This is a genomic window from Staphylococcus lloydii (assembly GCF_015775975.1).
GTDB classification, from domain to species: Bacteria; Bacillota; Bacilli; order Staphylococcales; family Staphylococcaceae; genus Staphylococcus; species Staphylococcus lloydii.
In genome coordinates this window covers 2,133,842-2,249,184 of the sequence record NZ_CP064056.1, presented here as the reverse complement: position 1 = coordinate 2,249,184, position 115,343 = coordinate 2,133,842, and the positions used below count along the sequence as shown (strand labels likewise).

Below are 115,343 nucleotides of genomic sequence, written 5' to 3'. Positions count from 1 at the left end.
ATTATTTCTGCGACTGCTAATAAAATAGCTGTGTGCCCATCGTGGCCACAAGCATGCATCACACCATCATTTTTCGATTTAAAGTCATGTGTAGTAAGTTCTTCGACAGGAAGTGCATCAAAATCTGCACGTAGTGCGATGGTTGGACCGTCACCAGTACCGTTAAATTTTGCTACAATCCCGTTACGACCAACAGGTTCAGTAATATCGCATGACCATTGTTTTAATTGATTTACGATAAATTCATGTGTATGTAGTTCTTCAAATGATAATTCAGGATATTGATGTAAATATCTACGAATTTGAATCATTTTATCTTCTTTTTTATTCGCAAGTTGATACCAATCAAACAACGTAAGCCCTTCTTCCTAGTGCAATTTAACTACATTATAACACGATATATAGTAGGCGGTACACGTTCATTATTTAACTTTGAGACAAACGTGTTAGTGCTTTTATATTAAGTGAAAATAAGGTATTATTGTCATAGTAGATAGATAACTCAAAGGGGGATTTAAAGTGGTACAATCACTTACTGACTTTTTATCAGAAAATATTAACTATTTGAAAGATAATGGACTTTATAATGAAATTGATACAATTGAAGGTGCAAACGGCCCTGAAATTAAAATCAACGGCAAAAATTATATCAATTTATCTTCAAATAACTATTTAGGACTAGCAACAGACGAAGATTTAAAAGAAGCAGCAAAAAATGCAATAGATACACATGGTGTAGGTGCAGGTGCTGTACGTTCAATTAACGGTACATTAGACTTACATGATGAACTAGAAGAAACATTAGCTAAATTTAAAGGTACAGAAGCAGCAATCGCATATCAATCAGGATTTAATTGTAATATGGCAGCTATTTCTGCTGTAATGAATAAAAATGATGCAATTTTATCTGATGAATTAAACCACGCGTCTATTATTGATGGTTGTCGTTTATCACGTGCAAAAATCATTCGTGTAAACCACTCAGATATGGAAGATTTACGTGCGAAAGCCAAAGAAGCTGTAGAATCAGGCCAATATAACAAAGTAATGTATATTACTGATGGCGTATTTAGTATGGATGGAGACGTTGCAAAGTTACCTGAAATCGTAGAAATCGCTGAAGAATTTGGTCTATTAACATATGTAGATGACGCACATGGATCAGGCGTTATGGGTAACGGTGCAGGTACAGTTAAACATTTTGGTTTACAAGATAAAATTGATTTCCAAATTGGTACTTTATCTAAAGCCATCGGTGTTGTAGGTGGTTACGTTGCTGGTACACAATCACTAATCGATTGGTTAAAAGTACAATCAAGACCATTCTTATTTTCAACTTCATTGGCACCTGGAGACACTAAAGCCATCACTGAAGCTGTGAAAAAATTAATGTCTTCTACAGAATTACATGATAAATTATGGGAAAATGGTAATTATTTAAAAGAAAACTTACAAAAACTTGGTTTTGACATCGGTCAATCAGAATCACCAATCACACCTGTTATTATTGGTGACGAGAAAAAGACACAAGAATTTAGTAATCGTCTTAAAGAAGAAGGCGTATACGTTAAATCAATCGTCTTCCCAACAGTTCCAAGAGGCACTGGTAGAGTGAGAAATATGCCTACTGCAGCACATACAAAAGCAATGTTAGATGATGCAATTGCAGCATTTGAAAAAGTTGGTAAAGAATTAGATATTATTTAAGCATTCATTTTTAAGAAATTATAGTCGAGATATAAGTAACAGCAAGAAACTTAACATAGTTTCTAAGCACTACTTAATGTCTCGACTATTTTTATATATTGTGAGGTGTTGAAATGGATTTAATTATAATAAGAGGCAATTCTGGTAGTGGTAAAACCACAATTGCAAGGGCATTACATAATGAACTAGGCGAAGATGCGTTATTGCTTTCACAAGATGTTGTAAGGCGAGAAATGTTGCAAGTGCATGATCGCCCGGGCAATTTAGCTATATCACTTATCCAACAAATTGCACTATATGGCATAAAACATTGTAAATATGTCATTATAGAAGGTATATTCAACAAACAAAAATATAATAATATGCTACAATCATTAATTTCTTTACCCGAAGTCAATGCACATATTTACTATTTTGATTTACCTTTTGAAGAAACTGTATGTCGACACAACACTAAAGGAGACACTGATTTTGGAGAGGAAAAGATGAGATCTTGGTTTGTGGCACATGATTATTTAGGCAACCCTCAAGAAAAAATGTTAAATGAATTTATGAATCAAGAAAAAATTTTAGCAAAGATAATAAGAGAATTAAAAAAAGCTTAAGCCGTATTTATAATTTACAGCCTAAGCTTTTATCGCTTTAATGGTTATCATTTGTTTCTTTGTGCTCACGTTCAGCTTTTGTTTGCATAAATGGTATTGCACACCAAAGTATATGCAGTAAAATAGTTAAAATTACCAATACTATTGGAATGAACACTTCTATAATACTAATGTCGACAACAAATGACACGATGATAAATGCAGTTATTGATGGTAATGAACATATAACTACAAGTGATAATAAGACGAATTGTAACACTTGTGTGGCGAAAGTGTTGAATATATCAAGTATAAGAATACCGATATAGAATAATGTGATTAAGACAAGTAATACTACAATCCAGCCTTCAGAAACACCACTCTGTCTTTCAATATAGTGTTGATATGGTGTTAGAGTCGGTAAGATAAATATAATCATTGTTGCTAACCACGCTAAAATGCCAAAGAAAGTGAAGAGAATTTTAGATAGATTTTTATTCATCGTTATTGCCCCCTAAATTGTTGCTTAATAGTCGTTGCTAAATAAGCTACAATTGTTTATGTCTTGTCGTGAATTGCAACATCTTTATTATTTAATATACCCAAGTGATAAAAATTGTAATCACTTACATTTACTACTGACATGATGGTGATTTATGTGCTATATTCAACCTAATATATACTATAAATAATGTCTTTTAAGGGGATCATATATGGATGAATTGTCACGGTTGCATTTTACTACGCCGCGTCTTATCATTAGACCGTTAGCTAAAAATGACTATGAAGCTTGGTTAAAAGGTTTTAAAGATAGACTACCAGCACAATATAAGCATGATAAAGGTCAAATAGATATGTCTGATGCCACGGTTGGCTGGTTTCATGACTTGGTAGAACGCCAAACGAAATCTGTTGAACAAGATGACTTGTATATTTGGGGTGTTTTTGACCGTAATAATAATCACTTAGGAATGTTAGATATAAAAACGTTGAGTAGAGATAATTTTCAATGGGCTGAAATTGGTTATTTTATGCATAATCAGTATTGGAGAAATGGCTATTGTTATGAAGCTGTAGCAGAATTAGTCTTTCAAGCTTATGAAACGTTGAAATTTCATAGAATCGAAGCACACGTTAACATTGATAATGAACCGTCTATAAATTTATTAGAAAAAGTAGGTTTTAAGTTTGAATGTTTACGTGAAGGTTTTATTTATGAAGATGGGAAATGGACTGACAACTATGTCTACTATATAAATACACATAATAATGACTTGAACGAGGAGGCGTAATGAAATGGCAGAATTTAGAGAATTAACGATGGGCGATGAAGAGCTGTACTGTAACTATATGGAAGAATGGCTAGATAATGATGAACAGATAGTTCCAACTGTTACTAACATTGCTAAGTATAACGATTTTGAAGACTTAGTGCATAAATTAGAAGATAATAAGTCACACGATCAAAAGGTTGATAATACCACACTATTTTTAATTGGCGAAGAAATCATTGGCGCTGCAAATATACGTCACAATTTAAACGACGCACTGAAAAAACATGGTGGCCATATAGGTTATGGCGTGCGTAAAAAATATCGTCAACAAGGATATGGCACAAAAATCCTTAAAAAGTCATTAGATTACTTATCCAGAATCGGTGTTCAAGAAGCATTAATTACTTGTGATGATGATAATAAAGCATCGGCGACTGTAATTTTAAATAATGGTGGCGAAGAAATTGAATCATATCAACATGATGATGGGACAATCACACGTAGATTTATGATAGAAATCGCCTAGACTTAATCAGTAATATGAGCTTAACGCATTCTATTTATGCGTTAAGCTTTTTTTACGAAAAACTTTTCATCAACCTATAATAAGTATACGTTGAAAGCGTAATCAAAATTAAAAGACTTTGCTTATTTTTTAAAGTATAATGACATTTAAATAAATTATGAAATAGAAAGAGGGATTGCATGTCAAAGGTTATTCAAGACATCAATGAGGCATTCGATGATTTAAAAGATGGGATGACCGTGTTAGCGGGTGGATTTGGACTATGTGGTATACCTGAGTATGCTATTGAAGCTATTCGTCATAAAGGAACAAAAGGTTTAACGGTAGTAAGTAACAACTGTGGTGTAGACGATTTTGGGCTTGGTAGACTGTTAGAACATCAACAAATTGATAAAATGATAAGCTCATATGTAGGAGAAAATAAAATTTTTGAACGCCAATTAATTAATGGCGAGTTAGAAGTAGAATTAACACCGCAAGGCACATTAGCTGAAAAGTTACGGGCTGGCGGTGCAGGCATTCCGGCGTTTTATACTAAGACGGGAGTCGGCACACGCATTGCAGAAGGAAAAGAAACACGTGAGTTTGATGGCGAAAATTATTTAATGGAACGCGCAATTAAAGGTGACTATGGCATTGTTAAAGCGGCAAAGGCGGATACATTTGGTAATTTAGTATTTAATAAAACAGCACATAACTTTAATCCGTTATGCGCGATGGCTGCTAAAATAACTGTTGTTGAAGTCGAGGAAATCGTAGACATTGGTAAAATTGATCCTGATGATGTTCATTTATCGGGTGTTTATGTCGATTATATTTATTTAGGACAAAATTACGATAAACGAATTGAAAAACGAACAGTTAAGGAGGCTAATCATGGATAAAGCGACACAAAGGACAAAGATTATACAACGAGCAGCTCAAGAAATAAAAAGTAATATGGTTATTAATTTAGGCATTGGCATGCCGACTTTAGTAGCTAATGAAATTAATGACCACGTTGAAAATGTTTATTTTCAATCTGAAAATGGTTTGCTTGGAATTGGTCCATATCCAACTGAAGCGGAAGTAGACCCAGATTTAATCAATGCTGGTAAAGAAACAGTAACTGCTGCTAAAGGTGCTTCTTATTTCGACAACGCTGAATCGTTTGCCATGATTAGAGGTGGACATATTGATTTAGCAATTTTAGGAGGCATGGAAGTATCCCAAAAAGGAGATTTAGCTAATTACATGATTCCAGGAAAGTTAGTTAAAGGTATGGGAGGCGCTATGGATTTAGTCGTTGGTGCTCAAAAAGTTGTTGTGATTATGGATCATATGAATAAACACGGCGAATCAAAGATTAAGAAAGTGTGTGAGTTACCTTTAACAGGAAGTGAAGTAGTGCACACGCTGATTACTGATTTAGCTGTATTCCATTTTGAAAAAGGTGTTATGAAATTGGTCGAACTTCAAGAAGGTACAACGCTTGAAGATGTAGAAAAATATACCGATGCAGACTTTGAGAACCATTTAGCATAATTTATAAAAATACAGTCACTATGCTTTGATAAAGATGTAAAATTTTAAACGCTTTATATTGATACATAGGAGGTTTGTTTTATAGTGCGATTTATAAGTGAACAGCAGCAAGCTGACTTACTAGATATGGCAGAAGTTGTCGAAGCAGTTGAAGAAGCATTGCAAGCCTATTCTGAAGGACAAACTGAAAACCCTCTACGCCATGTATTACCATTTAATGAGGACAATAAATATTTAGTGATGCCGGCATTGTCGGACAAGTTAGGGATAGTAGGGCTAAAAACAGTAACATTTGCACCTAATAATCCGCAACAAGGGAAAAATACCATCGTAGGTTCAGTTATTTTGTCAGATTATGATACAGGTGAATCGTTGGCAGTCTTAGAAGGCGCATATCTAACTAAAATACGTACAGGTGCAATTTCTGGTGTAGCTACAAAATATCTTGCGCAACAAAATGCCAAAACGTTGTGTGTCATTGGTACGGGTGAACAAGCTGAAGGTTTAGTCGAAGCGGTTCTTGCAGTGAGAAATATTACGCATATACAACTATTCAATCGGACTTATGATAAAGCAGTCACTTTTGCTGATAAACTAGCAGCGCAATACGATATAACTGTAAAAGTATTTAAAGATGTTGAAGATGCGATGCATAATGCTGATATCATTGTAACTGCTACAAATGCTACATCACCAGTATTTCAAAATGCATTAACAAACGGTGTACATATCAATGCGGTAGGTTCTTTTAAGCCAGATATGCAAGAATTACCATCAGTCGCCTTACAACAAGCAGACAAAGTCGTTGTTGAATCAAGTGATACGGCGTTAGAAGAGACGGGGGACTTAATAAATCCTATTGAAGAAGGTGTCTTTAAAGCGAGTGATTTATACGGAGAATTAGGCAATATCGTAGCAGGTAGGCTTGAAGGTAGATTGAAAGATGAGGAAATAACTGTTTTTAAATCGGTAGGACTAGCTATTGTAGATATCGTCGTAGCTAATTATTTTTATCAAAAATTGCTTAAATCAGATAACTAATAAAAAAGTGTAATTACGAAGAATAAAATCGTAATTACACTTTTTATGTGGAACATTTTATTTAATAGGGTTCATGCCTTCTTGCCAATCAGCGTATAATAACTTTCCACCTTGTTGTCTAAATTTTTGGTTGCTCGCGCCACGCTCATGATCAGCGGCTGGTTCAATATTTAGTGTTGGATTAACATTTAATAATTGTGCATACCATTTAGCCCATGCTTCTCCGTCTACAGGGTTATCATCAGTGACATTATATATACCTGGTTCAAATGATAAGGCTTGAATTGCTGTCTCCACAGCATCGTCAATATGAATAAATGATTGGATACCATTAGACATTGATACAGAACCATCGATAAATTGGTTATATATCATACCATCCTTACCAAACCAAGTTTCGGGACCATAAAGTAAACCGTAACGTAAAATAATATGATGTGGAATACGTGCAGTTTCTTGTTCTAATGCTTCTACACCATCTACAGTTACTTTTCTTTCGCCAGTCGATTGATAATCAAGAGGCGTTTCTTCAGTCGCTAAACCTTGACCACCTTCATAAACAAAAGCAATGCTTTGTGACTGAATATGTTGCACGTCGTTATTTAGTGCTGCCGTTACTATATTTTTTGTGCCTTCTATTCTAACACGTGTATTAGCTGACATATCGGCTTGTTTTAAGTCAGTAATCTCGTTAATAATAATGTCCGGTTTATAACTAGCAATAGCAGACTCAACTGTATCTGCTTTTAATACGTCACCTATAAAACCAGTAACGCCTTGGTCTTCTAATTTAGCTTTACCTTGTTGGGAACGTGTTAAACCAGCAACCTCATATCCTTCTTCTAATAAGCGTTTTGTTAATTTAGTACCAATGAGACCTGTGGCACCTGCTACAAAAATTTTTGTCATGTTAAAAACACCTTCCATTTTAAATTGTATAACTAAGATTCGTATTTGAAATATATCCAATGCGTTAATCTTAAAACGTTTTAGTTAGAAAAATTAACTTAAATTACTATAGTATTATATGATAAATAACTATATGATGTATAATATTAAATGTTATATTCAAAATAAAAAGCGCACATAATTATTAAAGAAACAAGGAGTAAAGAATGGAACAACAATTATATACTATCCCGAAAATAGAATTACATTGCCATTTAGATGGATCAGTAAGTATAGATTTACTTAAACAACTAGCTCTGGAACAAAGTATTTCTTTAAATGAGCACAATCTTTATGTTGATCAAAATTGTGAAAACTTGGAACAATATTTACGTTGTTTTGATGAAATACAAAAAGTATTACAAACTGCCGATAGTTTACAACGCTCTGTCGTTGATGTCGCGGCACAAGCGGTTGAAGATAATGTTAAGTATATTGAAATTAGATTTGCGCCTTTATTCCATATGGAAAAAGGTTTAAGTATAGATGAGACGATTCAAGCCGTTGTTGAAGGCGCTAAACAAGCAATGTCCCAATATGATATAAAGATTAATATTTTAGTATGTGCTATGCGTCAACATAGTCATGCAGTTAACAAAGATTTATTTAACCATGTGCTTCAAGGTGATAGTACACATATTGCTGGTATAGATTTTGCTGGCCCTGAGGCAGCTTTTCCACCAGAAAAAATTCAAGAAGCAGCACAATATGGTGTTGAGAAAGGCTTAAATCTAACCCTTCATGCTGGTGAATGTGGTTGCATTCATAACGTTGTACAATCGATTAAATTAGGGGCAAAACGTATTGGCCATGGCGTTGCGATTAATAATGACGCACAAGTATTAGCAGAAGTAAAAACGCAACAGGTGTTATTAGAAATCTGTCCAAATAGTAATATACAAACTCAAGCTATTAAAGACGTTAGGGAGTTGAACATACCTTATTTAGTTTCACATGGTATTCCTTTTCTAATAAATACGGATAATAGAACAGTGACGCAAACAACATTGTTGGCAGAGTACGACTTATTACTTGAATCACAACAACTGACGATGAAAGATATAGAGAACATCAATAAACATGCTGTAAAACATACATTTTTATCACCAAATGAACAAGAAGAATTACTACAAAAGATGAAATAATAATAAAATACTATAAATAACAAATTACTTTGCTTATAATGAATATAAGTATAAATTAAGTAGGGCGTAAAACGAGGTGTATATATGGGCGTAATAATTATTATCTTGCAAGTACTACTTGGGATAATATTTATCATAACGGGGTCTAAAATTGTGTCGGGGGCTATGAATGAAGATTTTGTGCGCATGGGGTACCCGCAATTCTTTAATCAAGTTACTGGAGCAATTGAATTATTAGGCGCTTTAAATATGTTGTTTGGCATTTTTAATCCTTATTTAGCTATGGGGGCTAGTGTTTTATTAGGATGTACAATGTTAGCAGGTGCTTTATCATTAATATTTTTAGCTAAAGATCCAATAATAAAAGCGTTACCTGCAACGATTTTATTATTGCTTAATGTTCTAATATTTTGTTATTACATATAAAAAGCGATATCACTAAACCTAATAAAGACAAGGGTCTACACTAGAATATAGTAGGATAAGTAGGCAACAAAATAGCGATTAAACTGAGATAGTTTAATCGCTATAAGTATATTTATTCATTTAATTGTGGCTCTAAATTATAAATATTTTGTATTGTGCCATCTGAAATAACTTGATCTAATACATTCACAACTTTATTTGCAATTTCTGCAGTTGGTACACCAATAGCATGTACTGGATAATCCAATTTAGTGATATGTGGAATATTATCATAAGAATAAATTATCGGTTGATTACGGTCCAAGTCTATCGCATTTAATGTACCAATTGTAATATCATAACTACCACAAATCACGCCAGGAGCAAGGTCGTGTTGCGCATAAAAGTTTTTGACGGCTGATTCTGTTTCTAACGCAGATAAACCTTGGGAATCAATGAGGCGATAATAGATATGATGTTGTTGGCAATAATCGACAATGGCATTTTTTTTAGCTACTTGTCTTGAGTCAGTGGTATTAATATCACCAATATAATCAATTTGTTTAACGCCTTTAGCGAGTAAGGATTCGATAGCCATGATCATCGCTTTATTGTGGTTAACGTTAATAATAGGATAGTCGATTTCTCTATCAACACCATATGCTACAACGGGTATATTTTGATATACATCCGCAGGTAAATTCGTACTCGGGCCTTCGTCGAAAATAATGATGCCATCACATCCAAACTCAAGAAATTTCTTGGAAGCAACCGCGATATCATCGATGGATAATATCATGACATAACCTAATGATTTAAGTGCTTCATTAATTTCAGAAACTAGATGAGTAACGGCAACGCGATCAACGGATGGCCATATAAGACCAATAGTGTTGCTACGCTTAGAAACAAGTGCACGCGCGGAATGGTTAGGTATATAATTCATTTCGGCGGCTTTTTGTTGTATGTATGATTTAGTATTCGGTTTTACAAGTGGTGAATTTTTTAATGCTTTACTAACTGTCGAATAACTTACACCACAGGCTTTTGCGACGTCTTTGAGTGTAACTGCCATAAATATACTCCTTCAAAGGGATTGATTTAATTTGAATTTAATTATACCATATAGACAAGAAAGAAAATATTTTTTTATCGGAAAATAACAACGTTGTTATTTTATGAAAAAGGGGATGCTGAGATGAAGTCGATAGAGACAATGAACCAAATTAATCGCTCTAAACATGTAGCTGTTATGCGAACGGAAGACAAACAGGAGTTTATTGATATCGCCAATATAATTATCGAAGAAGGTTTAGAAATCATAGAGGTAACGCTAACTACACCTCAAGCAATGGATATTATTACAACGTTGTCTCAAAAAGATAACGCGCTTATAGGGGCAGGGACAGTGCTAGATAGTGTCTCAGCGAGGATGGCTATTTTAAATGGTGCTAAATTTATAGTTAGCCCTTCATTTGATAAGGAAACGGCACAAGTTGCTAACTTATATGATGTACCTTACGTTCCTGGAGTGATGACGGTAAAAGAAATGATAGAAGCAATGAAATACGGTTGCAAAGTGCTCAAATTATTTCCTGCGACGCAGTTTACACCTTCATCAATAAAAGATTTTAGAGGCCCTTTACCTACAACAGAATTTATTCCTACAGGTGGCGTTGGTAAGAAAAATCATCAAGAATGGTTAGATGCTGGTAGTTTTGCTGTAGGCATTGGTAGTGAAATTACAAAAGTATATGAACAGTATGGTGCAGAAGGTCTGAAGCAATATGTTAGTGAACTTAAAGGTGGTGAGTGAAGGTGACTATATATGGGTTAGGGGAAGTCTTACTGCGCTTTACACCTCCGAATCATGAACTACTGAAAAATGCACGCGCGTTGAATATACAAACGGGTGGCGCAGAATTAAATACACTTGTGACATTAGCTGGATTTAAACAAGATACCGCTATGTTAACGACATTGCCACAAGATAGTTTAAAAGATTTGGTAGAACAAACGATGCGCAGTTCAAATGTAAACACAAAATTTATCGACCATATTGAAGGTCGTATTGGCACTTACTATATGGAAGAAGGCTTCGGTTATAGAAGTGGTCAAGTTATTTATGATCGGGAGCATTCAACCTTTGCTCAAAATGGCTATGAACATATACAACAAATTGACTTTAATGATGGAGATTACTTGGTTTTGACAGGTATTACACTTGCAGTTAATTCACAGATAAGAGATAACATTGTAGATATTTTAACGAAACTTAAGGAACAAGGCGTTAAATTAGTATTTGATATAAACTATAGAGGAAATTTATGGTCTACCTCCGAGGCGATACCAGTTATTAAGTCAGTGTTATCATTTGTAGATATTTTACTCTTTGGAAAAAAAGATGCTACGCATTTATTAGCGACAAACAGTGAATCTGACGATATTGAAACATGTGCAAGAACAATACAAGCCCAATATAATATACCAATTATGGCGTCTAGCAATAGAGATATTACTGAAAGTACAATGCAAGGTATCATGTTAATTCAAGATAAATTTATAACTAGTCCGAAGTATCAATATACCGTACTAAATCGTATCGGTGCTGGAGATGCTTTTACAGCAGGTATTGTACACGGATTGATTCAACAGTGGGATTTAGCACAAGTTATTGATTTTGCAACAAAATGTTCCGTACTGCAACATACAACTAATGAAGATTCGTTAAGTATTGAAGAACAAGATATTTTAAATTTGTCCGCCAACGTGGGTGAATTAAAACGATAGCAAACAAAATTTTGGAAGCGCATACAAATAAAGTTATTTAGATGTTCAGATTATAGTAGTAAGGGAGAGGTACTATGACACTCATTAATGATAAGTTTTTGCTTAATAATAAAACAGCTGAGAAGCTTTACCAAAAGGTTGAAAATATACCCATTATTGATTTTCATTGTCATATAGATGCTAAAGAAATTTATGACAATAAAAACTATGACAATATTACACAGTTATGGTTAGCAGGAGACCACTATAAATGGAGACTTATGCGTGCAAATGGTATAAACGAATCATTTATTACTGGGAATGCGCCTGAATTTGATAAATTTAAAGCATTTATGCATATGCTACCTTATTCAATTATGAATCCTATGTATCATTGGTGTGCATTAGAATTAAAACGCTATTTTAATGAAACGATGAATTTTGATGATGTCGATATTGAAAAATTATATGATACGTTAAATAAAAAATTAAGTAAACCTTCGCACACACCACAAGCATTAATTAAAAAAAGTAATGTATCAGTAGTCTGCACAACCGATGATCCATGTGATGATTTGAAATATCATCGTTTATTAAACGAAGATAATAAAGTTAAAGTAAAGGTTTGCCCGACATTTAGACCAGATAGTTATGTATTTTTAAGTAAAGACACTGTCACAGCAAAAGTTGAGCAATTAAAAAAGAATGTAGATTGTAATATAAATGATTTAACAAGTTATATTTCAGCATTAAAAGAACGTATATATTATTTTGACAGAAATGGAGCATTAAGTTCGGATCAAAGTTTTGAAAAAACACCATGTGTCAATGTTGATGCCGAAGAAGCGGACAAATTATTTGAAAGAGTGTTAAACGGTGGTGTTATTGAAGAAACCAAACAATATGCGTTAGCCGGATTTATTATGACTGAAATATCAAAGGTTTATAAAGAATTAGGGTGGGTCGTGCAATTCCACTTAGGACCAACACGAAACAATAATACAAAAATGTACCAACAAGTTGGCGCAGATAGTGGCTTCGATAGTGTGGGTGATCAATTGAGTGCAAAACGCTTAAATGAATTTCTTAACCATTTAGAATTAAATAATGCATTGTCAGACACTATTATTTATCCAAATAATGGCCAAGATCATTTAATGGTACAAGCAACTGCTGGTAACTTTACGAATAGTGAACATCGCGTTCAATTAGGCGCAGCATGGTGGTTTAATGATACGAAAGAAGGCATGGAGCAACATTTAATAGATTATGCCAATATAGGTCTTTTACCGAACTTTGTAGGTATGTTAACAGATTCTAGAAGTATGACTTCTTATACTAGGCATGAATATTTCAGACGTATTTTATGTAATTTAATAGGCGACAGAATTGAAAAAGGTGAAATTGCCTTAAGTCATAAAACAATTGAACAAATACTAAAAGATATTTGTTTTAATAATGCATTAAAACTATTCAAGATTGAAGGCATTAAGGAGGTCTAAACGTTATGGAATTATCTTTTAGATGGTACGGCAAAGACGATCCAGTAACCTTACAGCAAATTAAACAAATTCCTGATATGAAGCACATAGTTTCAGCTATTTACGATGTGCCGGTAGGTGAAGTTTGGTCGAGTGAACGTATTGCTGACTTAAAATCGACTGTTGAAGCTGAAGGACTAAAGTTTGAAGTAGTCGAAAGTTTACCAGTACATGAAAATATTAAATTAGGTGTAAGTAATAGAGATGACCTTATCGAAAATTATAAAACGTCTCTTATTAATTTAGCGAACAATGGTATTAAAACTATAACTTATAATTTTATGCCGGTATTTGATTGGACACGTTCACAATTAGATTATGAACTTGAAGACGGTTCGAATACTTTGATTTATAAGCACGATCAAATTAAAGACATCGACCCATTAACAACGGATTTAAATTTGCCAGGTTGGGACGAAAGTTACTCTCGTGAAGAAATGAATCAATTGATTTTAGACTATCGTGAGACGTCAGAAGAACAATTATGGGAGAACCTAACGTATTTCTTAGAACGTGTGCTACCAGTGGCGATAGAGCATGATGTTAACCTTGCGATACATCCGGACGATCCACCTTGGCCAATTTTTGGTATTCCAAGAATTATTAAAAATAAAGAAAGTTATGAACGTTTATTATCTATCAATAATAGTAAAAATAACGGTATTTGTTTCTGTACAGGGTCGTTAGGTTCATTAGCTGAAAATGACTTGCCAGCAATGATTAAAACGTTTGGAAACCATATTCACTTTATGCATATGCGTAACGTTAAACGTATCGGAGAGTATTCGTTCTTAGAAACGGGTCATTTATCTAAAAATGGTTCGGTGGACATGAAAGCCGTTGTTGACGCATTAGTAGACATTGATTTCAAAGGTACAATTAGACCTGATCATGGCCGTATGATTTGGGGAGAAACTGGTAAAGCGGGATATGGATTATATGACCGTGCCTTAGGAGCAACTTATATTAATGGCTTAATCGAAGGGGTGCGTAAGTAAAATGAAACAATTTGAAAATTTAAATATAGTGATAACCGGTGCTACAGGTGTTATAGGTTCAACGTTTGTAAAAGCATTAGTAGAACAAGGTGCGAATGTTGGTATATTAGGACGTTCTGAGGACAAAATCGTTAACTTACAACAACGAATAGACATAGAACATAAACAAACTGTAGGGTTAATCGCAGATGTATTAGATAAGAAAACTTTAGAACAAGCTAAAAATACATTTAATCACCAATTTGGCCAAATTGATGTCTTGATTAATGGGGCTGGCGGTAATAATTCAAATGCCACAACTGATGACGAAATGTACGATGAAAATAGTGAAAAATCTTTCTTTGATTTAAGCGAAGAGGGTGTTGATCAAGTATTTAAGTTAAATTACACTGGGACATTTTTACCTTCACAAGTGTTTGGACAAGATGTCGTGGCATCTGAACAAGGTACAATTATTAATATTTCATCGATGAACGCATTTACGCCGCTTACTAAAATACCAGCATATAGTGGTGCAAAAGCCTCTGTAAGTAATTTTACACAATGGTTAAGTACTTACTTTGCAGGTCAAATTCGAGTGAATGCAATCGCACCAGGTTTTTTTGAAACTGCACAAAATAAAGGGTTGTTAAGAAATGATGACGGTTCTTATTCTGAAAGAGCGAATAAAATCTTATCCCAAACGCCCATGCAACGCTTTGGCGAACCAGAGGAGTTATTAGGTACTTTATATTGGTTAATGGATAAAAAACAAAGTGGTTTTGTAACAGGTGTTGTTGTACCAGTTGATGGTGGATTTAATTCATATTCAGGCGTTTAATAAAAATAACCTCGCTGTTAGTGATAACAGCGAGGTTATTTTTATGCTTATAAATTATTCTGAACTTACTAAATCTGGAATATTAATGAAGTCTTGTTTCTCTAAAGACACTGGACGACCTTCATCATGCATTTTAGCAACATGAAATTCTCCCCATTTGCATAAAGAAGATAAAATTTCACTCAATGTCTTTCCATAATCAGATAATTTGTATTCAACTTTCGGGGGTACTTGCTGATAAACAATACGCTCGATAATGCTATCCTCTTCTAACTCTCGTAATTGTTGCGTTAACATTTTTTGAGTGATATTAGGTATGGCACGTTTGAGTTCGGAAGTCCGCATCGTGCCATTATCCTTTAAATGACACAGAACTACAGGTTTCCATTTGCCACCTAATACGTCAATCGTTGCTTCCACACCAATATTATAATGGTTCTTTAACATGCGTTTCACCTCCATAGGTACTAAAAAGTGCCTATAGTACTTTAAGGTACCTATATGACTTTAAAGTGCGTACTTACTTCTTTTACTTATTGGAATTATAATAACACACATATTAATAAAAGAGGAAGGAAAGAAGTAAATGAAACAACAAAAATTAGCAATTATTGCCTTAGCCGTCTCAGCCTTTGCGATTGGTATGACAGAATTTATTAGCGTTGGATTATTACCACTTATTAAAAATGCATTTGATATTACCATTCCAATGGCTGGATTAACAGTATCTTTATATGCCATTGGCGTTACTGTAGGTGCACCAGTACTTACGCCACTTACAAATAAAATGAAAAGAAAGCACTTATTAATTTCAATTATGATGATATTTATTGTAGCTAATTTATTAGCAGCATTTTCAGCATCATTTGCGATGCTATTAACAATGCGTGTGTTATCGGCATTAATGCATGGCGTGTTTATGTCTATTGCAACAGCTATAGCGAGCGACCTAGTATCTCCAAATAAACGTTCTAGTGCAATTGCTATGATGTTTACAGGTTTAACTGTTGCAACAATTACAGGAGTGCCATTTGGAACTTGGATTGGCCAAAATTTCGGTTGGGAGATGTCCTTTATAACTATAGCAGTCATCGGTTTTATTAGTTTGATTGCCAATGTGATTTTCGTACCAAATAATTTAAATGAATATGAACAATCACCCATCGTTCAACAATTAAAAGTATTTAAAAATAAATCACTTATGCTTGTCTACCTAATTACCGCCTTAGGTTATGGTGGTACGTTTGTCGTTTATACCTACCTGACATCTATGTTGACGCATCAATTAGGTTATAGCGATAGTACAGTCGTTGTATTACTTATCGTATATGGCGTGATGGTAGCGATAGGAAACACTTTAGGTGGTAAATTTACGAATAAAATGCCAACAAAAGCTTTAAGCATCATCTTTTTAATTCAAGCTATTGTACTTTTATTTGTAGGTGTAACGACGAATCATCCAATTATTGGACTTATCGCTATTATGTTCATGGGTTTATTTGCATTTATGAATGTCCCAGGATTACAACTTATCGTTGTGTTATTTGCAGAACGTGAAAACAAAGCGACTGTAAATTTTGCATCAAGTCTAAATATTTCAGCGTTTAATATCGGCATTACATTAGGATCCGTTATTGGTGGTTATGTGTTAAATGAATTTTCAGTAGCAATGACTCCATACTTTGGTTTCGTAATGGTTATAGTCGCAAGTGCAATGATGTACACATTATATATTAGAGAAAAACAACATCGTTTAGCTCAATGCTAATAAAAGATGTAAGTAATTATGAATCAACTTGCATTCAGGTGATAAAGATAGATAAATTAAATCAACTTAAACGTGTCTGTCCAGACCTTGCACAGTTTAATGGATAAGCAAAAGAGGTCATTCCCTAAATATGGGAATGACCTCTTCTAAATTATATAGAGATTAATTGTTGTTATGATGCACATTGACGTGTGTTAAATGTTTAAAATGCTCATGATATGCAGCCCAATTAACATTTGTGTTTGACGTGTCGGTTATTAACATGTCTATATTTTCTGGCGCACAGACATTATATAAAGAAACTTTGTCTAGCTTAGCACTATCGGCTAAGACATAAACCTCTTGTACTTGCTCTACCATTTGCGCCTTTGTATAAGCCAAAGTTTCGCTAAAATGCGTTACACCTTTTACGGCGTCTATTGCGGGCGTGCTTAAAAATAATTTTAAAGGATTAAAAGATTTTAAAGCACTGTTAGCAAGTTGACCATCTAATACATAGTTGTCTTTATGCAATGCGCCACCAGTAACGATGACCTGATGGTTGGTCGATTTTAAGGTAGAAGCAATATAAATATCATTCGTAATGAGCGTTAAATTGCGTTTGTGTTGCAAAGCGAGCGCTAATTGTAACCCTGTAGAACCTGAATCAATAATAATAGTATCATTGTCTTGGACAAACTCGGCAGCCTTAGTGGCAATAGCAACTTTTTCTTTGTAATTACTCGTTTGTCTATCGGCAAAACTAAGTTCGTCCCATACTTCACCTTTATTTAATACGACACCACCATGTGTACGTTTAATTTGATCGAATTGTTCAAGTTTATTTAAATCACGACGAATCGTTGCTTCGTGAACATTAAATTGCTTTGATAATGTGTGTATCGTTGCTTGTTTATGTTCTAATAAGAAAGCAATTATTTTTTCTTCCCGTTCGGCAGGTAACATCATCTACACCCCATTTTAGACATAAGTATAACAAACTGACTTGGATCTTCAATTATTCATATTGTGCGCTTCTAGGTAGTTTGATGAAATAAGTAAGAATGGTACTAATAAAGTAAAGTATGCCTAAAATCCAAATTATTCCAATATCATGTACGATATCGATAAATAAATTTACAATCATTGGACCGACAAATACTGGTAAACCAGCGCCTAAATTTAGTACGGAAAGTGCCGCACCTTTATCTTTTTTAACGAGTGTAGGGATCAATGCTGATAATGGTACGTACGCTGCGATAAATGCACCCCAACAAAATCCTACGATAGTTAATAATATTAGATTACCATCTGTCCACATCGGAATATAGCCAATGAGTAGTACTGAAATACCGCTACCAATGCCTCCAAAGTACATCACCGTGTTACGCCAACCAATTTTATCTCCAACGATACCAAAGATTAAGTTGAAAATGATATTACCTACAAAGATTGTAGACCATACAGCTAACCATTTTGATGTAGGTATACCAAAACTGGATAAATAAATAGGTAAGAATACCGGGAAGGCAAATTGTGCCGTGGTATTAATTACACGTACAATACCTCCGAGTAATACTTTAGGTTCTTCTTTTATAATTGTAATACCTTTAAGTAGCTCTTTTAGTTTTTCTTTAGAACTACCTTGATTTGAAGGTAATGTATCTCTATTAATGATAAGTGTGAATACTGCACCTAAAACAACCCAGAATAATGAACTCCATAGCGTATTAATATGTCCTAAATATTTAATTGCCCAAATAGAATAAAGTGCGCCTAACACATTTAAACCACCAGTAAAGACAAACCAAAACCATCCTACTGCGGCACCTAACGTTTTTTGTTCTGAACGGTAAGAAATCCACACTAAGAATGAATAAGCAAATAACGGATAGCCTAAACCACGTAGCGCGTACGCAGGTAACATCAAATATAAATTATTTGATGGAATTGCAAAACCAACAAAGCAAATTGTTCCTATGATATAGAAGAACAAACCAAGTATCATCGTTTTTTTGCCGCCTAATGCCTCTGCAAATACGCCACTAAACCAACTTGCTAAGGCAACAGTAACGCCATAACAAGAAAAAAGTGCACTCGTTTCTTTAACGGAAAAGCCATTTTCGTGTAGCCAAGGACTTAACCAACCAATTTCTAAACCGTCACCCATCATGAAAATAATAATACCTATGTAACCCCAAACGATTTGGCGAGGCATACCTAAAACTGAATTTGAATTTTTCATATAACATACTCCTTTAATTTCGCATTGTGATGGTAGTGTTATGATTTTTAAGTCTAAAATGTTTAAATATAAATTGTTAATAAAATATAAAAATCAAATTTCGAGAAAATAAAACTATTTTTTTTTTGCACATTTATGTTTGTAAAAACAATAGTAAACGCTTTCATTTGTATATGTCAATCATAAAACTACAAAATATATGTTTTTATATGCTTGAAATTACTAATTAAATGTTTATATTTGTTCGTTTATTTCGTTTTCGTGCGTTGCTTTTTGTTACTAAGTTGCTTATTATTTAATAAAGCGTTTTCTATTGTACGTATTTGGAGGGTTATTATGAATTACAGTATAGGTATTGATTTTGGCACTGCATCTGGGAGAGTGTTTTTAGTCAATACAGCTAATGGTGAAATTGTTTCACAATATATTAAAGAATATGCTCATGGAACGATTGAGCAACAATTAAATGGTCAAAAGATACCACAAAGTTTTGCCTTACAAAATGCTAATGACTATATGGAAGTAATCGAAGAAGGTATTCCATACATAATAAAAACAGCCAACATCGATGTTAAGGCTATAGTTGGCATAGGCATTGACTTCACTTCATCGACAGTGATTTTTGTAGATGAATATATGGAACCCATACATAACTATGAATGTTTTAAAGATGAACCACATGCTTACGTGAAATTGTGGAAACATCATGGCGCTCAAGCAGAGGCCGATAAATTATTTCAAACTGCGTTGCAACAAAAGAATCGATGGTTAGGTTATTATGGCTTCAATATTAGTAGTGAGTGGATGATTCCAAAAATAATGGAAGTACAACACCAAGCACCAGAAGTGATGGCTAAAACTGCGAATATCATGGAAGCAGGGGACTGGATTGTTAATAAATTAACTGGGAAAAATGTACGTTCGAACTGTGGACTAGGTTTTAAGGCATTTTGGCAAGAAGAGACAGGATTTCATTATGACTTATTTGATCAAATAGATAATGAATTGTCTGATATCGTGAGAACAAAAGTCGATGCACCTATCGTAAATATTGGTGAAACAGTTGGTACATTAAGTACAGCAATGGCTGATAAACTAGGTTTGCCAGACACGGTAGCGGTAAGTCCATTTATTATCGATGCACATGCGAGTTTATTGGGTATTGGCTCAGAAAAAGATAGAGAAATGACGATGGTAATGGGAACGAGTACATGTCATTTAATGCTTAATAAAACACAGCACAAAGTACCTGGCATCTCAGGCTCGGTTAAAGGTGCAATTATCCCTGAACTTTATGCATATGAAGCAGGGCAATCTGCAGTGGGAGATCTATTTGACTATATCGCTAAACAAACACCGTATGAATATGTTGTTGAAGCTAAAGAACGAAATATTTCAATTTTTGAATTACTTAATGAAAAGGCACAGAAGTTGGCGCCGGGCGAAAGTGGTTTGGTAGCTCTTGATTGGCATAATGGCAATCGTAGTGTATTAAGTGATAGTACATTAACAGGTAGTTTATTTGGCATGACGTTACAAACCAAGCACGAAGATATTTATCGTGCGTATATGGAAGCTACCGCATTTGGTACGAAAATGATTATGCAACAATATCAAGGTTGGCACATGGAAGTGGATAATGTGTATGCATGTGGTGGTATACCAAAGAAAAATACATTGTTAATGGAAATATATGCCAATGTGTTGAATAAAACAATCACCGTTATCGATAGCGAGTATGCACCTGCGATAGGAGCAGCTATATTAGGCGCTATCAGTGGAAAAGCACATCATTCATTTGAACAAGCAATTCAAGCTATGAAAGAACCGGTACTATATCAAGTAGAGCCAGAGGAAGCAAAAGTTGCTACTTACAAAAAAATGTTTAAAGCATATAAAGCATTGCATGATTTACATGGTTATAAAAAAGCAAGCATAATGAAAAATATTAAAGCAATTGCTGATGAAAAATTTAATCAATAATAGAGATTGATTTTCTAATAGTGTGAACGCAGGCTATTTCATTGATTTTGATAATACAGAAAACCCCCACATTGCTTCGACAGTCTGTGGGGGTTTTTATTTTATGCTGCCTTTCTGATAGTAAATAAAATACTCGGAGAAATACAACTTTTTTTAAATAAGCATTACTCGCTAATTTTTAACGATTAATCGTCAAAATGCTCCCAATAGATTTGAAGAAAAATCTATTGGGAGCAATCATGTATATGAATATTTTGTGTTTTATACAAAGAAACTTCGCATTAAATATGATGTTTCTAAACTCAGTTACCATTGCATTAATATTTTTTATTGTTACTACTTTAAGCTTATGCGTGCTGTTAATAATATTAAGAAAGAAGTATAAACTATCTACAGCAATAATTATAAATGTGTTTTTAATATCTATAATGGTCATATTATTTGTAACGTTAGGGATTATCGTATTTCAATTTAATCCGGACCCTATTGAACCAGTTAAGCCAATAAAAACGATAAAATAACAAGTTGCTTTTGGTATTTTAGTTCTTAGCTCATATATTTCGAATAACTTTGAAAAAACAGCTATGCTATTTAAAGATACTCGTAAGTGCATCAATTAAGCTATACACACCTAAAAATGACACGATAAGTACAACAATAAAGCCTAAAATATTAAGCCATAAATTATTAGCGTATTTACCCATAAGTTGTTTTTTATTAATAATGATAAAGATAAGGATAGCTACTATCGGCAAGATAATACCGTTCAATGCTTGAGCAACGAGTAAGACTTGAATGGGTTCAAAGCCTAAACCTGATGTGATAATACCAATAAGTATGATAGCGGCGAATACGGTTTTGTATTTTTTGCTTTTCATACCTTTTTCCCAACCAAGCAAACTGCTTATTGTAGCAGCAGCGCCAGTAGGTGAAGCAATAGCGGAAGATAGCCCTGCTGCAAACAACCCAATACTAATAATGAATGGGGCAAACTCTCCGAATATAGGTTTCAGTGGGTCAGCAAGTTGAATGATACTTGATACCTCTTTACCTTTAATTAATGTAGCGGCAGAAATTAAAATTGCTGCCGAAATAATACCACCTACAGCAATCGATATAATAGTGTCCCAACGTGCGAATTTCAATTCGGTTAAGTCTTTAAAACGTTCATGCACGGCAGTAGAGTGAATAAAGAAATTATAAGGCACTACCGTTGTGCCTATTAAAGCAATAACAGTAATAATGGAACCATTCGGTATCGTCGGTGCAAAAACACCTTTTAAGATACCTGTGACGTCGGGTTTAATTACAATCATAGTCGTAATGAAAATAATTCCCATGATAACCATTAATACGATCATTATCTTTTCTAAAAAGCGATAGTTACCAAATAAACCAATTAATAAAATGATTATACCTATCACGGGTGCTACTGTATGTGAAGGTAAATGTAATAAATATGCAGCACCTAGAGAAGTACCTAGCAAGTCTCCGCTTATGTATGCGGCACACCCTAAAGTCACTGCAATCAATGTAAACCAAACTAAAATTAATTTACCTATTTTATGCGCAAATAATTCTTGTATCGCTTCGCCCAAGCCTTCTCTAGTAACTAAAGACAGGCGGATAATCATTTCTTGTAAGACGATTGTTGCAATAATAGAGAATACTACTGCCCACAACAAGCTATATCCAAAGCCTGCGCCCCCTTGGGTCATTGTAGTAACTGTACCAGGACCGATAAATGAAGCGGTAATAATCATTCCAGGTCCAATTGATTTAAATACTTTACTCAAGTTTTTATACACAACCATCACATCCCCATGTTATTAGGCTTTGCCTAAATATTTCACGTGGCCTGCAAGTACGTATAGTACAGCAGTAGAGACAAAATGAGCAGAATTTTGGTTAGCGTCTTGCATTGGATAAACCTCAACATAATCCATACCGCAAAGACCTAATTTACCAAATTCATGTATTAATGTTAGTAACTCGTAAGATGTAATACCATTGCCGTCCACTGGACCGCCAGGATTAAAAGCAAAATCAAGGACGTCACTACAAATTGTTAAATAGACGACATCTACATCTTTACTTGCTTGTGTATAAATATCTCGCGCTAATTGTGTTAAATTTGTAGATGATCTAATGTCGTTAATTGTTAGAGTGACCGCACCTGCTTCTTCAGCATATTTACCAGTTTCAGGTTTGTTACGCGGACCATGAATACCTGTATGAATGATGCTCTCATTTCTAATGCCCTCAGTTTCATACAAACGCATAAATGGAGTATTACGTGCATAAAGTTCACCATCATAGTCAGGCATATTATCGTAATGGGCATCTAAATGAATAATCCCTACACGTTTATTTGTCTTAGTTAGTGCTTTTAAAATAGGGTAGGTAACGCCGTGTTCACCACCAAAGCCCACTAAAAACTTATCTTGTTGCCATAAATTGTATGCAAAATTCTCAATATTCTCATAACTTTGCTTATTATCGTGTGCGACGAACGGAACGTCTCCAACATCACCCATAGTTAAATGCTCGCTTACATCGATATGATTTAGCTCAGGTAAATATTGACTATAGCGTGCAGAACATACACGTATTTGTTTTGGACCTAATTCAACGCCTGTATAGTCGCCCCAAGTACTTTCGCCTTCAAAAGGCACACCATATACAATAACATCGGTATCTAAGTCTTGCGCCTTTGATAAATTTTTACTATCTAAAAAACATGGTGTATTTCCATAAATATTATCTTTCATAAAATATAAAGCCCCCTTTATTAATTAATAATTATAGAGAGTATCAATTTTGTTTTCAAATATATATCGAAATAGATTGTTATATTTCCTAAAACATTCGAGTAAATTATTTATTAATATGTAGTAAAATGTTTAAATAAACAAAAATATTATTAAATATAAAAACAATTGAAATTTGAAGAGAAAAAGAATATCATACAATCAAGCATTAATCAGATATGTTCATGAAGTAAAAAAATTAGTTCATCAAAGGGGGATGAATTAATAATATTTGAGGCTAATGCTTAAATACATAAACAAATGGGGAAGATTTATGTCAAATCAATTAAACAGAGAGTTGAGTAATAGACATATTCAACTTATTGCCATTGGTGGTGCAATAGGTACAGGTCTATTTTTAGGCGCCGGCCAATCAATTAGTTTAACGGGGCCGTCTATTTTACTCACATATATTATTGTCGGTTTTGTACTATTTATGTTTATGAGAGCAATGGGTGAGATGCTTGTAGCGAATACTGAATACAAAACATTCGCAGATATTGCTCATGATCAATCGGGGCCATTAGCTGGATTTTTAACAGGGTGGACTTATTGGTTAACTTGGATTACTTCAGGTATGGCTGAAATTACAGCTGTAGCTAAATATGTAGAGTATTGGTTGCCAGACATACCAAACTGGATAACGTCACTCTCATGTATTTTGATATTGATGATTTTAAACTTAACGAGTACTAAAGTTTTTGGTGAATTAGAATTTTGGTTTTCAATTATAAAAGTTGTAACAATTATCGGCTTAATCGTAGTGGGTATTATTATGATGATTTTTGCATTCCATACTCATTATGGTTATACAGGCTTAGATAATATATATAAACATGATGGCATTTTCCCACATGGTGCATCCGGATTTTTAATGTCATTCCAAATGGTTGTATTTTCATTTACTGGTATTGAAATCGTAGGTATTACTGCTGGTGAAACTAAAAATCCAGAAAATACGATTCCTAAAGCGATTAATAACGTGCCAATCAGAATACTTGTTTTCTATGTTGGTGCTTTAGCAGTGATTATGTCTATTATTCCTTGGAACCATATTAGTCCAGACGATAGTCCATTTGTTAGTTTATTTGCGCTTATTGGTATACCATTTGCTGGAGGAATAATTAATTTCGTCGTGCTTACGGCTGCATCATCTTCTTGTAACAGTGGTATATTCGCAAATAGTAGAATACTTTTTGGGCTAGCAGATAAAAAACAAGTGCATAGATTATTGTTATTAAAAAATAAACAAGGTGTGCCTTTTGTAGCAATATTAGTGACTTGTATATTATTAGGCTTTACGGTTATTTTAAATTACTTTATTCCAAATGCGACACAAGTCTTTTTCTATGTAACGTCACTTTCTACAGTATTATTAATTATCAACTGGATGTTTATCATGCATGCTTATATTAAGTACACTAAGAACCAACCGGAAGATCATAAGAAAAACAGCTTTAAATTACCTGGTGGTAAACTTATGGCTTATATTGTCCAAATATTCTTTATCTTCGTGCTAATCATTTTAACTGTCACACCTGATACTAGAAGTGGTGTACTATTAACGCCAATTTGGTTTATCTTCTTGATTTTGGTGTATTATAAAATGAAGAATAAATCTGTCAAAGAGGCATTAGCGAATAAATTATCGAATGATTAAGTATAACTACTTATATCGTTAAGTGAGGGTGTATATATGGAAGTCAGTTATAATAAAAATAACGATGGCGTAAGTCAAACAATCATTACACTAATAAATGCTCATGTTTCAACTGTTTTTCATTATTTAAGTACAACGGAAGGTATACAACAGTGGTTTCCTCAGTTGGTTATTGAAGAACGTAAACAGCAGGGCAAAATGCAATTTGTAATGGATGAAGAAACGGCTAATGAAACGATGACAATCACAGATTTTGTTGAAGATAAAGTTATCGGTTACACATGGGATATTGGTAATGTAAAGTTTAACTTGCAACAACAAGATAATCAAACAAGTTTAACATTTACGGAATATTTACCGTTTGAATTTCCGCACATTGCGTTGGATTTTACTGGATGGCAGTTCCAAATTGAAAATGTAACGCAACTTATCGAAAGTGGTACGTCATTAGATCAACAACAAATGGATTTTGAAGCAAGACAACAACAAGTGATTTCTGCATTAGATCTTGAAAGATAATATGAAAAGACCTTCGATACAATTAATATCGAAGGTCTTTTACTTTGTGAAATTTTAATATTCACGATTATTTTTAGCATTTTTTCCATGTAAGAAATAATATGCTATTGCTGCGATAATGACTAGTACACCCATTAATACGTATAAATAACGATAGCCAACAAATGAAATAAGGATACCTAAGATAAATGGTCCGATTCCTGCACCAAAATCCGTAAACATATAGAAAGTCGAAGTTGCTAAACCAACTTTATCTTTTGGCGATTGTTGAATGGCAATTGCTTGGGCACTAGGAATAATTGTACCGTAACCGACGCCAATAAATATTGCTGAAACAAGCAATAATACGCTACCATGTGTTAATCCGAGTAGTACTAAACCAACGATAAAACTGAACAGTACAGGATACATGATTTTATTTTCACCATAAGCATCGTAAATTTTACCTGTAAAGGGTCTTGTTACAAATGTACTTACTGCGTATACGACAAAGAAGAAAGTTGATGCCGTCGCTAAATTAATATGCGAAGTATAGACAGTTAAGAACGATAATACGCTTGAGTATGCCACACCAACTAAAACGGTTACCATTGATATAGGCAATGCTTCTTTTTGAATATAAGCACTTATACCTTTATTAGGAGCTTCTTTAATATCTTCAGCTTTATTAAGTTGTGGTAATTTTTTAATTACAAGTGCAAATAAAAGTGCCACTACAATGACAACTAAGCAGACAAAGAAATTAGGTTGGAAGCCTAAATGTTGGTTGATTAAGATGCCTAAGAATGGCCCAATTGCTGAAGCGGTTGTTACACTTAATGCGTAATAACCGATACCTTCGCCTTTTCGTTCATCTGGTATTATGCGTGAAGACATAGTCCCTGTTGCAGTAGATGAAAAACCAAATGCTAAGCCGTGAAGTAAACGTACAAGCATTAAAATAGCTAGACTGTTAATTGTAAAATATAGTGCCACTGTAATTATAGAAAATATAATGCCACCAATTAATACTTTTTTAGGCTGCAAGCTATCGATGATTCGTCCAGAAACTAGACGACCAAATAGCATACCGATAATAAATATACCCGCAGCAAGACCACCCATACTTTCAGAGGCGTGGTATTTATCTATAGTAAATTCTGTAATTGTAACTATTAGTGTGTAATGAATCAGATACATTAAAAAGTTAACTATAGTTATGAAGATAAAATCCTTAGTCCAGAGTTTACCGTACATAGTGTAAGACCGTCCTTTATTTTTATATTGTTTTTTCAAACCAATAACTATTATAATAGTTAAAATATATTAATGTATAATTAGAATTTCTGATATTCATATAAGTAAAACTAATATAAAAGGGTGAAGCTATGAATTTTGAACAATTGAGTTATGTTAAAAAGATATATGAAACTGAATCTATTATTTTTGCGGCAGAAGCAATGCATATTAGCCAATCTGCGATGAGCCAATCTATTGCTAATTTAGAAAAAGAATTGGGTTACAAATTATTTAACAGATCCCGAAAAGGAACATTGCCTACACAAAACGGTAAACATCTAATACCTTATATTATTGAAATATTAGAAGCGCAACATAACTTATTAGATGAAGTAGACGCAATGAAAACTAATATTAATGGTTCTCTCACTATAGCGACGATTCCTACTTTATTTAACAAAGTTGTACCGAAAGCATTGTCGAAATTTAATAAAGACTATCCTCATATTAATGTGGAAATTTTTGAAAGTGATAAAGAGGAAATTACACGACTTGTACAAAACAACGAAGTGGATATCGGATTAATAGGCATAAGAGATAATGAATCTATAGATGACGGATTACAATTATATTCTTTGAATAGATCGAGTGGCTTTAAATTAATTTTACCGAAAAAATCAAAATTAGCACTTAAAGAAGAAGTGAATTTAGAGGAAATACAGCAATATCCATTTGTGTTATATGATCGTAGCTTTTATCAAAATAATTTAAAGGCTTTTGAAGAAGAGAATGGGCCATTAAAAATAGTGTTCAGAACGAATAATCCTAGTGTATTGATTCGAACAGTATCTGAAGGCTTAGGTATTAGCATTGTTTCTACTCTGACAATTGAAGATGATCCATTTATTATGAATGGTTCTATTGAATCTGTACCAGTAGGAGAACCGTTTGATCATTATATTTATTTCACAGCCGTAACTAGAAGTACAGATAATAATGCGGCGATTAGTAAATTTATCTCATATTTGCGCAGTTAAGTAATAACCAAATAATATAAAAACACCTACTACAAGATTAATAAGCTTATAGTTAGGTGTTTTTTACGTGTGATTAAGATTTAATTTTAGCTAAAAATTTATAAAAATGAGTCAGTTCTGTAATTTGACGATTACAACGTATGCTATCGAAACAAATGTAATCGCCTTTTTTCGTATAGCGACCATCGCTCGATGAATTGGTTTTACGCATAAATAATGCGACATTTGATTCTTTGTTACAAATTGAACAAAAGCCTTTTACCGTTTGATTTGAAATATCACCATAAAAGCCAGTTAATTTATCATGTTCGTCATAATAAATAATATATTTGCGACCTGAAGATATTTCATTCCAACCTACATAAGTACTTTCCATTAATACTTCATCACTGATTAATGGTGTTTTTAGTTTCTTAACCTTTTTAAATACTTTTTCCACTTGCTTATTACTAGGATGTTTAAAAGGTGTGACATAAGTACTAAAAGTATCTAATATTTTTTCGGCTTGCATGCTAGATAATTGGACATTCATTAAATCGTCAATAGCTTGTGTTATTGCATCGTCCACATTAGAGAAGAGCTGTAAGATATCGTCCTTTGTCGATTGTTGAATAGCAATAACAGTGCGTTTGTCATTTACAGAATTATAGACGTTTAATAAGCGTGCCACATTGTTTTTAATATAGTTAAATTGATATGGATAAATTTTAGTTTCCATGTTGTTCTTCCTTTCACAAAACGAATTTATTTTTAATCACTTAAATGCTTTGTGAATATAGGAATGATTGACAAAGCATTTAGTTATTTGCCTTGTATTAAACATGTAGCATTTATGTGCAACATATCATCATCTCCAATTGTAATAATATACATTTTATAGCAAGGAATAAATAAATTGTCAACTTGGCTCAATAAATTGTGGGATTAAGATTCACTTAAATTTTTGAAAATTGTACGTCAAAATAACAGCAAGCAACTCAGTGGAATTACGATGGTAAAAGTGTTAAATTATAACAATTGTTACTAAAGATGAAAGCTATCGACTGTGTGTATTGATATTAATTCATGCGGATTACTTTATATAAAGTGAAATGAATGGTTTAATTTTACACGCGTCATAGTAATGTTTTACAAGTGAATATTTAAACTTATTGAAGGAAGGGATTGCTTTGTCTGAAACAGAAAAGTTTGATTTAAAGAAAAACATACCTTTATTTGCCGTCTTGTTATCAGGGGCATTTATAACAATATTAAACCAAACTTTGTTAGGTACGGCGTTACCCCCTATAATGAAAGACTTGAAACTGGACAATAGTACCGTTCAATGGTTGCAATCAATCTTTATGCTAGTCAATGGTATTATGATTCCAGTTACTGCGTTTTTAATTGAACGTTTTACATCTCGTCAATTATTCTTATCTGCAATGGGTGTCTTTACTGTTGGTACTTTAATTTGTGCCTTTGGACCAGATTTCTTCACATTATTAATAGGTAGAATTCTTCAAGCCACTGGTGCTGGTATTATGATGCCACTGATGCAAACAATATTATTTTTACTTTTCCCTGAAGAAAAACGTGGGACTGCAATGGGACTATTTGGTTTAGTTATCGCATTTGCTCCAGCAATTGGGCCTACGTTATCAGGCGTTTTAGTTGAATACTTCACATGGAGAAGCGTTTTCTACATTATTCTCCCAATCGCGGCAATCAATATTATCACTGCATATTTCTTATTGAAAAACGTAACAGAATTAACGCATCCAAAACTTGATAAACTATCTGTCGTATTATCTACGATTGGTTTTGGCGGTATATTATACGGCTTTAGTACAGTAAGTCAGGCTGGATTTACGAGCTGGCACGTAATTGTTTCTATAATCGTTGGTGTTATTACATTAGTAATATTTATTAAGCGCCAATTAAAACTAAAAGAGCCTATGCTCGAATTTAGAGTTTTTTCATATAACATTTATACAATTGGTACAGTACTCGGTATGTTTGTATTTGCGGTTATGATTGCTACAAATATTATATTACCGTTATATATGCAAAACATGTTGAAATTAACGCCATTACAATCTGGATTAGTATTATTACCAGGAGCAGTTGTGATGGGCCTCTTCAACCCAATCACCGGATATTTATTCGACAAATTTGGTGGTAAATGGTTGGCTCGTGGCGGCTTATTGTTGCTAGCTTTATCAACATTACCATTTACGTTCTTGACTGCGCATACAAGTATTACTTATCTAACTTTAATGAATACGGTTAGAATGATTTCAATTGCGATGGTTATGATGCCTATGACTACATTAGCGATTAACCAATTACCAAATCACTTAATTCCACACGGTACGGCGATGAACAATACCTTTAGACAATTGTCAGGTGCTTTAGGTACGGCATTATTTATAACGGTTATGTCGTTAGCTGTCGATCCAACAAAAGGACAGGAAGGTATCGTACATGGTGTTAATATTTCATTTATTGTGGCTACATGTGTAACAATTGTTGGTTTCTTATTATCATTTAAATTAAAAGAAGTTAAAAAACAACGATAATGTGTTAAGTCCTAAAAACTGTTATAGAAGCATTGTATGGCTAGGTGAATATTTGTTAATTTATTAAAAAATAAAATTTATCATAAAAAGTGTTTATTCATGTTTTTAAGTGGTAGAACTATATATCCAAACTTTTAGGAGGGTTTTATAATGAGTAAATTTGACGAATTTAAAGACCAAGCAAAAGACAAAGTAGACGAAGTTAAAAACGATAAAGATAAGCAAGAAGAACTTAAAGATCAAGCGAAAGATAAAGCTGATGATCTAAAAGACAAATTTTAATATATAGTATTTATTAAAATTCAAAGTCTGGGATGAACTCTCAATGAAGATGCCAATTAATGTGTTTTTAACACGTTGATTGGCTTTTTTATTGTTAAGAAGTATATAAGTTATTTTGAGCTGTGCTTTCCAACGGGAAAGGCTTGAGCCTGTAGTCTCAAGACACTTTCTTATCCGTTAGGAGTCTTGCTCAAAATAACAGTGCTTTAAGAGTAGTGGAATGAGAAGTATTTACATTATTAAATCATTTATTAGGCTAAAAATAGATTCATCCTTATTTTAAATTAAGTAGTGGTGTAAGAACAATATGGATTGAGCTGCGCTTTCCAACGGGAAAGGCTCGAGCCTGTAGTCTCGAGACACTTTTTTTTCCGTTAGGAGTCTTGCTCAAAATAACAGTGCTTTAAGAGTAGTGGAATGAGAAGTATTTATATTATTAAATCATTTATTAGGCTAAAAATAGATTCATCCTTATTTTAAATTAAGTAGTGGTGTAAGAACAATATGGATTGAGCTGCGCTTTCCAACGGGAAAGGCTCGAGCCTGTAATCTCGAGACACTTTTTTTCCGTTAGGAGTCTTGCTCAAAATAACAGTGACTTAAAAGCAATGGGATGAAAAGTATTTATATTATTAAATTATTTATTAGGCTAAAAAATATACTCTTCCTTATTTTTAATTAAGTGGTGGTGTGAGAACAATATTATTTGAGCTGCGCTTTCCTTCTGTAAGGTGTCTCGCTCAAAATATATGATAAGAAAAAATGTAGTGAGATAATAGTGTCTTTTAATTATAAATATAAAGAAAGTTTTACGAAAAATGGCAATTTCCATCGAAGTTGAGGCGAATTGCCATTATTTTTAGAGATATTTTCTTTCAATTTAATATTGAAGTTTTATAACATAGAATCTTTATTATTCATTAAGTTATTATAACCTTCAAGATAAGTTTTTTCTGAAGTTGAAGCTTTATCGTAAGCGTTCATTGCTCTATGCCATAAAGGATATATAGGCTCTGGGTTTGTTAACTCGGTAATTGTTTTAATTTCATTATCTGTAAGTTGGAGGTTATAAGAAGCGATATTATCTTGTAATTGCGCTTGGGTTCTTGCTGCAAGTACGAGTGAGTCTACATTTGGTCTATCTCTTAACCATGCTAATGTGACTTGGGCAACTGAAACGTTGTGTTGTGTTGCAATGTCATTAAGCACATCTACTAAATTATAAAATAATTCATGGTCCTTAATATAAGGTTCAGGCCAACCATCGCCTTGACGTGTACCAGCCTCGCCTGATTTAGTTCTTGAAACTTTACCAGTTAAAAGGCCTTCGCCTAATGGTGACCATATACTATTACCAACTCCAAGTTCTTTTCCGGCAGGTAATAATTCATATTCGGCTTCACGTGCTTCAGGCGTATAATAAATTTGTTGTGCGATAGGTGGAGCCATATTATTAGTAACGGCTAGTGTGTGTGTTTTAGCTAAAGCCCAACCACTATAATTTGAAACGCCCCAATAGCGAATTTTACCTTGTTGAATTAAATCGTTCATGGCCTGAATAGTTTCCATTGTCGGCACCTGACCATCCCATAAATGTGTGTAATATAAATCAATATAGTCAGTGTTTAATCTTTGTAGCGATTCATTAACTGAACGTTCTATGTTAAGTCTACTTGCGCCACCGTCATTAGGATTATCAGTCAACTGAAATCCTGTTTTACTGCTAATAACCATATCATGACGTTTATCTCTAATTGCTTTACCTAATGCAATTTCAGAATCCCCTTTAGAGTATAAATTTGCTGTGTCAAATTGGTTAATACCTTGATCTAGGGCGTAATCAATCATCTTATTCGCTTGTTGTTGTGACATGCCGCCTGCATTTTCGAATCCATTTGTACCTGTAAAAGGGATTGTACCAAGTGCGTATTTAGATACCGTTAATCCAGAATTACCTAATAAATTATAATCCATTTAGTTCACTCCTTTTTCGAAATACATTCTATTAATTCCCGTTGTTGTAAATTTTAAATCTCATCCTTTTTACCGTAAGCACTATAGTATTGAAATGAATTGTACAACTTAATAAATAAATTGCTTCATGTTCACTCACAGTATACAATTTTGGATAAATATAGTATAATTTGAGATGAAATAGGCTATTTGTTTACATGAGAAGAACATTGCATTTTGGCAATAGACAAGGGAGAGAGAGAAATGAAAAAAATTATGATTACAGGTGCCTTAGGACAGATTGGAACTGAATTAGTAGTAAAATGTAGAGCGATTTACGGAAATGAAAACGTTTTAGCTACTGATATTAGAAAGCCGGAAGAAGGTTCACCAATATTAGATGGTCCTTTTGAAATTTTAGATGTAACGAACAAAGAGCGTATGTTTGAACTTGTAGATACATTTAAAGCTGATACGTTGATGCATATGGCAGCATTATTGTCTGCTACTGCAGAAAAAAACCCAATTTTTGCATGGGACTTAAATATGGGTGGATTAATGAATGCTTTAGAAGCAGCTCGTGAATATGATTTGAAATTCTTCACGCCAAGTTCAATTGGTGCGTTTGGACCAACGACACCAAAAGTGAATACACCACAAGTTACTATACAAAGACCTACGTCAATGTATGGTGTGAATAAAGTTGCCGGTGAATTATTATGCCAATACTACTTCGAAAAGTTTGGTATTGATACGAGAAGCGTTAGATTCCCAGGACTTATTTCACACGTTAAAGAACCAGGTGGCGGTACAACGGACTATGCTGTAGAAATTTATTTCAAAGCTGTTAGAGAAGGTAAATACACAAGCTATATTGCTAAAGATACATTTATGGATATGATGTTTATGGATGATGCTGTAGATGCAATTATTAAATTAATGGAAGCTGACGGCGTTAAACTTATTAATAGAAATGCTTATAACTTAAGTGCTATGAGTATTGAACCTGAAATGGTCAAAGAAGCTATTTTAGAACACTATCCAAACTTTGAATTGGACTATGACGTAGATCCAGACAGACAAGCTATTGCTGATAGTTGGCCTGATAACATTGATGTTAGTTGTGCTAGAGCAGAATGGGGCTTTGATCCTAAGTATGACTTACAAGCTATGACAAAAATAATGTTAGAAGCAATTCAAGCGCAAAATTGCGTGAGATAAATAATTATAAAACACTTAAAAGTAGAATAGCTTTTAAGTGTTTTTATTTTGGCTTAAATAGTTTATAGAAAACAGATGAGTTGTAAACCCTTGTAAATGAGCTAAAATTAAATTTGAGTAGGATAGATTAATTTAAGGGGGGCTATATTATGCCAATTATTAAAATAGATATGATTAAAGGACGTACAAAAGAACAAATTAAAGCAATTTTGGATGTATCGTACGAAGTAATGTTAGACGCTTTTGATGCACCAGAAGGCGACAGATATCAAATCGTTACGCAACATGAAGATTATGAAATGGCGATATTGGATACAGGGTTAGGTGTGGAAAGAACAGATGAGGTGTTAGTCTTTACTTTGATATCCCGTCCACGTACTAAAGATCAAAAAACTACGTTTTACCACAATTTAGTATCACGCTTGAACGATGAGCTAAATATACGTAAAGAAGATATCATGATAAGTCTTGTAGAAAATACTGATGAAAATTGGAGTTTCTTTAACGGTGAAGCACAATTTTTAAATGGTGATTTGTAACGTGTACAGCATAATTATTGGTTTTAATACGTAACGGTTTTACTTTATAAATTAATGAGGCGTTGTATAAAGGTCAAGGACGGTGACCTATTGTGGACGCTAATCGAACCGACCTACAATAATATTTTCTTAATTATGAGCTGATTTTAAATAGGTCAGTTTCATATGCTTCAAATTTTAAATTTTTCGAAAATTATTGAATGCGCCTCAAACGATTGGTATAATTGACTTTAATTAAAAATTTAGAACTAACTGGAGGAATAAATCATGTCAGAAAAAATTGAAATTGTACAACGTGAAAACTTAAAAGAAAAACCAGATCCAAGTGATTTAGGTTTTGGTAAATACTTTACTGACTATATGCTAAGCTTCGATTATGATTTAGATCAAGGATGGCATGACCTAAAAATTGTGCCTTATGGACCAATTGAAATTTCTCCAGCAGCACAGGCGCTACATTATGGACAAGCAGTATTTGAAGGATTAAAAGCATACAAACATAATGGTGAAGTCGTATTATTTAGACCAGACGAAAACTTTAAACGTATCAATAATTCTTTAAGTAGATTAGATATGCCTAAAGTTGATGAAGAGGTTTTATTAGAAGGATTAAAACAGTTAATCGATAAAGAACGTGACTGGGTACCAGAAGGTGAAGGGCAATCATTATATATTCGCCCTTATGTTTTTGCAACAGAAGGTATGTTGGGTGTAAGACCGTCTTATTCTTATAAATTACTTATTATTTTATCACCATCAGGATCATACTATGGTGGTGAATCATTAAATCCTACGAAAATTTATGTAGAAGATGAATATGTGCGTGCCGTACGTGGCGGTGTAGGACATGCTAAAGTTGCAGGTAACTACGCAGCAAGTCTAAAAGCACAAACAAATGCTTCTAAACTAGGCTACGACCAAGTATTATGGTTAGACGGTGTTGAACAAAAATACATTGAAGAAGTAGGTAGTATGAATATCTTCTTCGTAGAAAATGGCACAATCGTAACACCTGAATTAAACGGTAGTATCTTACCTGGTATCACTCGTAAATCGGTTATCGAATTAGCACAACAATTAGGTTATGATGTTGAAGAACGTCGTGTATCTATTGATGAGTTAATTGAATCTCATCGTAAAGGTGAATTAGATGAAGTGTTTGGAACAGGTACTGCAGCTGTAATTTCACCAGTAGGCCAATTAAAATATGGTGAAGAAGAAATTGTTATTAACAGTAATAAAACGGGTGCAATTACACAAAAACTTTATGATAATTATGTAGGCATACAAAGTGGTAAACTCGATGATCCACAAAATTGGAGAGTCGTAGTTCCTAAATATTAATATTTAATATCGTTTTAAGGCAAAGTCGAAACTACTCATTTTTTAAATATATACATAGTTATTTACTGATTGTGTTTATGGTTTAAAATGACGTTTTGATATTTGCCTTTTTTTAATGTTATTACTAAAGTTAAAGTAGTAAATTAAGCAAACGAGTAATGATAAATACATAGGAGATGTAAGTTGATGAAGTGGATTTTATTCGATAAAGATGGCACATTAATATATTTTGACCGTAGTTGGATGACTATTGGTTTACAATTAGCTGATGATTTTATTGACCGTTATAAGCACAAAATTACTGATATAGACGTAGCTTATAAACGTTTAGGTATCGTAGACGGTGAAATTCAGCAGGGTACGGTTATGGCTTCGGGCGCTCTAGATAATATGGTAGCAGCATTTAATGAAATTGCGGGAGAAGATGTGACACAATGGGTACAACAACGTAGTCAAACATTAGTCGACAATCGTGTGCCTGATAATAAATGGGTTGAAGGTGCATATCAAACTTTAGAACATTTACAACAGCAAGGGTACAAGATGGGCATAGTAACAAGTGATTCTAAAAAGGGTGTTGATCAATTTTTAGATGTAACACAAAGCGATCGATTTTTTGATGTAGTCATTTCTACAGAAGCAAATGCCGTAGAAAAACCCAATCCAGAAGTGTTAAAACCGTTATTTGATAATTATGATGTTGATCCTAAAGATGTCGCAATTGTTGGCGATACAGCAAATGATATTAAAACAGGTAAAAATGCAGGTTTAGGGTTGTCTATCGCAGTATTAACTGGTGTGGATATTGAAGAAAGTTTTGCCGAAGCAGATTATATTATACCGACAATGAACGAAGTAATAGATATTATAAATCAATAGGATTCATATTGTGGTTGTGTCATAATATATAAAACATATATTATGAGTTTTTAAAAGGGGTGGTTTCAATGATTGATGGTAAATATGCCATTTATAATAATGAAACATATAAAGTTGCAAGTATTCATGGTAATGAAGTACTTTTAGTTACGGAAGATGAGCGCGCCGAAGAGCAAGGTTTTATTGCCCAAACTAAAGCTCACACAGTACACACGCTATATTATAAACGTGTGGCTAGAGATGATTTAGAAGAACTTTACGAGCTTTTCCAAGAAGCGAGATATGAAGGCGCAATTTTTGATTATTATCAAGATAGTGATGGCAATCAATACATTGGAACTAACGATAAAGAAAAAGCTAATACATTCGGTTTTAATCGAGTAGACGATAGTTATTATAATAAAATAGTCAATGATGACGAGATTGATAAAATTATTAACCGTAACCATATTGAATAATAAAAAGGTTGAAACGGGGCTTTTTAAGCCATACATGTTTCAACCTTTTATTTATAATTATCGCTGATCTACTTTTCTGTAAGTATCGATAACTGATTTGATTTTGTTGATGACAACATCTAGCGAATCTGGGTCTGCATGTAAATCATATTCATTAATATTTACGCGAACAACCGGACACACGTTAAACTGGCTAATCCAAGTTTCATAACGTTGGAATAACTTCTGCCAATATTGCGGGTCAGTATCGATTTCCATTTGACGTCCACGTTGTTGTATACGCTGAATGACTTCGTCATAATCACATTCTAAATAAATAAGTACATCGGGTTTAGGGAAATAAGGTGTCATCACCATAGCATTAAATAATTCAGAGTAAGTGTTAAAATCTTCGTCTGTCATTGTCCCTTGTTCTTCATGCATTTTTGCGAAAATATCTACGTCTTCATAAATTGAACGGTCTTGGACAAAGCCGCCACCATATTCAAACATACGTTTCTGTTCTTTAAAACGCTCCGCCAAAAAGTAAATTTGTAAATGAAAACTCCAACGTTGAAAATCATGATAAAATTTATCTAAATATGGATTATGTTCTACATTTTCAAATGATGTACGGAAATTTAAACGATCTGCTAAAGCTTGAGTTAAGGTTGATTTTCCTACTCCTACAGTTCCTGCAATAGTAATCACTGCATCTTGTGGAATGCCATAATTATTCATCTTTCGTTCCTCCTATAAGTGGTCGTACAAGTTCTAATATATGTTGATAATCCTCGTCATTCGTTACAAAATCAATTGTTGATGTATCAATTTTTATGACATTCTGGCCATCAGCTTTTAATGTATCGTAAAAATGAGTATAATCTTCTTTTAGAGCAAATAAATAATCATCAGATATTTGATGTTCAAAGCTACGATTTCTTTTGGCAATTCTTTGTTGAAGTACTGTTAAATCAGCATCTAAGAAGATTATGATATTTGGCATCTGTAAGTCTTCGGTTAAAATGTCATAAATGCGTGAGAATTTTTCATATTCAGTTGGTGTCAGTGTATTGTGTGCGAATATTTTATTTTTATATATGTGATAATCGCTAACAATACCTTGGTGAATAAGTGCTAAATCTTGAAATTGTTTATATCGATTACATAAAAAGAACATTTCAGTTTGGAAACTCCATTTTGATATATCATCATAGAAGTCGGAAAGAAATGGATTTTCATCGATAATTTCATTTTCTTCGTAATAATTTAAATCTTGGCTTAATTTATGTGTTAAGGAAGATTTTCCAACGCCAATAGGGCCTTCGATTGCTATAAATGGTTTATTCATGGTTAACGCTCCAAATGTTAAAATAGACATTAAGTATTGTACCATATGTGAGGTGTGAGACACATGACAAGTGATGAAAAATATATGAAAGTTGCTATAAGTGAAGCTTTAAAGGCCCGACACATCGGTGAAGTACCAATTGGTGCTATCATTGTAAAAGACAATAATATTATTGCGCGAGCGCATAATTTAAGAGAAACGTTACAAGATCCAACAGCACATGCTGAATATTTAGCGATACAAAAAGCTGCTAAAATAGTCGGAAGTTGGCGTTTGGAAGACTGTACATTATATGTAACGTTAGAACCGTGTGTCATGTGTGCAGGGGCAATCGTAATGAGTCGTATATCAAGAGTTGTATATGGGGCAAGCGACCCTAAAGGTGGTTGTAGTGGCAGTTTAATGGATTTAACACAAGAACCACGCTTTAATCATAGAGCTATTGTAGACAAACATATATTAGCAGAAGAATGCGGTGAATTATTGCGCTCATTCTTTAAAAATATAAGAAAAAATAAAAAAATCAGCCGAACAGACGATAATACAAACACGTAAAGTTTTGTTAAACTATATAATGTGTTATAAAAAGTGTGCGTATTTATTGATTACAGGCAAGTGTGTAACTTAATACAGAAGGGGACGATAATTTATAATGATCAAATTAATTGCAACAGATATGGATGGCACATTATTAAATGCTGCACATGAAATTTCAGAGGAAAATATTCAAGCTATTGAATATGCGCAATCACAAGGGATTACCGTAGTCATTGCTACAGGCCGTGCATTTTATGAGGCTAATACACCGGTCGCACAAACTGATTTAAAAGTGCCATACATTTGTTTGAATGGGGCTGAAGTTAGAGATGAATCATTTAACATTAGCAGTACTTCAAACTTAAACAGAGAATTAATAGATAGGATTACAGATATACTTAATAGAGATAATATTTATTATCAAATATATACTAACATTGGCATTTATACCGAAAATCCACAACGTGACTTAGATATTTATATTGATATTGCTGAACGTGCCGGTCAAAAAGCGGACGTAGACAAGATTAAAGCAGGTATCCAAAAAAGAATCGATAACGGCACTTTAAAAGTTGTCGATAATTATGACAAAATTAAAGACACTCCTGGAGAAATCGTCATGAAAATTCTTGCCTTTGATAGCGATCTCGACAAAATTGATCGCGTGAGTGAAGAGTTAGCACAATCAGGTAGTTTGGCAGTGTCGTCATCTTCAAGAGGTAATATTGAAATTACACACGCGGATGCACAAAAGGGGATTGCATTACAAACCATTGCCGACAGATTACAAGTTGATATGTCTGAAGTTATGGCAATAGGTGATAATTTAAATGATATCTCTATGCTCGAGCATGCAGGTTATTCTGTTGCAATGGCAAATGCTACATCTGAAGTGAAAGCAACTGCTAAATTTGAAACTGAATCAAATGAAGATAGCGGCGTTGGTAAGGCAATTATGAAATTACTTAAAGAATATAATAACTAATATTAGAGGTGACTTAATTATGAAAGGATTAATTATAGTTGGTAGCGCAAAATTAGGCTCCCATACGACAGCTTTATCACAATATTTGAAAGGCCATTTTGAAGAACACGACTTCGAAACGGAAATATTTGATTTAGCAGAAAAACCAATTCATCAATTAGATGTTTCTGGAGCTTCAATGCCTACAGAAACTTATAAAAATAATTTAGCTGAATTACAATCGAAAGCTCGAGAAGCTGACTTTTTCGTTTTAGGTAGTCCAAACTATCATGGTTCTTATTCAGGTATCTTAAAAAATGCTTTAGATCATTTAACGATGGACGATTTCAAAATGAAACCAGTTGGTTTGATTGGCAATAGTGGTGGTATTGTGAGTGCAGAACCATTATCTCATTTACGTTTGATAGTGCGTACTTTACTAGGTATTGCGGTACCTACGCAAATTGCTACACATGATTCTGATTATAATAAACTTGAAGATGGTACATTATATTTAGCAAACGAAGAATTTCAGTTACGTTCTAAATTATTTGTAGATCAAATTATTTCTTTCGTAAAAAACAGTCCATATGAACATTTAAAATAAAGAAATTAAAATTGCTTGAGGCATAGTAACCTTTGGCTTATAAATAAACGTCAATTGCTATTGAAATATAGTAATTGACGTTTTTATATTTATATAACTTTAATAGTTGATTGATAGTGAAGTAGGTTAAATATAAAAAGAACTAATCTGTAAATTAGTTCTTTTTGGAAAAATGAAATTTGGAGTACAGAATATATTTATTACACTGTTGCTGCTATTAATTTGCTAACTATAGAATGGTATTGTTGCAATATTTTGTTGATACCTGCTAAATCTATGTCATATAAATAAATACGCCTTTCGTCATGTGAATCTCTTTCCTTTTTTAATAATTTAAGACTTATTAGATTACTTAATTGTGATGAAATAGGCGTGTTTTTATTATGTAACGATTTTTTTAATTCAGATGCTTCAATACACGTTTTATTAATTTCAGCTATTTTATCTAAAATTACGATTTCTACTAAAGTAATATTTAATTTTTGTTTTACTACTTTTTTAATTAAGGTTCTTTTTTCTTCATATTTGATAATATCCATATTTATCACCGACTTTATAGATTTTATTTAATTTTGCTTAATTAGACCATTATATTTTTACTCATGTTTCTGGTGAGCAAAGATAAATTTATTCAAAAAGTGAGAGATTGTCATAATCAGTATGAAATTGAGCATTTCACCGTGTATATGCTTAGTTGTTTAATCGAGTAACCATTTAGCATTATGTGTGATTTGCTATCGTAATACATATAGATAATGTAGTTTTCATAAACTTTAACAATTCTCGAGATAGAACATAATGATTGTATGTTTAAAACGTGTAAGTCCATTTTGATCTATAGCATGTAATGCATTTTTAAATAATTGATTACTTGGATAATTTAAAGACTTCAATTGTGAGGTAAGAGTTAAATATAGAGTGAAATAATGATGGTTTATTGATAATTTTAATAGCGTAGCGTGATGTGGAAAGACAATAGTTTGGTCACAGTCATAGAAGACATCGACTATTTAATAATGCAGCAATGCCGTTGGTTTTAAGAGGAGGAGATTACCGTTAATAAAAAATAAACAGTGACGCGGCCCCAGATTTGTAAGTCCGTGTACAACAATTTGGTTATTAAACACCGTCAATGTGAAATCTATACTTAAGAACCACACAAAATAAATAATTATGTATGAATGGTTGAAATTGCTGAATAAACTTATATCGTATAGTAATTATTTTAATATGTTTCTCATTTAATGGGGGTATTATTTTTTTACTCTTTATGTTTATTTATTTACATTATTTTTGGTAATTTTACTATAAGCTAAAAATATTAATGCTAAAATCAAAAATTTTAGTTTAAAACAAAAAAACTGGAATAATCACATGTAAACATAGTTATATACAATGAATTATTCCAGTAAAAAGTTAAAACTTATTATTTTCTATATTTAATTTTTGCAAAAGCATCATGTTGATGAATAGATTCTTCATTTCTACATTCAATATCGAACCCTTCTATCCATTCGAATCCTACTAAATCGGCTGCTATAAGACGAATAAGGTCTTCTACAAAGCGTGGATTTTCATATGCACGTTCTGTAACGCTTTTTTCATCAGGGCGTTTTAAAATAGGGTATAATATTGAACTTGCATTAGCTTCCATTGCATCTAAAATAATTTCTTTGTAATTATCATTTAATGGCGTGTCTTTATCTAAATAAGCTTTTACAGTTACATAACCTCGTTGATTATGGGCTGAATATTCACTTATTTCTTTAGAACAAGGACATAGTGTTGTTACTGCAGCATTAATTGTTAATTCTTTACGTGTAATAGAATCTCCATCAATTGCTAAGCCAAATGTGACATCTGCATTTCCTATTGCTTTAATGTTAGTGACTGGGCTTAAACGATTGAAAAACCATTTGCCAGAAACATCTACGCCGGCAGCACTTTGTTTCATACTCGTTTGTAACGTACGTAATACTTCGTTGAGTGAAGTGAAATTAAGTTGGATTCCATTATCGTAATGTTTTTCGACACTTTCAAGAATACGACTCATATTGATGCCTTTTTCATCTTGGGTCAAACTTGTAGAAAAACTAAAAGTACCGGCAGTTTGATAGTCGTCAATTTTGACAGGATAAACTAAGTTTTTAATGCCTACTTCCTCTATATCAAATAAAAAATTTTTGTTTGTGCTTTGTAAGTCGGTCATTTCTTCTTTAACGACAGGTTTTGTACCTTCGATAGGGTCGACAGAACCAAAATGTTTCCATCTTCCTTCTCTTGTAGATAAGTCTAATTCAGTCATGCTATTGCCTCCACTTAAGATTCAAAGTTATAAGTCCAATATGGTTCAACTTGTAAGAAACTATTTGCTTCTCCGTCTACATCAGGGGTAGCTAATTGTTGTAAAAATGGACCTGTTTGTGATGCGTGTGCTTCAAAAGCACGTAATTTAACATCCTTATAATCACTGATCTTATTTAAAATATCAGGCTCGCCGAGTTTTTCTGGTGCATCATTACTAAAAGCAACTAATTGCAGTCTCGGTCTCTCTTCTTTTGGCATCTTACCAACGGTTCTAACTACTGCTTCAGCCGTTGCTTCATGGTCAGGATGCACTGCAAAATTAGGATAGAATGAAATAATTACTGAGGGTTGTAATTCATCAATTAAAGATTTTACCATATTATCCATTTCGTCGTGTGGCTCAAATTCAACTGTTTTATCTCGTAATCCCATTTTACGTAAATCTTTAATACCGATTGCTTCAGCGGCAGCTTCAAGTTCTTGTTCACGTATATTAGGTAATGATTCTCTTGTGGCGAACGGTGGGTTGCCTAAGTTACGTCCCATTTGACCGAGCGTTAAACAAGCATAAGTAACGGGCACTCCATTATCTATATAACGGGCTAACGTTCCAGCAGATGAGAACGTTTCGTCGTCTGGGTGTGGAAAAATTACGAGTACGTGGTTTTCTTCTGACATGCTTTCGTCCTCCTCTATATGTTAAATGGTTGTGTACTAATTTCTAAAGTTGCAGCTAATTGACCTTCATAATTAAAACCTGCTATTAGAAATTCATTATTATCGTTAACTTCAAAATGGGTTAATCCTTGAACATAAACCCAACCACTATTTACTAATTTTAAACCTACGCGATATGGATCTTTTTCTCCACCTTTAAGCTGTGCATGTTCGAAAGTTATCTGGATATTTCTTAAAAATGTACCAGCATTAAACACACGTTGATCAAAATGATTTGCATATGCACCATTCGTAGTTTCAACGTGAATATATACTGGTTTATTCGCGTAAGAATCAAGCAAAGATTGTACTTTGTCATATTCTATTAATTCCAACAAATTCACTCCTTATCCTAAGAAAATGCTATAAATGTAATATGTTTAGCATTACTATGCTATATGCTGATAATAGCAATCAAATATTTATAAAAAGAACAAATTAAATGGAGATTTGTTCTTATGTGTGTCATATTATTGCCCACATATCATGGTTAAAATTGGTTATCTTTATATTCTACTAAAAACAAGTGCAGAAATGTACATGTATGCTCAATAAAATGTAAATTTAAATATCAATGATACATGATTTTAACGAGAATAACTAGTATATATGGGAAAAGATTAACTGTCATTTTCTATCTGCTAAATGAGCTATAAGTTTAACGCGAGTGATGTCGGGTAAACCATTAAAGGAATTGATTTGAGCAATATGTAAGTATAACGTGTTGAATTCACGTAAAATAACAGTATGATTGATAACTTTGAAAGGATGAATATGAATGGAACTACAATTAGCAATTGATTTATTAAATAAAGAAGAAGCTGCAGAATTAGCTAATAAAGTAAAAGATTATGTTGATATCGTAGAAATTGGTACTCCTATCGTTATTAATGAAGGTTTACCTTCAGTTCAACATTTAGATGATAATATTGATGGTGTGAAAGTGTTAGCAGACCTTAAAATTATGGATGCTGCAGGATATGAAGTAAGTCAAGCTGTTAAATATGGCGCTGATGTAGTTACAATATTAGGCGTGGCTGAAGATGCTTCAATCAAAGGTGCTGTAGAAGAAGCACATAAAAACAATAAAGAATTATTAGTTGATATGATTGCTGTTCAAGATTTAGAACAGCGTGCAAAAGAATTAGACGCATTAGGTGCTGACTATATCATGGTGCATACTGGTTATGACTTACAAGCAGAAGGCGTTTCACCATTAGATAGCTTACGTAAAGTAAAATCAGTAATTACGAATTCAAAACTTGCTGTAGCAGGTGGTATTAAACCAGGTACAATTGAAGAAGTAGCTAAAGAAGAGCCTGATTTAATCGTCGTTGGTGGCGGTATTGCTAATGCTGACGATCCAGTTGCAGCAGCTCAACAATGTCGTAATGCGATTGATGGTAGATAATTATGGCAGAAATCACTAATTATAGATTAATGTTGGATGAATTGGATCGTACATTATCCAATATTAAAGAAAATGAAGCTAAGACGTTTTTAGAACAAGTCATTTCAGCTAATGATGTCTTTGTTTCAGGTAAAGGAAGATCTGGATATGTAGCAAATAGCTTTGCTATGAGATTAAATCAACTTGGTAAACGCGCACATGTCGTAGGAGAGTCAACGACTCCTTCAATTACAGAAGAAGATTTGTTTATTATTGTTTCTGGCTCAGGTTCTACTGAACATTTGAAAATTTTAGCGGAAAAAGCCAAAAGTACAAATGCACAAGTTGTATTATTAACGACTAAACCAGAATCGCCAATCGGCAAGTTAGCTAACTCCGTTATTGAGTTACCTGCGGGTACGAAATATGATGCGGAAGGTTCGGCTCAACCGTTAGGCACTTTATTTGAACAAGCGACACAAATTTTCTTTGATAGTATCGTTTTAGATTTAATGGAAGCATTGAATGTAGACGAGAACACAATGCAACAAAACCATGCTAATTTAGAATAAAGAAATGATGCTAGTTAAATAAATATTACTAATATTAAAAGCAATTTCTATTGAAATAAATAGAAATTGCTTTTTTTATGCAGTGATAAATGTTTGTGAAGTATGTACCTTTGTAAAAGGCGACGATAATTTCAAGACAGTTCAAGTGTAGGTTTTAGATAAGAAATGGGAATAGTCACCAAATATTATCCAATAGCATATAAAATATGGTGACGAATGATAAAAATTAAGCTAAAAAGATTATAAATTTGGGCGTTATATGGCATTGGACACCACATCGTTATGATAGATGGTTATCGACAAGTCAATTGGATCATTAAGTTACTGTATATGTGAATTGTGTCTTTAATCGCTAACTTACGAGCACTATATTATAATTAACAGTAATAATTAAATTTGTAGGTGTAATTTATGACATTATTAACTAACATTGAACATCATGCACAAAAAAATGGAGACCATACAGCGATTAAAATCGATGCACAACAAATAACATATAAATCACTAAAAGATAAAATAGTGGAAAAGCATTACAAATTGCAGCATATTGAACGGCAAGCTACTGTTGCTTTAAATATGCAAAACCCTTTGAAGTTAATTATTTATTATTTAGCAGTTTTACAATCTAACGCGATACCTTGCGTGATAGATTATCGTTGGCCACAAGAGACTAAAAATAAAATATATAATCAGTATGATATTAATTATGAAATTAACAATGATGAAGAAATAGCACAATTGCATCATGATATTATGGATCAATATTTAGAGGATATTTTACATATTGGTTTTACATCAGGCACTACAGGTTTACCTAAAGCTTACTTTCGTAATGAGCAATCGTGGTTAGTTTCTTTTGAACAACATGACTTAATGATGGAAATAATTCCGGATTATATTGTTTCTCCAGGACCTATAGCACATTCATTGGCATTATTTGCGTGTGTTTATGCGCTATATATTGGTAAAACTTTTGTAGGTCAACAACAATTTGATGCTACAAAACTATTAAAAGATATGTGCATGATGAAAAGCAATGTTGCATTTTTTGGTGTCCCCACAATGATTCAACAACTAGCACATCAAAAGATTAAAGTACCACAACTCAGTCATTTGTTTAGCACCGGAGATAAATTCAACCATAATTTACGTGCCAGTATTGAGCAACAATTTGCCAATGCCATTGTCATAGAATTCTTTGGCTCTTCTGAGGCGAGCTATATTAGCTATAATTACAACAATGAAGCACCTAATGACTCGGTAGGTAAGCTATTTCCTAATGTGGCAACCTCGATAACTGATAAAGATGAACGGGGAATTGGTTTGTTATCAATAAAAAGTAATATGACTTTCAGTGGCTATGTACCTCAGAGAATTAATAATAACGAGTGGATTGCAATTGGTGATTATGCTTCTATCGATAATGATGATTATTTATATCTTCATGGAAGAGAACATGACCGCATTATAATTGGTGGGGAGAATGTTTATCCAATAGAAATAGAGCGAGCTATGGCATTGAATGAAGCTGTACACGAAGTATTAGTCATAAGCCAAAATCACCATAAATTTGGTGAATTAGCTATTTTATTATATACGGGTGACAGAGAAATAGATTATAAAGAGATGCGCGAATTTTTATCGACAAAGCTGACCCGTTATCAAATTCCGTCCAAAATAGTAAAAATACCTAAAATGGTTTATACAAGTAGTGGTAAGATTGCTAGAAAAGAAATGCAAAGTAAGTATGAGGAAGGGAGGTTTAATATATGAAGAAACCAATTATAGTTGCCGCTAAACGAACTGCTTTTGGAAAATATGGCGGAACTTTAAAGCATCTTGAGCCTGAACAATTATTATTACCTTTATTTGAAAATTTTAAATCACAATGCCCAGATATTATGACAAAAATTGATGATATTATATTAGGAAATGTCGTTGGCAACGGAGGAAACGTTGCACGTAAATCGTTATTAGAAGCTAGTTTGGATAGTAGTATTCCAGGCGTTACTATAGATCGACAATGTGGTTCAGGCCTAGAAGCCGTTATTCAAGCTTGTCGTATGATTCAAGCTGAAGCGGGAAAAGTGTTCATTGCTGGCGGCGTCGAAAGTTCAAGCAGAGCACCATGGAAAATTAAACGCCCTCAATCAGTTTATGATAATGAATTGCCAATGTTTTATGAACGTGCTTCATTTGCACCTGAAAATCAAGACCCTTCGATGATTGAGGCGGCAGAAAATGTAGCGCAGCACTATAATATTACCAAAGAGCAACAAGATAGATTTGCCTACGAAAGTCATCAAAAAACGATAAAAGCTTATGACCAACAACAAATTACCCAGGAAATATTACCAATAACAGTAAAAGGTAAGTCTTTTTCTATAGATGAAAGTGTTAAACCCCGATTAACATATGAAAAAATAAGTCGTTTTAAACCGTTGTTGGCTGATGGTAGCGTTAGCATTGGTAATTGTTGCATGAAGAATGATGGCGCAGTGTTGTTACTAGTTATGGAAGAAAAACTAGCACAATCATTAGGTTTTATTGAAGGTTTGCAATTTATAGATAGCTCGATTAAAGGTGTAAATCCTAATTTGTTAGGCATTGGTCCGGTTCCTGCTGTGACGCAATTATTACACAAACATAAAATGACTATGCAAGATATTGATGCCGTAGAACTAAATGAAGCATTTGCTTCTCAAGTTTTAGCCTGTAAACGACAACTTGATATTACAGAGCGACAACTTAATCAATGGGGAGGGGCAATAGCTTCCGGACACCCATATGGTGCTAGTGGTGCAGCATTAGTCACACGTTTATTTTATATGAAAAAAGCAGATAAGAGTATTGCCACAATGGGCATAGGAGGTGGCATGGGTAATGCAATACTCTTCCACAGATGGAACTGAAAATAAAGTAGTACGGTTTCAAAGTTCGTGTGTCGCGAGCTATAAAAAATTATTTGATATAACTCAATATGATAATGACGAAGTCCCGCCACTATATTGTGCAAAGTTATGGGGACAATTTGAACTGTTCCAACAGTTTCGGCACAGTACGATTACGCTAAGTAAGACAAATATTGAGCAAATAGCCAAATTGAAAGTTAACGAAGATTATATTGCTCAAATGACAATGCTAAGTTGTAAAATTATCAAGCAATATAAACGTTATCAATTTTTGCTGGAAATTTATAAAAATAATTCAAAATGTATTTCTATTAATCAGACGTTTATAAAGAAGGTGGAAAATGATACAAATAACTAAACAATTTGTAGAAACTTATTTATCACTTATCGATGATCAAAATCCAATACATGATCATATCGTTCCAGGGCAATTAGTCGTAGAAATTATAATTTCTCAACTGAATTTAGACTGGAAATATTATGAAGTGAAATACGTGAACCCTATTAGTATTAATGAGGAAATAACTTTCGAAAACTGTCATGACGGTAAAGTTAATGTTTTAAATGGTGACAGTGTGGTAAAGTTAATTGTTCTTAATAAGAACAATTAAGCATATTAGTTGTGTACGGTTGTTTTTCGAAAATTACTTAGTTTCAAAATTATTTTAAAAGGTAATCACTTTTTTTATAAATGTATGAAAATAAATTTTCGAAAAATAATAAGTTAATTAGCTGTTTGACAAAGTGAATTAATTCCGTATAATACAATAGCATGCTAAGGGAGTGACATGTTCAATGGATTTTGATAAAAGCAATATAAACATGGTTGAAACAAAAAAAGCGAAAAAAACGGTATTCGCGACAGGAATTGGTAATGCCATGGAATGGTTTGACTTTGGTCTTTATTCTTATTTGGCAGTCATCATAAGTCAAAACTTTTTCAGTTCAGTTCAAAATGATCAAGTGAAACTGATATTTACTTTTGCTACATTCGCAATTGCGTTCCTACTTAGACCAGTAGGTGGTATTATCTTCGGTATCATTGGAGATAAATACGGTAGAAAAGTAGTACTAACAACGACGATTATAATGATGGCATTTTCTACATTATTGATCGGGCTGTTACCTACATACGATCAAATTGGTATATGGGCGCCTATATTATTATTATTAGGACGTGTATTACAAGGATTTTCAACAGGTGGGGAATACGCTGGAGCAATGGTATACGTTGCAGAGTCTTCACCAGATAAAAAGCGTAATTCTTTAGGCTGTGGACTTGAAATAGGTACACTATCAGGTTATATCGCAGCTTCAGTATTAAGTGGTGTATTATTCTTCGCTTTAAGTTCTGAGCAAATGGCTAGTTGGGGATGGAGAATTCCGTTCATTCTAGGTTTATTCTTAGGTATCTTTGGTTTCTACTTACGTAGAAAATTAGAAGAATCACCAGTGTACGAAAATGATATCGAAGCTACACCTAAACGTGATAATGTAAATTTCTTAACGATTATCAGATATTATTATAAAGATATTATTGTTTGTTTCGTAGCAGTTGCATTCTTTAACTGTACAAATTATATGGTAACTTCATATTTACCTTCATATTTACAAGGCGTAGTGAAGTTAGATGATACTTTAGTATCATTGCTAATTACTGTTGTAATGGCTGTTATGATTCCGTTAGCGCTCATGTTTGGTAGAGTGGCAGACAAAATCGGTGAGAAAAAGGTATTCTTAATTGGTTTAATCGGTACAGCTGTTTTAAGTACCGTAGCATTCTCATTATTCCAAACTAAATCGCTAGTATTTATTATCATCGGTATTTTCATTTTAGGCTTCTTCTTATCAACGTATGAAGCGACTATGCCAGGTTCATTACCAACAATGTTCTATACGCATATACGTTACAGAACGCTAGCTGTAACATTTAACGTATCAGTATCATTATTTGGTGGTACAACACCATTAATAGCTTCTAGTTTAGTAGCTAAAACAGGCGATCCTTTATCTCCTGCTTATTACTTAACTGCGGTAAGTATTGTGGGTATTATCGTTGTAGGCTTACTGCATGTAAGTACTGCAGGTAAATCTTTAAAAGGGTCTTATCCTAACGTATCAAGTCAAAAAGAATTTGATTATTATGCGGAAAATCCTAAGAAAGCATTATGGTGGATTAAAGATAAACGTGTATAATATTAATACATTCAAAACACTTAGTAACTGTTCATGTTACTAAGTGTTTTTTGTGTTTGTGTCAGCAAATAATAAATATGATATGATGGCAATTAAATAAAAATAAAATAGTTAGGGGAATGAGATGCCCAATTTATCGCCACCTATATATGCTTTGCTTATCGCTACTTTTTTGCAAAAGTTTACAGAATTTTTAGTTATTCCATTTTTATCTATTTATTTAGTATCACAATATCATTATAGCGGTTTTACGGTAGGGACTATTTTAGCCGTTGTAGCCATTACTAAAATGGTTATGAGTTTTGTTGCATCACCGTTTTTAGACCAATATGATAAAAAAGTAATTATCTACGTAGGCTTATCAATTTGTGTGATTAGCTTTGCTAGTTTTCCATTTATACATAATTATATTGGTTTTATTGCATTTTCAATTTTTTCGAGTGTAGGAACATCATTAGCAGTACCGTTATATAAAGCTTTAATCTCAATACTATCACCAGAAGATAAGAAGAAATTAGTCTTTAATTTACGCTACTACTTAATTAATTTAGCGGCTGCTTTTGCGCCGTTATTATCGACGCAATGGCAAGCTATCGGCTATGCAAATCTATTCTACGCTGTAGCTTTAGCTTATAGCATTAATATTTTAGTGTTTATGTACACTTTCACTAAATTTAATGTCGATTTATCACATTTTAAACAAGCAACATCATTGTCATTTAAACAATCCATTAATATATTTAAAAATAATATAAGTTTTGTATATTTGATTGCAGGCGCTGTATTTTTCGTTTTTGGCTACAATCAAATGACTGTACTATTACCTCAATTTTTCACTCATGAACATGGTGCACATTCCGCTTCAAGCTTATACGCACAATTAGTATTGGTAAATGGAATTACAGTATTAACGTGTCAGTATTTTATTTATAAAATTGGCAATAAAGTACCTACGAAAAATGCGGTTATGATTGGTGGGACATTGTTACCTATTGGACTTTTCCTACTTGGTACGATGACACATATTGTGCTGCTTGTAGTGGCGATGTTTATATTTACCATTGGAGAAATGTTTGTATTTACAATGCTAGATATAAGGATTGATGAGATTTCACAAGAAGGATTAAAGGGTTCGTATTATTCGTTAGCAGGCTTGCAAAACTTTGGTGGTTTAGTGGCACCATTGTTAGGTGGTTACTTGCTTGATGTTACGCAACATGGTTTTATACTTTTTGGGATTTTAGCCATTATTACATTTATGAGTGTATGGATGTTTAGCTTAAGTAAGAAGAAAGAAATATATGCTGCATAAAAAAAGAGCGACGTTGTAGTTAGTAAACTTCGAGGGGTCTCTCCAAGTCATCAAAGGGGACAATCTTTGACTAACATAACGTCGCTCTATAGGTGAGTTAATTAGGGTTTTTGTAACGCAAAGTATCATTTGTAAGGGGACAACTTATAAATATACTTTAATACAAATCATTCTTAGGGGGAGTTAATTTCATGTTCAAATGTTTAAGGTTGTACTTATAGGTATTACTTATGTGTGCTCTATAGGTGTTGCTTCAGTTAATAACTAAGATTCATGTTATCAACGTCGCTTTCAAGTAGAGAGAGTAACCTGTACAATTCTGAGTTACTAAAATTTTCATCAAACTTCACAGTTATTGTTTTAAAAGTTTTAGTAATAATCTCACAAATAGGGTTACCATTTTCAAAAGCTTGTTTGTAGATTATCATGTTGCGTTCCTCCTTTGCTCTCTACATGTATTATAATAACTTAATTACTTTATAAATACATGAGTCTGGGGTATCAAATTGATATCAGACTTTCGACCGGTATTTTATCTCTTACGTATAGAGCTAGTTTGTAACAAGTGTTAAATGGTTTAAACAATAGGATATTGAGATAAATAACTAACTATTGAAACATTCCCTCCTTTGTTGCTCTATGTTAAATATAATAAACCATGTGTCATGAAAACACATGAGTCTGGGGTATCAACTTTTATTCGGTCCTAAGGATAGATAACTTCTATATCGTGAGACCTATAAAGATAGACAGTTTAATTTTTTGAGCCTAGTGTAATGATTAATGTAAGGTAAATATATAATATGAGGATAGTAGTAAAAGGGGCGATAATATGAAATTAGGTATCATTGGCATTGGCAAGGTAGGAAGTCAATTTTTAACAGACATTCAATATATGAATCAATTTTCTGAAATAACGGTTATTGATACTAATGAAAAGTTAGTTAAAGGCGAAGTGCTAGACCATCAACATATGCAAGGTTTAGCTTCAACAAATAGTATTGATGTACATGTTGGAGAGTATAAAGATTTGGCAGATGCTAATATCATCGTTGTAACGGCAAGTACGCCCATGGATGCGTCCATTGTAGATCGTACAAGTTTGGCACGTAATAATAAAACAATTGTGAAAGATATTATGTCACAAATTGAACAAGTTACACATGATGCAATCGTTATTTTTATTACTAATCCGGTAGATGCTATGACATATATCGCAACTACCACTTCTAATTATCCTAAGCATAAAATTTTAGGTACGGGCACATTGTTAGAAAGTGCGCGTTTTAGAAAATTAATTGCTAATCATTATAATATTGACCCTAAAAGTGTAGAGGCTTTCGTAATGGGTGAACATGGTAAGCACGCTGTACCTATTTGGAGCCGTGTGCGTATTGGTGGAATGACTATCGACGAATTCGAAAAACTTTATGATTGTGAACCTATAGATAAAGCAGCGATAAGTAGTATCATCGATAAGGTGGCTTTTGATGTTTTACATAATAAAGGCTGGACGAATACAGCCATTTCAAGGGCTACAGTTGAATTGGTGAATACTATTGTGTTAAATCAACGTGCAATTTTACCGGTAACTTCAATGTTAGAAGGTGAATATAATAAGCGCAATGTAGGATTAGGCATTCCTACATTAATTAGTAACCAAGGTGTAGAAAAACGGTTTGATATGGAGTTAGATAAGATAGAACTACAACATCTTGCAGATGCGGAAGCTTATATTAAAGAAGCAATCGCAGTGGAAGAAGCATAATAATAAAGTCCCTTCATTGATGTATTAATGAAGGGACTTTATTGTGGAATATTTTAAACTTCTGTTACGTCAACATCGATTTGTTCTACACGATTATAGGCACCATGATCAACTGGGCCAACAAAGTCATTCATTTTCCAACCGTTTTTAATAGCTGAAGCAACGAACGCTTTAGCAGCAATAACAGCTTCTTTAGGTGATTTGCCATTCGCTAAATAAGCAGTAGTAGCCGCTGCGAAAGTACAGCCTGCACCATGGTTGTAACTTTGTTGGAACATGTCTGTTGTTAATTGATAGTAATTTTGACCATCGAAATACAAATCATATGATTTTTCTTGATCCAACGCTTTACCGCCTTTAATAATTACATGATTAGCGCCTTGTTCATGAATGATTTTAGCAGCTTTTTTCATGTCGTCTATCGTAGTTAATTTACCCAAATTAGATAATTGACCCGCTTCAAATAAATTTGGTGTTACAACAGTTGCTTTTGGTAAAAGATATTTAATCATCGCATCTGTATTACCTGGGTTTAATACTTCATCTTCCCCTTTACAAACCATAACAGGGTCTACGACAAAGTAGTCAGCACCTGATTCTTCAAATGCTTCCCCAGCACGTTTGATAATTTCCTCAGTACCTAACATACCTGTTTTGACTGCATCTGGTCCGATAGAAATTGCAGTTTCCAATTGTTTTTCAAAAACATCAAATGGAATTGGTGTTACATCGTGTGACCATGTTGCTTTATCCATCGTTACGATTGAAGTTAAAGCTACAATGCCATATGTTTGTAGCTCTTGAAAAGTTTTTAAGTCAGCTTGCATACCAGCGCCAGCACTAGTGTCAGAACCGGCAATTGTTAATGTTTTTTTTAATGCCATAAATAAATTCACTCCCACAAAATTCTTTTAAATATATCATATCACTTTTGTTGGATATGCAAAATATAATGCGCTAAATAGCACTTGAGATAAACTAAGCATTTAATTGAACGGTCGAAAAGTGATTGTTTAATGAAAAGTATGTTAAATCATCGGCATTTAATATGTCATTATTTAAAGTGACTTGAAATACATCGCTACTATAATAAGGCTTGATATAGTAAGATTGCGTCTTGCTTTCCATAATAAGTTGATATTGTGTGTAATGTGTTTCTCCCGCATCTAACACGGCACCTCTAGGTATACTGACAGCGTCTAAAATTTTAAAACAATTTGTTAAATTTAATGTTTCATCGTTGGCATCAATCATATGGTTACGTAGATACGCGGCACGAACGAATCTTTCGGGTGACGTGTAACCTCCAGGCAGGCCTTTAGTCCCCGCTTCAACTCCTAATGGTCGAATAAGGACTTTTCCCATAATTTTTTGACTGCTTTTTTCAGGGGTTAGAAAGGCATAGTTACGTAAATTTTCGATTTGCCACTCTAAGTTAGGCATATTCGTTAACACATTAACGTGATTATCTTTTACTACCAGTAGACCATCATGCGGTTCGACAGTTACAGTATTACCATGCGCATCTGTTATAAGGAAATGCAACGGAGGAACAACATTTAATGTTGGGTTTTTTACATTAACTATATTGAGTCGCTTAACTTTATATTTTAAATCAGCAATATCTTTTACATAAGCTAAAACCCATACGATAAATTCTTCGGGAGCTAAATTAAAATAACCGTCTTTTTTATCAGCAGAATATGTAGCCTCACCGGTAAAATAATGATTAGATACAGCAAGGCCATGCTCGTTAATACCATCTCCAAAGCGGTAACGTCCTACTTTGACGCCGGTACCTAAAAATCCATAACTTAACTTTGAAGCAGGTTCTAAATCAAATTGATAATTATAGTTACGTGGAACACCAATCGGTATGCCATTAAATTCAAAAGCAAAATCCATCGTTCGTGCTAAATAATGATAGTTATTTTTAGTGAAAAATGAAAATCCTGTACACATGTTGTATCACTCCAAATTCGTCGAAAATTATTAATACAAGCATAAAACAAATAGCTAATGTATTGCAATTGTATTGTTAACTAAAATAGAAATAAAGTTTACAATATCTTACTGTTTAATAATTTTATTCTTATTGCTTTCCATTATAATAGATGCAATAAAATCGTCATATTTATAAGAAATATTCATAGTAACTTTAAGGTAGTGATATGTTATGATTATCGATGAGGTGAAGTCTATGGAATGGTCAGAGGTATTCCACGATATAACTAATCGTCATGATTTCAAAGAAATGCACGACTTTTTAGAACATGAATATTCAACTAAAATAGTATATCCAGATAAAGAAAATATTTATCAAGCTTTCGATTTAACGCCTTTTGAGAATGTTAAGGTAGTAATATTGGGGCAGGATCCATATCATGGACCAAAACAAGCACACGGACTGGCATTTTCAGTACAACCTGATGCCAAATTTCCACCTTCTTTAAGAAACATGTATCAAGAACTAGAAGATGATATTGGTTGTGTTAGAACTTCCCCCCATTTACAAGATTGGGCTCGAGAAGGGGTGTTATTGTTAAATACAGTGCTTACAGTACGCCAAGGAGAAGCACATTCTCATAAAGAGATAGGTTGGGAAACTTTTACTGATGAAGTGATACAAGCTGTATCTCAAAATTTATCTAATGTTGTGTTTATTTTATGGGGAAAACCTGCGCAACAAAAAATAAAATTAATAGATACGAGTAAGCATTGCATCATCAAAGCGCCACATCCAAGCCCACTTTCTGCTTATAGAGGCTTTTTTGGTTCGAAACCTTACTCTAAAGCTAATGATTATTTGAAAACAAAAGGAATTCAACCGATAAACTGGTGTGAAGGTGAGCGAAATGACAATGAATAAGGATAATATTATCGAATTAATCGAACATGAACTTGTACAAGCTGATGAAGCACAAAGTGATGCTGATTTTGAAAAACATATGTATGCTATTCATACATTAACGTCACTTTACACTAGTGGATCAAGTAATATTAGAAAAACGAGAGACAATACATATAATGTAGCGTCTTCATTTAAGAAAACAGTACATAATTCAAATAGTAGCAATGAACCTACAGATATAAGTGCTGAAGAGCTTCAAGCAATGGGGGCAAAAGTCCCTTCATCGATGCAACATCAATCATCTGTTCACAATACATCGCAAGGTTCTAAATTAACGACAGATGATAATATAGGTAATGGCGATTCAATTTTTGATTTTTAAAAATAGAGAAGGAGCTTAATAATAATGAAGCTATTTATAATTTTAGGTGCTTTAAATGCACTCATGTCAGTAGCAACAGGTGCTTTTGGAGCGCATGGTTTAGAAGGCAAGTTAACAGATAAATATATGTCAGTTTGGGAAAAAGCAACAACATACCAAATGTATCATGGTTTAGGGCTTATTGCTCTAGGTATTATTAGTGGGACGACGTCAATGAATGTTAATTGGTCAGGATGGTTACTTTTTGGAGGTATCGTATTCTTTAGTGGCTCGTTATATATTTTAGCGTTAACACAAATTAAAATATTAGGTGTAATCACGCCAATTGGTGGCTTGATGTTTTTAGCAGGATGGTTGTTATTAGTGATCGCAACAATCAAATTGTAAAATTACCTATGTTACAAAAGCTTATCTTATGGGTATAATACACTTCATGAGGTGAGTTTTTTTATGAGTAATAAAAATGTAAATGTGGATAGGGGAGATTTGAAACAAAATCTCTCTGAAAAATTTGTATGGGCTATTGCATATGGTTCATGTATTGGTTGGGGTGCGTTTATTTTACCTGGTGATTGGATAGGTCAATCAGGACCGATTGCAGCTGCGATTGGTATCACAATAGGCGCATTATTAATGATTTTAATTGCAGTGAGTTATGGTGCTTTAGTAGAACGTTTCCCAGTATCTGGCGGTGCATTCGCCTTTAGTTTCTTGGGATTTGGTAGATACGTAAGCTTTTTCTCATCTTGGTTTTTAACATTTGGATATATTTGTGTTGTAGCTTTGAATGCTACGGCATTTAGTTTATTAATAAAGTTCTTAATGCCTGATATTTTGGAAACAGGCAAGTTATATACGATAGCTGGTTGGGATGTTTATATTACAGAAATTATTATTGCGTCAGTATTGCTCTTAGTATTTATGTTTATAGCAATTAAGGGTGCTAGCGTGTCTGGTTCACTACAATATTATTTCTGTGTGGCAATGGTTATTACGATTTTATTATTATTCATTGGATCATTTTTTGGTCATAACTTTGCCCTTGATAACCTTCAACCATTGGCTAGTAAATCTAAAGGATGGTTTACTTCTATTATAATGATTGTGGCAGTGGCGCCATGGGCATATGTCGGATTTGATAATATCCCACAGACTGCAGAAGAATTTGATTTTTCACCTAATAAAACTTTTAAACTTATTGTGTATAGTTTATTAGCGTCTGCACTCACTTATGTCGTAATGCTATTATATACAGGTTGGTTAAGCACAGGTTCTAAAGGTTTAAATGGTAACCTGTGGTTAACAGGAGCTGAAACGCAAGAAGCTTTTGGTTATATAGGTTTAGCCGTGCTGGCTATTGCAATCATGATGGGGATATTTACCGGTTTAAATGGCTTTTTAATGAGTTCAAGTAGATTATTATTCTCAATGGGTCGTTCTGGTATTATGCCTTCAGCATTTAGCAAATTGCATAAGAAATATAAAACGCCATATGTTGCAATTATATTCTTAGTAGCAATCACTTTAATAGCACCGTGGTTAGGTCGTACGGCATTAACTTGGATTGTTGATATGTCTTCAACAGGCGTATCTATAGCATATTTAATTACATGTCTGTCAGCTGTTAAATTGTTTAGTTATAACAAAAGCAGCAATACTTATGGCCCAATATACAAAACATTTGCGATATTAGGTTCTATCGTAGCATTTATATTTTTACTATTATTATTGATTCCTGGATCACCAGCTGGTTTATCAATGCCTTCGTACATTGCTCTAGGTGGTTGGACGATACTTGGATTAATCTTCTTTATTGTACGTTATCCTAAGTTGAAACGTATGAATAATGACTATTTAAGTCAAATGATATTAAATAGAACAGATGCGGAAGTTGAACAAATTTTACATGAAGAAGATAAAAAATAACTAGAATAGGCTGTTGGTAATGTAATTATTACCGACAGCTTTTTTATGTCACCCGGATATAGCATTTATTTAAAAATAAATGTTATGATAGTTCTATAATTGATGCGATTCGTATTTATGAGGTGTAGCGATGAATAAAGAAGAAAAACTCATTACTGAAATGAGATCACTTTATCAAAAAATAGTGTGGTTAAATAAGCCACAAATGCAAAAAGAACTTAAAGGGTATACGGCTACTGAAGTTCACTGTGTGGAAGCAATTCAAGAAATAGACAATCCAAACGTACAAAAGTTGTCACGTGAATTATATATGACGCGAGGTGCGATTAGTAAATTAACGAAGAAATTAATAGCCAAAGAACTTATCGAAAGTTATCAACGTGATGATAATAAAAAAGAAATTTATTACAAGTTAACGACTAAAGGCTATGAAGTTTTTGCAATACATGAACGTTTACATGCACAATTTCAAGAACGAGATCGTAAAGTATTTGAAAATGTTAAAGATGAACAATACGATGCGATGTTGTCTTTTATTGAACAGTATTCTGCACATCTTGATGAAGAGATTGAACAGCAAGAACAAAATAAATAGCTTTATAGTTGATGAAAAACTTTAAACTACCGACTAATTTATATGAAAATTAGTCGGTAGTTTTTGTTATGGAAAAGTTTCATTATTTTGTTGACAAAGAAACAAAACAGGTTTAGTATTTTGTTTCTAAGGAAACATTATTGAAAGGATGTATTTATGGAACGAGAATCTCATAATAAAATTCCACAACATATATTAGTTGCTGCGTGGTCTATCGCTTTAGGTGCGATTGCGCCTATGTTAGATTCCACGATGGTCAACATTGCTATAAAACAATTATCAGCTACATTTCATACAACTTTAAGCTTATTACAATGGGCGATTACAGGATATATATTAGCTCTAGCATTAGCTGTACCAATCTCTGGTTGGTTGATGAACAAATTTAATGGCAAGCGTGTATTTATCAATGCTGTCATTACTTTTGGTATTATTTCTCTGTGTGTTGGATTTAGTAATTCTGTAATTTTATTTATCGTCTTTAGAGTGATTCAAGGCTTTAGCGCTGGTATTATTACGACGCTAATGTCTACGCTATTAGTAAAAGTTGCAGGTGAAGCCTATTTAGGACGTGTGATTGCTATTGTAACGACACCTATGATATTAGGACCGATATTAGGTCCCGTTTTAGGTGGTGTGTTATTACAATTAGCGTCATGGCAATGGTTATTTTTCATTAACGTTATAGTAACAATCGTTGCAGTACCCTTAATGATGAAAAATTTACCTCAATTTGAGCCATTTAAGAAGCATCAAAAATTAGATTTAGTAGGTTTGCTTCTTTTAGCCGTGTTCACTGTAACAATAATTTATGGCGTTACTAGTGCTTCACAGTTTAATAATTTCAATAATAAAAGTACGGTACTGTTTATGATAATAGGCGCAGTTATGTTTATTGCATATGTCATTTATGATCGTATGAGTAAAAGACCGACTGTATTACCGTTAGAACTTTTTAAAACGAGAAATTTCGCTGTATCAAGTGTTGGGCTGTTGTTAGCGAATATGGCAATTTTAGGTCCTATGATTATTTTGCCATTGTTTTTTCAAACGTTTAAACACTATACTGAAATTCAAGCTGCGATAGCACTTATTCCCCAAGGTGTGGGAATGTTAATTACAAGACCATTTATTGGTAAAGCGACAGATAAATATGGCGCTAAGCGCGTGTTATTAATTAGTATTATTTTATCTCTTATAGGTTCGGTGCCACTAATATTCATTACGAATCATACACCGATGATTTGGATACTATTAACACTGTTTGTACGTGGCTTATGTGTCGGAGGTATTATGTTACCTTTAACAAGTAATGCTTATAAAGGACTTGCAGAAGAACAATTGCCTGAAGCGGGTGTCGGCGTAAATATAATTGAACAATTAGGTACCACTTTCGGTACGGCAATTATTGCCACAATTGTAGCGAGCTATACGACTCATATTCATACGTCTAGCAATCATTCGATTGTAGGTTATCATTGGAGCTTTCTATTTGCAGCGATTTTACTACTTTGTATTATTATTCCTAGTAGTTTGCTTAAAACATCAACGAAGCATTAAAGTAATAGCAGTTTGATACAAAATAAAAACTATCGTCTTAGTTAATGTACTAGGACGATAGTTTTTAGCTATATTTTACGGCGAGTACGTTTCGTGCCAGAGATAATTAATTTCCAAAATTGATCGGCAAATAATAATCCTAAAGCTATAGCACCGGCGATTAAAGTGACTTCCAACATTGTATTGATCGCCTTACTAAATTGTACTAAGATTAAATTTTTTGTAGCATCAAATGCTAATCCTCCGGGTACTAAAGGAATGATACCAGGAATCATAAAAATAATAGCAGGTTCTTTTTTTAAACGAGCCATAATGTGACTTAGTAGTCCTAAAGCTAAACTACCAAAAAAACTACTATAAATTTTATGAAGTTCTAAACCTTCTGAAAAGAAAATATATACCATCCAGCCACTTGCACCTACGATACCAGCAGTATTATAGAGGCGTTTTGGAACGTCAAAAATAACGCCGAAGAACAATGAGGCAGCATAACTAAATATTAAATTTAATATCCAAAACATAGGCAGCTCTCCTAAACTATGATTAAAATTGTACCGACGCCAGCTCCGATACCAAAAGCGGTAACAAGTGCTTCGAGCGATTTAGTTGTAAACATTAACATATGTCCACCAAATAAATCTTGGATTGCGTTCGTTATTAATACACCCGGGACGATAGGCATGACGGCAGCGATAATTATGGTTTCTATAGAACCACCGGGGAATAAATGATTACCGAGAACAGCCAATAAACCGATGACGGTTGCGCCAAAAAATTCAGGTATAAAATGTGTATGTAATTTACGATCTAAAATTTCTACAACGATATAGCCAAATGCACCAGCAAATAAAGCTGTGAAAACGTCTATTAAGTGACCACCTTGTAAATATAAAAAGCTTACAGATATTATACTTGCAGCGATAAATTTATAAACTAAATCATGCTGTATGCTTTGTTCACTGTAAATTTTTTCTAATTCTTTATATGCATCTACTAAAGATATTTCATTTTTAGCAATTTTTCGGGATACACCATTTGTACGTGAAATACGAAATAAGTTAGTATCACGCGTTTTTATTCTGAAAATCCTCGGATTAGATTCGTTATGTAACATAAAATTGATTACTGTGTTGGTTACAAAGCTATTGCTTTCTGTGTAACCGAGTGCGTTTGCGATACGTGTCATCGTATCTTCTACACGTGTGCCTTCAGCACCTGATTCGAGTAAAATACGGCCAGCAAGCACAACCACATCTTTGACTAGTTTTTCGTTGGAATTTTCAGTTAATTTATTTAAAGTTGTCATGACATCACCAAATATTATTTAATTTCATTAATGAAGCTTTATTGTACCATGGAATACAATTTTTGTTTTACATTATCAAAATAAATACGTAAAGAGTTTAAATCGCTGAAATTTATTTTGTGACACAAAAAAGTTTGCAACAATCTATAATTTCTATGTATAATATTGTTGGCCGGTTGTTCGTAACGGTTAAAAAAATGATTTGATATTGAGTAGCGACAATATTGACTGAATTTATTGTAGTGAAAAAGTTCTCCCAAACACACTACAAAAGCGTCTGAACTTATGAGTTCAGACGCTTTTTTGTGTTATCAACTTTAAAGTGCAAAGAATGAAGGCAATTGTTCACTTTTAATAATTTGTCCTACATAGAAACTACCAAAGTCACCATAACGAGCGGTAGTCTCATCGAATCTCATTTCATAAACTATTTTTTTGAATTGTAATGGATCGTCAGCAAATAGTGTAACGCCCCATTCGTAATCGTCTAAGCCAACAGAACCTGTAATGAATTGTTTGATTTTACCTGCATATTTACGTCCGATTTTTCCGTGGTTATACATTAACTCTTGGCGTTTTTCAAGTGGTAACATATACCAGTTATAAGTTTCGTTACGACGTTTATCCATAGGATAGAAACAAATATATTCTGAAGTTGGCAATTCTGGGAATAATCTAGGTTTGATATGTGGGTTTTCATATGGGTCTTCATCTGATTTGCCTGCTAGATAATTTCCTAATTCAATAATTGAAACGTATGAATATGTTGGGATTAAATAATCTGTAATTTGTAATTTGTTAAACTCATTTTCTACAGCGTTTAAATCTTTTAATTCAGGTCTTAAGACCCATAGTAATATGTCGGCTTTTTGTCCTGTAATGTTGTAAAAAGCATGATCTCCGGCATTGTTAGTACGTGCAGATTCATGTTTTGTTAAAAATGATTGAAGTTCCTCGACCATAGTTTGACGATCTGTTTCTGGAACTAAGCGTAAAGTTGTCCAATCTATAGCATAAAATAAATGTAAGCTATACCAACCATCTAAAGTTTCTGGTGCTTGTGGCATTTATATCGCTCCTTTGTATGAATTAATCTTATCTCAATAAAAATTTTATCATAAAGGAAACGTTATAACATAAGTAAATGATTACAAATTCGTGACATGGAATTATAAGTAAAAATAGCGTATAATAGCATTGGAAAATAACTAAACATAAATATTCAAGGAGGCTATTATGTCTTTATTAGATGTATTACAACAAAAACTTTCAGGGAAAAATGTAAGAATCGTCTTACCTGAAGGTGAAGATGAAAGAGTATTATCGGCAGCTGTACAATTACAAGAAAGTGATTTAGTTGCGCCAGTTTTATTAGGAAACGAAGCGAATGTCAAAGCTTTAGCAAACGATAAAAACTTAGATATTTCAAATTTAGAAATCATTGATCCGGCTACAAGTGAATTACGTAGTGAATTAGTAGCTGCTTTTGTAGAACGTCGTAAAGGTAAAGCTACGGAAGAACAAGCACAAGAAATGTTAAACGATGTAAATTATTTTGGTACTATGCTTGTTTATACTGGCAAAGCAGAAGGATTAGTAAGTGGTGCTGCTCATTCTACAGGAGATACTGTACGCCCAGCCTTACAAATCATTAAAACGAAACCAGGTGTATCTAAAACATCAGGCATCTTCTTTATGATTAAAGATGACAAACAATATATCTTCGGAGATTGCGCAATCAATCCTACATTAGAAGCTCAAGACTTAGCAGAAATTGCAGTTGAAAGTGCAAAATCGGCACAATCATTTGGTATGTCTCCTCGCGTAGCAATGTTAAGTTTCTCAACTAAAGGCTCAGCTAAGTCTGACGATGTTGAAAAAGTTTCTACGGCAGTTGAATTAGCACAACAAAAAATCAAAGAAGATAACTTAACTGACGTTATTGTCGATGGTGAATTCCAATTTGACGCTGCTATTGTACCAGAAGTAGCTAAGAAGAAAGCACCAGATGCCCAAATACAAGGTGATGCTAACGTATTTGTATTCCCAAGCTTGGAAGCTGGTAATATAGGTTATAAAATTGCACAACGTTTAGGTGGTTATGATGCAGTAGGTCCAGTATTACAAGGACTTAACTCACCAGTTAATGACTTATCACGTGGTTGTTCAACAGAAGACGTTTATAACCTTTCTATTATTACTGCGGCTCAATCATTACAATAATGGATATAGCAAGTAAATATTTCAATGGCGTAGACTGGCGTTACATTGATCATTCTTCAGGTTTAGAACCTATGCAATCATTTGCATTCGATGACACTTTTTCTGAAAGTGTAGGGAGAGAAGAATCAAGTAACGTCGTACGCACTTGGATTCATCAACACGTTGTTATTTTGGGTATCCATGATTCGCGATTGCCTTTTTTAAAAGATGGCATACGTTATTTAACAGATGAGCAAGGTTATAATGCCATAGTAAGAAACTCTGGTGGACTCGGTGTCGTTTTAGACCAAGGTATTTTAAATATTTCGTTAATCTTCAAAGGCAAAACTGAAACGACAATTGATGAAGCATTTAGTGTGATGTACTTACTCGTTGCTAAAATGTTTGAAGATGAAGACGTTGAAATAGAAACGCACGAAATTGAACGTTCGTATTGTCCAGGAAAATTTGATTTAAGTATCAATGGGAAAAAGTTTGCTGGTATATCTCAAAGACGTGTAAGAGGCGGTATAGCCGTTCAAGTGTATTTGTGTATTGAAGGTTCAGGAGCTGAACGTGCACAAATGATGAAAACATTTTACGAGAGAGCAAAACAAGGACAAGATACAAAATTCACTTATCCTAATATTGAACCTCATTGTATGGCATCTTTAGCAACATTATTAGATCGAGAAATTACAGTACAAGATGTTATGTTCCAATTGCTTTATGCGTTAAAAGATTTAGGTGGTCGTTTAAATATGGAACCTATTACAGACATTGAATGGTCTCGCTATGAAGGTTATTTTGATAAAATAATTGCGCGAAACGAAAAGATTAATACTTTTATGGAAAACTAATATATTGTGTCTGATTAAAGAAAGTAATTAATTGTTAAAATAGGCTGGTGTGCTAATTTTTGTTAGCGTACCGCCTATTTATTATTGAATTATATTTTTAGACCAAGTAATATATATAAAGTATGTAGATTGTTCCTTTTTATTAAAAATAGTACTCATATTTTTGAATATATTATGAATGAGTTCTATAATAGAGTGGTATGATATTAAATTAGTAGCAGGTATTAATTTTTATAACTATAAAGATATGACTTTAGCCCGATAACATAAAAATATAATTATGAGATTATAGACTTTAATGTGTGAAATTTTTAGTGCCTGTCATTTAAATAATAACTAAGATAAATTTCATAATTCCTACCTGCAATTTTTTAGAGACCGTTAGTTATTAAGTTAAATTGATGAAGAATATAAATTATAGAAAAGTCTAAAGGTGATTGATAAATGACACAATATGGTTATGGTGAAGCAAATGGAAAAGTAATATTAATTGGAGAACATGCAGTCACGTTTGGGCAACCAGCTATTGCTATTCCATTCACTTCAGGGGTTGTTCGTGCAACAATTACATCAAGAGACGATGATGAAAAATCATATATTTCGAGTGATGTTTATACTGGTAATTTAGCAACTGCACCTGAACATTTAAAAGCAGTGACTACACGCTTTATAGAAAAATATAACATCAAAGAACCAATTAAAGTAACGATTGAAACTAATTTACCACCTTCACGTGGACTAGGATCAAGTGCCGCTTTTGCGGTAGCGTTTATTAGAGCAAGTTATGATTATTTGGACCAACCATTATCAGATGAGTTATTAATTTCTGAAGCAAATTGGTCAGAAAGAATAGCACATGGTAAACCGAGTGGCATTGACACACAAACGATTGTTTCAAACAAACCAGTATGGTTTAAACAAGGTAATGTCGAAAATTTAAAAACATTAACGTTGAACGGTTATATGGTCATTGTAGATACTGGAATACAGGGATCGACGAAAGAATCAGTTGAAGATGTACATAATTTATGTGATTCCGATGATAAATATCTGCAATATATCGAACATATTGGTAAAATGGTTTATGATGCTAGTGACGCGATTAAAGATTCTAATTTTAATAAGTTAGCGACTATTTTTAATTCTTGTCAGGAATGTTTAAGGTATTTAACTGTCAGTCATGAAAAAATCGAACTTATTTTATCTGAAAGTAAGAAACAAGGTGCTATAGCTGGTAAATTAACTGGTAGTGGTAGAGGAGGAAGTATGATTCTTCTCGCGGAAGACCTTGAGACTGCACAAAAAATACAACAAAGTGCCCATGATCTTGGTGCGCATCATACATGGATTGAATATTTAGGAGGGTAAACAACTTGGCTAAAAGTGGTAAAGCGCGCGCACATACAAATATTGCGTTAATTAAATATTGGGGTAAGGCTGATGAACAATTAATTTTACCGATGAATAACAGTTTATCAGTGTCATTAGAACGTTTTTATACGGAAACAAAAGTCACTTTTGATGAAACATATACCGAAGATAAGTTAGTATTAAACGGTGTCGAAGTAGATGATAAAGAAAGTGCCAAAATCCGTAAATATATGGATATGGTACGAGATAAAAGTAATACCTCAATGTTTGCTTATATAGAAAGTGATAACTATGTGCCAACCGCAGCAGGATTAGCTTCCTCTGCTAGTGCATATGCCGCTTTAGCAGCAGCTTGTAATGAAGCCTTGCAACTAAATTATAGTAAACGTGAGTTATCTAAACTTGCCCGTAGAGGTTCGGGATCTGCTTCACGTAGCATTTTTGGTGGCTTTGTAGAATGGGAAAAAGGACATGATGATGATTCATCTTATAGTTTTCCTATTGATGCCGACAATTGGGAAGACGATTTAGCTATGATTTTTGTAGTTATTAATAATAAATCGAAAAAAGTATCTAGCCGCGCAGGTATGTCTTTAACTAGAGAGACGTCACGTTTTTATCAATATTGGTTAGATTATGTTGATGAAGATATCGCAAATGTTAAGACGGCTATTGCGCATAAAGACTTTGTAGGTATGGGCGAAATTATTGAGGCCAATGGTTTACGTATGCATGCGACAAATTTAGGTGCACAACCGCCATTTTCTTATCTTGTTGCCGACAGTTATCAAGCAATGGAAATTGTACATCAATGTAGAGAGGCAGGCCATCCTTGTTATTTCACTATGGATGCAGGCCCAAATGTTAAAATTTTAGTCGAACAAAGACATAAGCAATATGTAATAGAGCAGTTAGAAAGTTATTTTGGACATGACAAAATTATAGCAAGTGACATTACGCGTTCTGGAGTAGAAATTATAGAATAAGGAAGAGATAAAATGATTCAAGTGAAAGCACCCGGTAAATTATATATCGCTGGCGAATATGCAGTGACTGAACCAGGTTACAAATCTGTATTGATAGCAGTAGATCGTTTCGTAACGGCTACGATTGAAGAAGCGGATATAACCCAAAGTTCTATACATTCAAAAACATTACACCACGAACCCATTACCTTCCAGCGACGTGAAGATAATATCGTTCTATCTGATGTGAACGCTGCGCAACAATTAAAATACGTAATTACTGCAATAGAAGTGTTTGAACAATATGTTCGCAGTAACAATATTAAGCTAAAACATTTCCATCTAACAATTGATAGTAATTTGGATGATGCTTCTGGCCATAAATATGGTCTCGGTTCAAGTGCAGCTGTATTAGTCTCAATAGTAAAAGCGTTAAATGAATTTTATGACATGCAATTATCAAATCTTTATATTTATAAACTGGCGGTTATTGCCAACATGAAATTACAAAGTTTAAGCTCTTGTGGAGATATTGCAGTAAGTGTTTATACTGGGTGGCTTGCTTACAGTACATTTGATCACGAGTGGGTTATGCAACAAATTGAAGATACTTCTGTTAATGAAGTATTAAAGAAAAACTGGCCAGGTTTACACATTGAACCACTTCAAGCGCCAGAAAATATGGAAGTACTCATAGGGTGGACTGGTTCTCCAGCTTCTTCTCACCATTTAGTGAGTGAAGTTAAAAGACTAAAATCTGACCCTACTTTTTACGGTAAATTTTTAGAACAATCACATGCTTGTGTAGAAAAGTTAATTCATGCCTTTAAGACTAATCATATTAAAGGTGTGCAGCAGATGATTCGTCACAATCGTTCGATTATTCAACAGATGGATCGTGAGGCGACGATTGATATCGAAACGCCACATTTGAAAACATTATGTGACATTGCAGAAGCACATGGTGGTGCCGCGAAGACGTCGGGTGCAGGCGGTGGCGACTGTGGTATTACAATTATACGCAGTGACGTTAACAAAAATGCTATCTATGACGAATGGCAACGTAATAATGTACAACCATTAGAATTTAATATACATCACGGGCAATAATAAAGGATGGAACCAAAGCAAATATGTCTCAACTCAGATAAAGTTATCTTTTGAGTTGAGACATAACGTAAGGTTTAATCCTTATTTTTTTGTGCAATTTTATAGTTGTGATACGTACGAACGATATAATCGAAAATGACGTAATAAGGTGTGAAACTATGATATTGGATATTATTAAAGAATTGTAGTGGCGTGCTACTAACGTAAATATTAAATTTAGCATTTTGAGCGATAAAATTATCATGTAACGTCGTGATAGAAACATAATTTAATTGACGTGCTTTTAAAATATGTATGGGTTGCATAATGTTTTGTGTTTCGCCAGACAATGAAATAATAAACATTAAATCATCTTGAGTCATTTGGTCGATCGCCATATTTAATTCATTTTCATCGTTAAGCAAAATAACCTTTTTGGAAATTGATAATAAGTGTCGTTGTGCATCACGAGCGACGTTTTGTTGTGCCATGCCAGTTCCGAAAATATAAATTAAAGGTGCCGCATCAATAAGTGTATTTAGTACATCGTAATCGAGCATATCTAAATGTTCGATAGTACGTTGCACATCTTCGATAATTGAATGTGTTTGTTCAACTTGCTTTGTGTTTTCTTGTGATTTTAATTTCGTATAAAATTTAAAATCACTGTAGCCCTCGAAGCCCAGTTTTTTCACTAACCTATGTATTGTTGAAATAGAAGTATGGGTAAGTTGGCTTAACTCTTGAATTTTCATAGTGGGTAATTGCGACATATTGTCATGCATGATGTTGATAATATGCAAATCATTGTCGTTCAAATCATCATAATACTTGTTAAGCAAATGGTCTAATATCATTTATTTGTCACACCTAGTAATAGAAATTTTTTCATGCTTTGGAAATATATTCTAATATTAATATATAAATTCTAATTACGTCAAAATTATTGGTGATAAGAACTAATTATATTACGATGTAATTATAAAATAGAATTTAAATACACATAAAAGTAAGTCTTTTTTATTTATCATTAAATGTAAACGCTTTCTAAAATGGTGTAGGAGGATGAAGCACGATGACATTAAACGTAGGAATTATAGGTTGTGGTGGTATCGCAAACGGAAAACATTTGCCGAGTCTGGACAAGATTGAAGCAGTAAAGTTAATTGGTTTTTGTGATGTCGAGATAGATAAGGCGCAACTAGCGGCCTCTGAATATGGTGTTAAAGATGCGAGTGTATATAAAGATTACACTGAATTATTAGAAAATGACGATATTGATGTAGTACATGTATGTACGCCAAATATATCACACAAAGAGATTACCGTCGCCGCGCTAAATGCTGGTAAGCATGTAATGTGTGAGAAACCTATGGCTAAGTCTACGTCAGAAGCACAAGAAATGATTGCTGCAGCCGAGCGTAATAATAAAAAATTAACGATTGGTTATCAAAATAGATTTCGTTCAGATAGTCAATACCTACATAAAGTTACACAACGTGGAGACTTAGGAGATATTTATTTTGGTAAAGCACAAGCAATTCGTAGAAGGGCTGTACCAACTTGGGGTGTATTCCTTGATGAAGAAAAACAAGGCGGTGGGCCACTTATAGATATTGGGACACATGCGCTAGATTTAACATTATGGATGATGAATAATTACAAGCCAGAGTCTGTAATGGGTTCAACTTTCCACAAGTTAGGAAAAAAAGAAAATGCAGCTAATGCTTGGGGTTCTTGGGAGCCTAAAGACTTTACTGTAGAAGATTCTGCATTTGGATATATTAAAATGACGAATGGTGCAACGATCATTTTAGAATCAAGCTGGGCGTTAAATACATTAGATGAAGACGAAGCAAAGTGTGCTTTGTCAGGTACTGAAGGTGGTGCTGATATGAAAGATGGTTTGCGTCTTAATGGTGAAGATTTTAGTAAGTTATATACGACGAAGGTTGAATTAGATAACAAAGGTGTTGCGTTTTATGATGGCGAGGAAGAAGATGAAGCGGAAATAGAAGCGCGATCTTGGATTGATAGCATAATAAATGATACCGAACCAGTCGTTAAACCACAGGAGGCAATGGTCGTTACTCAGATTTTGGAAGCGATTTATGAATCAGCACGTACAGGTAAGGCAGTTTATTTTAATTAATTCGAAAAGGGGCTATGTAGTGTGAATATTACTGTATGGAATGAATTTAGACATGAACAAGAAAATGAACAAGTTAGAGCGGTTTATCCTCAAGGTATACATGAAACGATTGCCCGCTTTTTATCTACAGAACATGATGTTACAACAGCGACGCTTGATGAACCAGAACATGGTTTGACTGAAGCAGTTTTAGCTCAAACAGATGTGTTAGTTTGGTGGGGACATAAGGCTCATGATGAAGTGAATGATGACATTGTTGCGTGCGTACATCAACGTGTCTTAGACGGCATGGGGCTGATAGTGCTACATTCTGGTCATTTTTCTAAAATTTTCAAGAGTTTGATGGGAACATCCTGTGACTTGAAATGGAGAGAAGCAGACGAAAAAGAGCGACTTTGGGTTGTAGATCCAACGCATCCAATTGCTTCTAATATTCCTTCTTATATCGAATTGGAAAAAGAAGAAATGTATGGTGAACATTTCGATATTCCAGCTCCAGATGAAACGGTATTTATTAGTTGGTTTGAAGGTGGAGAAGTGTTCAGAAGTGGTGCTACATTTAAGCGTGGCAATGGGAAAATATTTTATTTCAGACCCGGGCATGAATCTTACCCAACATATTATAATGAGCAAATTCAACAAGTCATTCGTAATGGTGTAAAGTGGGCGCAAAATACACAAACACCTAAACATCAATATGGTAACGCGCAACCATTAGAAGTGATTAAACCAAAACATGGAGATAAAGCTTAATGAAAAAATTGAAAATGGGGATTATTGGCGTAGGTGGTATTGCACAAGGTAGACATATCCCAACATTCAAAGAATTAGAAGAACAGGTAGAAATTATTGGCCTGCAAGATATTAATTATGAATTAGCACAAACTGTAGCGCGTAAATTTAATGTTCCTAAAGTTTATGAAAATTATGAACAAATGTTTGATGACGTTGATGCAGTTACAATTTGTACACCAAATAAATTCCATTGTGACATAAGTGTTAGTGCATTAAAGGCAGGCGTTCATGTATTTTGTGAAAAACCGATGGCTATGCAAGTAGATGAATGCCAACAAATGATACAGGCAGCTAAACAAGCCGATAAGTTGTTAGCTATTGGCTACCATTATCGATTTACTGATGCTGCGATTAGATCTAAGTTAGCAATAGATGACAGTGTTGTTGGTGAAGCGTTAGTCATTAGAGTGCAAGCATTACGTCGGAGAAAAGTACCTGGCTGGGGTGTTTTTACTAATAAGTCATTACAAGGTGGCGGTAGTTTGATTGATTATGGCTGTCACTATTTAGACTTAGCATTATGGTTGCTAGGAGAAGTTCATCCAGTCAATGTCTTAGGCAAAACATATAACAAACTAAGTAAAATACCTAATCAATTAAACGAGTGGGGCGACATAAATCACCAAACATTTGATGTAGATGATCATGTGACGAGTTTTATAACATTCGATGACGGTTCCTCTATGCAATTCGAATGTTCATGGTCGGCAAATATCAAAGAAGATAAAATGCATATTAGTATTTCAGGTGTCGATGGCGGCTTGAATGTTTATCCTTTCGAAACTTATGCCCCAAAATATGGCACTTTCGTTACTGAAACTGCAGATGCTGAACATAATGAACAAGTTGCTGCACGAAGACAAGCGTTAAATTTCATCAATAGTTGCTTAGGAAATGAACAATTAATTGTTCAACCGGAAGAAGCTTTAAGAGTGAATACTATTATTGAAGCGATTTATCAAAGTGATAGACGAGGCGAAGCTATAAATTTAAATAAATAATTTTGTAAGGAGGAATTATCATGAAAATTGGCGTTTTTACAGTATTGTTTCAAGATAAAAACTTTGAAGAAATGCTAGATCATGTTGCCGAAGCAGGTGTGAAAGCAGTCGAAATTGGAACAGGTGGTAACCCAGGAAATGATTTTTGTGATGTTGAAGCATTAATAGAAGATGAAAAGCTAAGACAACAATTCAGCGATAAAATTCATCAACGCGGATTGACAATAAGTGCTTTAAGTTGTCATGATAATCCAATTTCACCAAATAAGGCACAAGCAAAACAGGCACAAGAAACATTCAAGAAAACCGTGAAATTAGCCTCTTTACTAGATATCCCAGTGGTAAATACATTTTCTGGCGTTGCTGGTTCAGATGAAAAAGCTGAATACCCAAACTGGCCAGTGACGCCATGGCCAACGGAGTATTCTGAAATATTGAAATGGCAATGGGAAGAAAAGTTAATTCCTTATTGGAAAGAAGCGGCTCAATACGCAAAGGAACATGGTGTGAAAATTGGTATTGAATTGCATGCTGGTTTTTTAGTTCATACACCTTATACGCTATTAAAACTTAGAGAAGCTACTAATGATGCATTAGGTGCCAATTTAGATCCTAGTCATTTATGGTGGCAAGGTATTGACCCTATTGCAGCAATAAAAATTTTAGGTAAGGAAAATGCAATCCATCATTTTCATGCGAAAGATACGTATATTGACCAAGAGAATGTGAACATGTACGGTTTAACAGACATGCAACCTTATAGTGAAGTGAAAACACGTGCTTGGACTTTTAGAACTGTAGGCTATGGTCATGCACCAAACTTATGGGGCGATATCATTAGTGCTTTACGTATGTATGGTTATGATTATGTTGTTAGTATCGAGCATGAAGATCCTATTATGTCTATTGAAGAAGGATTCCAAAAAGCAGTGACGAATTTAAATAGCGTAAACATCGAAGAGCCAGCACCGGATTTATGGTGGACTTAATCATAATGACTATAATAATCCAATCGACCATCTTAAAATTAAGACGGTCGATTTATTTATATTTTATAAACGGATTCTCCATAATTAAAACTTGAAATTATGGTCAAATAGAGTACAATAAATAAAGTTAAAATCGATAAATTACAAATAAGTCATATTTTTGGTAGGAGGTATTGAAGGTGCAAAATAAGTTTTTAATTTGTGATGATTGCCAAGCGGTCAATTGTAAAACGTTAACTAAAAAATTAACGAAATTAGATGCAAATGCCAAAATTGAAGTAGGCTGCCAATCTTATTGTGGCCCAGGTCGTCGCAAAACTTTTGCTTTCGTCAATAACCGTCCCATCGCAGCATTAACAGAAGATGAATTAATAGAGAAAGTACAAAAACAATTGGAAAAGCCTAGAGACCCTGAAGAAGAGGAAAGGCTTAGAAAACGTAATGAAGAACGTAAAAGACGTAAAGAAGAACAAGACCGCAAGTTAAAAGAAAAACTTGCTCAACGTAAGAATCAAAATAATTAGCGTATCGTTGCAACATTAAATTTGTTGTAACGATTTTTTTGTGGGCATCTTATTATTTTTCTTGATTATATTTAGTTAGAATAGGTAATAATACTTCTAAAAGGAGATGTCTATCAATGGTCAACAAAATTACATTAGGTAAATCAGACGTAAAGGTATTCCCTATAGCACTTGGCACTAACGCTGTAGGTGGTCACAATTTATATAAAGATTTAGATGAAGAACAAGGTAAGGAAGTTGTACGTACAGCCATTAGAAATGGCATTAATTTATTAGATACTGCTTATATTTATGGTCCGGAACGTTCAGAAGAATTAGTCGGCGAAGCAGTTAAAGAGTTTCCAAGAGAAGAATTTGCGATTGCTACTAAAGGTGCGCACTATTTTGACGCTGATCAAAACGTACATTTTTCAAATAAACCTGAATTTTTAAAAGAACAAGTCTTGAATAGTCTTGAGCGCTTGCAATTAGACTATATTGATTTATATTACATTCATTTTCCAGATGATGATACACCTAAAGATGAAGCTGTTGCAGCGTTAAAAGAATTAAAAGACGAAGGCAAAATTAAAGCGATAGGTGTTTCAAACTTCACATTAGCGCAACTAAAAGAAGCAAATAAAAATAATGACGTAGATGTTGTGCAACTTGAATATAATTTACTAAATAGAGAAAATGAAGATATATTAAAATATACTGCAGAGAATAATATTACTTTCATTCCATATTTCCCACTCGTTTCTGGGTTACTGGCAGGTAAATATAACGAAAACTCACAATTTGATGATTTGAGAGCTAAAAATCCAGAGTTCCAAGGTGAAAAATTCAAAGAGAATTTAGCTAAAGTAGATAAACTACGTGGCATTGCGGATAATCATAATGTTGATGTGGCACATATTGTCTTAGCATATTATTTAACTAAGCCATCTCTTGATGTCGTTATACCAGGTGCTAAAAAGCCAAACCAAGTAGTAGATAATTTAACAGCCGTAGAGGTGAAATTAACAGATGACGAAATTGAACAAATTGAAGAATTATTCCCTGTAAATAAATAAAAACAAAGGAGTATATTATGATTACAGTTTTGTTTGGAGGTAGTAGACCAGAAGGCAATACTGCCCAACTAGCTCAATTTGCTTTAGAAGGACATGACTATGAATGGATTGATTTAACACAATATCGACTTAATCCAGTAAGAGATATGAGACATGAAGCAGGCTCAATTGAAAGTTATCAAGACGATTATCAAAAAATTATCGATAAAGTGTTAGCTAGTGACACAGTCATTTTCGCGTCACCGGTGTATTGGTATAGTGTATCTGCATCAATGAAAGCATTTATTGATCATTGGTCTGAAACGTTAGTAGACAAACGTTATGCAGATTTTAAAGAACAAATGGCTGCCAAAGATTTTAGATTAATATTAGTAGGTGGAGATTTCCCTAAAGTAAAAGCTAAACCATGTATTTCTCAAATGAAATACGCTTTAGAGTTTCTAGGTGGCCAGTTAAATGGCTATATCATAGGCACAGCTGAAAGACCCGGTGATATTACGAAAGATTCTTATGCATTAAATCGTGCTAGAGAATGGCAAGAAACTTTAGAATAAGGTAACGCTCATAACAATCATCATATAAATATGTTATACACACTCGGTTCAATACATAAAGTATGTCATAGTTGAACCGAGTTTTTATTTTAAAAATTATCAATGCTTATTTAAGTAGAATATCGTAGCAAGATGACATAAAATTAAACCGTGTTATTAATGATATGGAAACAGAAGGGATTTAATCGTCATTAATAGACTGTTACAACAATAGTTTAATTGAATATTATATTTTGCATATTAGAATTATGTTATAATAAATACATTATTAGCCTATATCTCATAGGGGGACAGCAACATGTATACAGTTAGAAAGGCAACGCCAAATGATGTTTTAGGCATCAGAGATGTCGCAACAAAAGCTTGGTATAACACATATTTAAACATATATGCAGCTACAACAGTAAATGAATTGTTAGCTGCTTCATATAACGAACAACATTTAATTAAAAGATTGCAAGAACAACTTTTCCTTGTGGTCGAAGCGGATAATGAAATTATTGGCTTTGCTAATTTTATTTATGGGAAAGAACTTTATTTATCAGCACATTACGTAACACCAGTTTCACAACACCATGGTTATGGTTCTGAGTTATTAGATCAAGGATTAGCCCAATTTAAAGGCCAGTATAACGAGGTTTATCTTGAAGTCGATAATCAAAATGAAGAAGCAGTAAATTTCTATAAAAATAAAGGGTTTGAAATTTTGCGCTCTTATAATCATGTTATGTATGGTGAAACGATGAATTTAGCGCTTATGTATAAAACGTTAAATTAACATTGTGAGTGAACAGGAGGACAAATTTGACTTATTCAACATATGCTTCACAACAATTACCAGAAGAAAAAGTGTTCAAAGACCCTATTCATAGATATATTCATGTCAAAAATCAAATCATTTGGGATTTGATTAAAACTAAAGAGTTTCAACGCTTGAGAAGAATTAAACAATTGGGAACCTTATATCTATCATTTCACACTGCAGAGCATAGCCGTTTTGGCCACTCGTTGGGTGTATATGAAATCGTACGTCGACTCATAGATGAATCATTTTCTGGTAGAGAGGCGTGGGATGATAAGGATGCGCCTTTAGCTTTGTGTGCAGCATTGTTGCACGATTTAGGTCATGGTCCGTTTTCTCATAGTTTTGAAAAGATATTTAATACAGATCATGAAGTTTTTACTCAAGCTATTATTACAGGCCCTACTGAAGTGAATGAAGTGCTTTCACGTGTTTCTCCAACGTTTCCACAAGAAGTGGCAGATGTAATAAATAAAACACATGACAATAAGTTAGTCATTTCAATGATATCATCACAAATTGATGCCGATAGAATGGACTATTTACAAAGAGATGCCTATTTTACAGGCGTATCTTACGGTCAATTTGATATGGAACGTATTTTGAGACTAATGCGTCCGTCTAAAGATGAAGTATTAATTAAAGAGAGCGGTATGCACGCTGTAGAAAACTTTATCATGAGTCGTTATCAAATGTATTGGCAAATATATTTCCATCCCGTAAGTAGAGGGGGAGAAGTGTTATTAAATAACTGTCTGAAACGCGCTAAACAACTTTACAATGAAGGGTATCAGTTTAAAATGTACCCGACCGACTTCATCCCATTCTTTGAGGAGACGGTAACTATCGCACAGTATATAGATTTGGATGAAGTGGTAGTGCAATATTATTTAAAAGCGTGGGTAAATGAAGACGATGCTATTTTAAGTGATTTAGCACGTAGGTTTATTAACAGAGACTTATTTAAATACATGCCATTTGACGGTTCAATTATTACAATTACGGAACTGACTGATTTATTTGTCCAAGCAGGTATAGATCCAAATTATTACTTCGTTAGTGAGTCATTTACTGATTTGCCTTATGATTATGATCGTCCAGGTTCTAATCGACAACCGATACACTTGCTTAGAAGAAATGGCACAATTAGAGAGATAAGTAATGAATCCTTGGTTATTTCTAGCATTACTGGGATTAATAGGGAAGACTATAAACTATATTATCCGAAAGAATTAATTAGCGATGTTACAGATGATAATGTACGCAACGCCATTATAAGTATTTTAAACGAATTAAACTAAAATATTGTTATGTATAATGATATATTTTAAGATTGTTATAAGTGATAAAGATAAATATTGGAGGTGCACACTTAGTGGCTGAAAATAACGGCTTTAAATTTAATATTATAAAAAATGATCCACTAGATGGGCATAAAGGAACAAACATTGGTTCCATTAGTTTAGATAATATCGCGCCAGTATTTATAGATGTAGAAAACAAAGAGGCATTTATTGATATTGGCGGTATGCACGCACGCGCTAGCGTAGAAAAAGGCGTAAAATGGATCAAAGAAAAAGATACAGTAAATGTTGAAGGTGCTAAAGAATATTGGTTATGTTGGGTTACGACTGAACGTGGCGAAAATGGACCTTATTATGCTGGTGTAACAGCTTGTTATTTAATGGTTAACAAAAAGATTAGACGTGGGTATAAGAGTATGCCCGAACACGTTAACATGATGGATAAATCAATGAAGCGACAAATTGTTGTTGATCAAATTGGTGACGAAAATAAAAAAGTCTTAAGAGAATTTTTAGCACAACATAATGCTGAAATGTGGCATAATTCTACCGAAGAATTACATCAAGCATTAGCAACAGAATAAAATATAAGAAGCTAAGTAAATATCTTAGATTAACTTTTAACTCTAAGATGATTTGGCTATAAATAAAATTCAACCGAACAATAAAAATTTAGTTGAACCCTTATGTGTAGCTAACTTAATTTATACTTAGCTTCTTTATTATTGCTACACAATATCACAACTGTATTGGCTATATAAATTATGCTATAATTGTGTGTATTATTTTAATGAGATTAGGGTGAAACGAGCATTGGACTACAATGTGGATATACAAACAAAACAAGTGGTTAAACAATTAGATGAAAAGAATAAGTTTTCATTTAAAACTCAAGGGACTTGGTCAAAACGTAATGCTGAATTTATACGCTATCAAGAAGTTATTGATGACGCTACAGTGAAAGTTACGATTAAAATTGAGCAATCGGGCGTAAAAATTATACGTAAAGGTGATATTAATATGAATCTTCATTTTGTAGAAGGTGAAGATACTTTTACGTTATATGAAGTAGGTGGCGGACGTATACCATTGACAGTACGCACACACTCTATTTTACATTTTGTAACTGACCATGGTGGCAAATTAAAAGTACATTATGATCTATGGCAAGAGGAAGAGAAGATGGGCACATACCAATTTGAAATTACTTATAAGGAGCAAAGTGAAAATGAACATAATTGATCAAGTGAAACAAACACTTATTGATGAAATTAAAAATAGCATCGAACAGGCTCAACTTATTGATGCGAGCGAGATGCCTGAAGTTAAAATCGAAACGCCAAAAGATAATAAAAATGGAGATTATGCTTCAAATATAGCGATGGTATTAACTAAATTAGCAAAACGTAATCCTCGTGAAATTGCACAAGCTATCGTTGATAATTTAGATACTACAAAAGCACATGTTAAAGAAGTAGCTATTGCGGGACCTGGATTTATTAACTTTTATTTAGATAATTCATATTTGACTGAAGTGATACCAGAAGCTATTAACAAAGGCGATGATTTTGGCCACGTGGCTCCTAATAGTAAAGAGCGTGTTCTTGTAGAGTATGTGTCAGCTAATCCAACTGGCGATTTACATATTGGCCATGCACGTAACGCTGCAGTAGGTGACACGTTATGTAATTTATTAGAAGCGGCAGGATATGATGTAACTAGAGAATATTACATTAATGATGCAGGTAATCAAATTACAAACTTAGCACGTTCAATTGAAGCACGTTATTTTGAAGCATTAGGTGATACGAATCATGAAATGCCTGCAGATGGCTATCATGGTAAAGATATTATTAACATTGGTAAAGATTTAGCAGAAAAACAACCTGAACTTAAAGATTTACCAGAAGATGAACGTGTTAAAACATTTAGACAACTAGGTGTTTCTTATGAAATGGAAAAATTAAGAAAAGACTTAGCAGATTTCAATATCAATTATGATAGTTGGTTTAGCGAAACTTCACTTTACGAACAAAATGAAATTACTGAAGTGTTAAATAAAATGGCTGACTTAGGTTACACATATGAAAAAGACGGTGCTACTTGGTTACGTACTACTGACTTTAAAGATGATAAAGACAGAGTGCTAATTAAACAAGATGGTACTTATACTTATTTCTTGCCGGATATTGCTTATCATTTCGATAAAATACAACGTGGTAATGATATTTTAATAGACTTATTTGGTGCAGATCATCACGGTTATATTAATCGTTTAAAAGCGTCAATGGAAACATTTGGTGTAGATAGTGACCGTTTAGAAATTCAAATCATGCAAATTGTACGTTTAATGCAAGATGGTCAAGAAGTTAAAATGAGTAAACGTACAGGAAATGCTATTACGTTACGTGAAATTATGGACGAAGTAGGTGTAGATGCAGCACGTTATTTCTTAACAATGCGTAGCTCTGATACTCATTTTGATTTTGATATGGAATTAGCTAAACAAGAATCGCAAGATAATCCAGTTTATTATGCGCAATATGCACATGCACGTATTTGTTCAATTTTAAAACAAGCAGCAGATAGAGGGATTAAACCAACTGTAGATGCAGATTTTTCATTGATTACAAACGACAAAGCAATAGAATTGTTGAAAAAAGTAGCTGACTTTGAACCTACAATTGAGAGTGCTGCAAACCATCGCGCGCCTCATCGTATTACAAATTATATTCAAGATTTAGCTTCGCATTTCCATAAATTCTACAATGATGAAAAAGTATTAACTGATGATGAAGCTAAAACAACTGCGCTTGTTGCTTTAATAGAGGCCGTGAAAATAACGTTACACAATGCGTTAAATTTAGTAGGTGTTCATGCACCTGAATCGATGTAATTAACAAAGCATCGTATTTTAGCAATATGATAATATAGGCTAAGACATCAAGGTATGTCTTAGTCTTTTTATTTTATACAAAGAGAGGGCAAATGATGTTAAATGTAACAGCTTTATACGACATTTTATATAAACATATGGGCGCTCAACATTGGTGGCCAGCTCGAACTAAAATAGAAATAGTTTTAGGGGCAATATTAGTACAAAATACAAATTGGAGAAACGCGGCGCATGCTATAGAAAAATTAGAACAACACACACAATTAGCGCCAGATAGCATACTGCAATTATCAGATGAGGCATTACAAGATATAATTAAATCAAGTGGTTTTTATAGATCTAAGGCTCAAACGATAAAATCTGTGCTGACTTGGATGGCACGATTTCAATTTGATTATAAAGAAATTAAAGCATATTATCATGATGAATTGAGAACAAATTTACTAAACATAAAAGGCATTGGTAATGAAACGGCGGATGTGTTACTCGTTTATATTTTTGAGGTGCCAGTCTTTATTCCAGATAGTTATACACGTAGGATTTTTTATAAATTAGGGTATGATCGCACGAATAACTATGAACAATTACGTAAACAAATCGTATTACCGTCAAGTTTTACTGCTCAAGATGCAAATGAGTTTCATGCTTTATTAGATAATTTTGGCAAGCAATATTTTAATAAAAACGAACAACAAAAGCTGCAATTTTTAGAGGCATATTTTATTAGATAAAAGTTATTGACTGTAACGTTACGTCATAGTGCATAGTTTGAAGTAAGAGGTGAACTTACATGAAAAAATTATTTACGACTAAAGAAGTGGCGGAAATCGTGCACATAAGTAAACGAACATTACATTATTATCATGATATCGAGCTCGTTATACCTAACCATATTGAAAACAATGGTTATCGCTTATATGATTCAGATAATATACGCAAGTTACAGTCGATTATATTTTTGAAAGAATTAGGATTGTCGTTGTCGCAAATTGAAATGTATTTTGAAGCAAACGAACAGCACAAAAATAATATGCTTAAAGCAAGCTATAATAATGTAAAGCAACAATGAGATAACTTAACGAATATATTAAAATGCTTAGATGAACACTTTAAAAATACACCACAACAAGCATTGCAGGAAGAAAATATAGGAGCGTTTAATGTGGAACAACAATATACGAAAGAAGCACAATTAAAATACGCAAATACCAAATATTATCAATCATTTGATCTACAAAGAGAAGGCATGAATAAAAAAGAGCGTGAGCAAAATAATCAGCAGACAAAAGCTCAATTTGATGCATTTTTTGATGATGTAAATTCGTTAGTATTAAAAAATAAAGCTACTGAAGACATAGCGAAACTTATTCCGAAATTAGAAGCAATTTTAACTCAGCAAGTACCTAATTGTGATAATCAATTTTTAATTTATATAGCACAAACATATGACAATGATGTACGGTTCCAACAAACTATTAATAAAAATAGAGTTGAAAACTTACACGAATATCTAGTAGCAGCGATAAAATACTATGTGCAGCAACAAGGGTAGTAATTTTATGTTTTTTTAGATAGTTTATTTAATTAAAAATAGCAATGAAATCATTTGAATTGTTTGATATTATTAAATTAATCTAAAAAATAGGAGAATACAAAGTGAGAAAAACAAGAAATTTATTATTTTTAATAGTTGCAGTTGTATTGTTGCTGAGTGCATGTAGTGGTGGAAATAATGATAAACAAAGTGATAAATCAAACAAATCATACGATAGAATTATTTCATTAATGCCAAGTAATACTGAAATTTTATACAAACTCGGTTTAGGTAAAAAAATTGTTGGTGTGTCAACGGTTGATGATTATCCAAAGGATGTCAAAAATAAAAAGAAATTTAACGCTATGAAATTAAATAAAGAAGCTTTACTAAAGGCGAAGCCAGATTTAATTTTAGCGCATGAAAGTCAAAAATCTACTGATGGCAAAGTGCTTAACTCATTGAAAAAAAGCGGTGTAAAAGTAGTTTATATTCAAGATGCACAATCTTTAAAAGAGACTTATGCATCATTTGAACAAGTTGGTAAAGTAGTACATAAAGAAAAACAAGCGCATAAATTAGTTAAAGAAACGCGTGACAATGTCGATAAAGTTATAAAATCAGTGCCTAAAGATAAACCTAAACAAAAAGTATTTATGGAAGTTTCTTCTGAACCTGAAATATATACTGCAGGTAAACATACGTTCTTTAATGATATGTTAACGAAGTTGCATGCTAAAAACGATTTTGCATCCGAAGAAGGATGGAAAAAAGTAAGTAAGGAAGACATTATTAAAAAGAATCCTGACGTGATGATTTCAACTATGGGCATGAGCGAAGCTGAATACAAAAAAATGGTCAAACAACGTGGTGGCTTTGAAAAGATAAATGCAGTGAAAAATAATGATATTAAAGCGGTAAATGGCGATCAAATTTCACGCCCAGGACCTCGCATTGATGATGGTTTAAAATCTTTACGAGATGCGCTATATAAATAAAATATTGAATGAAGATAAGCATCCGAACGTTAATTAGCCAAGGCTAGCGTTGCGGATGCTTTTATGTATAAAATATATGATGAAAATGTACACATAGTCTTATTTATTGCTATGGTGTTAATACACTTCACGTGATATTGTAATTAAGAAGAAATAATCGAGATAATAATGAAAGTGTGGAAAGATGATGCAACATAATAAAGCGATATATTTGTGGTTAAGCATATTAATAATTACTTTCATTTTAAGTATTGTATGGGGGTTATGGGGTCTAAATCATGCAATGGCGAAAACGATATTGTTAGAAGTTAGAATACCAAGAGTGGTTGAAGCATTGTTGGCTGGTATTGGACTGACGCTTGCTGGGCAAATGTTTCAAACTTTATTAAATAATCCTTTAGCAGATAGTTTTACGTTAGGTTTGGCTAGTGGTGCTACCTTTGGTTCTGGATTAGCCGTAATTTTAGGATTAGGTTTCTTGTTCATCCCTTTATTATCAATGATATTCAGTTTAATAACATTAATATTAGTAATTTTAATTACATCAATAATGTCGAAAGGTTATCCTACAAGATCGCTTATTTTAGCAGGTATTATGATAGGCGCATTGTTTAATGCACTGCTCTATGTATTAATTATTTTCAATGAGCGCAAAATGAATAATATTGTAAATTATATGTTTGGTGGATTTTCTGCAGCCGAATACAATGAAATATATTATATAGGACTTGTGTTGGTTCCGTGCATTATAATATTATATAGTTTATTACCTCGTATAAAATTACTGCAATTAGGTGAAATGCATGCACAATCTTTAGGTATTAAATCTAGAAATTTAACATATACTGTCTTATTTATTTCCTCGATACTTACGGCAACAATCGTTTCATTTGTTGGCGTTATAGGATTTATAGGTATGGTAATACCACAGTTGATTCGCAGATATTACGTAGGATATTCATTAGGTAAACAAATGACCTTAAATATTATTATAGGTGGAGCCGTAATGATAATTGCCGATTGGTGCGGTGGTATTATTTTACAGACATATCAAATTCCAGCAAGTATTGTGCTGGCATTAATTGGAATTCCAGTACTATTCTACTTGATGGTAACACAACCCAAAACGGTAGATTAATGAACAATGTATAAATTAATTATAAAGAAGGTAGACTATGGATTTATCAAATATAAAAGCTGTCGTATTTGATTTGGAAGGTACTTTATTAGATAGAAAGAAATCGAGAGACAAGTTTATTGAAGAGCAATACGAACGTTTCCATGACTATTTAGTTAGTATCCAACTGGCAGACTTCAAAAATAAATTTATTGAACTTGACGATGATGAAGATCACGACAAACCAGAATTATATAAAGCCATAATTAAAGATTTTCATATAGATAGATTGACTTGGAAAGATCTGTTTCATGATTTTGAAATGCATTTCTATCGTTATGTATTTCCATATTATGATACGTTATATACGCTTGAAAAATTAAATAAAAGAGAGTATCTTACTGGCGTCATCGCTAACGGTAAATCCAAAATTAAACAATATCGTTTACATGCTTTAGGTATAGAACATGTCATAAATTATATGTCTACGTCTCAAACTGTAGGCTACAGAAAACCGCACCCTAAAATTTTTGAAAATATCTTAGAAAAATTAGATACTAAACCAGAAGAAACGATGTACGTCGGTGACGATCCATTAAATGATGTTGCTCCAGCTCGAGCAATGGGCATGGTTAGTGTATGGTTTAAAGAAGCGGATGCAGAGATAGAGCCTTTGCCAGAGGAAGTAGATTATACGATATCAACGTTAGAAGAATTATTGACTATTTTACCAATAGAACAGAAGGGGAATTAAAATTATGAATTTATTTACTACAAATGACGGCACAATATTAAATTATAAAACAGTAGGAGAAGGATATGCGATTGTATTAATCCACACTGCTTTTGATAATTTTACAGTATTTCATGACATTGAGGATGATTTAGCAGCACATAATCAAGTTGTATTAATTGATTTACGTGGTCATGGTTATTCTGATAAACCGAATCATATTGAATTTACAGATTACGCTAATGATGTAAAAGAATTATTGGATTATCTTTATATAGATAAATGTGCTGTCATCGGACATGAAATGGGAGCATCAGTTGCTGCAGAATTTAGTGCTACAAATCCTGATTATGTTTCGTCATTAACAATGGTAAATCCTACGATGATTGAAGACTCTACACCTGAAGAACGTATATATAGAAGATATTCTGAAACGATTCGTACGTGGGATGAGGAAAAGCAACATAAATTCCTTGCCGATAAAATGTATTATGACAAAAAGAAAGTTAATAAATTTTTAAAACATGTTGAAAATACAAATGGCATAGCTACTAGTATGGAAATGGAATCTATTAAAGCTTCATTCAAATGTAATAATATCAGAGTGTATCTTGGAAATGTTACGGTGCCTACTCAAATTATTGCAGGACAACATGGAGAAAGAACGACGATAGTCGAGGCTAAAGAAGTAGCTGATTATATTAAAGATAGCGAATTTGAAGTATTTCAATCGTCTGGGCTATATCCATTTGTTGAACAAAAAGCTGAATTTTTAAATTCAGTAAATAGTTTCATTAAGCGCTTTAAATAATTATTAATTATATTATTAAGGGTGGATAAAGAAAAACAAAGTAATATATGAAATATTTCTGTAATATTACTGTTATTTTTGTAATCTTTATATTATAATGAACATGAGCACAATTAGATTGTAGTTAAAGGAGAGAGTGCTTATGAAAAAATTATTTTCAGCGGTATTAGTAGCAGGTATTACATTGTCAGGCGTGAGTGCAACAAGTGCAGATGCTGCCACAGGTAACTCAATTCAAAATGTGAAGCAGTTACAACAAGGCGATAATTCATTAGAAGGCGCAAAAATTGGTGCTTCAATTCAAACGGTTTTAAAAACTAATAAAAAACCACTATATTCTTATAGACCTGATCATAAAGAACATTACTATGAATTTAAGGAACCTAAAGGTACTTTAGTCGTTACTGCCGACGGTAAAAAAGACCAAGGCAAAATTACTAGAGTGTCAATGTCATATAATGAACCATCTGGACCTTCATTTAATGCAGTGAAAAATGAAGTGAATACAAATGCGACAGTACGTAAACATTTTAATAAGGTGACTGGTAACATAGGTTATATTCAAGATAATAACTTATCTTATCAATTTACGTCTTCATCACCAAAAGATAAAAACATAAAATTATATCGTATAGACTTACAATAATTATAGTTATTTAAATAATAATCTTTTAATAAAACAACCGGCAATGTATATACTTGTCGGTTGTTTTACTGTTACAATAGCTATTAAGTTAAACTTAAAAATAATTTGAGCAATAAAGATATAATCATATTTTGTAATAAAGTAAGGAAAAGGAGATTATAATGCGAGTTAACGATAAAGTGTTAGTGGAAAATATAAATGACTATTTTACCCATAAAGGACTTTCTCCTAATTTAATTGATGATATTAAAAGTAAGTTAAAAAAAGATTTTAAAAAATCTGAAGAGCAAGATCAAGATTACATTGAATATAGAGGGAAGTCACCAGCTGAAATCATATTAACGATTCAGCGTAATTTATTTACATTACAGTTAAACCCAATTGTCTTTTTTATTTTAAATTTCGTTCTAATTTCATACTTATATGATAAACAGTATGTACCTTTCCAAGCCATTTCTGGTTTAGCTATCGTGTATTGTCTCATTATTTTACCGATTTCTATAGTTATTTATTTAAGGATAGCGAGTAAAAACTATTTGTACAGTAATAAAGTTGAGATGTATATAGGATTAGCGATAGCCTTAGTGTCGCTTATACTAGTAGGCATTCATGCATTTAACGTGAATTTTAGTATTGTGTCAGTAACAATTTATGCACATCAATTTATGTTTTTTGTAGGTATTATCTTTAGTATTTCTGGTATTTATTTTAGACGTTTAGAATTTACCGGCATTGGCTTGTTATTTTGCCAGAAAACCATTGATGCTATGATTACTAATTCTGGGATTGCACAAATTGCATCTATTACTATCTGGGTATTGCTATTAATTGTTATCATTTATTACACAATAAAAATATCTTCGAGAAATTAGTAAAAGAGAGAACTGATATGACGTCAGTTCTCTCTTTTTTTGTCTAAAAATAAGGTGGCAAAGTATGGTCAAACCACTATGTATGAAGGCAAGTTAAATTTAAATTAATAAAATTAAGCGCGTTTTAAATAGTCATTAATTGCAATTAACTAGTATAAAGTATCTTAAATGCGGGTATATTGTTTTGTAAGGGGAGGTGACCCAAATGAATAAAATTTCGATAGATAACGACAACGAGATTGCATACACAAGAGAGGGTCAAGGTATTCCTGTTATTTTAATTCATGCTTTAGACGGTAACATGGCTGCTTTTATAAACCTAAAAGAAGAATTAAAAGCACATTATGAGGTAATCACCTATGATGTAAGAGGGCATGGTTATTCATCAAAACCTGTTTCCTATGATTTAACTGATCATATAAATGATTTAGCTGTACTACTCGACAGGTTAGATATTGCATATGCGCATATAATTGGGCATGAAATGGGGAGTGTTATTGCAAAAACATTTGCTGAACGCTACGAAGAGAAAGTATTGTCTTTAACGTTAATTTCTTATGATTTCACTAATGGTACGCATGGTATCAATAAATTAATGTTTGAACACCAAGATGAAATTGTCGGTTTTGATAAATCAGAAGCTTTAATTGTGTTGTTTCCGTACATTTATAAATCGAAAGAAAGCGCACGAAAATGGTTACAAGATCAGCGAATATATGCCAGACAAAAAGATGAATATAGTGCTATTGCTAATAGAGCATTATTGTCGTTTCCAACACATCATGATGATGGAAATATTAAAAGAGGAAATGTACCTATATTAATTATTAACGGGAAGTGCGATCCTTTAGTTAACCACGATAATGTGAAATCGATTTTGGCAACACATAAAGATATTAATTTAAATATATTTAATGAATCAGGACATGCGCCCCATATAGAAGAACCGATGCATTTTAAAAACGCGTTTAACATATTTATAAATGAAACAAAATTGAACCATATTTAATTTTAAACTTGGAAAGCAACAAGTTGTAATGAAAATAAAAACTGCGAGTTACCTCAGAGGGCAACTCGCAGTTTTATTAGTTAAAATCAAAATAATGAAGTATTAAACTTCTTTATTATCATTCGCTTGTTTAATTCTATCATTAACGCGTCCTAATAATTCATTGATTTTATTGCGTTGTTTTGTATTTACTAAAATCAACACAGTTCTTTCATCATGCTCATTACGTTTTTTATCGAAGTAGTCTTCTTGCGATAAATTTTTCACTGCTTTAACTACTTGTGGTTGTTTGTAGTTTAAATGATTAATGATGTCTTTTAAGTAATATTCTTCACTTTCGTGTTCACTAATATAAGTTAGTACTGCAAATTCCTCGAAACTTACAGAAAATTCCTTTTTAATAATGCCTTTTAATTTATCTGCGTATGTGACCATAGCTAATAATTCGAAACAATCGTTTATTTTTGAAATCGCCATCTTTTATTCCTCCCGTGTTATAAGCCCGTTCAAGTTGTATTATTAGTAACATTTTTATAATTATTTGTATAAAATATATTAAAACCAGTATTATTTAGTTAATTATATCTAAATTAAAATAAAAAGTAAACTAAAAACTGTTTAAGAATGAGCATGATGTTTTTCTATTGTAATTCAATAAGAAAATGAGCAAAATTAAAAAAATAATAATTGCTTTTAAATTAAAGTTTATCCCCATTTTTTTTAATCTGGTTCTTATATTGTGATGGAAAATAAAATTAATTCAAGTTATTTAATGATTTTGCATTTTCTACAATTATATCTCCTGGTGATAATCCTGATTTAACAGTGATACGATTATTATTACCCGATTTATTAAATTTAATGACTCTTTTGATAAATTTATTAGATTTTTTTATAAAAACATATTTATTATTCAATAATGCGGATTGAGGAATGACAATTGTTGTAGTGGGTAGTTCTAGTTCACAATGTTGTCCAAGCAGTGGTTTTGTGGAAGTTGTTAACCTCAGTTCATACTGTGCTTGTTTGTCTGCAGTATCATAATTAGTAGGTATAGTGGTGATATGAGTAATCTTTTCGTTACTGATTTGATTAGTAAGTGGGGAGCGGATTTTAAGTGTGCTACCTAATTTTAGAGTGGCCATGTATGTTTCTGGTACTTTTGCAGATATATGATATTTTGGTTGATAAAGTGTAGCAAAATGTGTTTGGGGAGTTGATGGGGTAGCGTTATTGATGGTTAGCACGCCATCGAATGGGGCATTGATTTTAGTTCTTAACGTTAGTTGGAGTGTTGCAATGTCATTTTGTAAAGTAACAATCTGATCTTTGTTTATATCATTTTCTGGGTCTTGAGTTAATGTTGCTAATAACTGTTGTTTTAACGCAATGGTTTTTTCAACAGTCGGATTATAATATTCAAAAAGTGGTTGATCCTTATGTACCTTTGTATCATTTTTTACTAACCAATTATTAATGTAACCATGCTTTGGTTCTAAATAAAAATGATATACCGATTGTGGTTCGTATCTTGCATTAATTTTTTTGGGTGGTTCGTATTGAACCTTGATCGTTTTAATAGTGGGTTGATTTGGAGTTTTAACGATATAGTGCTTATAAAAAAAGTAACAGGTTATAACGATAATAGCACTGACCATCGTAAATATTGATATTAAAATATGTTTGTTCATAGAAGTCACCTCAATAATGTTGATTGTTATGGTTGATTATACTATGAAAACATACTAATTTTGGTTATTAAAAAAAGACATTTACTGTAAGTGGAAAGTAAATGTCTAACGTCAACAATATTAGAAAAAGCGTAGTAACACGATACCAATCATAATGGCGATAACACCTACAACTTTACGTGGTGTTATTTTGTTTACGGTAGTTCCTAATAAGCCAAAGTGATCGATAATTACACCCATCAGCATTTGACCTAGCATAGCAACAATCGTAGTGACTGCTGCGCCTAAATGAGGCATTAAAATAATGTTGCTCGTCACGAATATAACACCGAGAATACCGCCGATGAAATACCACGGTTTAATTTTGCCTTGAAATTCATTGCGACTCGTCATTTTAAGTGATCTATTAAAGATAAGCGTCAAAATAAAGAGTAAGATTGTTCCTATTGTAAATGAAACGAGTGCTGCCATGACTGAGGAGTGAATTTGTTGACCTAAAGCACTATTAATTGCTGTTTGAATAGGTGGTGCAAACCCAAAGACAAAGCCTATAATAAGCCATAAGTAAAAATTGTTCACTGTTTTATTTTATTAGCAGCTTTGCGCGTATAATTCATAAGTAAAATGCCGATAAATAATATAATGATACCTATCACTTTGAAAATTGTAAAAGGTTCATGTGGCGCTCCGAACCAACCAAAAGTATCTATGGTTACGCCCATAATGATTTGCCCGGCTATCGTCATTACGACAGTTAAAGAAGCACCGAGTCTAGGTAATAATAATAAATTTCCTGTTAAAAAGATTACACCCAATGCCCCACCGACAAACCACACATAGCTTAATGTCTGACCACTATAAAAGTTTGGTGTAAATGCTTGAGGATTAATGATTGCATTAATGAGTATTAAAAATACAGTACCCGTAGCAAAAGAAATAGTGGAAGCATAAAATGATGATTTAGTGTATAAACTCAGTCTTGAGTTTATTGACGTTTGAAAGGGTACAACCATACCAGCAAAGATACCCAAAATAAATAAAAGAAACATGTAATCCCACTTTCTAAATATAATACACAATGATAGAAAACCTAAGGATTGTGCGTTTGTACGATAATATGATTATAAATGATATTTATTGATAAAGCATTGTATTAATTTGAAGAAATAATAAATTTGAAAATTATTTCTAAAATAAGTTCATTGTTTGTTTGATAAAAAGAGTAAATACAAAACCGTTCGATGGCGCATAGTCCAAAGAACGGCTTTTTACTATATACGTTATTAGATTAAGTTAATTTGTTGTTACAGATACATCAAATAATGTTTTCACAGTTTTATCTATTAAATGAGCAGAGTGCACTTTAGTGGGTTTGCTTTTAGCAATCCTTAATATATCTAAATCTATTAATGCGTCCATACTTTTTCTGACATTATTTGCGTCTACTACATTTTCGATTTTAGATAATTGTAATTTTAACGGTTTTTTCAAATCATCCGTAAATACAAGTTCTAATGTTTGTGTCATATTTTAACCTCCTTATTATAAATTCACAGTTTTGACTACTTCAAATGTATCGAAATTTTCATTGGTAAGTTGTTCGATAATAGATTTGAATTGTCTTAATTGATCGTCGGTGGCTCGTGGATTTAAATTGGCGAAGCGGCGAGTAACTTTAGTAGCTTTACCAGCTCCATTAAGTACGATACGGGAAAGTACGACAGTTAATTGACTAACTTCATTCATAATGTTTAAACCTCCTTTCACTATAAATATCGTTGACGAAGACATAATGAGACAGAAAATTTTAAAAATTTGGTGCAAAACACTTTAATGTTACTTAAATATCATTTAATATTGAATAAGAAACATTTATGGGCGAGAGGTGAAGTCATGAATCAAGTTGATCCAATCCGTGACTTGGAAGAAATCAAAGAGATGTATAAAGTATTGCAATCAAAATCTCAAAGAGATTATTTATTATTTAAATTTGCTATACATACAGGTGTGAAATTAAACGAATTATTAAATTTAACAGTTGCAGATGTCATTGCATCAGATCAGCTGATTAAATCATTTTGGGTAGAAGAACATGCCACAAATATTAACATTGTGATTCCTGAAGATTTACAGCAGGATTTAACAGAATTTATTGCTACAGAACAATTAGTGACAAGCGATTTGTTGTTTCAATCAAATAGAACACATAAAGGTTTATCGAGACAACAAGCATATCGTATTATTCATGCTGCCGCAGAAGAACTTGGAATGGTACATATTGGTTTAACTACATTGAGAAAAACATTTGCTTATCATGCGTACCAATCGGGTATCTCAATATCTATAATCCAAAAATATTTAGGGCATCAGACAACATACGAGACCATGAAGTTTATAGGCATTTCTAGAAATGCGAGTAAAACAACAATAGCTTTAAATTTATAACAGTAAAGGGGGGCAACGATGAGTCTGATATACCTATTCAGTATTCTAATTATTATTATGGTGCTGCTAACTATTACTTTTGCTAACGACAAGATGAGTCGCTATGCAGGACATATAGCTATTATTGCACCCATCATTTCAACAATTTACTTCATTTGGCAATTACCTCAAGTGCTTCGTGGACATTTCCTTAATATCAACATACCGTGGCTTAGCTCAATTGATATTAATTTAGCTTTTCGTTTAGATGGTTTAAGCATTTTCTTTTCAATTTTAATTTCGGTAATAGGTTTGGCTGTATTTTTCTATGCTACGCAATATCTTTCGAAACAACATGATAATTTACCTCGCTTTTATATATACTTAATTCTTTTTATGTTAAGTATGTTAGGTATTGTAACTGCAAATAATACAATCATTTTATATGTATTTTGGGAATTAACGAGTGTATCTTCATTCTTACTTATCTCTTATTGGTACGACAATAGAGAGAGTCAATTTGGTGCGATTCAATCCTTTGTCATCACTGTTCTTGGTGGTTTGGCATTATTAATTGCATTTATTATGATTTATACAATTACAGGGACTAACACAATTACAGAAATTATTGAACACAGTGACAAAATAGCACAAAGTCCGTTATTCCTTGCCATTGTAATACTTATGCTTATCGCAGCATTTACGAAATCAGCTCAGTTCCCATTTCATGTTTGGTTACCTAAAGCAATGGCGGCACCAACACCAGTTAGTGCTTATCTCCATTCGGCAACAATGGTAAAAGCAGGTATCTTCTTACTATTTAGATTTACGCTCTTACTTGGTCTGAGTCAATTTTATATCTACGCCGTTACTTTTGTAGGTTTAATAACAATGATTTTCGGTGCTTTAAATGCAGTTAGACAGTATGATTTAAAAGGTATTTTAGCCTATTCGACAATCAGTCAATTAGGTATGATTGTGTCGATGGTAGGGCTTGGTGGAGGAATAGCAAGTCATACAAAAGGTGAACTTACAGAAATTTATGCCATGATTTTATTCGCAGCGTTATTCCACTTATCAAATCACGCTTTATTCAAAGGTGCTTTGTTTATGGGTGTAGGTATTATAGACCATGAAACTGGCACGAGAGATATAAGAATGTTATCTGGCATGCGTAAAGTGTTTCCTATAACACATATAGTGATGTTATTATCCGCATTATCAATGGCAGGCATGCCTTTATTAAATGGCTTTTTAAGTAAAGAAATGTTTTTTGATGGCTTAGTAAATGCGCATCAACTTAAAGGGTTTGGTAGCGTGTTGACTATTATCATCGTTGCTATTGGTGTCGTTGCAAGTATATTCACTATGATATATGCCATGTTTATGATTAAAAAAGTATTTTGGGGTAAATATGAAGAAATGCGTTTACCTAAGAAGCATATACATGAACCAGTCTTGTTTACCTTACCTTCTATGATAATGATGATTTTATTACCAATAATATTCTTTGTTCCTAATGTTATTGGTGAAAATTTAATACTACCAGCATTACGAAGCATTACAATTGGTGAAAAAATTGACGCAATCGCGCCACATGTTTCTCAATGGCACGGCATTAATTTACCATTAATCTTTAGTATTTTAGTCATCATTATTGGCTTAGCTGCAGCATTGAAAGTCGATTGGACGAAAATAGCAGGTAAATATAAATTAATATCGCTATCTAATTTATACAATGATTCATATAAACAGTTTGAATCATATTCAGGTTATAGCATACGCAATTTAATGAATAATAGATTAAATCATTACATCAATATGACATTATTAATTTTCACTTTGGTTGTGATTTACTCAATTATTCAAATTGGTTTTCCTCAGGTCCATCAAATACATGTGAGCGAATTTGGACCATTAGAAGTTATCACTGTCATTGTAGTATTTGTACTTGGGGTGGCGTTGATATTTATTCGTCAACGTTTAACGATGGTTATCTTAAACGGTATCGTAGGGTACTGTGTAACGATATTCTTTATTTTAATGAAAGCCCCTGATTTAGCCTTGACGCAACTCGTTGTGGAGACAATTACTACGATATTATTTATTGTAAGCTTTTCTCGCTTACCAAACGTGCCACGAGGAAAGGTGCATAAAAAGCGTGAATTAGTTAAAATTATCGTTTCGCTTATTATGGCTGCGACGGTTGTGACATTAGTGTTTATTGTTCAACAAGGGAAATCGATTGGTTCAATATCAACTTACTATCACAACGCATATAAGTTAACAGGCGGCAAAAACATTGTTAACTCAATATTAGGTGATTTCAGAGCTTTTGATACCTTATTTGAAGGTGTCGTACTTATAATAGTAGGTTTAGGTATTTATACATTACTTAACTTTAAAGATCGGAGGGGACAAGATGAAAGAGAATGATGTTGTACTGCGTACCATAACAAAGATTGTCGTGTTTATATTATTAACATTTGGCTTTTATTTGTTTTTAGCAGGACATAACAATCCAGGTGGCGGTTTCATAGGCGGATTAGTTTTTAGCTCAGCATTCTTGTTGATGTTTTTAGCCTTCGATGTGAAAGAAGTTTTAGTATCTGTACCAGTAGACTTTAAAATCTTAATCGTATTAGGTTCATTAGTGTCCATGGCTACAGCCATCTTACCAATGTTTTTCGGTAAACCATTCCTCTATCAAACTGATGCGCATGTACACTTGCCATTGTTAGGCGACATGCATTTAACGACAGTGACATTATTTGAGTTAGGTGTCGTATTAACTGTTGTGGGTGTTATTGTAACAGTTATGTTGTCGATAAGTGGTGGTCGCTCATGAACTTAATATTATTATTAGTTATCGGTTTCTTAATATTTATTGGTACTTATATGATTCTTTCAATTAATTTAATACGTATCGTGATTGGTATTTCTATATACACACATGCTGGGAATTTAATTATTATGAGCATGGGTGATTACGGTAAGGATAAGGCAGAACCTTTAATTGGTGCAGGCAATAACAATTTTGTTGATCCACTGCTACAGGCAATCGTGTTGACTGCTATTGTAATTGGCTTTGCAATGACAGCTTTCTTACTGGTATTAGTTTATAGAACATACCGCGTAACGAAAGAAGATGAAATTGACGTGTTACGTGGGGAGGAGGATAACGATGAGTAATTTATTAATTTTACCTTTTATTCTCCCTGCATTATGTGCATTTATTTTAGTCTTTATTCGTGAACGCAGCTTATTATCTCGTATATTTGCAATTGGGACGATGGCAGTCTCTACAATCATTGCTTTAGGGTTGTTAATTTATGTATTAAATCATAAACCAATCACGCTTGATTTTGGTGGTTGGAAGGCACCTTATGGTATTCAATTTGTAGGTGACTCTTTAAGTTTACTAATGGTGACTACGTCTAGTTTTGTTGTAACTTTAATTATTTCTTATGGCTTTGGCCGTGCAGAAAAAAGGGCAATTCGCTTCTATCTACCAAGTTTTATACTTTTCTTAACAGTCGGCGTAATTGGCTCATTTCTAACTGCAGATTTATTCAATTTATACGTCATGTTTGAAGTTATGTTGCTCGCTTCATTCGTGCTAATTACATTAGGTCAATCGGTTGAACAATTACGTGCTGCAATCATATTTGTCGTATTGAATATTATCGGTTCGTGGTTGTTGCTACTTGGTATAGGTCTATTGTATAAGTTGACTGGAACGTTAAACTTTGCGCAAGTGGCTCAAAGATTAAAAGAATTAGACAACCATAATGCTATCGTTATTGTGTCTATGGTATTTTTAATTGCATTTGGTTCTAAAGCGGCATTGGTATTGTTCATGTGGCTGCCAAAAGCCTATGCTGTATTAAATACAGAACTTGCCGCATTATTTGCCGCGTTGATGACTAAAGTGGGTGCTTATGCACTGATACGTTTCTTTACGTTAATGTTTAATGGACATGATCATATTACACATGCACTGCTCGTATTTTTAGCTTGTATAACAATGCTCATTGGTGCATTTGGTGTAATTGCTTATAAAGATATTAAGAAGATTGCAGCGTACCAAGTTATTTTATCAATCGGATTTATAATTTTAGGATTAGGTTCACATACGTTTGCTGGCGTTAATGGTGCAATATTCTATTTAGTTAACGATATTGTCGTCAAAACCTTACTTTTCTTTGTTATTGGTAGTCTTGTGTATATAACAGGATGCCGACAATATAATTATTTACAAGGTTTAGCTAAACGTGAGCCCGTGCTAGGTATCGCGTTAGTAGTGACAACACTTGCTATCGGTGGTGTGCCACCATTTAGTGGATTTCCTGGGAAATTATTAATATTCCAAGGCGCTATAGAAAACGGCAATTATATAGGTTTAACATTGATGGTTATCACGAGTGTTATAGCGATGTTTAGCTTATTTAGAATTTATTTCACTATGTACTTGGGTAGTGCTACAACGGGGAAAGAACTAAACTATAATAAAATACCGCGTTACCGTTCTACGTTAATCGGCGTCTTAGTTGTTGTAGTTATTATTATCGGTTTAGCTGCACCAATGATATTGAAAGTGACAAATAATGCCACGCATCTCAATATGGATGAAGGTAAATACGAGCAACAAGTAAATCCACATTTATTGAAGGAGGAGAAATAATGAGACAAGTAGTTTTGAACGTCATCATTGCCTTTTTATGGGTGCTTTTTCAAGACGAAGAAGCGTTTAAAGTGACAACTTTCTTCTCCGGATATTTAATTGGGTTGATTGTCATTTATATATTACATCGCTTTTTTGGACAAGAATTTTATCTAAAAAAGGTTTGGGTAGCTATAAAGTTTTTAGCAGTTTATTTATATCAATTAATTACCTCAAGCATGACTACTATTAACTATATTTTATTTAAAACCCAAGATATGAATCCTGGATTAGTAACTTATGAAACGAAACTCACTAGTGATTGGAGCGTTTCATTTTTAACGATATTAATCATTATTACGCCAGGTTCTACTGTGATTCGTATCTCAAAAGAAAAAAAGAAATTCTTTATACATGCTATAGATATTTCGGAAAAAGAGCGACAAAAGTTATTAAAGAGTATTAGACAATACGAAGGACTTATATTGGAGGTGGCAGAATGATAGCATCATTAACAAACTTTTTTATTACTAGTTCAATCATAGTATTTGGTGTAGCGTTATTGTTTAGTTTGTTTAGACTTATAAAAGGGCCGACAACGGCAGATAGAGTAGTAGCATTCGATGCCTCAAGTGCGATATTGATGTCTATCGTTGGTGTTATGAGCGTTGTATATGACACCTTTTCATTCCTAGATTCTATTCTATTAATTGCCATCATCTCCTTTGTTAGTTCAGTATCTATTTCACGTTTTATTGAAGGGGGGCACGTTTTCAATGCCAACAATAAGCGAAATCGTTAACCTCATCGCCGCAATCATGCTGTTTTTAGGGAGTATCATAGCACTCATTAGTGCCATAGGTTTAATTAAATTCCAAGATGTCTTTTTACGAAGTCATGCTGCAACGAAAAGTTCTACGTTATCTGTGCTGTTAACATTAGTTGGTGTAATCGTGTATTTTGTTTCTGCGCAAGGCTATATAAGTGTACGTTTAATTCTAGCTTTAGTATTTATTAATTTAACTTCTCCAGTAGGTGGACACTTAATATCAAGAGCAGCATATCGTACAGGTGCATATATGTATCGTAAAAATGACAATGTTGGCAACACAAATATCTTATTAAGTGCGAATGAAAGAAGTAGTTTCGAACAATTGAAAGAACGTGCTCAAAAGCGAGAACAATTACGTCAACAGCGTTATAAAGAAGAAAATGATTATTAACTATGATTGTCTGTAATCGGTTGTGTAATAGGCTTTAAATTTAATAAGTGACAAAAAAAGTGATAAAATAATGTATATTTGTAATTGTGTGAATTTAGAAAAATTTTCTTTAAAGTATTTGGGAGAAAACTTTGAAATATAAAATCATGACGTGAATAAATATGTGAATGATAAATTTATTCACGAAATGTTTGTTTCAACCTCAGCAATTATGATGCACATATTGAAACGAAGAGAGGTGAAACTATGGAGATATTTGAAACATTATTAATTTTTATAGCAGTCGTTATATTAAGTTCATTTGTACATACATTTTTGCCTAAAGTGCCATTGGCCTTTATTCAAATAATTTTAGGTATGTTACTTTATGTGACGCCTGTTCCTGTACAGTTTCAATTTGATAGTGAATTATTTATGGTAGCATTAATCGCGCCATTGCTATTCGTTGAGGGTGTACAAGTATCTCGAGTGCATTTAAGACGTTATATCAAACCTGTCTTAATGATGGCACTAGGCCTAGTTGTCACGACGGTTATTGTTGTTGGATTATTTGTACATTGGATTTGGCCTGAATTACCTATGGCGGCAGCCTTTGCTCTAGCTGCAATTTTATGTCCAACTGATGCCGTAGCCGTACAAGCAATAACAAAAGGTAAAATTTTACCAAAAGGATCTATGACTATTTTAGAGGGTGAATCATTACTTAATGATGCCGCTGGTATCATATCTTTTAAAATAGCCGTAGCTGCTTTAATTACTGGTACATTTTCTGTAGTAAGTGCAGTCGAACAATTTTTAATTTCGTCCATTGGCGGATTTATTGTTGGACTGATTATCGGGGTAGCTTTCGTTAGAATGAGAGTGACGTTAACACGAAGAGGAATAGAAAATGTAAACATGTTTACATTTATTCAGTTGATTACACCATTTATAACTTATTTAGTTGCAGAAATGTTCCATGCTTCTGGTATTATAGCTGCAGTAGTAGCAGGGCTAGTACATGGATTTGAACGTGACCGTATCGCACAAGCACGTACAAGACTACAAATGAGTTATAACCACACATGGAATATATTAGGTTATGTATTAAATGGTTTTGTTTTCTCTATTTTAGGTTATTTAATCCCGGAAGTTGTCGGGCGCATTATTAAAAATGAACCACATAATCTGGCCTTTTTAATTGTAGTAACATTTTTAGTTGCACTAGCAATTTATTTATTTAGATTTTTATGGGTCCTTGTACTTTATCCTTATTTTTACTTACCAATCAGTCCCTTCCAAAAAATGATTACACATAATGAAGAGGACTCAATGACCTCAGAAGTACCTCCTAAGAGAGGGACTTACGCATTTATTATGTCAATTTGTGGTGTGCATGGGACCATCTCATTAGCCATCGCATTGACGTTGCCATACATGTTAGCAAACCACCATTCATTTTCATTCAGAGATGATTTATTATTTATCGCCTCAGGCATGGTTATTATTAGTTTAATAGTTGCGCAATTTATTGTGCCGCTCGTAACACCGGCAGCAGCTAAACCAAAACAAAAAGGCATGAATTATAAACAAGCACGTATTTATATTTTAGAAAAAGTGATAGATAGTTTAAATCAAATGTCGACGATTGAATCGAGCTTCAGATATGGCAGTGTAATCAAAGATTATCACGACAAGTTGGCATTCTTAAAATCTGTAGAAAATGAAGATGAAGATGCGAAAGAATTACAAAGACTGCAAAAAATCGCCTTTGACGCTGAGAATAACACGCTTAATAGTTTAGTTGAAAACGGCGATATTACAACGAGTGTGTTAGATAACTATATGCGGTACGCTGAACGTACACAAATCTATAAGCAAGCATCGCTTATTCAACGTTTAAAAGTAGAATTTCGTGCATTTATTTTAAAAAGACGAATTAAAACACGTATGAAAACAAATGCAGCTTCTTCATTATCTATTGTCGATAACCTTGTCGAAATTTCAAATGTAATGAGAACTGTGCATTATCGTGTCGTAAGCAGATTGAGTAAAGAAACAACGGAAGAAAATAAACTAGAAGTAGGTATGATTTGTGATGGTTACTTACTAAGAATTGAAAACTTAGCACCAAAAAACTTCTTTGATCAGAAGAATGAAACGTCAATTACTAAAGTGAAATTAACGGCGCTTAAAGAGCAAAGAAGATTATTAAATCAATTAGTAGATGATGAAGATATTAGTGAAGCGACAGCATTAAAAATCAGAGAATCAATCAATTACGACGAAATGGTACTCGTTGATAGTTTAACTTAATAGATATAATTAGAAGTTAGCACATAACCTCATTAAAAGTTAAATACAGAGGTTAAGTGCTAACTTTTTTTAAGAGAAAAAGCCATCAACAGGGGGAGGATTTCAACCTGTTGATGGCTTAAGGAGTTTATTTAAGGCTTTGAATACCACCATACCGTACTAATTGATGATTGCAGTATTAGGTGTTAAGTACGGTATGGGACTATTCACCTTACAAGGTAGAATAGCCTTAAACTATTGTTTATTGCATACTGCCGTGAATTGTGTCGATATTATATTTCATCATTTTGTAGTAGGAATCACCTTTACTACCTGGTTTACCAATTGAATCAGTGAAAATTTCACCGTAAATATCTTTTTTAGTTTCTTCGCTCAAACTTTCCATGATTTTACGATCAACACTTGTTTCAACTAGTAAATGTTTAACATTATTGTCTTTAACAAATTTGATTGCTTCTTTCATTTGTTCAGGTGTACCTTGCTTTTCAGTGTTGATTTCCCAAATATATCCAGGTTTAATTTCGTATTGTCGAGCAAAATATTTAAATGCACCTTCACTCGTAACTATTGTACGTTCTTTTTTAGGTATGTCTTTAAATTTACCATTACTTTCTTCATTTAAATCTTTAAGTTGAGTTAAGTATTCGTCACCCATTTTTTCAATATCATCTTTATGATTTTTTGTTTTGTTTAACAATGTTTCTTTGATAGTTTCTGTATACTTAATGCCATTGTCTAAACTCAACCAAGCATGTGGATCTAATTTGTCTTTATCACCTTTAGCACCTTCAAGATAGATAGGGTCTACTTTTTTGGATACTGCAACTACATCGTCATCCTTCATAGATTTTCCGGCTTGTTTTAAAGCTTTTTCAAACCATCCATTACCGGATTCTAAGTTCAAACCATTATATAGAACGACGTCAGCATCCGTAAGTGCCTTGATGTCTTTAGGTTTAACTTCATATTCATGTGGATCTTGACCAATGGGTACGATACTATGTAATTCGATTTTATCTCCCGCTACATTTTTGGCCATATCATAAATAATTGAGTTTGTTGCAACTACTTTTAATTTGTCGTCGCTCTTAGTAGCTGATGATGATTTTTTGTCATTGCCGCAAGCAGCTAAAAATAAGATGCACAGCATTAATATAGGAAGTAATTTTTTCATGTTGCAAGTCCTTTCTTATTTCGTATTTTTACAAAACTAAATATAAAGATATAGAGGATGAAGGCACATAGTACGATTGTAGCGCCGCTTGGTATATTATATATATAACTGAAATACATGCCTGTTATTGAACTAATGACACCGATAGTACTAGCAATTACCATCATTGAAGGTAAGCTTTTTGCGAGTAAATATGCAGCACTCGCGGGTGTAATTAATAACGCTACAACTAAAATAATGCCTACAGTTTGTATGCTTGCTATAGTTACCATTGAAAGCATAAGCATTACAAAATAATGAATTAAAGTGGTGTTGAGACCACTCATCTTACTGAAAGTATCATCAAATGTTGAAATCATTAGAGGTCTAAAGAAAATAATGATTAGTAACACAACTACAACACTAACCACAATGGTCGTCCAAAATGACGATGATGTAATAGATAGTATATTACCGAATAGTATATGGTATAAATCGGTTGTACTATGTATAAGACTGATAATGATGATACCTGATGACAGAAATGCAGTGAAACTTATTCCTATCGCTGCATCAGGTTTAGTTTTACTACCTGTAGTAATAAAACCAATAAGGACACTTGCTATCATGCCAGTGATTAAAGCGCCTATATAAAGAGGGATGCCAAAAACAAATGATAATGCCACACCTGGCAAAACGGCATGACTCATGGCGTCACTCATTAGTGCTAAACCTCTTAATACAATTAAGCTACCTACTGTTCCGCAAACAATACCTACTACAATGGCAATAATCAGTGCACGATTTAAGAATTGATAACTAATTAAGTGTTGGAAAAATTCTGTCATGTAACCACCTCAGTCTTCATATGCTTTGAAGTAACTTTAGTTTGATGATTTAAAAACGCATTATTTAAATTATCAGGTTGCATCGCAATGTGACTAGGGCCAAAATAGCGAATATTACGGTTAAGTAAGATGATACGATCGAAATACTCACTGGCTTTGGACAAATCATGATGAACAATCAAAATAAGTTTATTGTTAGCTTTTAATTGGTTTATAAGCTTTATGATGAGTTGCTCACTATGAAAATCTATACCAACGAAAGGTTCATCTAATAAATAAAGTTCGCTATCATTCATTAAAGCACGAGCAACCAAAACACGTTGCAATTGACCACCACTTAACTGTGAAATTTGGCGTGATCTTAAATCTTGCAACTCTAACATGTCGAACAGTTGATTTAATCGCTTCTTGCTCTTTTTATCTACCATTTTAAACCAGCCTATATTTTTATAAGCGCCAGAAATGACGACATCTGCTACACTGATAGGAAAATCTAGATCAATATTAGCTTTTTGGGGTATGTAAGTGATGTGTTTGAAAGATGAGGTAAGTGGTTTATGTAATAATAATTTATCTCCTGTAGCTTTAAATTCGCCGATAAGAGATTTTAGTAACGAACTTTTACCTGCACCATTCGGCCCCATTATGCCTATTATTTCTCCAGTAACAGGGATCGACAAATTGATGTCCTCTAGAACATGTTTATTGTCAATATGTAGGTTTAAGTTGTTTATTTCTAACATGTTTCACCTTCTTTAATAAAAAATTTAGGCTAACCTAATTAAATTTATAATATACTATGAACTTTTAGCGTGTCAAGAAATTTCGTGATACAATATAGACACTGATTATGAGGAGTGAAAATATGCTGACAGAAGAAAAAGAGGACTATTTGAAGGCGATATTGACACATGAAGGCGACGCAACATTCGTTTCAAATAAAAAATTATCTCAATATCTTAATATAAAGCCACCTTCAGTTAGTGAAATGATAAATAGATTAGAGAAATCAAACTACGTTGAAACAAAACCTTATAAAGGTGTTATGTTATCTGAAGAAGGTTTGTCATACACGTTAGATATTATTAAACGTCATCGTTTAATAGAATTATTTTTAATACAAATATTAGAATACAATTGGGAAGAAGTGCATCAAGAAGCTGAAGTGTTAGAACACCGTGTGTCACATTTATTCGTTGAACGACTAGATAAATTGTTGAACTACCCAACGACTTGTCCTCATGGCGGAATTATTCCAAGAGACAATCAGTATAAGGAAATCTATACTGATAATTTGTTATCTTTTGAAGCGGGGGATATCGTAAATATTAAAAGAGTAAGAGATCGAACGGAATTACTTATCTATCTTTCAAGTAAAGAAATTTCAATTGGTGATGAAGTTGAAATTATTAATAAAGATGAAACCAATAAGGTAGTTATGGTTCAGAAAGATGGTAATATTACAATTTTGAGTTATGATAATGCAGAACATATTTATGCTGAAAAATAATGTTGTATGTTAAGGAAATATTTAGCAACATAGCTGTTAGCATATAAATAAAATGTAACTTCTTATAAAAAAGCATTCAAACAGTGATTAAATACTGTTTGAATGCTTTTTACAATGAAAATTGTAGCTATTAAATAAAAATATTTGCTAATTTATATAAAGTGAATAGGTTGATAATAATCCATAATAGACTAAAAAATAGCGTCGGAATATTTGTCAGTTCTTTTAATGCCGAGCCATCCCATTCAGTTAGTTGTTTACTAAATGTTAGTTTGAAAATGGTCCATGAAGATTGTAAGACTTCACCGAATAAAACACCTAAGATGAAATGGTAGCAACTTGCAATGATATACATCATTATCAGTTGATTGTCGCTAGTAATTAAAAAATATAATAGCGTACCTAAAACGATAACAATAATAATAGGCAATAGTTTACGTGATGTGAGTACCACAAAGTAACAAAATATTAATAGATATAAAGTTATAAACAGACTAGGGTATTGCCACTGAATTGCTAAAAAGCCTAGGTACAACATAGCAGGTGGCATCACATAGCCCCCGAAAGTCGTAATAACTTGTCCTAATCGTCCTTTTGATTGTGTTATTGCATAGCCTTGTTGTGATGTGTGCATGCGTTCTGTAGGCGAAGCAACGATGACAAAATCTTTCGCCTTACCGCCACTGATTTTGTTAAATATAATATGACCAAATTCATGTGTTAAAACAGGGATATAATTAAAATATATATCTAATATTCGATTGATAGGTTTATGTCTATATTGATGAATAATGACATATAGGAAACCAATAAGAATAACCCATATTATATGTAATTGTATTGTTGAACTTAAAAATGCATTTATTTTCTCCATAGTGGAACCTCATTATAAGTGTTTAAAAATTAACCATTGATTATCATTATATAATAAATAATGGTCAATTACATTTAGACTTTGGACCTATGATAATTGTGCAAATAACTCGTATTATTATGTTAAATTATAATGTGTTAAAATTACTATAAACTTTTTAATTAGTATTAGATTGGAGCCAACTAAAATGGTGGAAAACAAACATAATCAAAAAATTAATGTCTTATCTGTCTATTTTGACAATGTCACACTAGTGGATATGAGACTCAATGTAAAAAATTATTTTGAACAGCAACAGCAGCAAAGTTTATTTATCGTAACTGCGAATCCTGAAATCGTTGATTATGCATCAAATAATAAAGGGTATCGTGATCTAATTAATAGCGCAGATTATGTTATTGCAGACGGAACAGGCGTAGTTAAAGCCTCTAGACTGCTAAAGACACCATTAAGTGAGCGAGTTCCAGGCATAGAGTTGATGGAAGAATGTTTAAAACTTGCTCATACAAATAAACAACGTGTGTTTCTATTAGGTTCAAAAGATGAAGTCGTGTCGCAAGCACGTAACAACCTAAGTGCTAAGTATCCTAATATTACATTTGCGCATCACCACGGCTATATTGATTTAGATGATAATAATGTATTAGCCTCAATAAAAGACTTCGATCCAGACTATGTCTTTGTAGCGATGGGATATCCTAAACAAGAGCAATGGATTAACAAGTATGGCAACCAATTTAAACATACTGTCCTAATGGGAGTAGGTGGCTCATTAGAAGTATTCGGCGGAGTCAAAAAAAGAGCGCCTAAATTAATACGTAAATTAAATTTAGAATGGGTTTATCGTGTCGTCATCGATTGGAAACGACTGGGTAGAACTAAAAGTATTCCAATATTTTTATACAAAGTGTGGAAACAAATGAGATCAAAATAACGCAACTATAGAGAATGAAGAAAGTGGGTACCTTAAAGTGAAATCGGTATATATAGTGTTAAAAGAACATATTAAAAATATATATTTAATAAAAAGGTTGGCTGATTTCCAATTAAGAATATCAAACCATAGTAACTATTTAGGACTAGGTTGGGAATTAATTAATCCAGCATTCCAAATTTTAATTTATTGGTTTGTTTTTGGGCTAGGTGTGAGACAAAATAGTTCTGTGGAAGGTGTTCCATTTATATTTTGGTTGCTAGTCGGTATAAGTATGTGGTTTTTCGTGAACCAAGGTGTTTTAGATGGTACAAAGGCTATAACTACTAAATATCGGCAAGTTTCAAAAATGAATTTTCCTTTGTCTATTTTGCCTAGCTATACCGTGTTCAGCAAATTTTATGCCCATATTCTATTATTAGTTGTCGTGATGGTTATTTGCTTAACAGGCGGTTATCATCCAACTATTTATACTTTACAATTACTAATATATATTCCCTATGCTTTAATTTTGACGATGTCAATTGCGCTATTAACTTCAACATTGAGTTTAATAATTAGAGATTTACAAATGGCTATGCAGGCATTCATGCGCATTATCTTTTTCGTTTCTTCCATTTTATATCCTGCTAACTCAGCAGTTGTATTATTCGTAATGAAATTGAATCCTATATATTTTCTAGCGGAGTCATATAGAGCAGCCATATTACATCATGAATGGTATTTTATTACCCATTGGCATCTAGCAGTTTATAACATTGTACTAGTGCTTATAATATTTATTGTAGGTGCTATATTACATATGCGTTATAGAGATACATTCGATGATTATATGTAAATAAAAAAGCAAGTTACTAATTATTAGTAACTTGCTTTTTTAATTATTTAACCACGAAACGTGAACTGTCTAAATCTGTTCTAAATTGTTTTTGTTCTTTAGCAGAACGTTTTTTAAAGTCGTTTAAAAACTTTTCGTATTGAGGTAAGACATCGTCTAATTCGCCAAAGTCTTTTAATTTTCCGCCCTCAATCCATGCTATCTTAGTACAAAAGTCTTTAACTTGTTTCATATTATGGCTTACAAAGAAAATCGTTTTTTTCTGTTCTTTATATTCATATATTTTGTCTAAACATTTTTGAGCAAAAGTTTGGTCACCTACGGATAAAGCTTCGTCAATAACTAAAATATCAGGATTTGTCGTAATGTTAATTGAAAATCCTAATTTAGCACGCATACCACTTGAATATTTTTTAACTGGTTGATAAATGAATTCACCAAGTTCACTAAATTCAACAATTTGTGGTGTATATTCTTTTATTTCTTTTTTATTGAAGCCCATACAGAGCATTTTGAATTCGATATTCTCCATGCCAGTTAATTGACCATTTAAACCTGCATTAATTGCAATAACACTAACTTCCCCTTTACGAGAAATGTTACCGGCGCTTGGTGCAAGTGAACCACCGATCATGTTACTAAGCGTAGATTTGCCTGAGCCGTTAATGCCCACTAAGCCTATAACATCACCTTCATGTGCGGTTAATGATAAATCGTTTAACGCGTAAAAAGTTTTATTTTTATGGAATGGTACTAAAACATCTTTAATACGTTCTTTATTATTGCGATAAATACGGTATTCTTTCGATACGTGTTCAATGTTTACCGATACAGTCATAATTTTACCTTCCTTATTTCCAATTACCTTGAATTATATTATATATTAAATGAGTTGTTAATTTTATTAACCTATTGTAAAGTAGGTGAGTACGATGAATACAAATATGAGTTTCAATTGTTAAATTTTACTGAATTTGTATGGTTAAATCAACTTTAAAGATAGTAAATATTGTAAATTACAATTAAATATATGGTTTGAATATTCGAAAATCATTATAACATTAAGTTATGAATTAAGTTAAATTTTGTTTTATTATATAGTAAGTTTACATCCTTTTCTAAAATAATGTATAATCGATTATTGTGCAAACAATGTAACTAATAGCTTATAATTTTGATAAGAAAAAGAGTAAATCGTTTGAAAGCGTGGTTTATATAGATGAATGCAGTATGGTTAGTTTTTAAAGAGCATTTTAAAAATTTCTATTTAATAAAAAGGTTGGCAGAATTCCAATTAAGATTATCAAACCATAGTAATTATTTAGGCATGGCATGGGAACTTTTAAATCCAGGCTTGCAAATAGCAGTTTATTGGTTTGTTTTTGGATTAGGAATGAGAAGTAATGCACCCCATGATGGCGTTCCTTTTATCTACTGGTTAATCGTAGGTATTAGTATGTGGTTCTTTGTGAACCAAGGCGTACTAGAGGGTACAAAGGCAATTGCTAGTAAGTATAATCATGTGGCGAAAATGAATTTTCCGTTGTCGATTATTCCTACATATATTGTATTTAGTAGGTTTTATGGTCATATTGGATTATTAGCAATCGTGATGGTTATTTGTTATTTTGCAGGGTATCATCCTTCAATTTATACAGTGCAGTTGTTATTATACGTACCATATGCATTTATTTTAACGGCAGCAATATCGTTAGTGACGTCAACATTAGGTGTACTGATCCGTGATACGCAAATGGCGATGCAAGCGTTTATGAGAATTGTATTCTTTGTGTCATCTATCCTAATCGTACCACCTAAAGGTATCGTAACAGACGTGATGCAACTTAACCCTGTTTACTTTTTAGCAGAGAGTTATAGAGCTGCAATTTTATATAAAGACTGGTATTTTATCAGTCATTGGGAATTAGCAGTGTATAACATTGCTATTGTAATCGTCTTATTCATAGTTGGATCAATTTTACATGTGAAATATAGAGATCATTTTGCCGACTTTATGTAATGAACAGATAAATACAACTTTTGTAATCCTTTAGTCTGAATAATTTAGGGCTAAAGGATTTTTTCTATAAATTTATAGTTAAGATAGATATAATAAAGGCAAGATATATAAGTGGTGGTGGAGCAAATGAGACAAGTAATAAAAAAGATATATATGCTAATCGTTGGTATATTAAATATTATCTTTGCTAAAAATAAAATCAACAACAATAACATCGTTATAATGATAACATTTTCTGAAGATGTGATGCCGATTATCAAGTCTTTAATGAACAAAAATTATAATATAACTGTGATTGCTAAACCAGAACTCAGCGAAACAGTTAAAACATTTGAACAGGTAAGTTTTATACCTGCGGGTAATAAACAAATATTTAAACATATTCGTGCGCTAAGTAGTGCCAAAGTTATTGTTATAGACACGTATTATTTAATGTTAGGTGGCTATAAAAAGAAACGTCAACAAACGATTATCCAAACTTGGCATGCGGCAGGTGCGTTGAAAAATTTTGGATTAACAGATCATCAAGTAGATTTATCCAATACTACGCAAGTTAAACAATATCGTCGTGTATATCAAGCGACGGATTACTATTTAGTAGGCGGGGAACCAATGGCACAATGCTTCAAGCAATCTTTTGAAGCACGTGATAATCAAATTTTACCGACGGGTTTACCTAGGCTTAGTGCTTATAATGAAATGGATATAAAACAACAACAGCAACAACTTAAAAGTGAGCATCATATAGAAGGTAAGGTAGCCGTTTATTTACCAACTTACAGAGAGAAACAAAAGGCGAATAGACACATTAATAAAGAAAAATTTGAACAACAACTTACGGATTATACGCTTTTAAACAAACTACATCCAGCAGTAGCAAGTGATTCACAGACAACTTTAGATATTCAATCGCTTATGATTATGGCAGATATAATTATTACGGATTATAGTTCTTTAGCGATTGAAGCAAGTTTATTAAATAAACCAGCAATCTTTTATGTCTATGATGAAGATGATTACGATATGGATAGAGGGTTGAATCAGTTTTATAAAGATATACCCAATACGTATAAAGCATTTAGCGAGGATGAATTAATTAAACTTATACAAAAAGGTGGTACACAATTTCAGCCTTTATTTAAGGAATGGCATCAATTTAATACTCAGCATAGTACGGAAGACGTCATTCATTTTATTGAAGAGGAGACTAAAAAATGAAAATAGCCTTCATTATTCCAGTTTTTAATGCAGAACAAACGATACGTAGAGCTGTATCATCTATTGATACAAAACACGACTATGAAATTATTTGTGTTAACGACGGCTCTACTGATAATACGCAAGCGGTACTAGAACAATTAGCAAAAGAATATAAAAATATAACAATCATAAAACAAGAGAATAAAGGTGCAGCCGCAAGCCGTAACAATGGATTAGCACATATAACGAGTGATGTGTTTATGTTTTTAGATGCTGATGATCAATTTTTACCTAGTCGAATTGATTATATGGCTGATTATTATATTAAAGATGAAGCGGTCGATATTGTGGTAGGGCAAATTGGCAGAGGAAAAGATGGAGAGTGGCAACATATCCCTACGCATAAGGGACTTAATAAATTTGACAAAGTAAATCTAGCCCAGTGTCCAGAAGTATTACAATCGATCGGACCTGGAGCTAAAATGTTTAACGCCAAATTTGCTGATTTACGTTTTGACGAGGATGTAGTGTTTTGCGAAGAACATACCTTTATCGCTAAAGCTTATAAAAAAGCGAGTGATATTCAATTATTGCCTAATATTGTCTATGCATATAATGAAGTGGAAGGATCAGTTACTGAACAACGTGCAGAACACTTTTTAGCGTATATGGCAGATGCTTTAAAAGTAAGAGAACGTGTGATGGAAGAATTATTATTAGAACACGTAAGACGCTATTACAGTTACCGTATGGATGAACTCATAGTTAGCTATTTGATACAAGCATACGTGACATCAAATAATCAGATTACTGAAGCTTTAATTAATAGTGTAACGACGTACATTAAAGCAATGCAAAGTACTGATTATGAAGGTGAATCTTTATTTAGAATTGTAAAGGTTGTCGAACAAGGGTGTAGCGGTTGGACTAAAGCGTTATATGAAGAATGGCGAAAAACGCTACATTATGTGGGTATAGGTCGTCCAAATTACTATCGTTTTAAAGTCGAGATATTGCCACACAAAGCCAAGTTTAGAGGCAAGTTGAAACTAAAGAAAATATTAAAAAGATAAAAAAATATACTTTTAATCAATTAGTATTAATAAAAAGTATATGCTATAATTTATTTTAATATGGCTAGACATATAATAACTGTAGGGAGTATTTATAATGAAAAGAGTAATTACTTATGGTACTTATGATTTATTACATTACGGGCATATAGAATTATTAAGAAGAGCTCGTGAAATGGGTGATTATCTAATTGTTGCATTGTCTTCAGATGAATTCAATCGTATCAAAGATAAGAAATCATATTATAATTTTGAACAAAGAAAAGTAATGCTTGAAGCGATACGTTATGTAGATCTCGTAATTGCTGAAGAAGGCTGGGGTCAAAAAGAAAAAGACGTTGAACGCTTCGAAGTGGATACTTTCGTGATGGGTCACGATTGGGAAGGCGAATTTGACTTCCTAAAAGATAAATGTGATGTCGTTTATCTTAAACGAACAGAAGGTATTTCAACTACTCAAATTAAAAAAGAATTATACGGTGAGGACGCTAACTAAAGTAGGGTTTGAACGTTAATTCTAAGATAAAAAGCCATTCATTGACATAATCAATGAATGGCTTTTTTATATCAAAAAATAGTTTATACGTGGCTTATATCATGCTTCGTCATTTAGAGTCTTTTTTATATGAATCGCTAATTAAAAAAGCAATTTCTATGTTATTTCAATAGAAATTGCTTTTAAGGTATACGACTAATTATTTTTTTGTTTTACGTCTAATAAAATCGATTAATAAGTAGATTAATATTGCGCAAGCAGCAATAATTAGCACTAGTCCTAATAATGTTAATACAGGGTGATCATCCCATGTCGTTTTAACGATTGTTGTAGCTTGGTGTAACAATGGTTTTTTCACTTTAACAGAAGGTGGTCCATATTTATCTGAGATGAATTGACGATCATAGTCTATGTGAACTTTTTTATCTTTAATTACGAATTTATAATCTTTTTTCGTAGCATTTTTAGGTAATACATCATACAAATCTTTTTCTACAAAGTATTTGTGGCCATTGATTTTGTGTTCACCTTTGCTCAAGATTTTTTCGTATTTATATTGGTCGAATGATTTGTTTATCATAGCGTTACCCATCATGTTACGTTGTTTTTCGCCACCAAGTTTATTGTAGTTACCCGCGCCCATGATAGTTTGTGTTATTCTGAAACCATTTCTTTTTGTAGTAATCGTATGGTTGTAATTGGCTAAATCACTTGATCCTGTTTTTAAACCATCAGTACCTTTTAAGCTCATATCGGCACCTTCTAATGAATGGTTATATGTGTAATATGTAACGCCATGTTGTGTCGGAGCAATTTTTTTAGTGAAATCAAGTATAGACGGTGTATCTTGAACTACGCGTTGAGATAATATTTCAAAATCTCTTGTTGTAGACATCGTACTATCTTCATTTTTATAACGTTTTGGTACAAAGTCTTTAAGTTGTTTATTTTCTGCACCAGTTGGATTTACGAAGTGCGTATGATTCATACCGATTTCTTTAGCTTTTTTGTTCATTAAATCTGTAAAATCTGAAGTGTTGCCAGAAACCTTGTCGGCTAATATTAATGCTGCCGCATTACTAGATGCAGAAACGGTAATTTGTAGTAACTCTTTAATAGTATAAGTTTCACCAGGATATAACTTCGTGTTACTCAGTTCAGGTAACGTCGACATTCTATAATGATCTTTAGTGATTTTAACTTTATCATTTAATGACAACTTACCTTTTTTAATATCTAACAATGTTAAATACATTGTCATCTGTTTAGCCATAGAAGCTGTATACCATTTTTTGTCAATATTATATTGGTATAATATTTGACCTGTTTGCGAAATGTTCGCAGCCCCTGTAGGCTGATAGGCATCAGATACATTGTAACCATATTGATTAGCAATACTTGTCGGCGTTTCACTTTCGGCATTAGCGAATGGTGATGATATTGTTGATATAAAGAATAACATTACCATTATTAGAATTAACTTTCTCATAAATTACAAACCCTCTTAATATATTCTCTTTTTTTACAATAGAAGTATTTTAGCATACTGGGTAAAATTAATAAACGAATATAGGTAATTGAAGGCAACAAAGTTTAATACATAAATATTGGTAACAATATATAATATTTTCCAAATAAAAAATGTTATCATAGTGTTGAGTGGATTTAACTATTAAAGTCCTAACATAAAATTACTAATAGAAAAAGAGGTACACATCACTATGCAAGCTAATCCATTATTCTATTTATTTAAGAAGATTAATTGGCCAACCTTATTAATTATTGTCGCTGTTATTATTTCTTCTTTAGGTAGTATTACAGGTTTGATTGTTCCTGCATTTACAGGAAAATTGGTTGATAATTTTTCATTTGAAAGCATGAATTGGAATTTTATCATACTCTTTATAGGAGTATTTTTACTTAATGCAATATTAAGCGGCATAGGTCTGTATTTATTAAGTAAAATTGGAGAAAAAATAATTTATGCTATACGTTCGCTATTGTGGCAACACATTATACATTTGAAAATGCCATTTTTTGACCAAAATGAAAGTGGTCAGCTAATGAGCCGTTTAACGGATGATACAAAAGTCATAAATGAATTTATTTCACAAAAGTTACCAAATCTATTGCCTTCTGCCATTACGATTATCGGCTCTTTTATTATGTTATTTATCATGGATTGGAAGATGACATTATTAACTTTTATAACAATACCAATATTTGTCATTATCATGATTCCATTAGGTAAAGTAATGCAAAATGTGTCGAAGAAAACGCAGGCGGAAATAGCTAATTTTAGTGGATTATTAGGACGTGTCCTAACAGAAATGAGATTAGTTAAAGTTTCAAACACGGAAAATGCCGAATTAGATAACGCGCATCGTAATTTGAACCGTATTTATGGTTTAGGTTTGAAACAAGCGAAAATCACTGCCATCATTCAGCCATTGTCAGGATTAATTATGTTATTAACGATTGCTATCATTTTAGGCTTCGGCGCTTTACGTATTTCCTCTGGAGCAATATCTGCAGGTACATTAATTGCAATGATATTTTATGTTGTGCAACTGTCTTCACCACTTGTTAATTTATCTACGTTAGTGACTGATTATAAAAAAGCAGTTGGTGCCAGTGCGAGGATACATGAAATTATGCAAGAACCGCTAGAAGTTATGGAAGATTCAACTGTAAATATCATTCAAGGAAGCACATTACATTTTAATCATGTTGATTTTAAATATGATGTTAAACCAATTTTAAATGATGTGAATTTTGAAATCCCCGCTGGGAAGGTTACTGCTTTCGTAGGACCTTCAGGTTCAGGTAAGAGTACAATCTTCAATATTATT

General features: G+C 33.1%; 123 protein-coding genes and 1 pseudogene (2 of these 124 running past the window's edge). 88 read left to right on the top strand and 36 right to left on the bottom strand.

From position 1 onward, the window contains the following. Positions 1-353 carry the 5' portion of a M20 family metallopeptidase gene (locus ISP08_RS11110; protein WP_195718673.1) on the bottom strand. It extends 823 nt beyond the left edge of the window, so 353 of the gene's 1,176 nt are visible here — the first part of the coding sequence; it begins with the start codon at positions 351-353; its stop codon lies off the left edge, out of view. Positions 354-519: 166 nt separating this feature from the next. On the opposite strand from ISP08_RS11110, the gene ISP08_RS11105 reads away from it, so the two are divergent. Beyond that, a complete protein-coding gene (locus tag ISP08_RS11105) occupies positions 520-1,707 on the top strand; it encodes a glycine C-acetyltransferase (RefSeq protein ID WP_195718672.1) in 1,188 nt (395 codons plus the stop codon). A 113-nt stretch (positions 1,708-1,820) separates the two neighbouring features. Continuing rightward, positions 1,821-2,312: an AAA family ATPase gene (locus tag ISP08_RS11100; RefSeq protein WP_195718671.1), complete on the top strand. Its 492-nt coding sequence runs from the start codon at positions 1,821-1,823 to the stop codon at positions 2,310-2,312. A gap of 37 nt (positions 2,313-2,349) precedes the next feature. Here the strand turns inward: ISP08_RS11100 and ISP08_RS11095 are convergent, their stop codons facing one another. Continuing rightward, positions 2,350-2,793 (bottom strand): hypothetical protein, encoded by a 444-nt coding sequence (locus tag ISP08_RS11095; protein ID WP_048792373.1) that lies wholly within the window; start codon positions 2,791-2,793, stop codon positions 2,350-2,352. Positions 2,794-3,004: 211 nt separating this feature from the next. On the opposite strand from ISP08_RS11095, the gene ISP08_RS11090 reads away from it, so the two are divergent. The 5 genes from ISP08_RS11090 to ISP08_RS11070 all read left to right on the top strand — a co-directional run bounded on the left by ISP08_RS11090 (position 3,005) and on the right by ISP08_RS11070 (position 6,656). Further along, positions 3,005-3,583 (top strand): GNAT family N-acetyltransferase, encoded by a 579-nt coding sequence (locus tag ISP08_RS11090; RefSeq protein ID WP_195718670.1) that lies wholly within the window; start codon positions 3,005-3,007, stop codon positions 3,581-3,583. A 4-nt stretch (positions 3,584-3,587) separates the two neighbouring features. Further along, positions 3,588-4,091, top strand: coding sequence for a GNAT family N-acetyltransferase (locus ISP08_RS11085; protein ID WP_048792375.1), 504 nt, complete (start codon positions 3,588-3,590; stop codon positions 4,089-4,091). A 179-nt stretch (positions 4,092-4,270) separates the two neighbouring features. Next, on the top strand, positions 4,271-4,975 hold the full coding sequence (locus tag ISP08_RS11080) for a CoA transferase subunit A (protein ID WP_195718669.1): 705 nt from the start codon (positions 4,271-4,273) through the stop codon (positions 4,973-4,975). Beyond that, positions 4,968-5,615, top strand: coding sequence for a 3-oxoacid CoA-transferase subunit B (locus tag ISP08_RS11075; RefSeq protein ID WP_195718668.1), 648 nt, complete (start codon positions 4,968-4,970; stop codon positions 5,613-5,615). Before ISP08_RS11080 ends, ISP08_RS11075 begins: the two co-directional genes overlap by 8 nt. An 84-nt stretch (positions 5,616-5,699) precedes the next feature. Continuing rightward, a complete protein-coding gene (locus ISP08_RS11070; protein ID WP_195718667.1) occupies positions 5,700-6,656 on the top strand; it encodes an ornithine cyclodeaminase family protein in 957 nt (318 codons plus the stop codon). A gap of 57 nt (positions 6,657-6,713) precedes the next feature. Here ISP08_RS11070 and ISP08_RS11065 read toward each other — a convergent pair whose 3' ends face one another. Next, positions 6,714-7,565, bottom strand: a complete 852-nt coding sequence (locus ISP08_RS11065; RefSeq protein ID WP_195718666.1) for an NAD-dependent epimerase/dehydratase family protein — start codon at positions 7,563-7,565, stop codon at positions 6,714-6,716. Positions 7,566-7,771: 206 nt separating this feature from the next. On the opposite strand from ISP08_RS11065, the gene add reads away from it, so the two are divergent. Both add and ISP08_RS11055 read left to right on the top strand, forming a co-directional pair. Next, entirely contained in the window at positions 7,772-8,749 is a 978-nt protein-coding gene (add, locus tag ISP08_RS11060) for an adenosine deaminase (RefSeq protein WP_195718665.1), read from the top strand. A gap of 84 nt (positions 8,750-8,833) precedes the next feature. Then, positions 8,834-9,175, top strand: a complete 342-nt coding sequence (locus ISP08_RS11055) for a DoxX family protein (RefSeq protein WP_195718664.1) — start codon at positions 8,834-8,836, stop codon at positions 9,173-9,175. Positions 9,176-9,287: 112 nt separating this feature from the next. Here the strand turns inward: ISP08_RS11055 and ISP08_RS11050 are convergent, their stop codons facing one another. Further along, on the bottom strand, positions 9,288-10,229 hold the full coding sequence (locus tag ISP08_RS11050; RefSeq protein WP_195718663.1) for a LacI family DNA-binding transcriptional regulator: 942 nt from the start codon (positions 10,227-10,229) through the stop codon (positions 9,288-9,290). A 123-nt stretch (positions 10,230-10,352) separates the two neighbouring features. Here ISP08_RS11050 and eda point away from each other — a divergent pair, with 123 nt between their 5' ends. From eda to ISP08_RS11025, 5 genes are all read left to right on the top strand, one after another. After that, positions 10,353-10,970: a bifunctional 4-hydroxy-2-oxoglutarate aldolase/2-dehydro-3-deoxy-phosphogluconate aldolase gene (gene eda / locus ISP08_RS11045; RefSeq protein WP_195718662.1), complete on the top strand. Its 618-nt coding sequence runs from the start codon at positions 10,353-10,355 to the stop codon at positions 10,968-10,970. Positions 10,971-10,972: 2 nt separating this feature from the next. Further along, on the top strand, positions 10,973-11,944 hold the full coding sequence (locus tag ISP08_RS11040; protein ID WP_195718661.1) for a sugar kinase: 972 nt from the start codon (positions 10,973-10,975) through the stop codon (positions 11,942-11,944). 74 nt (positions 11,945-12,018) lie between these two features. Further along, the gene (gene uxaC, locus ISP08_RS11035; RefSeq protein ID WP_195718660.1) at positions 12,019-13,425 is read left to right on the top strand and encodes a glucuronate isomerase; all 1,407 of its coding nucleotides are present in this window, start codon (positions 12,019-12,021) and stop codon (positions 13,423-13,425) included. 5 nt (positions 13,426-13,430) lie between these two features. Continuing rightward, positions 13,431-14,462 carry a mannonate dehydratase gene (gene uxuA, locus ISP08_RS11030; protein ID WP_195718659.1) on the top strand — a complete coding sequence of 344 codons (1,032 nt, stop codon included), beginning with the start codon at positions 13,431-13,433 and terminating at the stop codon, positions 14,460-14,462. Between the two features lies 1 nt (position 14,463). Further along, positions 14,464-15,282 (top strand): SDR family oxidoreductase, encoded by an 819-nt coding sequence (locus ISP08_RS11025; protein ID WP_195718658.1) that lies wholly within the window; start codon positions 14,464-14,466, stop codon positions 15,280-15,282. Positions 15,283-15,336: 54 nt separating this feature from the next. Here the strand turns inward: ISP08_RS11025 and ISP08_RS11020 are convergent, their stop codons facing one another. Continuing rightward, entirely contained in the window at positions 15,337-15,729 is a 393-nt protein-coding gene (locus ISP08_RS11020) for a winged helix-turn-helix transcriptional regulator (RefSeq protein WP_048792388.1), read from the bottom strand. Positions 15,730-15,868: 139 nt separating this feature from the next. Between ISP08_RS11020 and ISP08_RS11015 the strand changes: the two genes are divergently transcribed. Then, complete coding sequence (locus ISP08_RS11015; protein WP_195718657.1) at positions 15,869-17,050, top strand: MFS transporter; 1,182 nt, start codon at positions 15,869-15,871, stop codon at positions 17,048-17,050. 162 nt (positions 17,051-17,212) lie between these two features. On the opposite strand, the gene ISP08_RS11010 is transcribed toward ISP08_RS11015, so the two are convergent. Both ISP08_RS11010 and ISP08_RS11005 read right to left on the bottom strand, forming a co-directional pair. Then, complete coding sequence (locus ISP08_RS11010) at positions 17,213-17,995, bottom strand: DeoR/GlpR family DNA-binding transcription regulator (protein ID WP_195718706.1); 783 nt, start codon at positions 17,993-17,995, stop codon at positions 17,213-17,215. A gap of 52 nt (positions 17,996-18,047) precedes the next feature. Next, positions 18,048-19,274, bottom strand: a complete 1,227-nt coding sequence (locus tag ISP08_RS11005) for an MFS transporter (RefSeq protein WP_195718656.1) — start codon at positions 19,272-19,274, stop codon at positions 18,048-18,050. Between the two features lie 336 nt (positions 19,275-19,610). Between ISP08_RS11005 and ISP08_RS11000 the strand changes: the two genes are divergently transcribed. Next, positions 19,611-21,257, top strand: coding sequence for a ribulokinase (locus ISP08_RS11000; RefSeq protein ID WP_195718655.1), 1,647 nt, complete (start codon positions 19,611-19,613; stop codon positions 21,255-21,257). A gap of 587 nt (positions 21,258-21,844) precedes the next feature. Here ISP08_RS11000 and ISP08_RS10995 read toward each other — a convergent pair. Together ISP08_RS10995 and ISP08_RS10990 are read right to left on the bottom strand one after the other, a co-directional pair. Continuing rightward, on the bottom strand, positions 21,845-23,071 hold the full coding sequence (locus ISP08_RS10995) for an Nramp family divalent metal transporter (RefSeq protein ID WP_195718654.1): 1,227 nt from the start codon (positions 23,069-23,071) through the stop codon (positions 21,845-21,847). A gap of 15 nt (positions 23,072-23,086) precedes the next feature. Continuing rightward, on the bottom strand, positions 23,087-24,028 hold the full coding sequence (locus tag ISP08_RS10990) for an agmatinase family protein (RefSeq protein ID WP_195718653.1): 942 nt from the start codon (positions 24,026-24,028) through the stop codon (positions 23,087-23,089). Positions 24,029-24,341: 313 nt separating this feature from the next. Here ISP08_RS10990 and ISP08_RS10985 point away from each other — a divergent pair, with 313 nt between their 5' ends. Together ISP08_RS10985 and ISP08_RS10980 are read left to right on the top strand one after the other, a co-directional pair. After that, positions 24,342-25,727 carry an amino acid permease gene (locus ISP08_RS10985; RefSeq protein ID WP_048792396.1) on the top strand — a complete coding sequence of 462 codons (1,386 nt, stop codon included), beginning with the start codon at positions 24,342-24,344 and terminating at the stop codon, positions 25,725-25,727. Between the two features lie 36 nt (positions 25,728-25,763). After that, the gene (locus ISP08_RS10980; RefSeq protein ID WP_195718652.1) at positions 25,764-26,246 is read left to right on the top strand and encodes an SRPBCC domain-containing protein; all 483 of its coding nucleotides are present in this window, start codon (positions 25,764-25,766) and stop codon (positions 26,244-26,246) included. Positions 26,247-26,300: 54 nt separating this feature from the next. On the opposite strand, the gene ISP08_RS10975 is transcribed toward ISP08_RS10980, so the two are convergent. Beyond that, entirely contained in the window at positions 26,301-27,482 is a 1,182-nt protein-coding gene (locus ISP08_RS10975) for an MFS transporter (RefSeq protein ID WP_195718651.1), read from the bottom strand. Between the two features lie 131 nt (positions 27,483-27,613). Between ISP08_RS10975 and ISP08_RS10970 the strand changes: the two genes are divergently transcribed. Beyond that, positions 27,614-28,501: a LysR family transcriptional regulator gene (locus ISP08_RS10970; protein WP_048792399.1), complete on the top strand. Its 888-nt coding sequence runs from the start codon at positions 27,614-27,616 to the stop codon at positions 28,499-28,501. Between the two features lie 73 nt (positions 28,502-28,574). Here the strand turns inward: ISP08_RS10970 and ISP08_RS10965 are convergent, their stop codons facing one another. Next, entirely contained in the window at positions 28,575-29,219 is a 645-nt protein-coding gene (locus ISP08_RS10965; protein ID WP_195718650.1) for a FusB/FusC family EF-G-binding protein, read from the bottom strand. A gap of 451 nt (positions 29,220-29,670) precedes the next feature. Here ISP08_RS10965 and ISP08_RS10960 point away from each other — a divergent pair, with 451 nt between their 5' ends. Further along, entirely contained in the window at positions 29,671-31,062 is a 1,392-nt protein-coding gene (locus ISP08_RS10960; protein WP_195718649.1) for an MDR family MFS transporter, read from the top strand. A 150-nt stretch (positions 31,063-31,212) separates the two neighbouring features. Continuing rightward, positions 31,213-31,344, top strand: a complete 132-nt coding sequence (locus ISP08_RS12955; protein WP_267904783.1) for a hypothetical protein — start codon at positions 31,213-31,215, stop codon at positions 31,342-31,344. Positions 31,345-32,238: 894 nt separating this feature from the next. On the opposite strand, the gene ISP08_RS10955 is transcribed toward ISP08_RS12955, so the two are convergent. Next, the gene (locus ISP08_RS10955) at positions 32,239-33,318 is read right to left on the bottom strand and encodes an aldo/keto reductase (RefSeq protein ID WP_195718648.1); all 1,080 of its coding nucleotides are present in this window, start codon (positions 33,316-33,318) and stop codon (positions 32,239-32,241) included. A gap of 243 nt (positions 33,319-33,561) precedes the next feature. Here ISP08_RS10955 and ISP08_RS10950 point away from each other — a divergent pair, with 243 nt between their 5' ends. From ISP08_RS10950 to ISP08_RS10930, 5 genes are all read left to right on the top strand, one after another. Next, positions 33,562-34,518, top strand: coding sequence for an NAD-dependent epimerase/dehydratase family protein (locus ISP08_RS10950; RefSeq protein ID WP_048792402.1), 957 nt, complete (start codon positions 33,562-33,564; stop codon positions 34,516-34,518). 149 nt (positions 34,519-34,667) lie between these two features. Further along, on the top strand, positions 34,668-35,057 hold the full coding sequence (locus tag ISP08_RS10945) for a tautomerase family protein (protein ID WP_048792403.1): 390 nt from the start codon (positions 34,668-34,670) through the stop codon (positions 35,055-35,057). A gap of 267 nt (positions 35,058-35,324) precedes the next feature. Continuing rightward, on the top strand, positions 35,325-36,401 hold the full coding sequence (locus ISP08_RS10940) for a branched-chain amino acid aminotransferase (RefSeq protein ID WP_195718647.1): 1,077 nt from the start codon (positions 35,325-35,327) through the stop codon (positions 36,399-36,401). 186 nt (positions 36,402-36,587) lie between these two features. Beyond that, positions 36,588-37,280 carry an HAD family hydrolase gene (locus ISP08_RS10935; RefSeq protein WP_195718646.1) on the top strand — a complete coding sequence of 231 codons (693 nt, stop codon included), beginning with the start codon at positions 36,588-36,590 and terminating at the stop codon, positions 37,278-37,280. A 68-nt stretch (positions 37,281-37,348) separates the two neighbouring features. Next, entirely contained in the window at positions 37,349-37,738 is a 390-nt protein-coding gene (locus ISP08_RS10930) for a hypothetical protein (protein WP_048792406.1), read from the top strand. Positions 37,739-37,795: 57 nt separating this feature from the next. On the opposite strand, the gene ISP08_RS10925 is transcribed toward ISP08_RS10930, so the two are convergent. Beyond that, complete coding sequence (locus ISP08_RS10925; RefSeq protein WP_048792407.1) at positions 37,796-38,458, bottom strand: deoxynucleoside kinase; 663 nt, start codon at positions 38,456-38,458, stop codon at positions 37,796-37,798. After that, on the bottom strand, positions 38,451-39,068 hold the full coding sequence (locus tag ISP08_RS10920; protein WP_048792408.1) for a deoxynucleoside kinase: 618 nt from the start codon (positions 39,066-39,068) through the stop codon (positions 38,451-38,453). The genes ISP08_RS10925 and ISP08_RS10920 overlap by 8 nt, the downstream gene beginning before the upstream one ends. A 63-nt stretch (positions 39,069-39,131) precedes the next feature. Between ISP08_RS10920 and tadA the strand changes: the two genes are divergently transcribed. The 3 genes from tadA (at position 39,132) to ISP08_RS10905 (ending at position 41,176) form a co-directional block, all read left to right on the top strand. Then, positions 39,132-39,623, top strand: coding sequence for a tRNA adenosine(34) deaminase TadA (gene tadA, locus ISP08_RS10915; RefSeq protein ID WP_195718645.1), 492 nt, complete (start codon positions 39,132-39,134; stop codon positions 39,621-39,623). Between the two features lie 97 nt (positions 39,624-39,720). Further along, positions 39,721-40,590: a Cof-type HAD-IIB family hydrolase gene (locus ISP08_RS10910; protein WP_195718644.1), complete on the top strand. Its 870-nt coding sequence runs from the start codon at positions 39,721-39,723 to the stop codon at positions 40,588-40,590. A gap of 19 nt (positions 40,591-40,609) precedes the next feature. After that, positions 40,610-41,176, top strand: coding sequence for an NADPH-dependent FMN reductase (locus tag ISP08_RS10905; RefSeq protein WP_195718643.1), 567 nt, complete (start codon positions 40,610-40,612; stop codon positions 41,174-41,176). A gap of 200 nt (positions 41,177-41,376) precedes the next feature. On the opposite strand, the gene ISP08_RS10900 is transcribed toward ISP08_RS10905, so the two are convergent. From ISP08_RS10900 to ISP08_RS10885, 4 genes are all read right to left on the bottom strand, one after another. Next, positions 41,377-41,715 (bottom strand): transcriptional regulator, SarA/Rot family, encoded by a 339-nt coding sequence (locus ISP08_RS10900; RefSeq protein ID WP_195718642.1) that lies wholly within the window; start codon positions 41,713-41,715, stop codon positions 41,377-41,379. 887 nt (positions 41,716-42,602) lie between these two features. Beyond that, the gene (folE2, locus tag ISP08_RS10895; RefSeq protein ID WP_195718641.1) at positions 42,603-43,481 is read right to left on the bottom strand and encodes a GTP cyclohydrolase FolE2; all 879 of its coding nucleotides are present in this window, start codon (positions 43,479-43,481) and stop codon (positions 42,603-42,605) included. A gap of 14 nt (positions 43,482-43,495) precedes the next feature. Next, positions 43,496-44,161 (bottom strand): bacillithiol biosynthesis deacetylase BshB2, encoded by a 666-nt coding sequence (gene bshB2, locus ISP08_RS10890; RefSeq protein WP_048792414.1) that lies wholly within the window; start codon positions 44,159-44,161, stop codon positions 43,496-43,498. A 14-nt stretch (positions 44,162-44,175) separates the two neighbouring features. Next, positions 44,176-44,535, bottom strand: a complete 360-nt coding sequence (locus ISP08_RS10885; protein WP_048792415.1) for a YojF family protein — start codon at positions 44,533-44,535, stop codon at positions 44,176-44,178. A 443-nt stretch (positions 44,536-44,978) separates the two neighbouring features. Between ISP08_RS10885 and hxlA the strand changes: the two genes are divergently transcribed. The 8 genes from hxlA to ISP08_RS10845 all read left to right on the top strand — a co-directional run bounded on the left by hxlA (position 44,979) and on the right by ISP08_RS10845 (position 52,582). Then, the gene (gene hxlA, locus ISP08_RS10880) at positions 44,979-45,611 is read left to right on the top strand and encodes a 3-hexulose-6-phosphate synthase (RefSeq protein ID WP_048792416.1); all 633 of its coding nucleotides are present in this window, start codon (positions 44,979-44,981) and stop codon (positions 45,609-45,611) included. Positions 45,612-45,613: 2 nt separating this feature from the next. Next, complete coding sequence (gene hxlB, locus ISP08_RS10875; protein WP_195718640.1) at positions 45,614-46,162, top strand: 6-phospho-3-hexuloisomerase; 549 nt, start codon at positions 45,614-45,616, stop codon at positions 46,160-46,162. Between the two features lie 411 nt (positions 46,163-46,573). Next, positions 46,574-47,935: an AMP-binding protein gene (locus tag ISP08_RS10870; RefSeq protein ID WP_195718639.1), complete on the top strand. Its 1,362-nt coding sequence runs from the start codon at positions 46,574-46,576 to the stop codon at positions 47,933-47,935. Beyond that, positions 47,932-49,074 (top strand): thiolase family protein, encoded by a 1,143-nt coding sequence (locus tag ISP08_RS10865; protein ID WP_195718638.1) that lies wholly within the window; start codon positions 47,932-47,934, stop codon positions 49,072-49,074. The genes ISP08_RS10870 and ISP08_RS10865 overlap by 4 nt, the downstream gene beginning before the upstream one ends. After that, positions 49,046-49,432, top strand: coding sequence for a hypothetical protein (locus tag ISP08_RS10860; RefSeq protein WP_195718637.1), 387 nt, complete (start codon positions 49,046-49,048; stop codon positions 49,430-49,432). The genes ISP08_RS10865 and ISP08_RS10860 overlap by 29 nt, the downstream gene beginning before the upstream one ends. Next, positions 49,416-49,685, top strand: a complete 270-nt coding sequence (locus ISP08_RS10855; protein WP_195718636.1) for a hypothetical protein — start codon at positions 49,416-49,418, stop codon at positions 49,683-49,685. The genes ISP08_RS10860 and ISP08_RS10855 overlap by 17 nt, the downstream gene beginning before the upstream one ends. Positions 49,686-49,869: 184 nt before the next feature. Then, positions 49,870-51,270: an MFS transporter gene (locus ISP08_RS10850; RefSeq protein WP_195718635.1), complete on the top strand. Its 1,401-nt coding sequence runs from the start codon at positions 49,870-49,872 to the stop codon at positions 51,268-51,270. A 172-nt stretch (positions 51,271-51,442) separates the two neighbouring features. After that, positions 51,443-52,582, top strand: coding sequence for an MFS transporter (locus ISP08_RS10845; RefSeq protein ID WP_196931163.1), 1,140 nt, complete (start codon positions 51,443-51,445; stop codon positions 52,580-52,582). Positions 52,583-52,839: 257 nt separating this feature from the next. Here ISP08_RS10845 and vraX read toward each other — a convergent pair whose 3' ends face one another. After that, entirely contained in the window at positions 52,840-53,010 is a 171-nt protein-coding gene (vraX, locus tag ISP08_RS10840) for a C1q-binding complement inhibitor VraX (RefSeq protein ID WP_048792425.1), read from the bottom strand. 404 nt (positions 53,011-53,414) lie between these two features. Between vraX and ISP08_RS10835 the strand changes: the two genes are divergently transcribed. Beyond that, positions 53,415-54,350: a lactate/malate family dehydrogenase gene (locus ISP08_RS10835; RefSeq protein WP_048792426.1), complete on the top strand. Its 936-nt coding sequence runs from the start codon at positions 53,415-53,417 to the stop codon at positions 54,348-54,350. A 53-nt stretch (positions 54,351-54,403) separates the two neighbouring features. On the opposite strand, the gene thiD is transcribed toward ISP08_RS10835, so the two are convergent. Both thiD and ISP08_RS10825 read right to left on the bottom strand, forming a co-directional pair. Further along, the gene (thiD, locus tag ISP08_RS10830) at positions 54,404-55,234 is read right to left on the bottom strand and encodes a bifunctional hydroxymethylpyrimidine kinase/phosphomethylpyrimidine kinase (protein WP_048792427.1); all 831 of its coding nucleotides are present in this window, start codon (positions 55,232-55,234) and stop codon (positions 54,404-54,406) included. A 94-nt stretch (positions 55,235-55,328) separates the two neighbouring features. Beyond that, positions 55,329-56,312, bottom strand: a complete 984-nt coding sequence (locus tag ISP08_RS10825) for a choloylglycine hydrolase family protein (RefSeq protein ID WP_195718633.1) — start codon at positions 56,310-56,312, stop codon at positions 55,329-55,331. Positions 56,313-56,526: 214 nt separating this feature from the next. On the opposite strand from ISP08_RS10825, the gene ISP08_RS10820 reads away from it, so the two are divergent. The 6 genes from ISP08_RS10820 to ISP08_RS10795 all read left to right on the top strand — a co-directional run bounded on the left by ISP08_RS10820 (position 56,527) and on the right by ISP08_RS10795 (position 61,664). Next, positions 56,527-57,219, top strand: a complete 693-nt coding sequence (locus ISP08_RS10820) for a uracil-DNA glycosylase (RefSeq protein WP_267904782.1) — start codon at positions 56,527-56,529, stop codon at positions 57,217-57,219. Further along, positions 57,212-57,583 (top strand): DUF5327 family protein, encoded by a 372-nt coding sequence (locus tag ISP08_RS10815; RefSeq protein WP_195718705.1) that lies wholly within the window; start codon positions 57,212-57,214, stop codon positions 57,581-57,583. Before ISP08_RS10820 ends, ISP08_RS10815 begins: the two co-directional genes overlap by 8 nt. 24 nt (positions 57,584-57,607) lie before the next feature. Next, positions 57,608-57,970: a DUF423 domain-containing protein gene (locus ISP08_RS10810; protein ID WP_195718631.1), complete on the top strand. Its 363-nt coding sequence runs from the start codon at positions 57,608-57,610 to the stop codon at positions 57,968-57,970. Between the two features lie 63 nt (positions 57,971-58,033). Beyond that, on the top strand, positions 58,034-59,509 hold the full coding sequence (locus ISP08_RS10805; RefSeq protein ID WP_195718630.1) for an APC family permease: 1,476 nt from the start codon (positions 58,034-58,036) through the stop codon (positions 59,507-59,509). Positions 59,510-59,639: 130 nt separating this feature from the next. After that, entirely contained in the window at positions 59,640-60,104 is a 465-nt protein-coding gene (locus ISP08_RS10800) for a MarR family transcriptional regulator (protein WP_195718629.1), read from the top strand. Between the two features lie 156 nt (positions 60,105-60,260). Continuing rightward, complete coding sequence (locus ISP08_RS10795) at positions 60,261-61,664, top strand: MDR family MFS transporter (protein WP_195718628.1); 1,404 nt, start codon at positions 60,261-60,263, stop codon at positions 61,662-61,664. 68 nt (positions 61,665-61,732) lie between these two features. Here ISP08_RS10795 and ISP08_RS10790 read toward each other — a convergent pair whose 3' ends face one another. From ISP08_RS10790 to hemQ, 3 genes are all read right to left on the bottom strand, one after another. Next, a complete protein-coding gene (locus tag ISP08_RS10790) occupies positions 61,733-62,185 on the bottom strand; it encodes a threonine/serine exporter family protein (protein WP_048792434.1) in 453 nt (150 codons plus the stop codon). A gap of 11 nt (positions 62,186-62,196) precedes the next feature. Beyond that, on the bottom strand, positions 62,197-62,970 hold the full coding sequence (locus tag ISP08_RS10785) for a threonine/serine exporter family protein (RefSeq protein ID WP_195718627.1): 774 nt from the start codon (positions 62,968-62,970) through the stop codon (positions 62,197-62,199). 317 nt (positions 62,971-63,287) lie between these two features. Next, positions 63,288-64,037 carry a hydrogen peroxide-dependent heme synthase gene (hemQ, locus tag ISP08_RS10780; protein ID WP_195718626.1) on the bottom strand — a complete coding sequence of 250 codons (750 nt, stop codon included), beginning with the start codon at positions 64,035-64,037 and terminating at the stop codon, positions 63,288-63,290. A gap of 166 nt (positions 64,038-64,203) precedes the next feature. Here hemQ and pta point away from each other — a divergent pair, with 166 nt between their 5' ends. The 5 genes from pta to ISP08_RS10755 all read left to right on the top strand — a co-directional run bounded on the left by pta (position 64,204) and on the right by ISP08_RS10755 (position 69,478). Continuing rightward, the gene (gene pta, locus ISP08_RS10775) at positions 64,204-65,193 is read left to right on the top strand and encodes a phosphate acetyltransferase (protein WP_161800951.1); all 990 of its coding nucleotides are present in this window, start codon (positions 64,204-64,206) and stop codon (positions 65,191-65,193) included. Then, positions 65,193-66,032: a lipoate--protein ligase family protein gene (locus ISP08_RS10770; RefSeq protein WP_195718625.1), complete on the top strand. Its 840-nt coding sequence runs from the start codon at positions 65,193-65,195 to the stop codon at positions 66,030-66,032. The genes pta and ISP08_RS10770 overlap by 1 nt, the downstream gene beginning before the upstream one ends. 444 nt (positions 66,033-66,476) lie before the next feature. Beyond that, positions 66,477-67,400, top strand: coding sequence for a mevalonate kinase (gene mvk / locus ISP08_RS10765; protein ID WP_195718624.1), 924 nt, complete (start codon positions 66,477-66,479; stop codon positions 67,398-67,400). 5 nt (positions 67,401-67,405) lie between these two features. Continuing rightward, complete coding sequence (mvaD, locus tag ISP08_RS10760) at positions 67,406-68,389, top strand: diphosphomevalonate decarboxylase (protein WP_195718623.1); 984 nt, start codon at positions 67,406-67,408, stop codon at positions 68,387-68,389. Between the two features lie 12 nt (positions 68,390-68,401). Continuing rightward, on the top strand, positions 68,402-69,478 hold the full coding sequence (locus ISP08_RS10755; protein ID WP_048792441.1) for a phosphomevalonate kinase: 1,077 nt from the start codon (positions 68,402-68,404) through the stop codon (positions 69,476-69,478). A gap of 74 nt (positions 69,479-69,552) precedes the next feature. On the opposite strand, the gene ISP08_RS10750 is transcribed toward ISP08_RS10755, so the two are convergent. Beyond that, positions 69,553-70,314, bottom strand: coding sequence for a MurR/RpiR family transcriptional regulator (locus ISP08_RS10750; RefSeq protein ID WP_195718622.1), 762 nt, complete (start codon positions 70,312-70,314; stop codon positions 69,553-69,555). A 218-nt stretch (positions 70,315-70,532) separates the two neighbouring features. Between ISP08_RS10750 and ISP08_RS10745 the strand changes: the two genes are divergently transcribed. The 22 genes from ISP08_RS10745 (at position 70,533) to ISP08_RS10640 (ending at position 89,249) form a co-directional block, all read left to right on the top strand. Beyond that, positions 70,533-71,609, top strand: a complete 1,077-nt coding sequence (locus ISP08_RS10745; RefSeq protein ID WP_195718621.1) for a Gfo/Idh/MocA family protein — start codon at positions 70,533-70,535, stop codon at positions 71,607-71,609. 21 nt (positions 71,610-71,630) lie between these two features. Continuing rightward, entirely contained in the window at positions 71,631-72,362 is a 732-nt protein-coding gene (locus ISP08_RS10740) for a ThuA domain-containing protein (RefSeq protein ID WP_195718620.1), read from the top strand. Continuing rightward, positions 72,362-73,405 (top strand): Gfo/Idh/MocA family protein, encoded by a 1,044-nt coding sequence (locus ISP08_RS10735; protein WP_195718619.1) that lies wholly within the window; start codon positions 72,362-72,364, stop codon positions 73,403-73,405. The genes ISP08_RS10740 and ISP08_RS10735 overlap by 1 nt, the downstream gene beginning before the upstream one ends. Before the next feature lie 20 nt (positions 73,406-73,425). Then, a complete protein-coding gene (locus ISP08_RS10730) occupies positions 73,426-74,394 on the top strand; it encodes a sugar phosphate isomerase/epimerase family protein (RefSeq protein WP_195718618.1) in 969 nt (322 codons plus the stop codon). Between the two features lie 179 nt (positions 74,395-74,573). Then, complete coding sequence (locus ISP08_RS10725) at positions 74,574-74,918, top strand: DUF1450 domain-containing protein (RefSeq protein ID WP_048792447.1); 345 nt, start codon at positions 74,574-74,576, stop codon at positions 74,916-74,918. 116 nt (positions 74,919-75,034) lie between these two features. Next, on the top strand, positions 75,035-75,973 hold the full coding sequence (locus ISP08_RS10720) for an aldo/keto reductase (RefSeq protein ID WP_048792448.1): 939 nt from the start codon (positions 75,035-75,037) through the stop codon (positions 75,971-75,973). A 17-nt stretch (positions 75,974-75,990) separates the two neighbouring features. Further along, positions 75,991-76,527 carry a flavodoxin family protein gene (locus tag ISP08_RS10715; RefSeq protein WP_048792449.1) on the top strand — a complete coding sequence of 179 codons (537 nt, stop codon included), beginning with the start codon at positions 75,991-75,993 and terminating at the stop codon, positions 76,525-76,527. Between the two features lie 298 nt (positions 76,528-76,825). After that, complete coding sequence (locus ISP08_RS10710) at positions 76,826-77,305, top strand: GNAT family N-acetyltransferase (protein ID WP_048792450.1); 480 nt, start codon at positions 76,826-76,828, stop codon at positions 77,303-77,305. A gap of 26 nt (positions 77,306-77,331) precedes the next feature. Continuing rightward, complete coding sequence (locus ISP08_RS10705) at positions 77,332-78,630, top strand: HD domain-containing protein (protein WP_195718617.1); 1,299 nt, start codon at positions 77,332-77,334, stop codon at positions 78,628-78,630. Between the two features lie 74 nt (positions 78,631-78,704). Next, complete coding sequence (locus tag ISP08_RS10700; RefSeq protein ID WP_048792452.1) at positions 78,705-79,217, top strand: YwhD family protein; 513 nt, start codon at positions 78,705-78,707, stop codon at positions 79,215-79,217. Positions 79,218-79,446: 229 nt separating this feature from the next. Beyond that, positions 79,447-79,875 (top strand): YwiB family protein, encoded by a 429-nt coding sequence (locus tag ISP08_RS10695; protein WP_048792453.1) that lies wholly within the window; start codon positions 79,447-79,449, stop codon positions 79,873-79,875. Continuing rightward, complete coding sequence (gene argS / locus ISP08_RS10690; protein ID WP_048792454.1) at positions 79,862-81,529, top strand: arginine--tRNA ligase; 1,668 nt, start codon at positions 79,862-79,864, stop codon at positions 81,527-81,529. The genes ISP08_RS10695 and argS overlap by 14 nt, the downstream gene beginning before the upstream one ends. A gap of 95 nt (positions 81,530-81,624) precedes the next feature. Further along, positions 81,625-82,260: an endonuclease III domain-containing protein gene (locus tag ISP08_RS10685; protein WP_195718616.1), complete on the top strand. Its 636-nt coding sequence runs from the start codon at positions 81,625-81,627 to the stop codon at positions 82,258-82,260. Positions 82,261-82,319: 59 nt separating this feature from the next. Further along, on the top strand, positions 82,320-82,598 hold the full coding sequence (locus ISP08_RS10680; protein ID WP_195718615.1) for a MerR family transcriptional regulator: 279 nt from the start codon (positions 82,320-82,322) through the stop codon (positions 82,596-82,598). Between the two features lie 93 nt (positions 82,599-82,691). Continuing rightward, positions 82,692-83,081: a TipAS antibiotic-recognition domain-containing protein gene (locus ISP08_RS10675; protein WP_195718614.1), complete on the top strand. Its 390-nt coding sequence runs from the start codon at positions 82,692-82,694 to the stop codon at positions 83,079-83,081. Between the two features lie 104 nt (positions 83,082-83,185). Beyond that, positions 83,186-84,061 carry an ABC transporter substrate-binding protein gene (locus ISP08_RS10670; protein WP_048792457.1) on the top strand — a complete coding sequence of 292 codons (876 nt, stop codon included), beginning with the start codon at positions 83,186-83,188 and terminating at the stop codon, positions 84,059-84,061. 187 nt (positions 84,062-84,248) lie between these two features. Then, positions 84,249-85,199, top strand: coding sequence for a FecCD family ABC transporter permease (locus ISP08_RS10665; protein WP_195718613.1), 951 nt, complete (start codon positions 84,249-84,251; stop codon positions 85,197-85,199). Positions 85,200-85,236: 37 nt separating this feature from the next. Continuing rightward, positions 85,237-85,932 carry an HAD family hydrolase gene (locus ISP08_RS10660; protein WP_048792458.1) on the top strand — a complete coding sequence of 232 codons (696 nt, stop codon included), beginning with the start codon at positions 85,237-85,239 and terminating at the stop codon, positions 85,930-85,932. A 4-nt stretch (positions 85,933-85,936) separates the two neighbouring features. Further along, positions 85,937-86,722, top strand: a complete 786-nt coding sequence (locus tag ISP08_RS10655; RefSeq protein WP_195718612.1) for an alpha/beta fold hydrolase — start codon at positions 85,937-85,939, stop codon at positions 86,720-86,722. A 142-nt stretch (positions 86,723-86,864) separates the two neighbouring features. Continuing rightward, a complete protein-coding gene (locus tag ISP08_RS10650) occupies positions 86,865-87,368 on the top strand; it encodes an SA0570 family protein (protein ID WP_195718611.1) in 504 nt (167 codons plus the stop codon). Positions 87,369-87,529: 161 nt separating this feature from the next. Continuing rightward, a complete protein-coding gene (locus ISP08_RS10645) occupies positions 87,530-88,240 on the top strand; it encodes a hypothetical protein (RefSeq protein WP_048792461.1) in 711 nt (236 codons plus the stop codon). Positions 88,241-88,445: 205 nt separating this feature from the next. Then, positions 88,446-89,249, top strand: a complete 804-nt coding sequence (locus ISP08_RS10640) for an alpha/beta fold hydrolase (protein WP_195718610.1) — start codon at positions 88,446-88,448, stop codon at positions 89,247-89,249. Positions 89,250-89,351: 102 nt separating this feature from the next. Here the strand turns inward: ISP08_RS10640 and sarA are convergent, their stop codons facing one another. The 5 genes and pseudogenes from sarA to sroA all read right to left on the bottom strand — a co-directional run bounded on the left by sarA (position 89,352) and on the right by sroA (position 92,686). Further along, entirely contained in the window at positions 89,352-89,726 is a 375-nt protein-coding gene (gene sarA / locus ISP08_RS10635) for a global transcriptional regulator SarA (protein ID WP_048792463.1), read from the bottom strand. Between the two features lie 278 nt (positions 89,727-90,004). Next, positions 90,005-90,940 carry an efflux RND transporter periplasmic adaptor subunit gene (locus ISP08_RS10630; RefSeq protein ID WP_195718609.1) on the bottom strand — a complete coding sequence of 312 codons (936 nt, stop codon included), beginning with the start codon at positions 90,938-90,940 and terminating at the stop codon, positions 90,005-90,007. 120 nt (positions 90,941-91,060) lie between these two features. Further along, positions 91,061-91,989 (bottom strand): annotated as a pseudogene (locus ISP08_RS10625) (DMT family transporter). Positions 91,990-92,233: 244 nt separating this feature from the next. Beyond that, complete coding sequence (locus ISP08_RS10620) at positions 92,234-92,467, bottom strand: DUF2922 domain-containing protein (RefSeq protein WP_195718608.1); 234 nt, start codon at positions 92,465-92,467, stop codon at positions 92,234-92,236. 15 nt (positions 92,468-92,482) lie between these two features. Next, positions 92,483-92,686, bottom strand: a complete 204-nt coding sequence (gene sroA, locus ISP08_RS10615) for a sigS mRNA-stabilizing protein SroA (protein ID WP_195718607.1) — start codon at positions 92,684-92,686, stop codon at positions 92,483-92,485. Between the two features lie 147 nt (positions 92,687-92,833). Here sroA and ISP08_RS10610 point away from each other — a divergent pair, with 147 nt between their 5' ends. The 9 genes from ISP08_RS10610 to ISP08_RS10570 all read left to right on the top strand — a co-directional run bounded on the left by ISP08_RS10610 (position 92,834) and on the right by ISP08_RS10570 (position 101,545). Then, entirely contained in the window at positions 92,834-93,385 is a 552-nt protein-coding gene (locus tag ISP08_RS10610) for a tyrosine-type recombinase/integrase (RefSeq protein WP_195718606.1), read from the top strand. 18 nt (positions 93,386-93,403) lie between these two features. Further along, positions 93,404-95,800: a DUF4040 family protein gene (locus ISP08_RS10605; RefSeq protein WP_195718605.1), complete on the top strand. Its 2,397-nt coding sequence runs from the start codon at positions 93,404-93,406 to the stop codon at positions 95,798-95,800. After that, the gene (mnhB2, locus tag ISP08_RS10600) at positions 95,787-96,212 is read left to right on the top strand and encodes a Na+/H+ antiporter Mnh2 subunit B (RefSeq protein WP_048792469.1); all 426 of its coding nucleotides are present in this window, start codon (positions 95,787-95,789) and stop codon (positions 96,210-96,212) included. The genes ISP08_RS10605 and mnhB2 overlap by 14 nt, the downstream gene beginning before the upstream one ends. After that, positions 96,209-96,556, top strand: a complete 348-nt coding sequence (mnhC2, locus tag ISP08_RS10595) for a Na+/H+ antiporter Mnh2 subunit C (protein WP_048792470.1) — start codon at positions 96,209-96,211, stop codon at positions 96,554-96,556. Before mnhB2 ends, mnhC2 begins: the two co-directional genes overlap by 4 nt. Further along, entirely contained in the window at positions 96,549-98,048 is a 1,500-nt protein-coding gene (gene mnhD2, locus ISP08_RS10590) for a Na+/H+ antiporter Mnh2 subunit D (RefSeq protein WP_048792471.1), read from the top strand. Before mnhC2 ends, mnhD2 begins: the two co-directional genes overlap by 8 nt. Then, positions 98,048-98,530 (top strand): Na+/H+ antiporter Mnh2 subunit E, encoded by a 483-nt coding sequence (gene mnhE2 / locus ISP08_RS10585; protein ID WP_048792472.1) that lies wholly within the window; start codon positions 98,048-98,050, stop codon positions 98,528-98,530. The genes mnhD2 and mnhE2 overlap by 1 nt, the downstream gene beginning before the upstream one ends. Beyond that, on the top strand, positions 98,527-98,829 hold the full coding sequence (gene mnhF2 / locus ISP08_RS10580; RefSeq protein WP_048792473.1) for a Na+/H+ antiporter Mnh2 subunit F: 303 nt from the start codon (positions 98,527-98,529) through the stop codon (positions 98,827-98,829). The genes mnhE2 and mnhF2 overlap by 4 nt, the downstream gene beginning before the upstream one ends. After that, positions 98,804-99,250: a Na+/H+ antiporter subunit G gene (locus ISP08_RS10575; protein WP_195718604.1), complete on the top strand. Its 447-nt coding sequence runs from the start codon at positions 98,804-98,806 to the stop codon at positions 99,248-99,250. The genes mnhF2 and ISP08_RS10575 overlap by 26 nt, the downstream gene beginning before the upstream one ends. A 246-nt stretch (positions 99,251-99,496) precedes the next feature. Beyond that, positions 99,497-101,545 carry a cation:proton antiporter gene (locus ISP08_RS10570; RefSeq protein ID WP_048792475.1) on the top strand — a complete coding sequence of 683 codons (2,049 nt, stop codon included), beginning with the start codon at positions 99,497-99,499 and terminating at the stop codon, positions 101,543-101,545. A gap of 241 nt (positions 101,546-101,786) precedes the next feature. Here ISP08_RS10570 and mntC read toward each other — a convergent pair whose 3' ends face one another. Genes mntC through ISP08_RS10555 form a run of 3 tightly spaced genes read right to left on the bottom strand, consistent with a single transcriptional unit; the run spans position 101,787 to position 104,289 of the window. Then, positions 101,787-102,719: a manganese ABC transporter substrate-binding lipoprotein MntC gene (gene mntC / locus ISP08_RS10565; RefSeq protein WP_195718603.1), complete on the bottom strand. Its 933-nt coding sequence runs from the start codon at positions 102,717-102,719 to the stop codon at positions 101,787-101,789. After that, positions 102,716-103,546, bottom strand: a complete 831-nt coding sequence (locus ISP08_RS10560; RefSeq protein WP_195718602.1) for a metal ABC transporter permease — start codon at positions 103,544-103,546, stop codon at positions 102,716-102,718. Before ISP08_RS10560 ends, mntC begins: the two co-directional genes overlap by 4 nt. Next, positions 103,543-104,289, bottom strand: coding sequence for a metal ABC transporter ATP-binding protein (locus ISP08_RS10555; protein WP_195718601.1), 747 nt, complete (start codon positions 104,287-104,289; stop codon positions 103,543-103,545). The genes ISP08_RS10560 and ISP08_RS10555 overlap by 4 nt, the downstream gene beginning before the upstream one ends. Positions 104,290-104,411: 122 nt before the next feature. Here ISP08_RS10555 and ISP08_RS10550 point away from each other — a divergent pair, with 122 nt between their 5' ends. Continuing rightward, complete coding sequence (locus ISP08_RS10550; protein WP_048792479.1) at positions 104,412-105,056, top strand: metal-dependent transcriptional regulator; 645 nt, start codon at positions 104,412-104,414, stop codon at positions 105,054-105,056. 130 nt (positions 105,057-105,186) lie between these two features. Here the strand turns inward: ISP08_RS10550 and ISP08_RS10545 are convergent, their stop codons facing one another. Then, positions 105,187-105,930: a M50 family metallopeptidase gene (locus ISP08_RS10545; RefSeq protein WP_195718600.1), complete on the bottom strand. Its 744-nt coding sequence runs from the start codon at positions 105,928-105,930 to the stop codon at positions 105,187-105,189. A 187-nt stretch (positions 105,931-106,117) separates the two neighbouring features. Between ISP08_RS10545 and tarA the strand changes: the two genes are divergently transcribed. Both tarA and ISP08_RS10535 read left to right on the top strand, forming a co-directional pair. Further along, entirely contained in the window at positions 106,118-106,864 is a 747-nt protein-coding gene (gene tarA, locus ISP08_RS10540; RefSeq protein ID WP_195718599.1) for an N-acetylglucosaminyldiphosphoundecaprenol N-acetyl-beta-D-mannosaminyltransferase TarA, read from the top strand. A 37-nt stretch (positions 106,865-106,901) separates the two neighbouring features. Further along, on the top strand, positions 106,902-107,702 hold the full coding sequence (locus tag ISP08_RS10535; protein WP_048792482.1) for an ABC transporter permease: 801 nt from the start codon (positions 106,902-106,904) through the stop codon (positions 107,700-107,702). 43 nt (positions 107,703-107,745) lie between these two features. On the opposite strand, the gene tagH is transcribed toward ISP08_RS10535, so the two are convergent. After that, positions 107,746-108,540 (bottom strand): teichoic acids export ABC transporter ATP-binding subunit TagH, encoded by a 795-nt coding sequence (gene tagH, locus ISP08_RS10530; RefSeq protein WP_048792483.1) that lies wholly within the window; start codon positions 108,538-108,540, stop codon positions 107,746-107,748. 381 nt (positions 108,541-108,921) lie between these two features. Between tagH and ISP08_RS10525 the strand changes: the two genes are divergently transcribed. The 4 genes from ISP08_RS10525 (at position 108,922) to tagD (ending at position 112,491) form a co-directional block, all read left to right on the top strand. Further along, the gene (locus ISP08_RS10525; RefSeq protein WP_048792484.1) at positions 108,922-109,722 is read left to right on the top strand and encodes an ABC transporter permease; all 801 of its coding nucleotides are present in this window, start codon (positions 108,922-108,924) and stop codon (positions 109,720-109,722) included. 126 nt (positions 109,723-109,848) lie between these two features. Continuing rightward, positions 109,849-110,940, top strand: coding sequence for a teichoic acid glycerol-phosphate primase TarB (gene tarB, locus ISP08_RS10520; protein ID WP_195718598.1), 1,092 nt, complete (start codon positions 109,849-109,851; stop codon positions 110,938-110,940). Further along, complete coding sequence (locus ISP08_RS10515; RefSeq protein WP_195718597.1) at positions 110,937-111,995, top strand: glycosyltransferase family 2 protein; 1,059 nt, start codon at positions 110,937-110,939, stop codon at positions 111,993-111,995. The genes tarB and ISP08_RS10515 overlap by 4 nt, the downstream gene beginning before the upstream one ends. Positions 111,996-112,092: 97 nt before the next feature. After that, positions 112,093-112,491 (top strand): glycerol-3-phosphate cytidylyltransferase, encoded by a 399-nt coding sequence (gene tagD, locus ISP08_RS10510; RefSeq protein WP_048792487.1) that lies wholly within the window; start codon positions 112,093-112,095, stop codon positions 112,489-112,491. A 199-nt stretch (positions 112,492-112,690) separates the two neighbouring features. Here tagD and pbp4 read toward each other — a convergent pair whose 3' ends face one another. Further along, on the bottom strand, positions 112,691-113,980 hold the full coding sequence (gene pbp4 / locus ISP08_RS10505) for a penicillin-binding protein PBP4 (RefSeq protein ID WP_195718596.1): 1,290 nt from the start codon (positions 113,978-113,980) through the stop codon (positions 112,691-112,693). A gap of 232 nt (positions 113,981-114,212) precedes the next feature. Here pbp4 and ISP08_RS10500 point away from each other — a divergent pair, with 232 nt between their 5' ends. Then, a protein-coding gene (locus tag ISP08_RS10500; RefSeq protein WP_195718595.1) for an ABC transporter ATP-binding protein crosses the window boundary here: on the top strand, positions 114,213-115,343 show its 5' portion. Its footprint extends 588 nt past the window's final position; only the first 1,131 of its 1,719 coding nucleotides appear in the window; its start codon is at positions 114,213-114,215; its stop codon lies off the right edge, out of view.

Bases quoted from the DNA above. Each gene is read 5' to 3' on its own strand.
- ISP08_RS10545 (WP_195718600.1), bottom strand. From the start codon at position 105,930: ATGGAGAAAATAAATGCATTTTTAAGTTCAACAATACAATTACATATA.
- folE2 (WP_195718641.1), bottom strand. From the start codon at position 43,481: ATGACTGAATTAGACTTATCTACAAGAGAAGGAAGATGGAAACATTTT.
- sroA (WP_195718607.1), bottom strand. From the start codon at position 92,686: ATGAATGAAGTTAGTCAATTAACTGTCGTACTTTCCCGTATCGTACTT.
- ISP08_RS10855 (WP_195718636.1), top strand. From the start codon at position 49,416: ATGATACAAATAACTAAACAATTTGTAGAAACTTATTTATCACTTATC.
- ISP08_RS10870 (WP_195718639.1), top strand. From the start codon at position 46,574: ATGACATTATTAACTAACATTGAACATCATGCACAAAAAAATGGAGAC.
- ISP08_RS11095 (WP_048792373.1), bottom strand. From the start codon at position 2,793: ATGAATAAAAATCTATCTAAAATTCTCTTCACTTTCTTTGGCATTTTA.
- ISP08_RS10805 (WP_195718630.1), top strand. From the start codon at position 58,034: ATGAGTAATAAAAATGTAAATGTGGATAGGGGAGATTTGAAACAAAAT.
- sarA (WP_048792463.1), bottom strand. From the start codon at position 89,726: ATGGCGATTTCAAAAATAAACGATTGTTTCGAATTATTAGCTATGGTC.
- ISP08_RS10610 (WP_195718606.1), top strand. From the start codon at position 92,834: ATGAATCAAGTTGATCCAATCCGTGACTTGGAAGAAATCAAAGAGATG.
- ISP08_RS10820 (WP_267904782.1), top strand. From the start codon at position 56,527: ATGATTATCGATGAGGTGAAGTCTATGGAATGGTCAGAGGTATTCCAC.
- ISP08_RS10605 (WP_195718605.1), top strand. From the start codon at position 93,404: ATGAGTCTGATATACCTATTCAGTATTCTAATTATTATTATGGTGCTG.
- ISP08_RS10755 (WP_048792441.1), top strand. From the start codon at position 68,402: ATGATTCAAGTGAAAGCACCCGGTAAATTATATATCGCTGGCGAATAT.
- add (WP_195718665.1), top strand. From the start codon at position 7,772: ATGGAACAACAATTATATACTATCCCGAAAATAGAATTACATTGCCAT.
- ISP08_RS10680 (WP_195718615.1), top strand. From the start codon at position 82,320: ATGAAAAAATTATTTACGACTAAAGAAGTGGCGGAAATCGTGCACATA.
- ISP08_RS10645 (WP_048792461.1), top strand. From the start codon at position 87,530: ATGCGAGTTAACGATAAAGTGTTAGTGGAAAATATAAATGACTATTTT.
- tarA (WP_195718599.1), top strand. From the start codon at position 106,118: ATGGTGGAAAACAAACATAATCAAAAAATTAATGTCTTATCTGTCTAT.
- tagH (WP_048792483.1), bottom strand. From the start codon at position 108,540: ATGACTGTATCGGTAAACATTGAACACGTATCGAAAGAATACCGTATT.
- ISP08_RS10995 (WP_195718654.1), bottom strand. From the start codon at position 23,071: ATGGTTGTGTATAAAAACTTGAGTAAAGTATTTAAATCAATTGGACCT.
- argS (WP_048792454.1), top strand. From the start codon at position 79,862: ATGAACATAATTGATCAAGTGAAACAAACACTTATTGATGAAATTAAA.
- ISP08_RS10575 (WP_195718604.1), top strand. From the start codon at position 98,804: ATGCCAACAATAAGCGAAATCGTTAACCTCATCGCCGCAATCATGCTG.
- ISP08_RS11005 (WP_195718656.1), bottom strand. From the start codon at position 19,274: ATGAAAAATTCAAATTCAGTTTTAGGTATGCCTCGCCAAATCGTTTGG.
- ISP08_RS10925 (WP_048792407.1), bottom strand. From the start codon at position 38,458: ATGAATAATTATGGCATTCCACAAGATGCAGTGATTACTATTGCAGGA.
- ISP08_RS10860 (WP_195718637.1), top strand. From the start codon at position 49,046: ATGCAATACTCTTCCACAGATGGAACTGAAAATAAAGTAGTACGGTTT.
- ISP08_RS10795 (WP_195718628.1), top strand. From the start codon at position 60,261: ATGGAACGAGAATCTCATAATAAAATTCCACAACATATATTAGTTGCT.
- ISP08_RS11075 (WP_195718668.1), top strand. From the start codon at position 4,968: ATGGATAAAGCGACACAAAGGACAAAGATTATACAACGAGCAGCTCAA.
- mnhE2 (WP_048792472.1), top strand. From the start codon at position 98,048: ATGAGACAAGTAGTTTTGAACGTCATCATTGCCTTTTTATGGGTGCTT.
- mnhB2 (WP_048792469.1), top strand. From the start codon at position 95,787: ATGAAAGAGAATGATGTTGTACTGCGTACCATAACAAAGATTGTCGTG.
- ISP08_RS10640 (WP_195718610.1), top strand. From the start codon at position 88,446: ATGAATAAAATTTCGATAGATAACGACAACGAGATTGCATACACAAGA.
- ISP08_RS10720 (WP_048792448.1), top strand. From the start codon at position 75,035: ATGGTCAACAAAATTACATTAGGTAAATCAGACGTAAAGGTATTCCCT.
- ISP08_RS10965 (WP_195718650.1), bottom strand. From the start codon at position 29,219: ATGGAAACTAAAATTTATCCATATCAATTTAACTATATTAAAAACAAT.
- thiD (WP_048792427.1), bottom strand. From the start codon at position 55,234: ATGGCATTAAAAAAAACATTAACAATTGCCGGTTCTGACACTAGTGCT.
- pbp4 (WP_195718596.1), bottom strand. From the start codon at position 113,980: ATGAGAAAGTTAATTCTAATAATGGTAATGTTATTCTTTATATCAACA.
- tadA (WP_195718645.1), top strand. From the start codon at position 39,132: ATGACAAGTGATGAAAAATATATGAAAGTTGCTATAAGTGAAGCTTTA.
- ISP08_RS10770 (WP_195718625.1), top strand. From the start codon at position 65,193: ATGGATATAGCAAGTAAATATTTCAATGGCGTAGACTGGCGTTACATT.
- tarB (WP_195718598.1), top strand. From the start codon at position 109,849: ATGAGACAAGTAATAAAAAAGATATATATGCTAATCGTTGGTATATTA.
- ISP08_RS11065 (WP_195718666.1), bottom strand. From the start codon at position 7,565: ATGACAAAAATTTTTGTAGCAGGTGCCACAGGTCTCATTGGTACTAAA.
- ISP08_RS10955 (WP_195718648.1), bottom strand. From the start codon at position 33,318: ATGGATTATAATTTATTAGGTAATTCTGGATTAACGGTATCTAAATAC.
- mntC (WP_195718603.1), bottom strand. From the start codon at position 102,719: ATGAAAAAATTACTTCCTATATTAATGCTGTGCATCTTATTTTTAGCT.
- ISP08_RS11025 (WP_195718658.1), top strand. From the start codon at position 14,464: ATGAAACAATTTGAAAATTTAAATATAGTGATAACCGGTGCTACAGGT.
- uxuA (WP_195718659.1), top strand. From the start codon at position 13,431: ATGGAATTATCTTTTAGATGGTACGGCAAAGACGATCCAGTAACCTTA.
- ISP08_RS10990 (WP_195718653.1), bottom strand. From the start codon at position 24,028: ATGAAAGATAATATTTATGGAAATACACCATGTTTTTTAGATAGTAAA.
- ISP08_RS10650 (WP_195718611.1), top strand. From the start codon at position 86,865: ATGAAAAAATTATTTTCAGCGGTATTAGTAGCAGGTATTACATTGTCA.
- ISP08_RS10745 (WP_195718621.1), top strand. From the start codon at position 70,533: ATGACATTAAACGTAGGAATTATAGGTTGTGGTGGTATCGCAAACGGA.
- mnhF2 (WP_048792473.1), top strand. From the start codon at position 98,527: ATGATAGCATCATTAACAAACTTTTTTATTACTAGTTCAATCATAGTA.
- ISP08_RS10515 (WP_195718597.1), top strand. From the start codon at position 110,937: ATGAAAATAGCCTTCATTATTCCAGTTTTTAATGCAGAACAAACGATA.
- ISP08_RS10790 (WP_048792434.1), bottom strand. From the start codon at position 62,185: ATGTTTTGGATATTAAATTTAATATTTAGTTATGCTGCCTCATTGTTC.
- ISP08_RS10850 (WP_195718635.1), top strand. From the start codon at position 49,870: ATGGATTTTGATAAAAGCAATATAAACATGGTTGAAACAAAAAAAGCG.
- ISP08_RS10710 (WP_048792450.1), top strand. From the start codon at position 76,826: ATGTATACAGTTAGAAAGGCAACGCCAAATGATGTTTTAGGCATCAGA.
- ISP08_RS11020 (WP_048792388.1), bottom strand. From the start codon at position 15,729: ATGTTAAAGAACCATTATAATATTGGTGTGGAAGCAACGATTGACGTA.
- mvk (WP_195718624.1), top strand. From the start codon at position 66,477: ATGACACAATATGGTTATGGTGAAGCAAATGGAAAAGTAATATTAATT.
- ISP08_RS11100 (WP_195718671.1), top strand. From the start codon at position 1,821: ATGGATTTAATTATAATAAGAGGCAATTCTGGTAGTGGTAAAACCACA.
- tagD (WP_048792487.1), top strand. From the start codon at position 112,093: ATGAAAAGAGTAATTACTTATGGTACTTATGATTTATTACATTACGGG.
- ISP08_RS11080 (WP_195718669.1), top strand. From the start codon at position 4,271: ATGTCAAAGGTTATTCAAGACATCAATGAGGCATTCGATGATTTAAAA.
- ISP08_RS10715 (WP_048792449.1), top strand. From the start codon at position 75,991: ATGATTACAGTTTTGTTTGGAGGTAGTAGACCAGAAGGCAATACTGCC.
- hxlA (WP_048792416.1), top strand. From the start codon at position 44,979: ATGGAACTACAATTAGCAATTGATTTATTAAATAAAGAAGAAGCTGCA.
- ISP08_RS11090 (WP_195718670.1), top strand. From the start codon at position 3,005: ATGGATGAATTGTCACGGTTGCATTTTACTACGCCGCGTCTTATCATT.
- ISP08_RS10970 (WP_048792399.1), top strand. From the start codon at position 27,614: ATGAATTTTGAACAATTGAGTTATGTTAAAAAGATATATGAAACTGAA.
- ISP08_RS11010 (WP_195718706.1), bottom strand. From the start codon at position 17,995: ATGTTACCTGCCGAACGGGAAGAAAAAATAATTGCTTTCTTATTAGAA.
- ISP08_RS10835 (WP_048792426.1), top strand. From the start codon at position 53,415: ATGAAATTAGGTATCATTGGCATTGGCAAGGTAGGAAGTCAATTTTTA.
- ISP08_RS10920 (WP_048792408.1), bottom strand. From the start codon at position 39,068: ATGAATAAACCATTTATAGCAATCGAAGGCCCTATTGGCGTTGGAAAA.
- ISP08_RS12955 (WP_267904783.1), top strand. From the start codon at position 31,213: ATGAGTAAATTTGACGAATTTAAAGACCAAGCAAAAGACAAAGTAGAC.
- ISP08_RS10810 (WP_195718631.1), top strand. From the start codon at position 57,608: ATGAAGCTATTTATAATTTTAGGTGCTTTAAATGCACTCATGTCAGTA.
- uxaC (WP_195718660.1), top strand. From the start codon at position 12,019: ATGACACTCATTAATGATAAGTTTTTGCTTAATAATAAAACAGCTGAG.
- ISP08_RS11085 (WP_048792375.1), top strand. From the start codon at position 3,588: ATGGCAGAATTTAGAGAATTAACGATGGGCGATGAAGAGCTGTACTGT.
- vraX (WP_048792425.1), bottom strand. From the start codon at position 53,010: ATGATAATCTACAAACAAGCTTTTGAAAATGGTAACCCTATTTGTGAG.
- ISP08_RS10910 (WP_195718644.1), top strand. From the start codon at position 39,721: ATGATCAAATTAATTGCAACAGATATGGATGGCACATTATTAAATGCT.
- mnhD2 (WP_048792471.1), top strand. From the start codon at position 96,549: ATGAGTAATTTATTAATTTTACCTTTTATTCTCCCTGCATTATGTGCA.
- ISP08_RS10525 (WP_048792484.1), top strand. From the start codon at position 108,922: ATGAATGCAGTATGGTTAGTTTTTAAAGAGCATTTTAAAAATTTCTAT.
- hemQ (WP_195718626.1), bottom strand. From the start codon at position 64,037: ATGCCACAAGCACCAGAAACTTTAGATGGTTGGTATAGCTTACATTTA.
- ISP08_RS10940 (WP_195718647.1), top strand. From the start codon at position 35,325: ATGTCAGAAAAAATTGAAATTGTACAACGTGAAAACTTAAAAGAAAAA.
- bshB2 (WP_048792414.1), bottom strand. From the start codon at position 44,161: ATGTCAGAAGAAAACCACGTACTCGTAATTTTTCCACACCCAGACGAC.
- ISP08_RS10560 (WP_195718602.1), bottom strand. From the start codon at position 103,546: ATGACAGAATTTTTCCAACACTTAATTAGTTATCAATTCTTAAATCGT.
- ISP08_RS10800 (WP_195718629.1), top strand. From the start codon at position 59,640: ATGAATAAAGAAGAAAAACTCATTACTGAAATGAGATCACTTTATCAA.
- ISP08_RS10655 (WP_195718612.1), top strand. From the start codon at position 85,937: ATGAATTTATTTACTACAAATGACGGCACAATATTAAATTATAAAACA.
- ISP08_RS10660 (WP_048792458.1), top strand. From the start codon at position 85,237: ATGGATTTATCAAATATAAAAGCTGTCGTATTTGATTTGGAAGGTACT.
- ISP08_RS10685 (WP_195718616.1), top strand. From the start codon at position 81,625: ATGTTAAATGTAACAGCTTTATACGACATTTTATATAAACATATGGGC.
- ISP08_RS10570 (WP_048792475.1), top strand. From the start codon at position 99,497: ATGGAGATATTTGAAACATTATTAATTTTTATAGCAGTCGTTATATTA.
- ISP08_RS10945 (WP_048792403.1), top strand. From the start codon at position 34,668: ATGCCAATTATTAAAATAGATATGATTAAAGGACGTACAAAAGAACAA.
- ISP08_RS10975 (WP_195718651.1), bottom strand. From the start codon at position 27,482: ATGTACGGTAAACTCTGGACTAAGGATTTTATCTTCATAACTATAGTT.
- ISP08_RS11015 (WP_195718657.1), top strand. From the start codon at position 15,869: ATGAAACAACAAAAATTAGCAATTATTGCCTTAGCCGTCTCAGCCTTT.
- ISP08_RS10905 (WP_195718643.1), top strand. From the start codon at position 40,610: ATGAAAGGATTAATTATAGTTGGTAGCGCAAAATTAGGCTCCCATACG.
- ISP08_RS10785 (WP_195718627.1), bottom strand. From the start codon at position 62,970: ATGACAACTTTAAATAAATTAACTGAAAATTCCAACGAAAAACTAGTC.
- mnhC2 (WP_048792470.1), top strand. From the start codon at position 96,209: ATGAACTTAATATTATTATTAGTTATCGGTTTCTTAATATTTATTGGT.
- ISP08_RS10825 (WP_195718633.1), bottom strand. From the start codon at position 56,312: ATGTGTACAGGATTTTCATTTTTCACTAAAAATAACTATCATTATTTA.
- ISP08_RS11000 (WP_195718655.1), top strand. From the start codon at position 19,611: ATGAATTACAGTATAGGTATTGATTTTGGCACTGCATCTGGGAGAGTG.
- ISP08_RS10665 (WP_195718613.1), top strand. From the start codon at position 84,249: ATGCAACATAATAAAGCGATATATTTGTGGTTAAGCATATTAATAATT.
- ISP08_RS10750 (WP_195718622.1), bottom strand. From the start codon at position 70,314: ATGATATTAGACCATTTGCTTAACAAGTATTATGATGATTTGAACGAC.
- ISP08_RS11050 (WP_195718663.1), bottom strand. From the start codon at position 10,229: ATGGCAGTTACACTCAAAGACGTCGCAAAAGCCTGTGGTGTAAGTTAT.
- ISP08_RS10930 (WP_048792406.1), top strand. From the start codon at position 37,349: ATGATTGATGGTAAATATGCCATTTATAATAATGAAACATATAAAGTT.
- ISP08_RS11055 (WP_195718664.1), top strand. From the start codon at position 8,834: ATGGGCGTAATAATTATTATCTTGCAAGTACTACTTGGGATAATATTT.
- ISP08_RS10630 (WP_195718609.1), bottom strand. From the start codon at position 90,940: ATGAACAAACATATTTTAATATCAATATTTACGATGGTCAGTGCTATT.
- ISP08_RS10900 (WP_195718642.1), bottom strand. From the start codon at position 41,715: ATGGATATTATCAAATATGAAGAAAAAAGAACCTTAATTAAAAAAGTA.
- ISP08_RS10935 (WP_195718646.1), top strand. From the start codon at position 36,588: ATGAAGTGGATTTTATTCGATAAAGATGGCACATTAATATATTTTGAC.
- ISP08_RS10980 (WP_195718652.1), top strand. From the start codon at position 25,764: ATGGAAGTCAGTTATAATAAAAATAACGATGGCGTAAGTCAAACAATC.
- ISP08_RS10550 (WP_048792479.1), top strand. From the start codon at position 104,412: ATGCTGACAGAAGAAAAAGAGGACTATTTGAAGGCGATATTGACACAT.
- eda (WP_195718662.1), top strand. From the start codon at position 10,353: ATGAAGTCGATAGAGACAATGAACCAAATTAATCGCTCTAAACATGTA.
- ISP08_RS10815 (WP_195718705.1), top strand. From the start codon at position 57,212: ATGAATAAGGATAATATTATCGAATTAATCGAACATGAACTTGTACAA.
- ISP08_RS10950 (WP_048792402.1), top strand. From the start codon at position 33,562: ATGAAAAAAATTATGATTACAGGTGCCTTAGGACAGATTGGAACTGAA.
- ISP08_RS10555 (WP_195718601.1), bottom strand. From the start codon at position 104,289: ATGTTAGAAATAAACAACTTAAACCTACATATTGACAATAAACATGTT.
- ISP08_RS10730 (WP_195718618.1), top strand. From the start codon at position 73,426: ATGAAAATTGGCGTTTTTACAGTATTGTTTCAAGATAAAAACTTTGAA.
- ISP08_RS10620 (WP_195718608.1), bottom strand. From the start codon at position 92,467: ATGACACAAACATTAGAACTTGTATTTACGGATGATTTGAAAAAACCG.
- ISP08_RS10865 (WP_195718638.1), top strand. From the start codon at position 47,932: ATGAAGAAACCAATTATAGTTGCCGCTAAACGAACTGCTTTTGGAAAA.
- ISP08_RS10985 (WP_048792396.1), top strand. From the start codon at position 24,342: ATGTCAAATCAATTAAACAGAGAGTTGAGTAATAGACATATTCAACTT.
- ISP08_RS10735 (WP_195718619.1), top strand. From the start codon at position 72,362: ATGAAAAAATTGAAAATGGGGATTATTGGCGTAGGTGGTATTGCACAA.
- hxlB (WP_195718640.1), top strand. From the start codon at position 45,614: ATGGCAGAAATCACTAATTATAGATTAATGTTGGATGAATTGGATCGT.